General features: G+C 43.7%; 100 protein-coding genes, 5 pseudogenes and 3 riboswitches (2 of these 108 cut by a window edge). Of the genes and pseudogenes, 33 read left to right on the plus strand and 72 right to left on the minus strand.

Features of this window, described 5'->3' with window-relative positions; genetic code table 11:
• On the minus strand, nt 1–919 hold the 5' end (the start) of the coding sequence (locus RBH91_RS21570) for a type 2 lanthipeptide synthetase LanM family protein (protein WP_404802457.1). The gene continues 2,282 nt to the left of window position 1, outside the view; the window shows 919 of its 3,201 coding nt (coding positions 1–919); its start codon is at nt 917–919; its stop codon lies beyond the left edge, outside the window.
• 181 nt (nt 920–1,100) lie between these two features.
• On the opposite strand from RBH91_RS21570, the gene RBH91_RS21575 reads away from it, so the two are divergent.
• Nucleotides 1,101–1,688 (plus strand): flavoprotein, encoded by a 588-nt coding sequence (locus tag RBH91_RS21575; RefSeq protein ID WP_307892897.1) that lies wholly within the window; start codon nt 1,101–1,103, stop codon nt 1,686–1,688.
• An 83-nt stretch (nt 1,689–1,771) separates the two neighbouring features.
• On the opposite strand, the gene RBH91_RS21580 is transcribed toward RBH91_RS21575, so the two are convergent.
• The 5 genes from RBH91_RS21580 to RBH91_RS21600 form a co-directional block, all read right to left on the minus strand.
• Nucleotides 1,772–2,425, minus strand: a complete 654-nt coding sequence (locus tag RBH91_RS21580; protein WP_307892898.1) for a winged helix-turn-helix domain-containing protein — start codon at nt 2,423–2,425, stop codon at nt 1,772–1,774.
• 596 nt (nt 2,426–3,021) lie between these two features.
• Nucleotides 3,022–3,759, minus strand: coding sequence for an ABC transporter permease (locus tag RBH91_RS21585; RefSeq protein WP_307892899.1), 738 nt, complete (start codon nt 3,757–3,759; stop codon nt 3,022–3,024).
• A gap of 11 nt (nt 3,760–3,770) precedes the next feature.
• Entirely contained in the window at nt 3,771–4,529 is a 759-nt protein-coding gene (locus tag RBH91_RS21590; protein WP_076759797.1) for an ABC transporter permease, read from the minus strand.
• Nucleotides 4,526–5,440 carry an ABC transporter ATP-binding protein gene (locus tag RBH91_RS21595; RefSeq protein ID WP_076759799.1) on the minus strand — a complete coding sequence of 305 codons (915 nt, stop codon included), beginning with the start codon at nt 5,438–5,440 and terminating at the stop codon, nt 4,526–4,528. The genes RBH91_RS21590 and RBH91_RS21595 overlap by 4 nt, the downstream gene beginning before the upstream one ends.
• 142 nt (nt 5,441–5,582) lie before the next feature.
• On the minus strand, nt 5,583–5,789 hold the full coding sequence (locus tag RBH91_RS21600) for a plantaricin C family lantibiotic (RefSeq protein ID WP_148959126.1): 207 nt from the start codon (nt 5,787–5,789) through the stop codon (nt 5,583–5,585).
• 295 nt (nt 5,790–6,084) lie between these two features.
• Between RBH91_RS21600 and RBH91_RS21605 the strand changes: the two genes are divergently transcribed.
• Entirely contained in the window at nt 6,085–6,807 is a 723-nt protein-coding gene (locus RBH91_RS21605; protein ID WP_307892900.1) for a response regulator transcription factor, read from the plus strand.
• Entirely contained in the window at nt 6,804–8,216 is a 1,413-nt protein-coding gene (locus RBH91_RS21610) for a sensor histidine kinase (RefSeq protein WP_307892901.1), read from the plus strand. Before RBH91_RS21605 ends, RBH91_RS21610 begins: the two co-directional genes overlap by 4 nt.
• Before the next feature lie 31 nt (nt 8,217–8,247).
• Here RBH91_RS21610 and RBH91_RS21615 read toward each other — a convergent pair whose 3' ends face one another.
• The gene (locus RBH91_RS21615) at nt 8,248–8,667 is read right to left on the minus strand and encodes a hypothetical protein (RefSeq protein ID WP_307892902.1); all 420 of its coding nucleotides are present in this window, start codon (nt 8,665–8,667) and stop codon (nt 8,248–8,250) included.
• A gap of 192 nt (nt 8,668–8,859) precedes the next feature.
• On the opposite strand from RBH91_RS21615, the gene pepT reads away from it, so the two are divergent.
• The gene (gene pepT / locus RBH91_RS21620; protein ID WP_307894824.1) at nt 8,860–10,092 is read left to right on the plus strand and encodes a peptidase T; all 1,233 of its coding nucleotides are present in this window, start codon (nt 8,860–8,862) and stop codon (nt 10,090–10,092) included.
• Between the two features lie 360 nt (nt 10,093–10,452).
• Here pepT and RBH91_RS21625 read toward each other — a convergent pair whose 3' ends face one another.
• From RBH91_RS21625 to RBH91_RS21650, 6 genes are read right to left on the minus strand one after another with little or no spacing between them, the layout of a single operon-like run.
• On the minus strand, nt 10,453–10,911 hold the full coding sequence (locus RBH91_RS21625; RefSeq protein WP_307892903.1) for a carbohydrate kinase family protein: 459 nt from the start codon (nt 10,909–10,911) through the stop codon (nt 10,453–10,455).
• A gap of 27 nt (nt 10,912–10,938) precedes the next feature.
• Complete coding sequence (locus tag RBH91_RS21630) at nt 10,939–12,420, minus strand: glycoside hydrolase family 32 protein (protein WP_307892904.1); 1,482 nt, start codon at nt 12,418–12,420, stop codon at nt 10,939–10,941.
• Nucleotides 12,413–13,669 carry an MFS transporter gene (locus RBH91_RS21635; protein ID WP_307892905.1) on the minus strand — a complete coding sequence of 419 codons (1,257 nt, stop codon included), beginning with the start codon at nt 13,667–13,669 and terminating at the stop codon, nt 12,413–12,415. Before RBH91_RS21635 ends, RBH91_RS21630 begins: the two co-directional genes overlap by 8 nt.
• Nucleotides 13,670–13,703: 34 nt before the next feature.
• Nucleotides 13,704–14,552 (minus strand): carbohydrate ABC transporter permease, encoded by an 849-nt coding sequence (locus tag RBH91_RS21640; RefSeq protein ID WP_307892906.1) that lies wholly within the window; start codon nt 14,550–14,552, stop codon nt 13,704–13,706.
• The gene (locus RBH91_RS21645; RefSeq protein WP_076759827.1) at nt 14,549–15,487 is read right to left on the minus strand and encodes a carbohydrate ABC transporter permease; all 939 of its coding nucleotides are present in this window, start codon (nt 15,485–15,487) and stop codon (nt 14,549–14,551) included. Before RBH91_RS21645 ends, RBH91_RS21640 begins: the two co-directional genes overlap by 4 nt.
• Nucleotides 15,488–15,498: 11 nt before the next feature.
• On the minus strand, nt 15,499–16,797 hold the full coding sequence (locus RBH91_RS21650; RefSeq protein ID WP_307892907.1) for an ABC transporter substrate-binding protein: 1,299 nt from the start codon (nt 16,795–16,797) through the stop codon (nt 15,499–15,501).
• 232 nt (nt 16,798–17,029) lie between these two features.
• Between RBH91_RS21650 and RBH91_RS21655 the strand changes: the two genes are divergently transcribed.
• Together RBH91_RS21655 and RBH91_RS21660 are read left to right on the plus strand one after the other, a co-directional pair.
• Nucleotides 17,030–18,004, plus strand: a complete 975-nt coding sequence (locus RBH91_RS21655; RefSeq protein WP_076759832.1) for a LacI family DNA-binding transcriptional regulator — start codon at nt 17,030–17,032, stop codon at nt 18,002–18,004.
• Nucleotides 18,005–18,201: 197 nt separating this feature from the next.
• Nucleotides 18,202–18,732: a chorismate--pyruvate lyase family protein gene (locus RBH91_RS21660; RefSeq protein ID WP_307892908.1), complete on the plus strand. Its 531-nt coding sequence runs from the start codon at nt 18,202–18,204 to the stop codon at nt 18,730–18,732.
• 106 nt (nt 18,733–18,838) lie between these two features.
• On the opposite strand, the gene RBH91_RS21665 is transcribed toward RBH91_RS21660, so the two are convergent.
• Nucleotides 18,839–19,510, minus strand: a complete 672-nt coding sequence (locus RBH91_RS21665) for a DUF3298 and DUF4163 domain-containing protein (protein ID WP_307892909.1) — start codon at nt 19,508–19,510, stop codon at nt 18,839–18,841.
• Nucleotides 19,511–19,861: 351 nt separating this feature from the next.
• On the opposite strand from RBH91_RS21665, the gene RBH91_RS21670 reads away from it, so the two are divergent.
• From RBH91_RS21670 to galE, 5 genes are all read left to right on the plus strand, one after another.
• Entirely contained in the window at nt 19,862–20,413 is a 552-nt protein-coding gene (locus RBH91_RS21670) for a hypothetical protein (RefSeq protein WP_307892910.1), read from the plus strand.
• Nucleotides 20,414–20,511: 98 nt separating this feature from the next.
• Nucleotides 20,512–20,621: riboswitch (SAM riboswitch) on the plus strand.
• 81 nt (nt 20,622–20,702) lie between these two features.
• Complete coding sequence (locus tag RBH91_RS21675; RefSeq protein ID WP_307892911.1) at nt 20,703–21,833, plus strand: 5-methyltetrahydropteroyltriglutamate--homocysteine S-methyltransferase; 1,131 nt, start codon at nt 20,703–20,705, stop codon at nt 21,831–21,833.
• A gap of 142 nt (nt 21,834–21,975) precedes the next feature.
• Complete coding sequence (locus RBH91_RS21680; RefSeq protein WP_307892912.1) at nt 21,976–24,219, plus strand: glycosyltransferase family 39 protein; 2,244 nt, start codon at nt 21,976–21,978, stop codon at nt 24,217–24,219.
• On the plus strand, nt 24,219–25,217 hold the full coding sequence (locus tag RBH91_RS21685; protein ID WP_404802458.1) for a glycosyltransferase family 2 protein: 999 nt from the start codon (nt 24,219–24,221) through the stop codon (nt 25,215–25,217). Before RBH91_RS21680 ends, RBH91_RS21685 begins: the two co-directional genes overlap by 1 nt.
• Before the next feature lie 28 nt (nt 25,218–25,245).
• A complete protein-coding gene (gene galE / locus RBH91_RS21690) occupies nt 25,246–26,244 on the plus strand; it encodes a UDP-glucose 4-epimerase GalE (RefSeq protein ID WP_307892913.1) in 999 nt (332 codons plus the stop codon).
• A gap of 139 nt (nt 26,245–26,383) precedes the next feature.
• Here galE and RBH91_RS21695 read toward each other — a convergent pair whose 3' ends face one another.
• From RBH91_RS21695 to RBH91_RS21710, 4 genes are read right to left on the minus strand one after another with little or no spacing between them, the layout of a single operon-like run.
• Entirely contained in the window at nt 26,384–27,532 is a 1,149-nt protein-coding gene (locus RBH91_RS21695) for a hypothetical protein (RefSeq protein WP_307892914.1), read from the minus strand.
• 10 nt (nt 27,533–27,542) lie between these two features.
• Nucleotides 27,543–28,982: an alpha/beta fold hydrolase gene (locus RBH91_RS21700; protein ID WP_307892915.1), complete on the minus strand. Its 1,440-nt coding sequence runs from the start codon at nt 28,980–28,982 to the stop codon at nt 27,543–27,545.
• Between the two features lie 18 nt (nt 28,983–29,000).
• A complete protein-coding gene (locus RBH91_RS21705) occupies nt 29,001–29,639 on the minus strand; it encodes a hypothetical protein (protein WP_307892916.1) in 639 nt (212 codons plus the stop codon).
• A gap of 2 nt (nt 29,640–29,641) precedes the next feature.
• A complete protein-coding gene (locus RBH91_RS21710; RefSeq protein ID WP_307892917.1) occupies nt 29,642–29,932 on the minus strand; it encodes a DUF4176 domain-containing protein in 291 nt (96 codons plus the stop codon).
• 412 nt (nt 29,933–30,344) lie between these two features.
• Nucleotides 30,345–30,446, plus strand: a riboswitch (purine riboswitch).
• Between the two features lie 137 nt (nt 30,447–30,583).
• On the opposite strand from RBH91_RS21710, the gene RBH91_RS21715 reads away from it, so the two are divergent.
• The 3 genes from RBH91_RS21715 to RBH91_RS21725 all read left to right on the plus strand — a co-directional run bounded on the left by RBH91_RS21715 (nt 30,584) and on the right by RBH91_RS21725 (nt 32,536).
• Nucleotides 30,584–31,777, plus strand: a complete 1,194-nt coding sequence (locus RBH91_RS21715) for a nucleoside transporter C-terminal domain-containing protein (RefSeq protein WP_307892918.1) — start codon at nt 30,584–30,586, stop codon at nt 31,775–31,777.
• Between the two features lie 159 nt (nt 31,778–31,936).
• On the plus strand, nt 31,937–32,146 hold the full coding sequence (locus tag RBH91_RS21720; RefSeq protein ID WP_307892919.1) for a helix-turn-helix transcriptional regulator: 210 nt from the start codon (nt 31,937–31,939) through the stop codon (nt 32,144–32,146).
• Between the two features lie 15 nt (nt 32,147–32,161).
• Nucleotides 32,162–32,536 (plus strand): hypothetical protein, encoded by a 375-nt coding sequence (locus tag RBH91_RS21725; protein ID WP_076759859.1) that lies wholly within the window; start codon nt 32,162–32,164, stop codon nt 32,534–32,536.
• Between the two features lie 35 nt (nt 32,537–32,571).
• Here RBH91_RS21725 and RBH91_RS21730 read toward each other — a convergent pair whose 3' ends face one another.
• From RBH91_RS21730 to tenA, 8 genes are all read right to left on the minus strand, one after another.
• Nucleotides 32,572–34,653 (minus strand): catalase, encoded by a 2,082-nt coding sequence (locus tag RBH91_RS21730; protein ID WP_307892920.1) that lies wholly within the window; start codon nt 34,651–34,653, stop codon nt 32,572–32,574.
• Between the two features lie 132 nt (nt 34,654–34,785).
• A complete protein-coding gene (locus tag RBH91_RS21735; protein ID WP_307892921.1) occupies nt 34,786–36,204 on the minus strand; it encodes a glycoside hydrolase family 1 protein in 1,419 nt (472 codons plus the stop codon).
• 22 nt (nt 36,205–36,226) lie between these two features.
• Nucleotides 36,227–38,053: a beta-glucoside-specific PTS transporter subunit IIABC gene (locus RBH91_RS21740; protein WP_307892922.1), complete on the minus strand. Its 1,827-nt coding sequence runs from the start codon at nt 38,051–38,053 to the stop codon at nt 36,227–36,229.
• Between the two features lie 316 nt (nt 38,054–38,369).
• Nucleotides 38,370–39,203 carry a BglG family transcription antiterminator LicT gene (gene licT / locus RBH91_RS21745; protein WP_307892923.1) on the minus strand — a complete coding sequence of 278 codons (834 nt, stop codon included), beginning with the start codon at nt 39,201–39,203 and terminating at the stop codon, nt 38,370–38,372.
• 221 nt (nt 39,204–39,424) lie between these two features.
• Entirely contained in the window at nt 39,425–40,159 is a 735-nt protein-coding gene (locus tag RBH91_RS21750) for an energy-coupling factor transporter transmembrane component T family protein (protein WP_307892924.1), read from the minus strand.
• A complete protein-coding gene (locus RBH91_RS21755; protein ID WP_307892925.1) occupies nt 40,156–41,745 on the minus strand; it encodes an ABC transporter ATP-binding protein in 1,590 nt (529 codons plus the stop codon). Before RBH91_RS21755 ends, RBH91_RS21750 begins: the two co-directional genes overlap by 4 nt.
• The gene (locus RBH91_RS21760; RefSeq protein WP_307892926.1) at nt 41,720–42,319 is read right to left on the minus strand and encodes an ECF transporter S component; all 600 of its coding nucleotides are present in this window, start codon (nt 42,317–42,319) and stop codon (nt 41,720–41,722) included. Before RBH91_RS21760 ends, RBH91_RS21755 begins: the two co-directional genes overlap by 26 nt.
• Nucleotides 42,316–43,002, minus strand: coding sequence for a thiaminase II (gene tenA / locus RBH91_RS21765; RefSeq protein WP_307892927.1), 687 nt, complete (start codon nt 43,000–43,002; stop codon nt 42,316–42,318). Before tenA ends, RBH91_RS21760 begins: the two co-directional genes overlap by 4 nt.
• A 111-nt stretch (nt 43,003–43,113) precedes the next feature.
• A riboswitch (TPP riboswitch) is annotated at nt 43,114–43,218 on the minus strand.
• 231 nt (nt 43,219–43,449) lie between these two features.
• On the opposite strand from tenA, the gene RBH91_RS21770 reads away from it, so the two are divergent.
• A complete protein-coding gene (locus RBH91_RS21770) occupies nt 43,450–43,611 on the plus strand; it encodes a hypothetical protein (RefSeq protein WP_307892928.1) in 162 nt (53 codons plus the stop codon).
• A 75-nt stretch (nt 43,612–43,686) separates the two neighbouring features.
• On the opposite strand, the gene aceA is transcribed toward RBH91_RS21770, so the two are convergent.
• Genes aceA through yhfH form a run of 3 tightly spaced genes read right to left on the minus strand, consistent with a single transcriptional unit; the run spans nt 43,687 to nt 46,751 of the window.
• Complete coding sequence (gene aceA, locus RBH91_RS21775; protein ID WP_307892929.1) at nt 43,687–44,964, minus strand: isocitrate lyase; 1,278 nt, start codon at nt 44,962–44,964, stop codon at nt 43,687–43,689.
• A gap of 16 nt (nt 44,965–44,980) precedes the next feature.
• Nucleotides 44,981–46,570, minus strand: a complete 1,590-nt coding sequence (gene aceB / locus RBH91_RS21780) for a malate synthase A (RefSeq protein ID WP_307892930.1) — start codon at nt 46,568–46,570, stop codon at nt 44,981–44,983.
• Nucleotides 46,571–46,613: 43 nt separating this feature from the next.
• Nucleotides 46,614–46,751 (minus strand): protein YhfH, encoded by a 138-nt coding sequence (yhfH, locus tag RBH91_RS21785; protein ID WP_076759884.1) that lies wholly within the window; start codon nt 46,749–46,751, stop codon nt 46,614–46,616.
• A gap of 204 nt (nt 46,752–46,955) precedes the next feature.
• On the opposite strand from yhfH, the gene RBH91_RS21790 reads away from it, so the two are divergent.
• Nucleotides 46,956–49,085 (plus strand): glycosyltransferase family 39 protein, encoded by a 2,130-nt coding sequence (locus tag RBH91_RS21790; RefSeq protein WP_307894827.1) that lies wholly within the window; start codon nt 46,956–46,958, stop codon nt 49,083–49,085.
• Nucleotides 49,086–49,144: 59 nt separating this feature from the next.
• Here the strand turns inward: RBH91_RS21790 and RBH91_RS21795 are convergent, their stop codons facing one another.
• From RBH91_RS21795 to RBH91_RS21870, 16 genes are all read right to left on the minus strand, one after another.
• Nucleotides 49,145–51,085, minus strand: coding sequence for an ABC transporter permease (locus tag RBH91_RS21795; protein WP_307892931.1), 1,941 nt, complete (start codon nt 51,083–51,085; stop codon nt 49,145–49,147).
• Nucleotides 51,075–51,836: an ABC transporter ATP-binding protein gene (locus tag RBH91_RS21800; protein WP_307892932.1), complete on the minus strand. Its 762-nt coding sequence runs from the start codon at nt 51,834–51,836 to the stop codon at nt 51,075–51,077. The genes RBH91_RS21795 and RBH91_RS21800 overlap by 11 nt, the downstream gene beginning before the upstream one ends.
• 99 nt (nt 51,837–51,935) lie before the next feature.
• Nucleotides 51,936–52,940, minus strand: a complete 1,005-nt coding sequence (locus RBH91_RS21805; RefSeq protein ID WP_307892933.1) for a sensor histidine kinase — start codon at nt 52,938–52,940, stop codon at nt 51,936–51,938.
• Nucleotides 52,940–53,629 (minus strand): response regulator transcription factor, encoded by a 690-nt coding sequence (locus tag RBH91_RS21810; protein WP_076759893.1) that lies wholly within the window; start codon nt 53,627–53,629, stop codon nt 52,940–52,942. The genes RBH91_RS21805 and RBH91_RS21810 overlap by 1 nt, the downstream gene beginning before the upstream one ends.
• Before the next feature lie 245 nt (nt 53,630–53,874).
• Nucleotides 53,875–55,284 (minus strand): aryl-phospho-beta-d-glucosidase, encoded by a 1,410-nt coding sequence (locus tag RBH91_RS21815; RefSeq protein WP_076759895.1) that lies wholly within the window; start codon nt 55,282–55,284, stop codon nt 53,875–53,877.
• A 60-nt stretch (nt 55,285–55,344) separates the two neighbouring features.
• The gene (locus RBH91_RS21820; protein WP_307892934.1) at nt 55,345–57,189 is read right to left on the minus strand and encodes a beta-glucoside-specific PTS transporter subunit IIABC; all 1,845 of its coding nucleotides are present in this window, start codon (nt 57,187–57,189) and stop codon (nt 55,345–55,347) included.
• Between the two features lie 342 nt (nt 57,190–57,531).
• A complete protein-coding gene (locus RBH91_RS21825; protein ID WP_307892935.1) occupies nt 57,532–58,074 on the minus strand; it encodes a hypothetical protein in 543 nt (180 codons plus the stop codon).
• Nucleotides 58,075–58,095: 21 nt separating this feature from the next.
• A complete protein-coding gene (locus RBH91_RS21830; RefSeq protein ID WP_307892936.1) occupies nt 58,096–59,082 on the minus strand; it encodes a penicillin V amidase in 987 nt (328 codons plus the stop codon).
• A gap of 132 nt (nt 59,083–59,214) precedes the next feature.
• Nucleotides 59,215–60,624: an arabinan endo-1,5-alpha-L-arabinosidase AbnB gene (locus tag RBH91_RS21835; protein WP_076760266.1), complete on the minus strand. Its 1,410-nt coding sequence runs from the start codon at nt 60,622–60,624 to the stop codon at nt 59,215–59,217.
• Nucleotides 60,625–60,737: 113 nt separating this feature from the next.
• The gene (locus RBH91_RS21840; RefSeq protein ID WP_307892937.1) at nt 60,738–62,186 is read right to left on the minus strand and encodes a DEAD/DEAH box helicase; all 1,449 of its coding nucleotides are present in this window, start codon (nt 62,184–62,186) and stop codon (nt 60,738–60,740) included.
• Nucleotides 62,187–62,370: 184 nt separating this feature from the next.
• Nucleotides 62,371–62,670, minus strand: a complete 300-nt coding sequence (locus RBH91_RS21845; RefSeq protein WP_307892938.1) for a hypothetical protein — start codon at nt 62,668–62,670, stop codon at nt 62,371–62,373.
• Nucleotides 62,671–62,856: 186 nt separating this feature from the next.
• The gene (locus tag RBH91_RS21850; RefSeq protein WP_307892939.1) at nt 62,857–64,158 is read right to left on the minus strand and encodes a pyrimidine-nucleoside phosphorylase; all 1,302 of its coding nucleotides are present in this window, start codon (nt 64,156–64,158) and stop codon (nt 62,857–62,859) included.
• A 27-nt stretch (nt 64,159–64,185) separates the two neighbouring features.
• On the minus strand, nt 64,186–65,367 hold the full coding sequence (locus RBH91_RS21855) for a NupC/NupG family nucleoside CNT transporter (protein ID WP_307892940.1): 1,182 nt from the start codon (nt 65,365–65,367) through the stop codon (nt 64,186–64,188).
• 81 nt (nt 65,368–65,448) lie between these two features.
• A complete protein-coding gene (gene deoC, locus RBH91_RS21860; protein ID WP_076759912.1) occupies nt 65,449–66,120 on the minus strand; it encodes a deoxyribose-phosphate aldolase in 672 nt (223 codons plus the stop codon).
• A 125-nt stretch (nt 66,121–66,245) separates the two neighbouring features.
• Nucleotides 66,246–67,184: a DNA-binding transcriptional repressor DeoR gene (locus tag RBH91_RS21865; RefSeq protein WP_307892941.1), complete on the minus strand. Its 939-nt coding sequence runs from the start codon at nt 67,182–67,184 to the stop codon at nt 66,246–66,248.
• Nucleotides 67,185–67,333: 149 nt separating this feature from the next.
• Entirely contained in the window at nt 67,334–70,093 is a 2,760-nt protein-coding gene (locus tag RBH91_RS21870) for an AAA domain-containing protein (protein WP_307892942.1), read from the minus strand.
• 202 nt (nt 70,094–70,295) lie between these two features.
• Between RBH91_RS21870 and RBH91_RS21875 the strand changes: the two genes are divergently transcribed.
• The 7 genes from RBH91_RS21875 (at nt 70,296) to RBH91_RS21905 (ending at nt 79,374) form a co-directional block, all read left to right on the plus strand.
• The gene (locus RBH91_RS21875; protein ID WP_307892943.1) at nt 70,296–71,405 is read left to right on the plus strand and encodes a Rap family tetratricopeptide repeat protein; all 1,110 of its coding nucleotides are present in this window, start codon (nt 70,296–70,298) and stop codon (nt 71,403–71,405) included.
• Entirely contained in the window at nt 71,402–71,533 is a 132-nt protein-coding gene (locus RBH91_RS21880; RefSeq protein ID WP_094777290.1) for a Phr family secreted Rap phosphatase inhibitor, read from the plus strand. The genes RBH91_RS21875 and RBH91_RS21880 overlap by 4 nt, the downstream gene beginning before the upstream one ends.
• An 825-nt stretch (nt 71,534–72,358) precedes the next feature.
• Nucleotides 72,359–73,441, plus strand: a complete 1,083-nt coding sequence (locus tag RBH91_RS21885) for a lipoprotein YdaJ (RefSeq protein WP_307892944.1) — start codon at nt 72,359–72,361, stop codon at nt 73,439–73,441.
• Complete coding sequence (locus RBH91_RS21890) at nt 73,422–74,273, plus strand: diguanylate cyclase domain-containing protein (protein ID WP_076759925.1); 852 nt, start codon at nt 73,422–73,424, stop codon at nt 74,271–74,273. Before RBH91_RS21885 ends, RBH91_RS21890 begins: the two co-directional genes overlap by 20 nt.
• Nucleotides 74,263–75,993, plus strand: a complete 1,731-nt coding sequence (locus tag RBH91_RS21895) for a DUF2334 domain-containing protein (protein WP_307892945.1) — start codon at nt 74,263–74,265, stop codon at nt 75,991–75,993. Before RBH91_RS21890 ends, RBH91_RS21895 begins: the two co-directional genes overlap by 11 nt.
• Nucleotides 75,986–77,248 carry a glycosyltransferase family 2 protein gene (locus RBH91_RS21900; protein ID WP_076759929.1) on the plus strand — a complete coding sequence of 421 codons (1,263 nt, stop codon included), beginning with the start codon at nt 75,986–75,988 and terminating at the stop codon, nt 77,246–77,248. The genes RBH91_RS21895 and RBH91_RS21900 overlap by 8 nt, the downstream gene beginning before the upstream one ends.
• A 5-nt stretch (nt 77,249–77,253) precedes the next feature.
• The gene (locus tag RBH91_RS21905; protein WP_307892946.1) at nt 77,254–79,374 is read left to right on the plus strand and encodes a cellulose biosynthesis cyclic di-GMP-binding regulatory protein BcsB; all 2,121 of its coding nucleotides are present in this window, start codon (nt 77,254–77,256) and stop codon (nt 79,372–79,374) included.
• A gap of 45 nt (nt 79,375–79,419) precedes the next feature.
• On the opposite strand, the gene RBH91_RS21910 is transcribed toward RBH91_RS21905, so the two are convergent.
• The 15 genes from RBH91_RS21910 to iolA form a co-directional block, all read right to left on the minus strand.
• On the minus strand, nt 79,420–80,703 hold the full coding sequence (locus RBH91_RS21910) for a valine--pyruvate transaminase (RefSeq protein WP_307892947.1): 1,284 nt from the start codon (nt 80,701–80,703) through the stop codon (nt 79,420–79,422).
• Entirely contained in the window at nt 80,700–81,941 is a 1,242-nt protein-coding gene (locus RBH91_RS21915; protein ID WP_307892948.1) for a DUF6421 family protein, read from the minus strand. Before RBH91_RS21915 ends, RBH91_RS21910 begins: the two co-directional genes overlap by 4 nt.
• A gap of 11 nt (nt 81,942–81,952) precedes the next feature.
• The gene (locus tag RBH91_RS21920; RefSeq protein WP_307892949.1) at nt 81,953–82,504 is read right to left on the minus strand and encodes a prephenate dehydratase domain-containing protein; all 552 of its coding nucleotides are present in this window, start codon (nt 82,502–82,504) and stop codon (nt 81,953–81,955) included.
• Nucleotide 82,505: 1 nt separating this feature from the next.
• A complete protein-coding gene (locus RBH91_RS21925) occupies nt 82,506–83,783 on the minus strand; it encodes an ATP-grasp domain-containing protein (RefSeq protein WP_307892950.1) in 1,278 nt (425 codons plus the stop codon).
• Nucleotides 83,740–84,678 carry a DMT family transporter gene (locus RBH91_RS21930; RefSeq protein WP_076759946.1) on the minus strand — a complete coding sequence of 313 codons (939 nt, stop codon included), beginning with the start codon at nt 84,676–84,678 and terminating at the stop codon, nt 83,740–83,742. Before RBH91_RS21930 ends, RBH91_RS21925 begins: the two co-directional genes overlap by 44 nt.
• 201 nt (nt 84,679–84,879) lie before the next feature.
• Entirely contained in the window at nt 84,880–85,758 is an 879-nt protein-coding gene (fba, locus tag RBH91_RS21935) for a class II fructose-1,6-bisphosphate aldolase (RefSeq protein ID WP_307892951.1), read from the minus strand.
• 21 nt (nt 85,759–85,779) lie between these two features.
• Nucleotides 85,780–86,616 carry a 2-keto-myo-inositol isomerase gene (iolI, locus tag RBH91_RS21940; protein ID WP_307892952.1) on the minus strand — a complete coding sequence of 279 codons (837 nt, stop codon included), beginning with the start codon at nt 86,614–86,616 and terminating at the stop codon, nt 85,780–85,782.
• Between the two features lie 65 nt (nt 86,617–86,681).
• Entirely contained in the window at nt 86,682–87,548 is an 867-nt protein-coding gene (locus RBH91_RS21945) for a sugar phosphate isomerase/epimerase family protein (protein ID WP_307892953.1), read from the minus strand.
• Nucleotides 87,549–87,571: 23 nt separating this feature from the next.
• Nucleotides 87,572–88,606 carry a bifunctional inositol 2-dehydrogenase/D-chiro-inositol 1-dehydrogenase gene (locus RBH91_RS21950; protein WP_307892954.1) on the minus strand — a complete coding sequence of 345 codons (1,035 nt, stop codon included), beginning with the start codon at nt 88,604–88,606 and terminating at the stop codon, nt 87,572–87,574.
• 24 nt (nt 88,607–88,630) lie between these two features.
• Entirely contained in the window at nt 88,631–89,935 is a 1,305-nt protein-coding gene (locus tag RBH91_RS21955; protein WP_307892955.1) for an MFS transporter, read from the minus strand.
• A gap of 12 nt (nt 89,936–89,947) precedes the next feature.
• Nucleotides 89,948–90,850, minus strand: a complete 903-nt coding sequence (gene iolE / locus RBH91_RS21960) for a myo-inosose-2 dehydratase (RefSeq protein WP_307892956.1) — start codon at nt 90,848–90,850, stop codon at nt 89,948–89,950.
• A gap of 13 nt (nt 90,851–90,863) precedes the next feature.
• Entirely contained in the window at nt 90,864–92,777 is a 1,914-nt protein-coding gene (gene iolD / locus RBH91_RS21965) for a 3D-(3,5/4)-trihydroxycyclohexane-1,2-dione acylhydrolase (decyclizing) (RefSeq protein WP_307892957.1), read from the minus strand.
• A gap of 31 nt (nt 92,778–92,808) precedes the next feature.
• Nucleotides 92,809–93,786, minus strand: coding sequence for a 5-dehydro-2-deoxygluconokinase (gene iolC, locus RBH91_RS21970; RefSeq protein WP_307892958.1), 978 nt, complete (start codon nt 93,784–93,786; stop codon nt 92,809–92,811).
• Nucleotides 93,787–93,813: 27 nt separating this feature from the next.
• Nucleotides 93,814–94,629, minus strand: coding sequence for a 5-deoxy-glucuronate isomerase (iolB, locus tag RBH91_RS21975; protein ID WP_307892959.1), 816 nt, complete (start codon nt 94,627–94,629; stop codon nt 93,814–93,816).
• A gap of 81 nt (nt 94,630–94,710) precedes the next feature.
• On the minus strand, nt 94,711–96,174 hold the full coding sequence (iolA, locus tag RBH91_RS21980) for a methylmalonate-semialdehyde dehydrogenase (protein WP_307892960.1): 1,464 nt from the start codon (nt 96,172–96,174) through the stop codon (nt 94,711–94,713).
• A 468-nt stretch (nt 96,175–96,642) separates the two neighbouring features.
• On the opposite strand from iolA, the gene RBH91_RS21985 reads away from it, so the two are divergent.
• The 4 genes from RBH91_RS21985 (at nt 96,643) to glpT (ending at nt 100,948) form a co-directional block, all read left to right on the plus strand.
• Nucleotides 96,643–97,398 (plus strand): DeoR/GlpR family DNA-binding transcription regulator, encoded by a 756-nt coding sequence (locus RBH91_RS21985; protein WP_307892961.1) that lies wholly within the window; start codon nt 96,643–96,645, stop codon nt 97,396–97,398.
• 93 nt (nt 97,399–97,491) lie between these two features.
• Nucleotides 97,492–98,427: an aldo/keto reductase gene (locus RBH91_RS21990; protein ID WP_076759972.1), complete on the plus strand. Its 936-nt coding sequence runs from the start codon at nt 97,492–97,494 to the stop codon at nt 98,425–98,427.
• Nucleotides 98,428–98,675: 248 nt separating this feature from the next.
• Entirely contained in the window at nt 98,676–99,566 is an 891-nt protein-coding gene (locus RBH91_RS21995; RefSeq protein WP_076759974.1) for a glycerophosphodiester phosphodiesterase, read from the plus strand.
• A 20-nt stretch (nt 99,567–99,586) separates the two neighbouring features.
• Nucleotides 99,587–100,948 (plus strand): glycerol-3-phosphate transporter, encoded by a 1,362-nt coding sequence (gene glpT, locus RBH91_RS22000; RefSeq protein ID WP_307892962.1) that lies wholly within the window; start codon nt 99,587–99,589, stop codon nt 100,946–100,948.
• Nucleotides 100,949–101,452: 504 nt separating this feature from the next.
• Here glpT and RBH91_RS22005 read toward each other — a convergent pair.
• Nucleotides 101,453–101,983 carry a hypothetical protein gene (locus tag RBH91_RS22005; protein ID WP_307892963.1) on the minus strand — a complete coding sequence of 177 codons (531 nt, stop codon included), beginning with the start codon at nt 101,981–101,983 and terminating at the stop codon, nt 101,453–101,455.
• Between the two features lie 93 nt (nt 101,984–102,076).
• Nucleotides 102,077–103,957: a molecular chaperone HtpG gene (htpG, locus tag RBH91_RS22010; protein WP_307892964.1), complete on the minus strand. Its 1,881-nt coding sequence runs from the start codon at nt 103,955–103,957 to the stop codon at nt 102,077–102,079.
• Between the two features lie 463 nt (nt 103,958–104,420).
• On the opposite strand from htpG, the pseudogene RBH91_RS22015 reads away from it, so the two are divergent.
• A pseudogene (locus RBH91_RS22015) lies at nt 104,421–104,537 on the plus strand (hypothetical protein); the annotation flags it as partial.
• Between the two features lie 22 nt (nt 104,538–104,559).
• Here the strand turns inward: RBH91_RS22015 and RBH91_RS22020 are convergent.
• Both RBH91_RS22020 and RBH91_RS22025 read right to left on the minus strand, forming a co-directional pair.
• Nucleotides 104,560–105,180, minus strand: coding sequence for a hypothetical protein (locus tag RBH91_RS22020; protein ID WP_307892965.1), 621 nt, complete (start codon nt 105,178–105,180; stop codon nt 104,560–104,562).
• Between the two features lie 504 nt (nt 105,181–105,684).
• A complete protein-coding gene (locus tag RBH91_RS22025) occupies nt 105,685–105,837 on the minus strand; it encodes a hypothetical protein (RefSeq protein ID WP_307892966.1) in 153 nt (50 codons plus the stop codon).
• Between the two features lie 91 nt (nt 105,838–105,928).
• Between RBH91_RS22025 and RBH91_RS22030 the strand changes: the two are divergent.
• A pseudogene (locus tag RBH91_RS22030) lies at nt 105,929–106,246 on the plus strand (ATP-binding cassette domain-containing protein); the annotation flags it as partial.
• 177 nt (nt 106,247–106,423) lie between these two features.
• Here RBH91_RS22030 and yidA read toward each other — a convergent pair.
• From yidA to RBH91_RS22750, 4 genes and pseudogenes are all read right to left on the minus strand, one after another.
• The gene (gene yidA / locus RBH91_RS22035; RefSeq protein WP_307892967.1) at nt 106,424–107,236 is read right to left on the minus strand and encodes a sugar-phosphatase; all 813 of its coding nucleotides are present in this window, start codon (nt 107,234–107,236) and stop codon (nt 106,424–106,426) included.
• A 163-nt stretch (nt 107,237–107,399) separates the two neighbouring features.
• Entirely contained in the window at nt 107,400–108,449 is a 1,050-nt protein-coding gene (locus RBH91_RS22040) for an iron-containing alcohol dehydrogenase family protein (RefSeq protein WP_307892968.1), read from the minus strand.
• Nucleotides 108,449–109,099, minus strand: coding sequence for an MtnX-like HAD-IB family phosphatase (locus tag RBH91_RS22045; protein ID WP_307892969.1), 651 nt, complete (start codon nt 109,097–109,099; stop codon nt 108,449–108,451). The genes RBH91_RS22040 and RBH91_RS22045 overlap by 1 nt, the downstream gene beginning before the upstream one ends.
• A gap of 145 nt (nt 109,100–109,244) precedes the next feature.
• Nucleotides 109,245–109,642: pseudogene (locus RBH91_RS22750) on the minus strand (DUF3052 domain-containing protein).
• 219 nt (nt 109,643–109,861) lie between these two features.
• Here RBH91_RS22750 and RBH91_RS22050 point away from each other — a divergent pair.
• The 3 genes and pseudogenes from RBH91_RS22050 to RBH91_RS22055 form a co-directional block, all read left to right on the plus strand.
• Complete coding sequence (locus RBH91_RS22050; protein WP_307892970.1) at nt 109,862–110,833, plus strand: iron-hydroxamate ABC transporter substrate-binding protein; 972 nt, start codon at nt 109,862–109,864, stop codon at nt 110,831–110,833.
• Between the two features lie 610 nt (nt 110,834–111,443).
• A pseudogene (locus tag RBH91_RS22755) lies at nt 111,444–111,758 on the plus strand (AraC family transcriptional regulator); the annotation flags it as partial.
• Nucleotides 111,756–111,930 (plus strand): annotated as a pseudogene (locus RBH91_RS22055) (IS1595 family transposase); the annotation flags it as partial. The pseudogenes RBH91_RS22755 and RBH91_RS22055, both read left to right, overlap by 3 nt.
• On the opposite strand, the gene RBH91_RS22060 reads toward RBH91_RS22055, so the two are convergent.
• Entirely contained in the window at nt 111,927–112,499 is a 573-nt protein-coding gene (locus tag RBH91_RS22060) for a DUF6434 domain-containing protein (RefSeq protein WP_307892971.1), read from the minus strand. The pseudogene RBH91_RS22055 and the gene RBH91_RS22060 sit on opposite strands and share 4 nt — an antisense overlap.
• Before the next feature lie 185 nt (nt 112,500–112,684).
• On the opposite strand from RBH91_RS22060, the gene RBH91_RS22065 reads away from it, so the two are divergent.
• Nucleotides 112,685–113,059 (plus strand): VOC family protein, encoded by a 375-nt coding sequence (locus RBH91_RS22065; RefSeq protein WP_307892972.1) that lies wholly within the window; start codon nt 112,685–112,687, stop codon nt 113,057–113,059.
• A 15-nt stretch (nt 113,060–113,074) separates the two neighbouring features.
• On the opposite strand, the gene RBH91_RS22070 is transcribed toward RBH91_RS22065, so the two are convergent.
• The 3 genes in view from RBH91_RS22070 to RBH91_RS22080 are tightly spaced (at most 16 nt apart) and all read right to left on the minus strand, a layout consistent with a single transcriptional unit that may run on beyond the window.
• Nucleotides 113,075–113,233 carry a FeoB-associated Cys-rich membrane protein gene (locus RBH91_RS22070; RefSeq protein WP_076760267.1) on the minus strand — a complete coding sequence of 53 codons (159 nt, stop codon included), beginning with the start codon at nt 113,231–113,233 and terminating at the stop codon, nt 113,075–113,077.
• Between the two features lie 16 nt (nt 113,234–113,249).
• Nucleotides 113,250–115,262 carry a ferrous iron transport protein B gene (feoB, locus tag RBH91_RS22075; protein WP_307892973.1) on the minus strand — a complete coding sequence of 671 codons (2,013 nt, stop codon included), beginning with the start codon at nt 115,260–115,262 and terminating at the stop codon, nt 113,250–113,252.
• Nucleotides 115,259–115,343 carry the 3' portion of a FeoA family protein gene (locus RBH91_RS22080; RefSeq protein WP_076760009.1) on the minus strand. Its footprint extends 143 nt past the window's final position, so the window shows 85 of its 228 coding nt (coding positions 144–228); the start codon falls outside the window, past its right edge; it ends in the stop codon at nt 115,259–115,261. The genes feoB and RBH91_RS22080 overlap by 4 nt, the downstream gene beginning before the upstream one ends.

Below are 115,343 nucleotides of genomic sequence, written 5' to 3' on the forward strand. Positions count from 1 at the left end.
TAAAGCGATTAAACTGTTCATCTATTTCAAGAGACCGGGGCTTATACACCATTTTAAAGCCTGAATCAAAGCTTAAGATGGCAACCGTTTTTCCCCGGTTATGCGAGTCTGACACATTGCTTCCAGTGTCGATCCCGGTTATGATTCCAAGTGCCTGCCCATTATTAAAATGATCTGAAAGAAGCCGCTGGTCTTCATGATATCTTAATAATATGTCATATACATTATCAGTCCAAAACCTTGCCTTTGCTGCCAGCATTCGCGTAAGGACAACGTATTCTTCCCTTATCGCCTGCAAATATGATGGATCATTCAGCATCACTTCATTATAGTATTTTGCCCTGTCTTCTGAAGTATCACCTTGAAGCTGTCCGGTAACCCTTGCGACATTCAATTCCAAAATGAGCGTTCTGCTGCTTATAGATGCAAGGGCATCTGCAAGGTTCGTTATGAGTTGAATCTCGACATCCGGATTGAAGTTTTTCATGATTTCTTCATACCGCCCGGCTTGTTCTAGTTTCTCTTTCAATTTTCCTTTTGCTGCCTTAAGAAATGGTTTTACAAAATGAAAAAAAAGAATATCTTTGTTCACTTCAATCTCTGTTTGCTCATAGGCGCCGCTGTTCACCGATTGAATAATGCCTAACCATTCCTGATGATCGGCAGGATGGGCAAACTCTGTTTGATCTTGATCCAACGTATTTTTTAAGACATCGATATTCATATGATACGCCGATAAAATATCCTCCAGACGAATAGCTTCATCGCTTTCTACGAGCATCCTCCATCTTTCGAAACGCTTTTCCGATGCTTCGCTCCAATTCCCCTTATTTTCGCGGCTGATTTTTCTTTCTATTAAGGATGAAGCACTGCTCCATTTTGTTGACTGTTCAGTAAGTCCTGCTTTCAAAATGAACACCCCACTCTTTTCTATATAGAAATCTCCCATAAACATATCACAATATTTGAAAATTAAAACAAATTATAGAAAATATAAGTTGGATTTTAAGATATCTTCTTAAAAAAAACTAATATTAAATATATAAATTACATTATTTCAATACATACCATATAATGAAATACAAAAACTGGAGGTTAAAATGGATTTTTCATACTTAAAAAACAAAAAACTTTTGCTAGGTGTTTCAGGATCGATCTCATCAGTCGGAATATCTTCATATCTTTTATATTTCAGAAACTATTTTAAAGAAGTACGGGTTATTCTTACAAAATCGGCCGAAGATCTGATTCCTGCCAGCACCGTCTCCTACTTTTGTGACAAGGTTTATACCGATCAGAAAGATGAAAATGGGAAGCGTTACAGCCATGTTGAAATCGGGGGCTGGGCAGATATATATTGTGTTCTCCCAGCAACAGCAAACATATTGGGACAGGCATCCCAAGGGGCAGCCATTAACTTGCTAACGACAACTATACTGGCGCATCCCCATCAAACTCTTTTCTTCCCTGCGATGAACGATGTCATGTGGCAAAAAAAAGCGGTGGCTCGCAATATACAGCAGCTCCGGGAAGATGATCATATCGTCATTGATCCCGTAGAAATTATGGCTTTCGAGGTTTCAAGCGGGAAAAGAAAGCTTAACCGGGCCATCATTCCTCCGGATAAAGCCCTAATTGAAATGGCCGAAGTCATAGAAACAAGGATTGAACATCAAGTAACATCATGATCATGGCATGAGTCTCTTAAGCAATGTGCTAAGAGGCTTTTTTCATCTGAAATAAGAACATATGATATATTCCTAAGATGTTTCTACAAATGTTCACTTCCTGTCATCTTTACAACTTTTTCTGTATAGCTGGATGACTGCTTCTTCTTAATAAGATAGCCTTTTCCAAATTTTGTTTGAATAATCTCGGGGTTTCCCAGGTTGTCTTCAATCTTCTCCCGCAGAGAGTTAATATAAACATATAAACTGGATCGGCTGGTTAAATCTGCGTAACTGATCAATTCTTCAGATGTGACAATGTTGTTTAAATTTAAATAAAGCAGGTATAAGATTTTGAATTCTTGAGCCGGCAGCGGAATATACTCTTCTTTTTTCCAGATGCAATGTTTGCCGATATCAAAAAAAGTTGAAGGTGAAAGCTCAATAATATTTCCTTTTTTCTTTTTCATATTATCTAAAAGGTCAATAAAGGGGGTAAATGTAAAATCCAAAGTATCCTGAGATTCCAACGAGTCTAAAATGATGAGAGGGCTGCTGATGTTTTTGAATAGTGACAGGTTCAAATCATTAGAAAGGCACTTATCCAATATCACAGCGGAAAAATTTTCGCTTCCCGTCCTCCTTTTTAATTCACTAGAAGATTTGATACAAATGATTTCAACTCCATTAGGCTTAAAAACATGCCTTGTATAAGCTAAGAAATAGCTGTTTTTTGAAAAGACAAGTATTTTTTTCATCCAATTCTCCTATTCAACATAATGTGAAACTGCCGCCACCGGAGGTATCTTTAAGTCCGCTTCAATTGCCGCGAATTCAAGTTGAAAAATCTCATTCTTTTCATTCTGTATTCTCCCTGCAGCCATCCAAGAGAAAAAGGGCAGGCATACATAACAGAAATGATAAAATCTCGGCTGATTATTACAAATTTTCCGAAAATTATCAGGGAAGCAAGCCCTGCTTTCAATAGGCTCAGCCTTTTTTCCGAGGTTAATATGTCATGAATATTATGATTTTTATATTTTGAAACCAAAAAGCTGTTTTCCTAAAAAAGCAGATCGGAAAACAGCTTCTATTCAAACTGTTTACAGCAGATATTTCAACCCTATAAGTCCTATGGATGCCAAATTCAATTGCAAAGAACAGCCGTATATTGGTCCTGCATTGAATTGGCTTCTGATAAATGTCGTTTTTTTGGATTTAATCACCTCCTGTGCACAATTTACCATTTTTGTGTCAAAATAGGAAGTTTTCTAAATGAAAATAAGTGATTTTTAAAGTCCATTTCTTAGATATCCTTAAGTTTTCGGGGGAAAATCATCCTTTTCCATTGCCTTTAAATCATATCCCGCCGAGAGAAATTTCTCACCCCAAATGCTGTTACTAGTACAAACAAAACAATTAATACACTATAAAATAACGGATATGAATCGATTGGTGATTCATCAGGTGGAGACATCCCCAGCATAGGAAGAGTCCAAGGGTAAATTTGTCCCAACGGCGTATTAGCGGCAAGTATGGACGGCAATGTAAATCCAATGCTGACCGCCAGCGGTATACCGAATGTTTTATACCTGATGGAGATGATCAGCTGCAGCACAATAAGCGGAAGGCAGGCGATTGATCCCTGAACCACATATCCTAAAATCGTGAAAAAAGGCAGACCGCCTTTCAGCCCATTAAGGAAGCCGAATAAAATAAAGAGTATACATAAGATGCTCATCGTCACGCCAACCATCATGGCAACCATGACGCTTTTTGCAAAGAATACCCGAGACCTTAAAACCGGCTGGGCCAGCAGTTGCTTCCATCCTCCGCCCACATGTTCCCCTCTGCACACAAATGCGGCGTATATACCGACAAGAATTGGCAGAACAAAAGATCCCATAAAAACGGCAATTTGGGTCCAGGCTTCAACCCACTCGTTGTCGCCTGGCTGTACAAATAGTTTATAGTTATTCCGAAAGTTAGTGTAAGCCAATATGACGCTGATAAAAGGGGCCAATACATACAACACCCACATTTTCGAACGCTTTAATTTTAACCTTTCAGCAGCTAATATATTTTTTAACATGATAGTTCCTCCTACAGCACGTCTCGCTTTTTAAAATGAAGGGCGCCAACGATCAGCAGCATCAGTCCGACAAAAACATTAATCACAACAAAAGCGGATAGATCCGGATTGATCCCCAAACCCTCATATTGCAAGATGATGGTCGATGACTGGCTGGGGTAAGCAAGCGGAAACCACCGCGTTGTTATTCCGGCGGCTAAAAACAAACCAACAATTGAGCTGACTGTGCCGATGAGAATTGAAAATGCTTGGTTTTTAAATGTAATAGACAGCCATAATTGAAAAGACATAATCGGCAGAGCCGTAAGCAGCATGACATAACTGTCGCCGAATAAAAGCCCCCATGGTATCGGTTCTTCAAATCCCAAAGCCTTTCCCAGTACCACCATGCCTATTGCAAATAAGGTTGTCGTTAAGAGCAGGCTGTTAAAAAGCCAAATATACTTGCTCAAGTAAATCCTTACTTTTGATATAGGCAGAGACAGCGTTTGTTTCCAGGAATTTGTCTGGTGCTCTATATTTGCAATGATTGAGGCAATAATTGTTACAGCTAAAGGAAACCCCAGCCCAAACAGCATACTGTTATCAAACAGCATATATTGCCACATCGAGGACGCCTTAAACATCTCGGCTTGCTTTTGGACATACTCGCCCCGATAAGTTAAATTCAAGAGTTCATATGCAAGAACAACAAGAGGGACTAAGATGACGACGATAAACAGAGATGAACGCCTCAGTTTCAGAGACTCACCGCGCAACACTTGTCTCATAAACTTCCCTCCGTACCTGTGAGTTCCAGAAAGATGTCTTCTAAAGAACGTTTGACTTCTTCCAATCGGTAAACAGAGACACCCGACTTAACCAGCATTCCGTTAATTTCCGAAACAAATTCAGGCGATGTTTCAGCAATCCATAAGTTCCCTTCCTGAAGCTTCGCATGCAACCCCCGGTTTTGAATAATCGATTGGGCTTCATGAATATTGTTGGCTCCAATTTTCAGGAGTGGTTTTTGTTTTTTCCTTAAAGCTTCGATATCATCTTGAAAAATGAGCTTTCCATTCATAATAATGCCCACTTGTGTCGCCATTTGGTCAATCTCACTCAATAAATGGCTGGATACAAGAACGGTCATCCCATATCTATCCGGCAATTCCTTGATCAGCTCCCGGATTTCATGAATGCCGGCAGGGTCCAGTCCATTTGTCGGTTCATCCAGCACCAAGAGGTCGGGCTTGCTCATTAAAGCAGCGGCAATCCCCAATCTTTGCTTCATACCAAGCGAATATTCTTTCGCTAATCGATCAGCTACCTTTGTCAGACGAACGATCTCCAAAACTTCCGTAATCCGCGCTTCAGGCAAATCACGCACCCGGCGAATCACCTCAAGATTTTCCCTTCCGGTTAAATTTCCGTAATAAGATGGCGATTCAACGAGTGAGCCGATTCTCTGCAAGATTTGCAGACGATTTTTGCGGATATCCTGACCAAAGAGCTGAATATCGCCTTCTGTAGGCTTGATCAATCCTAGTAACATCCTGATCGTTGTCGTTTTTCCAGCGCCGTTCGGCCCTAGGAATCCATATATTTGTCCTTTTTCAATGCTCATCTCTAAACCGCTAACAGATGTTTGTTTTCCGAATTTTTTTGTTAAATTTTTTGTTAATACAATATTTTGTACCATTGTTCCTCACCTCACCTTCATCATAGACTCATTTGTATTAATGCGCCTTAAACTCTTCCTGAACATTACCTAAACAAACATATAAAAAGGCTGTTTTTCTTATTTAAGAAAAACAGCCTTTGGCAATATGAAAATGATGAAATTAGCAAATGCACTCAGAAGTGACTGTACATACACCGCCTCCGCCAGGCAATGTCCATGTACATGCAGCCTCCATATCACCTGCGCCGGCTAATTTATCCATTTGAGCTTCTTCAAGCTCTGTAAATGGATTTCCTGCCGGATTTTGCAGATTATTTTCGCGGGATAGAGGATCTTTCCAAGAAAGAACAATATTTTCTTTACTCATGTTTTTCACCTCCTATTTAGTGTAATACAAATATATCATTATCTTCTAAAATTGGAATATTTTTAGGTGAATATGAGTTATAATTAAAATATTCTTCTTAATCATTGTTAACATTCTCAATCAGAGAGCTGAAAGAATGAGGAAAATGGGATGATGTTCTACTCATATGAAGGGCTACTATTTAGAAGTCTTAATTTTAAGAAATTTAAACATCGCTTAAATTTAACCCTGCATAACTTCCTTTACATGCTCATTCATGTAAAAATGAAGGCGTATCATTAATGGAGGTCATAATATGGATCATTCTTTTGGAGAATTTAAAGTGTTAATCGTTGATGATGACCAGCACATTTTAGATTTATTAAACGTGGTGTTTGAAAATGAGGGGTTCTCAGATGTCTTAAATGCCAAAAATGGAGAGGAAGCGCTCCATCTGTTAAAACAACAGCAGCCGGATATCGTACTGCTTGACGTCATGCTGCCGGATTCAGATGGATTCACCCTTTGCAATCAATTCCGCCAATTTACCAATATCCCCGTTCTTTTTCTTACAGCTAAAACGTCTGATTTAGATAAACTGCAAGGGTTCAGCTATGGGGGAGACGATTACATTACAAAACCTTTCAACCCTCTGGAAGTCGTTGCCCGTGTAAAAGCCCAGCTGAAACGATATAAAGATTTTACACCCCCAACGTCCGGATCGTCTTATGACTTTGGAGATTTTCAAGTTGATAAAACATCAGGAAAACTCATTGTTGATGGAGTAAGGATCGAGTGTCCGGCTCAGGAATTTAAGCTTTTATTGTATTTTAGCAACCACCCCAATCAAATCTTAAGCAAGCAAAAGATTTACCGGGATGTTTGGGGAGAATTTTACAATGGCGACAGTACGGTCATGGTTCATGTACGCCGGCTCCGGGAAAAAATTGAAAAAGACCCGAGCCGGCCAAAATGGATTAAAACGGTAAGGGGACTTGGCTATATTTTTGAAGATCACCCAACAGGTGGAGAGCAATGAAGTTACGAGAACGTATTGCTTTTCACTTCATATCCCGGATTATTCTCCTGATCGTCATTTGTATCGCTTTATTCATCATCAGCACATTATTTTTCACTTTTTTTCTGAATGATAAAGAGACGCATCGCTCTCCGCTTTCTTTATCAAGTGTTGTTCGTCAAACATCTTTGAACGACGGGAAAATATCCATTGAAGATGATACCATCAGCCATTTAAAGCAATACAATATGTGGCTGCAAATCCTTGATGAAGAGGGGAACGAGCTTTATTCATATCAGAAACCGGACAATATCCCAAAGCATTATATTCCAGGTGAACTTGTCTCAGATTATGTCTACCCCGCTAAAAAAGGCTTTCATCTATCAACATGGTTTGATACGAAAGAAAATCAGACATTAACGTGGATTTTAGGTGAACCATTTAAAGCTGACAACCCGTTTCTTTATTGGACAAACCAGTTATGGATTCTTTCTATGATCGTTATGGGGATCATTGTTGCCCTGTACTTCGGAAAACAGCTTGGTGCGCCATTGCTTTATATTGTTTCATGGATTGAAAACCTGTCCAAGGGAACATATGCTGAACCGGTATTGTCTTCTTTCATTCCAAAGAAAAAGAAGAAACCCGGATATAAACTATACCAGGAACTAATGAACGCAATGAGCAACCTTACCTCAATCCTTCAGAAAAACAAGGCTGAAAGCGAAAAGCTGGAACAAACACGCGAAGAATGGATGACAGGCGTATCACATGACTTAAAAACGCCGCTGTCCGTCATTAAAGGTTATACCATTCTTTTATCATCTGAAAAACATGAATGGAATCAGGAAAAAGTACGGGACTTCGCAAACATTATGCAAGAGCGGGTAGAGTATATGGAAGAATTAATAGAAGAATTCAATCTCACGTTTCGCTTGAAAAATGATGCCCTTCCGATTCAAAAGGAAGAAAAAGACATAGTAGGCTTATTAAGAGAAACATTATCCGGACTGAAAAGCTTACCCGAATCCCAAGATAAACATTTCGATTTTCAGTCGAACAAAAGCGTAATTGCGTTTTATATGGATGAAAAATACATGCAGCGCGCATTGGAAAACCTGATCGCCAACAGCATCAAGCATAATCCGCCCGATACAAGAATAAAGGTCAGTATTTTACATGAACCGCATCATGTAACGATCCTCATAGAAGATGACGGCATCGGCATGGAAAAGGAAACATTGGAGCATCTATTTGATCGCTATTACAGAGGAACAAACGCCTCTTCAAATACCTCGGGAACCGGGTTGGGCATGACCATTGCCAGGCAGATCATCTACGCTCACGAAGGTGATATTGACATTTTCAGCGAGCCTGGGCGCGGGACCCGGCTGCAGATCGTGTTTCCTTTAAAAGGGGATGTCCGCTAGCAGCGGACATCTCTGAACAACAACGTCCTGTTCATTTTTTTGTAAGCGTCACTCGAGAAGATCGATTTTGCCCGGACGGCTTCGGGAAATTCTCATTTTCTAGCTCTTGGCGAAGCTCGTTCATTTCCGACCGTTTAATCTGATATACAGCTTCCAGGCGAACCAAAAATTCCGGCCTTATCTTAAATGCATGAATAATCGAGATGACCCAAACGATGAGCAGCATTTTCATGGCCAAATCGAAAAAGAGCGTTCTGGCCGTAAAGGCGGTGCAGAGGACAACCGCCGCATAGGCGACTCCGGCAAGAAGCCACTTTTTCTGCTTTGTCCGCGCTCCTATATAAATAAATGCAAACCAGCTTAGAAACGCAAATGGAACCCATGTGAACAATATCCAAAAGGAATGTGCGATCTCCCATTTTGCGCCTTCATTAGTAAAACCTTTCGCCATTTCTTTACTCTCCTTACAGCTGTTGTTTATAGTTTCTCAAAAGATAGTTCATATTACCCCGTCCGATAGAACCATTTATATCTATTATACTAGATTTTTCTATAAAAGGAAGAGCAAAAGATTTCGGCATCCCATTGCTCGATCAGGAGTGATAAGATAATGATAAAACCAACAAATGGAGATGAAGGAAACATGAAGAACAAATTGATTGAACGACTCACTTCATATGCAAAGGTCGACACACAGTCAAATGAAAATAGTGAAACTACTCCTTCCACACCGGGCCAGCTGACACTCGCCAATATGCTAGTTGAAGAATTAAAGAAAATCGGCATGGAAGAGGTCACGATCGACGAGAATGGCTATGTGATGGCGACGCTTCCCGCCAATACGGACAAACAAGTACCGACAATCGGTTTTTTGGCCCATGTCGATACAGCGACTGACTTTACCGGAAAGAATGTCAATCCGCAGATCATCGAACAGTATGACGGAAAAGACATTGTCCTCAATGAAGGGCTCGGCGTCGTCTTATCTCCCGAAGAATTTCCCGAGCTTACGGGTTATAAGGGGCACACATTGATCACAACAGACGGAACGACGCTTCTCGGAGCCGACAATAAAGCCGGCATCGCAGAAATCATGACGGCGATGGAATATTTAATCAATCACCCCGAAATCAAACACGGAAACATCCGGGTCGCGTTTACGCCTGATGAAGAAATCGGCCGCGGCCCGCACAAATTTGATGTGAAGGCCTTCAATGCGAAATTTGCGTATACAGTTGACGGCGGCCCCCTCGGCGAACTGCAATATGAAAGCTTTAACGCTGCCGCAGCGAAAATTACGTGCAAAGGGACAAACGTCCACCCCGGCACGGCGAAGGGAAAGATGGTTAACTCCGCCAAAATCGCAATGACATTCAATGCCGGACTGCCGGAAAATGAAGCTCCCGAATTTACAGAGGGCTATGAAGGCTTTTATCATCTGCTTTCCATCGACGGAGATGTGTCAGAAACAAAGCTGCATTATATTATCAGAGATTTTGACAGAGACCGTTTTAACGAGAGAAAAGCGACGGTCGAAAAAATCGCTGATGAACTGAGAGCTGAATATGGAGCAGACAGCATCACTGTCGATATGAATGACCAATACTACAACATGAGGGAAAAAATTGAACCGGTCAAAGAGATCGTCGATATTGCCTATCAGGCGATGAAAAACTTGGACATCGAGCCTGTCGTCCAACCAATCCGCGGCGGAACGGACGGCTCCCAGCTGTCATATATGGGGCTCCCTTGCCCGAATATCTTTACCGGAGGGGAAAACTTCCACGGCAAATACGAATATATTTCCGCCGACAATATGGTGAAGGCTGTGAATGTTGTCTTGGAAATTGCGAAGTTGTTTGAAGAAAGGGCATAATCCCAAAATGAAAAGCCATTTTCCAACTGGATAAGAGAATTTCTATGATAGTCAATTTCTTACGAAGCCGATAAAGTATTTAACAAAAGAATCCCCTGGTAAAAAATAACATGTGATAACTTTAAAAAAGCAATACATGGAAACATTTTAAATAATCTTATCCTGATATTTTTAATGTTTCCTTTATAATCTGATTTTGAGAGGGCTTTTATGTATTTTATACCTGGGATTTGTTTCATTTTTATTTGATTTGTTAATGATATTCTTTATAAAATTATTTTCTCTATCTTTCTCTAAGAATGTGGTAGATGGTAATGGCAATGAAAGTGTATCGAATTATTTTCAGTTTAACGTAATGATTTACCCATTATTTTTATTTCTGTTCACTTCTTTCAAAAAAATAAAGCTTAGAATATAAACAAAAAAAGCAGGGTGAAAAGGCCTGCTTTTTTTAATTATTATATCAAGCTGATTTAAAATGAAGGATATCCCCTTTGTGATACATTCCGAGTATACCTCATGCAAATCGGCCGCATTTTTCCGGTAAAAATGAAAGCTTCTTGGACTTGCTGCAGTTACAAAGCTCAGTCCGGTTTCACCGTCATCGCTTCGAACGATATAGGCAGTATCTCCCCCTTTTTCTTCAATAACGCCGATGACGTAACCGCCAAAATGATCGTTAGAAACTTCCTTCGTCAGCATGACTGCTGCGCACCGAATTTTCAGCAGCAATCGCACATTCAAAGGCTCTCTGCCGGCAATGCATTCAAATCCGGCTCCAATGTCCAGAGCAGTTGCTTTGGGCTGGGATAAAATCAATGAGCGTCTCACCGATTCCAAAATATTCTATTCAAGCGATCCATCGCCTTTCCAAATATCTTTTAACGTCCAATAGATAAATTTTTCAATTCTAACATCGCCATTCTCAGAAAACAGCTCGATTCCCAGCCTGCCTTCTTTCGGATAGATGCGGCTTGTCATCGTTGCTTCACCATTATTTGCAAATACTTCAATAGAAGATCTGTCAATAAATAACCGCAGAGCAAGTTTCTCTCCCGCTTCAATCCTGACGCTTCTTACACCGTCATTTGCTTTTCCGGACTTCGAGCAGTCTAACGTCAGCCTTTGATCGGCTAAACTATACTGAATGACTGTCTCCTCCTTTTCCAGCCCCCGAATCGTTAACCCTACCGTTTGCGTACTGCAATCCGTTATATCATACACGACCTGCACTTCAAGCAGCTCTTCAGCTGTCTTAGCCAGATAACTCCCTGTCAGCGATTGATTGGCACATACCCGATGTTCCGTTTTCCGCAACAGCTCGGTTTCCTCCACCGGATTCATCAAGATTTTGTGGTCATCGCGCAATGTCAATTCCCGCGGCAGCGTCAAAGCCCCGCACCAGCCATCCGCTTTCGTCGGCATCTCTGACTCCCACATATCCATCCAGCCAATCGCTATTCTGCGTCCTTTATCATCCAGCAATGTTTGCACTGCATAAAAGTCATGGCCATGGTCCAGCTCTGTAAATGAGCCATGGATAAACTCCTGCGTCTCATCATCATAGTCCCCTACCAAATAGCCGGTTTGAAACAAATTTTGATACCGGTCACCGTCAGCATCGATGCCTTGGGGAGAAATCAACAAGACATGTTTACCGTCCAATTCAAAAAAATCAGGACATTCCCACATATAGCCGAGATTTCCGTCGCTTTGAGCGAGGACGCCTGCGTATTCCCAATCCCGCAAATTAGGCGAGCGGTATAAAATGACCCTTCCGACGTTTTCTTTTGAGGAATTTCCGACCACCATATACCAGCTTCCATTATGCTTCCATACCTTCGGATCGCGGAAATGGCGGGCGCTGTCTTCCGGCATTTCCGCAATAACAGGATTTTGCTGAAGCTTTTCAAACACAATCCCATCCTGACTGACAGCGATATTTTGATTTTGATAGAAAAGGTCTTTCTCTTGATCTATCACATTATGGCCTGTATAGATTAAAACAAGTGTGCCATGATCATCGACAGCGCTCCCCGAAAAGCAGCCGCTTTGATCGAATGCGTCGCCCGGAGTTAAAGCGACCGGCAGATGCTCCCAATGAATGAGATCTTTACTCTTTACATGGCCCCAATGCATCGGCCCCCAATTCTCATCATACGGATGATGCTGATAAAAGACATGGTATTCTCCTTTATACTGAATCAGCCCGTTCGGATCATTGATCCAGTTCGCCCGGGGCATAATGTGGTATCCCAATCGATATCTTTCGTTTATTTTTTCTTCGGCTTTCTTCAATGCCTTTTCTGCTCTCTGGATTCTATCCATTTGTGACATCCCCTCTATATCTGTTTTGTTGTATGTGCTGAGTGTATACAGCGCCTTTCTTCGAATCCAATAAGGTAAAGATGGAAATAATGGTGAAACAAAGAACTAAAGTTCCCATCATGAGATAGGTGTGACGAAACCCTATACTGTCGTATAAACCACCCGCAAGCGGCGAAAAAATCGATGTACCCACCTGCGATGCAAATTGAAAACCGACGAGATACAAAACGGATGAAAGGCGCGTATCAAAATGAGAAGCTAAATATTTAAAAATCGCGATCAGCATGATCGGCAATTCCAAAGCATGAATAAGTTTCATCGATGAAATTCCGACAGGTCCGCTGACAAGGCCTGAGCCGACAATACGGAAAGACATGAAAAGCCCCGCTAAAATCAAACTTTTTTTAGGGCCGAGCTTATTGACGATAAAGGGTGCCAGAAACATCATGCCCGCTTCGATAAATACCTGGAATGAGTTGAGATATCCAAATACCTGGTTCCCCACGGCCGCAGTCGGAAATAAAGACGCGTAGTAAATCGGAAACTGCTGATCATACACACCGTACACGCATGTCACACCGATCACGTACAACATGAAAAACCAGAAATCTTTTAATAGAAAAAGCCCTCCGACGTCTTTTAACCGGATCGAATCGGCTTTTTCCCTTTCATCATCCGACATCTCGATTTTTACGGATATAATAATGGCCACCAATATAACGGCCGACAGGGTCGCAACCCAAAAGTTGATATTCGGATTGATATTGAATAACTGCCCCGCAAAAAACGTTGCCGCCGCCCAGCCGAGCGAGCCCCACATTCTTGTTCTCCCGTATTCGAACTGATATTTCCGGCTGACCTTTTCAATGTAGGTCTCAATGGCGCCAATCCCGGCCAGAAAAGCTGTCCCTAAATAAATACCGCCGACGATGGCGCCAAGGATGACATGATATTGTAAAAGCGGTCCGTAGACAAAGATATAAAACGGCCCGGTAAAAACGAGCAGCAAACTAATCATAAATAATATATTTTTCCTTAGCCCGAGCTTATCCGAGATAAAACCGTATAAGGGCTGCATACACAAAGTAAAGATAGCGTTTACAGAAAAGATAATACCCGTCTCCGCCCCATTTAAATTGATTTCCTGCCCCAACCAAATCGCAAATAAAGAGTAGCTGGAAGACCAGGTAAAAAAGAAAAAGAAAAAATAAGCGCTTAGTTTCCAATACAGACTGTTTGAGCTTTTCATTTTCATTTGCTCCTTTAACCCGACTTGGATGTATCTATTTGATACCTGTCCCTGAACCGCCCAGACCTTCTAAAATGTAGCGTTGGGCTACAATGTAGATCAGAATCAGCGGAATCGTGGAAATCGTCAAAACCGCCATTACCTGATTCGTATAAACCGGCTCGGTGTTGTTGATGGCTGTAATTGCTACCTGGATCGGAAATTTCGACTTATCCGTCAAAACCATCAGCGGCCAAATATAGTCATTCCAGCTGCCGATAAAGGCCAATGTCCCCACTGTAGCAACAGCCGGTTTAGACATTGGCAGCATAACCCGCCAGAAAATTTGCCACGCATTTGCCCCGTCCAGCTTAGCCGATTCAATCATCTCTCCCGGAATCGCCATGAAAAAGTTTCGGAACAAATAAATATTGAAAGCCCCGGCCAGCGTCGGCAAAATCACGGCAAGGCGTGTATCAACAAGTCCAAGCTTATGAACGATTGTAAACTGCGAGATTAAAATCGTTTCAAACGGAACGATTAAAAGCGCCAGCAATATAGCAAACAGCACCTTTTTACCTGTGAATTGCAGCTTGGCGAATGCGAAGCCTGCCATTCCGTTGATGACGACAGATCCCGCTGCCACACACAAACCGTAAAACAAACTGTTACCGATATACATCAGTAAATCAAACCGTGACAGTACTTCCCTGTAGGATGCAAACCATTCCGACGGATGAAAAGACGGGAGAAACGCTTTGATGCTGCTCATATTGTTGTAAATATCAGCTTCCGGTTTCATCGATGAAGCGACCATCCAAATCAGCGGAAAAATAAACAGAACCGCCAGCAAAACAAGACATATATATTCCAGTATCGTCAAAGGTCCGAATTTCCGTCTCATTCGGCTTCATCCTCCTTCACCAACTTGCGCTGCGCAAGCGTCACCAATCCAATAATCGTGCCAAACAAGAGCGCAATTGAACTTGCATAGCCAACCATCCGATCGGTAAATCCCGTTTGATAAATATAATAGACAACCGTCATCGTTGAATTGACCGGTCCGCCCTGGGTCATAACCATTGGCTGAACGAGGAGCTTAAAGGCACTGATCAGCGTCGTGATAAAGATAAAAACCGACGTCGGTTTCAGCAAAGGTAATGTAATATAAATAAAACGCTGCCATTTATTCATGCCATCCAATTGCGCCGCCTCATAGACATCCCCGGGAATATTTTGCAAACCCGCTAAAAAAATCAGCATCTGAAATCCGGCTCCCTGCCAGGCGGAAACGACAACAATCGTAAAGATCGCCTGCTTAGGGCTTGTCAAAAACGGCTGTGGCGATAGGCCGAAATGCGTCAGCACGTTATTCATCATCCCTTCATTCGGATTCAGCAAGTACAGCCACAAAACGGAGATGACAACAAGCGACATGACGACGGGGCTAAAGTATGCGACTTTAAAAAACGTATTGGCCTTGCGTTTTTTATTCAACAGAAGGGCCAGCCCGAGAGCGGCCCCGATCTGTAACGGAATCACAATGACGACGAATTTCAATGTGTTGCTCAAACTTTTCAAGAAAATAGGGTCTTTGAACAGTTTGATAAAGTTGTCAAAACCGACAAACTTGCGCAGATCAGGTGTTAACAAATAATAATCTGTAAATGCGTAGTAAACGGCCATAATCGAAGGAATCACGAGAAACACTGACAAAATCAGCAGGGCCGGACCTAAAAATATATACGCCACCGCATTGTCCCGCCACCGTATTTTATTGGCTGGGTCTCTTTTTAGCGGAAAGACCGGTCTGGCTTCTTTCAACGGAATTTTATTCATGGCTCCACCTTCTAGTTTGCCTTATCAATGGCTGATTGCATTTCTTTTGCACGCGTATCCAGCACTTGTTGAATATCCTGATGCTGATCATAGAAGCTGATGTCATCGATCGCTTGCTGAAATGCACGTGTCACCTGCGGATATGCCGGTGTAACCGGACGTGCATGCCCTGATTCTTTCAGCTGCTGCATGAAGACATTCATTTCATCCGAGAATTCTTTTGTCAGCACTTTCTCTGATGAATAACGCACAGGCAGCACGGCGATCGAACGGCTCAATTCAAGGTTGGAATCTTTGTTTGTCATCCAATCGACCAGTTTTGCCGCCCATTCCTTGTTTTCAGATGTCTGTGTCATGGCGAACTGCCAGCTTCCTGAAGGGGACATAAGCTTTTTTGTTTTTGGGGAAACGGGATAAGGCATCACGCCATAATCAACATTAGGAAAATTCGTTTTCATGTCGGTTACCGTCCAGACACCGCTCATTTTCATCGGATATTTTTCCGTTTCAAAAGCCTGCTTGACCGGGGTCCGGGTCGTATAGCCTTCTTTGAGCATTGTTTGAATAAACGTCATCGCTTCAACGGTCGGTTTGTCGTTGAAAACCCCGTCCGCGTTCTTACCATCTTTTGAAAGGATATTGCCGCCGGCCGACCAAACAAATGGCAACAGCGCATACGTCAGCATTTCGTCTTTTGACTGTAATTGCATATCGATGGCCGGTTTGTCGTATTTATTTTTCAGCTTTTTGCAAAGCTCAAGAAATTCGTCCCATGTCCAAGGATCATCAACCGTTGGCAGCTTTTCTAAATCAACGCCGGCTCCCTTTAGCATCTTTTTGTTATAGTAAATGCCGACCGACGATTCGCTGACGCCGATCGCATACAGCTTTCCCTGGTAGGTTCCCTGCTGTTTAATGCTTGGCAACAAATCATCCTGGTCTTTGATATACTCATCCAATGGCGCAATAACGCCCGATTTCGCATATGCCGCCGTATTCGGTCCGTCCAAAGTGATAACATCCGGCAGCGTGTTCGTAGTCAGCGCTGCGTTCACTTTGTCTTCATATCCGCCACCGTTTCCGCTTCTGGGGATGAAATCAATTTTGGCCTCGACATTTTCAGAAGCGTACTTTTTATTAAAAGCGTCCACACGCTTTTGATAAACCTTTCCTTCTTCACTATCGTCAGACACGTGCACCCACACGGTAAGCGTTTTCCCGCCACGGCTATTTGCGCTTTTGCTATTGCTGCAGCCCCACATCGCAAACATCAGCAACAACGATAAAATTCCCAAAAGCCAACTCTTCATCTTTGTCACTTCCCCCCACTTTTCATCAATCAATAAAATAAAAGCGCTTTCAAATGAATTCTATGTCAACCGGTTTCATATGTCAACCGGTTGACATATGTTTTTCAATTCATTCACATTGGTCCGTTTCCCAGAATCATGGCATTTCCTTGCACATATCAGCCCGATTCTCTAAAATAAGTGCGTGACGAGACTTGTAAGCCATTTCAGTAAAAAGCAGGGGGACAAGGGAATGAAGCCTAGCATTCACGACGTTGCAAAAATAGCGGGAGTTTCACCAACAACCGTTTCGCGGGTATTAAATAACCGCGGCTATATTAGCGAAAAAACAAAGGAAAAAGTGTACAGGGCGATGGAAGAAATCAATTACTTTCCAAACGATTTGGCCCGCTCTTTATTTCGTAAACGAACCAATTTAATAGGGCTCATCATCCCAAACTCCAGCAACCCGTTTTTCGGCGAACTGGCCTTTCATATTGAGAGCATCTGCGCTTCCATGGGCTACAAACTGCTGCTTTGCAACAGCTTACACCGCAAAGACAAAGAAGAAAAATACTTGGAAATGCTGATACGAAATCAGGTGGACGGCGTCATCGCCGTGACTTACAACAGGGGGATTTTAAATTATCATCGGCAAAACCTGCCGATTGTCGCCATTGATCATTACTTATCGGAAACGATTCCCGTCATCGGCTCCGATAATTATGACGGAGGGAAAAAAGCGACGGAACTGTTAATTGCAAAAGGCTGCCGGCACATCATCCATATCAACGGGCCGATTGAGCTGAAAACACCGGCAAATCTTCGCAGAAAAGCATATGAAGATGTGATGCGGCAACACGGGAGACAGCCTATTACATATGAAGTTCCATTTCATCAGAATTACCAGGAAGTCATCTCAAAGCTGTTTGATGAACAGCCTGCAGCTGACGGCATTTTTGCCAGCGATGATCTTATGGCTGCTACAGTCATCACAGAAGCGAAAAAACGCAGAAAAGACATCCCGGGGCAATTAAAAGTGATCGGCTACGACGGGACGGAAGCGGTTCAGTCCATCCTTCCGGAATTGACAACCATCCAGCAGCCGATCGAACTTATTTCCAAGACGGCGATCGAGATTTTGTCAAAAGCCATTGAAGGTGAATTCGATGATTTGCCGCTGGAAACTTATTTACCTGTACAACTTTTGGAAGGCGGGACGACTTAAAATAAAGGCAGAATGAAAAGGAGACACTGACGTCTCCTTTTTCCTACACGCATTCTCATCTATCCAATTGTAAAAAAGATAAAATTTACATTACTCACCTAAAATTTAACTTATATTTCTAGACAAACTCTCCTCCACATGATAACTTTAAATACAAGTTTTCAAAAAATTCTAATTTTGTATGGAGGTGCCTTTAGTTGAAAGCAAGCCATTTTCTCCCTGAATCTCTTGCTTCTCTTGTAAAAGACATGTTAACCAAAACCGATGGTTCAACAACCAAAGCCATTGAAACACTGATCGGCGGCAAAGCCGAAATTGAGGTTTTTCAGCAAAGCTATATCGATTATGACAAGCTGGCGGCTGAAGAAGCGAGACTGTTTCAACGCAATGATGAGATCTTATTCAGGACCTCCTCCCTGAAAACGGGCGATGATTATTTGTCCTATAATTATGTCTATGTCAAAACAAATTCATTGCCGCCCGCCATCAAAAAAGATTTGCAAGAAGAAAGACTCCCCATTGGAAAAATCATTGCAGAACTGGAATCGCGTCGTGACATTTTCAGCACGGGCGAATCCTTGGGAAAGCACTTCTCACACCTTGTACCTGTTTCGTCAGACCGGCAGTATGTTTTTAAAAAGTATCAAATCATCAGCGGACAGCAATGCATCTTCTATGTCTGCGAGCTGTTTGATTTAGAAAAAATCTGCGAACTGACACCGGGCTGATTTTTCGCCCGTCAGTTATGGCGCAGCGCTTCTTGAATACCTCTGTCATATCTCCTCTTCCATACCTCTTTTCAAAACAAAAACCCCTGCGGACAGGGGCTCATGTCTATTGGAAAACCGATTTCGGTACATGCACTACAGGGTTTCCAGCGGCATATGGAGCTACGTCATACTGTTGGAACACGATGGCGATTCCGTCTTTTGTAAAATAAAAGGCCGTATTTTTACCAAGAACGATATCTTTTTTCTTCACATCAGGGAAGAAAATATCTTGATGCTTTCGAATATAGTCATAAATGTAGTTTCTTGTTTTTTCAACCTTTGATTTCTTGTTTAATACATCGGTCAAGTATACGCGCTTTTTCGCTTTCAGATCATAGTTGAACGAACGAACAGCTGTATTGCCGTGTGCTCCCCCGGAATATACATAATTCGCCGTCTGGATGCTCAGTTTTTTGTCGTTCAGATATTTTACCTCGAAAGACGTTTGGTACGCCGTTTGATAACCGTGCTGTTCACCGCCTTTTTTATTTTTTAAATAATCTTGATAAGACTGTTCAATATATCTTTTGAAGTCATTGTTGATCTTGTTTTGCAGAGATTTGCTGCTCAAGTTTTTGACCTGCGGATATTTCAGCTCCTTCACATTTTTATATGTATGGCTCGTCACCATCGGTTTATTGCCATTTGCCGCTTGAGCAGTCCCGCCAAACATCGTAAAAACCAAGAGCCCTGTCATCAAAATACCGGCAGCTTTCAAAAATGTCCTTTTCTTCATCATTCAGCCTCCTTAAAAGTGTCATTTTTATATTACCCATTTTCAAAATAGGTACACATTTTAGACCGATGACGAAGGGAAAAAGTTTCTATTTTAAGTTAAACATTTAAAAAATATCCAAGTATTCACTTCAAATACCAGCGCTTTCACGTGTATAAGCACTGTATTCAATTCTTTCCAGCATGTCGTATACCTTATCCAGCTTATTCATGGGGACTCCATTCATTGGGACACCTCATTTAAAATGACATGTATCCCACTCTGTCGAAAAAGAACCGAAAAAGCAATTTGTCAAAACCCAATAAATCAGTTAATCTTTTCTCAACAATTTTCAAAATGGGAGATGCTTAAATGGACCATTTCATTCAGACGTATTTTGCAAACCTGGAGTCCAAAGATAAAAATATCCAGTATGAAGCCTATCAAAACATTCTAGCCGCCGCTGAAAAAGAAGTGGACTGGGCATATGAGGTTTGGGATCAATTAATAGAAGACCTTCATCATCAAGACCATCATAAAAGATCAAGAGCAGCACAATTCCTTTCTTATTTAGCGATCAGTGATCCGGATAAAAGGATCTTGAAGGATTTTCCTGAATTATGGAAAGTGACAAAAGATGAGAAGTTTGTCACCGCAAGGCACAGTCTGCAATCGATTTGGAGGGTTGGCTTGGCCGGGACAGAACAGCGAGAGATGGTCCTGTATCATCTTGTTGAACGTTTTAACAACTGCTTGCCGGAAAAAAATCATACGTTGATTCGATTTGATATCATTCAAGGCCTCAGACATTTATACGATGCGATAAATGCTGAAGAAATCAAGCAGATCGCAATAGATTTGGTTTCTAAGGAAGAAAATGAAAAATATCAAAAAAAGTATAAAGCTGTATGGAAAGATGCTTAAACCTCTTACAGCATGGGAAAGATTTTAGCAAACCCATTGACATTTTCACAAAAAGTATTAATATTAAAATTATTATAAAAATCGCATAAAAAAGGTTTTCCTTATCAAGAGTGGTGGAGGGACTGGCCCTGTGAAACCCGGCAACCGCTGTCTATGACAGAATGGTGCTAAATCCTTAAGAGCATATTCGTGTTCTTGAAGATAAGGAGGAGATTGTATATCAAGCTCTTCCTGATAGGGAAGAGCTTTTTTATGTCCATAAAGACAAAAAAAGAAAGAGGGATCGATCATGACACAATCAACTGAGTGGTCACAGGAAACGCGAACACAAAAAAAGGGGCCGTACCGAGCTGATCAAGTAGGAAGCCTCTTAAGGTCAGAACCTGTTAAAAAGGCGCGCCTCCAAAGAGCGGCCGGTGAGATGACCGCTGAACAATTGCGTGAGATTGAGAATGAAGAGATTCAGCGCATCGTAGAAAAGCAAAAAGAGATCGGGCTGAAAGCCGTGACGGACGGGGAGTTCCGCCGGGCTTGGTGGCACTTTGATTTTCTGGAAGGCTTAGACGGTGTTGAAGGCTATGTACCTGAAAGCGGCATTCAATTCCACAATACGAAAACAAAAGCACGCGGCATAAAAGTAAATGGCAAACTTGATTTTACGAATCACCCGATGCTTGAAGATTATCAATTTCTTCATAGTATTGCAGGCACCCATACGCCGAAAATGACGATTCCAAGTCCGAATATGCTGTTTTTCAGAGGGAAGCTGGAAGAAAGTGCATACAAGGATCTCGATGAGTTCAATCATGATGTAGCGCAGGCTTACAAAAAAGCAATCCGCGCATTCTATGATGCCGGCTGCCGTTATCTGCAGCTGGATGACACGGCTTGGGCAGTATTTTTCTCAGAAAAGGGGCAAGAGCAGATCAAGGCCTTCGGCCGCAAACCTGATGAGCTGCGCCAATCCTTTGCCAACACCATCAATGAAGCACTTGACGGACGCCCCGATGATTTAACTGTAACAATGCACATTTGCCGCGGAAACTTCCGTTCGACATGGGCGGCATCAGGCGGATACGACGCCGCGGCGGAAACCATTTTCGACGGATTAAACCTTGACGGACTCTTCCTTGAATTCGATGATGAACGCTCCGGAGGCTTTGACCCGCTTCGTTTCGTGAAACGGAAAGACTTGCAAATCGTCCTCGGCCTCATCACATCTAAATTCGGGGAGCTTGAAAGTCCGGATGCAATTAAGCGGCGCATTGAAGAGGCTTCACGCTATGTTGATCTGAACCAGCTTTGTTTGAGCCCGCAGTGCGGCTTCGCCTCTACAGAAGAAGGCAACCTGCTGACTGAAGAGCAGCAGTGGGAGAAGCTGCGCCATGTGATTGAGATTGCAGAAGATGTGTGGAAATAAATTCAGATCACTTTGAGATATACCTTTCCTTAGGTATGTCTCTTTTTTTTGTCCACTTTTACAATTTAAAAATCCTTCTTGATTTGTTCATAGTTTGATCATATTTGGCTTCTATAATGCTTTTAAGTGAGGTGACCGAATAATGAAAAAGAAAAGGAAAATTGATATATTCCTAATTTTGATTCTCGTATTATCTGCAGGTTTAAATCTTTACGGCATCTGGAATAGCGACACAGACAACGCCTACTATACGGCGGCCGTGGAAAGTATGACCCAAAGCTTTCATAACTTCTTTTACGCATCTTTTGACCCGGCAGGCTTTGTAACTGTTGATAAACCGCCTGTCGCATTATGGATTCAAACACTATTCGCTCTCGTATTCGGCGTGCACGGCTGGAGCGTCGTTCTGCCCGAAGCGATCGCTGAAGTGATCTCTGTATCACTCTTGTACTTTATTGTAAAACCGACCTTTGGAAAAACGGCGGCAAGAATTGCTGCTCTCGTGATGGCATGTACACCGATTGCCGTTGCAGTCAGCCACACAAACAACGTTGACAGCATTCTCGTCCTTTGTTTGATGTTTGCAACCTGGATGTTGTTTAAAGCAGTCCGCACAGGAAAAATGTTGTGGCTCATCGCATCCTTCTTTATGGTCGGCGTCGGCTTTAACGTGAAAATGCTGCAGGCTTATATGGTGTTACCGGCATTCCTGCTATTTTATCTGATTGCAGCTAAGACGACCATTCGCAAAAAAATTGTATCTCTTATAACATCAGTCATTGTCCTGGCAGGTGTTTCCGTTTCCTGGGCAGTCATCGTCGACAGCCAGCCGGAGAGTTCGCGGCCTTATATCGGAAGCAGCCAAACCAACTCTGTACTTGAGCTCGCTTTTGGCTACAACGGAATCCAGCGTCTCACAGGACAAAATGGCGGAGGCGGGGGAGCCGCTTCTTCTGATCAAGATCAAAAGAACCAGCAGCAGGAAATGCCGCAGCAGCAAAACGGCAGTTCCGATAACAGTTCAGACTCATCAAATGAACAAATGACTCCGCCAAGCGGAGGCGAGATGCCTGCTGGCGGACCGGACGGCCAACAAGGGGATGTTCAAAGCGGCGGAGGCGGCCCCGGAGGCGGCGGAAATGGAGCAGGCTCTTTCGGCACAGGTACACCGGGACCGCTGAGATTGTTCCAATCTGAGCTTTCAGGTCAGGCAAGCTGGCTGATCCCGTTTGTATTATTCGGTATTATCGGTTTACTGATTACAGGCCTTCGCGGTCAAAGAAAATTTAATGACACAACGAATGAAACGATTTACTGGACGATGTGGCTTGTGCCGGTCGCTGCATTCTTCAGCGTCGCGGGATTCTTCCACCATTACTATCTGATCATGCTGGCAGCACCGATTGCCGCTTTGGCTGGTGCAGGCTGGACGGCACTGGTCCGCCTCTACCAAGAGGAAAGCGGCTGGAAAAAACGGCTGCTTCCAATCGGCATTTTGCTGACAACTGCATTTGAATTATATATTTTGAATCCTTACATCAGCGACATCAGCATCATTTGGAGTATTCTCATCGGCGCTTTCGGAATCGTCACAAGCTGTCTTCTCTTCTTTGTTAAAAAAGGAAAGTCATTCAGCTATTATCTATCACTTGCAGCACTTCTCGGGATGCTGATCGGTCCTTTTTACTGGACAACGGCAACTCTCGCTGACGGGGTAAACGGTATGATACCGCAAGCAGATCCTCAATCGGCGCAGTCAATTGGCGGCGGTAAGATGAACAACGGCGGCGGACCTCCTGGATTTGGCAGCCAAGACGGCCAAACAGACAACAATGAAAACAGCAGTCAAAACGGAGCAACAGATTCTGACTCTGAGCAAAACAGCCAAAACACCAATGAAGCTCCAACTGGCATGGATCCTGAACAAAGCGGCCAAAACGAGAACGGAGACAGCTCCAGCAAGTCTGAGCAAGGCAGAGCGGGCGGCGGCAGCCCTGGAAGCGGCGAATCAGTCGATGAAGAACTGTTGTCTTACCTGAAAAAGAACAACACAGGAGAAAAGTATTTGTTCGCGGTCTCAAATTCTAATTCCGCTTCCTCCTACATCATCAAAACAGGCAAAGCTGTGATGGCGATGGGCGGATTCTCAGGCAGCGACCCGATCCTGACTGTTGATGAACTTGAGAAGCTCGTCAAAAACGGAGAAGTCAAATACTTCATGATTGGCGGCGGCCGAGGCCAAGATAATTCGGAACTCACCAGCTGGATTAAAGAAAACGGCACGAAGATTTCAAAAAGCGAATACAGCAGCTCTTCTTCAGACGACAGTTCACAGTCTGGCGGACCTGGTGGAAATCAGACGCTCTATAAAGTGGAGCTGGATTGATGAAAGGAAAGGTGATCAATATGAACGAACCCGTCACATTTTCAATTGTTGTTCCCGTCTTTAACGAGGCGGAAGTCCTCGACGGCACCTATGAGAGACTGAAAAGCGTCATGGATTCAACCGGAGAAACATACGAGCTGATTTTTGTAAATGACGGCTCCAGCGACGACAGCATGCATATGCTGAAGTCGCTGGCTCAGTCCGATCCGGCTGTCAAATGCATCAATTTCTCAAGAAACTTCGGCCACCAGATTGCGATCACCGCCGGTACGGACTATGCTGCCGGCAAGGCGATCGTCGTCATCGATGCCGATCTTCAGGATCCTCCTGAACTGATTTTGGAAATGGCTGAAAAATGGCGCCAAGGCTTTGATGTTGTCTACGCCGTTCGAACGAAGCGCGAAGGTGAAACGTTTTTCAAAAAGCAGACAGCCTCCATGTTTTACCGAATTCTAAGACGGCTCACAGATGTCGATATCCCGGTCGATACTGGAGATTTCCGGCTCATGGACCGCAAAGTCGTCAATGAAATGAACAAGCTGAAAGAGAAAAACCCATTTGTCCGCGGGCTTGTCAGCTGGCTCGGCTTCAAGCAGACGGCCGTCTATTACGAGCGGCATGAGCGGCTTGCAGGAGAAACGAAGTACCCGCTCAAAAAAATGCTGAAGCTTTCGCTCGACGGCATCACTTCATTTTCATTTCAGCCTCTGAAACTGGCAAGCTACTCAGGCATCGTGCTGTCAGCGATCGGCTTTATATACGCTTTTATCGTCGTCTGCCTGAAGCTGTTTACGACAAGCACCATTACCGGGTGGTCATCGATGATTATTCTGCAGTGCCTGTTCAGCGGATTCATCCTGATCATCCTCGGAGCGGTCGGCGAGTACATCGGCCGCATTTATGACGAAGTGAAAGACCGGCCGCTCTATATTGTAGATGAAAAATACGGATTTGAAGAACAAAGACGGGCTGTCGCCCCGCAGCGTCATATCATATAGCAAATAATAACCAAAAGGAGAGATTTCGATGAGTATACTTGTTGTCGGGGGAGCCGGTTATATCGGTTCCCATGCCGTTTACACATTAATTGAGAAAAATGAAAAAGCCGTCGTTGTCGACTCCCTGTTAACCGGACATGCAGAAGCCGTCCACCCTGAAGCCGTTTTTTACAAAGGCGACATCCGGGACCGGCATTTTCTCAGGCAGGTATTCGAAAACGAGGACATCGAAACGGTGATGCATTTCGCAGCTTCTCCTATTTCAACCCAGTCAAATCGCGTGTTTTCCTCTTTCAACGAAAACATCGCAGGGATGGAAACACTGCTAGACGTCATGAAAGAATTCGCGGTCAAGCAGATCGTCTTTGCTTCAAGCGCGACCGTCTACGGCAGCACAAAAGATGTGCCGATTACAGAGGAATCAAAACCACAGCCTGTTCATCCCCACGGAAAAGTCAAATGGCTGATGGAGAATATGCTGATGGAAGCGGAAAAAGCGTACGGCCTCAACTATGTGATTCTCCGTTCCTTCAATGTGGGAGGGGCTCATCCATCCGCAGCGATCGGCGAAGACCGCACGGATGATTCGCATCTGATTTCAAATGTTCTGTGTGCAGCGATCGGCCAAAACTCATTCGGAACAAAACATGACAGGACAGCAGGCACGCCGGGGATTCGCGATTATGTCCACGTCCAGGATCTCGCCGAAGCCCATGTTCTCGCCATCAACCATTTACGGCAAGGAAAAGGGAGCCGGACATTCAATCTCGGCTATGGCGAAGGCTATTCAGCCGAACAAGTCATCCAGGCCGCCCAGTATGTCACAGGCATCGGCCTCATTCCCATCACACCATCCGCTGACAGCACAGACGCCCCAGATGCCTTGATCGCTTCCTCTTCCCGCGCCAGAAAGGAATTAGGCTGGACCCCGAAACACAACAGCCTGATCGCCATCATCCGCGACGCCTGGAACTGGCATTCTGCCAATCCATATGGATATTCGGAGCATAAGGTGAGACAGGGATAAATAAAAAACTGCACCCCAATGGTTAGCAATGGGAGGTGCAGTTTTTTTGGTCTATTCATATAGATTGAAAAAGCTTTACCGCAATATTCGCGGCCAACCTTTGAAATAAAAAGGTCTGAAAAATACCTCTTCAGTCCAACTATTCAACTCCTAAATCAACCAAGTAAGCGGTTGGCTGCTTTTTGCTCTTTTGTAAATCAATTAGTACATTAACAGATCCTGCTGTCCCAACCATTTTGCCATTGTATAAAACATTTAGCACAACATAATCTTCATTAAAATATTGAATCTTAGCGTGACTTACACCGCTTGTTTTAAAGTTCATTTTTTTGGCAATGCTATCAAAATCAAGTTTAAATTGAGCTTCATACTCTTTATTTCCCTTTAGATAATTCTGCACTGTTTGAATTTGTTGAACACCGTTGGAAATCGTATCTTTAGTTCCGCTTATATAAACGTATTTTCCATTCTTGCTTAAATAATCATCTTTTTTAATACCTATTAATTGATTTGTTTTTTGATCTAATATCATGTCGTCAAAAAACATAAGTGAATATCTTTCCGATTTGTCTATTTTAGTGAATAAATCATAGTAATCTTTTAATTTTCCTGTTGATAGTGTCTCTCGCAGTTTTTCTTTCGTGATAACTGTCGTCTCAATATTTGTTAAGTTTTGCGTTATGAAAAGTCCTATGGTGCTATTAATACGATCCTTCATACTAAAATCTTGGATAACTAGAGCAAAACATTTAGAATTTACCGCATATAAATTGATCTCCAATTCATCGGATTTCTTTACTCCATATTTTTTCAAAAGCGATGGCAAATCAAATGTTTTTTTATGTTTCGTTGTTTTCACTTCTAGTTGATTATTTGATAAGATTTTTATAGATGGAAGATCATATTTTTCTTTGTCTTGAATAGAATGGTGCAATAACTTTTCTAAACGTTCTATTTGATATAATTCATTTAAAGTCTTTTTAGGATTTTTGGCTGTAAACATGGGCTTATAATATTCTTTTAACTGATCCTGTGTATACTTAAAGTACCGGATTGCTTGTCCTTGATGATTTACTGTTGAAAATAAAGTAACATCATTCATTTCTAAGATTTTTTGATCTGTACTACCAGTAAGATAAGATTTCATAAACTCAGTTAATCCACGGCTATCTTCCTTTGGGAAACCTTTTTTATACGTTACTTCCTGATATTGATCTTTTCCGCAGCCGGTTATAACCAACAAGAACACTATCAATACGCTTAAACTTCTCAACCGTTTTTTTACCATTGACCTGCTCCTATTCCGCTTCTTTTTTGTTAACCTCTCGAATCAAGTCGACAAAATCAGAGTCCTTAGTTTCATGAATGTGTCCAGAATCAGTGATGCCAGAACCTTCCACTTCAAACTCTGGCTTTTCGTCAATGAGATCGCCTAACATGTCCCCATGCTGACTTTCGACTGAAACGATATCATCGCTGTTTATTTTATGTTTTCCGCTTGCGGTATAGTAAGGAGAAAAACTCACAGTTTCCTCTGTTCTGTACCCCGCCGCAGCGGTAATGTCCATTTTCTGAAGCTTTTGATAGACCTCAGGATTGGCAGATTTTAAATGATGAATGTCTTCAGACATGGCCTCACTGTCCATATCTGTATAAGCATTACTGTAGTCCTTTCCATCATCATTGTTTCTGTTCTCTTCATTAAAATCTAAATAATCACTCGTGTTCGTAGTATCCCTTCCAGCCGCTTTGTCTGCAAGCCAGCGATGTTTGTTAGCCTGTGAGCCTAGAATATTTGTATCATATGGGGTTCCAATCGTTGTGATGCTTCGAACATGGTCAGGGTAATCCATCGCAAATTGCATCGATCTTCTCCCGCCATAGCTGTGGCCGAACATATCAATCTTTGTCGTCTCATTCATCAGCCCCATTTCATTCAGCTTTTCAGCTAAATCGTCACTTGTCTCTTGGCGGTGTTCATTTACCTTCCCTGTTTCGTAAATGATATGCAATCTTCCCATTTTTTCTTTGTATTGCTCTGTATCTATTAATTTGTTCAACCCTTCTACTTTCTTAATTGCTTTTTCACCATTTATTAATGTAACAATATAGTACTCTCTCGATTCCTCCTCATCATCACGATTTATACGTAATATAATATCACCGTCTTTTGCAGCTTTTCTAACACTTTCATTAAATCCGTCTCCACTATCCTCAATCCCATGCACATAAACAGAAACATTCTTATAATCAGAAAAATCGCCTTTTACATGATTAACTGAATTATACAAGATTGAGATATCTGTCAAGGCTTCGCGCATTGGGGCGCGGTGGGTGCGGACGGAATTGTTGAAATCTTGTTCTACCTGATCAATGCTATTTTTTAGATTTTCGTATTGGCTAGTTAAAACAACGAAGTCACTCGTAATATTGTTGCGTTTGCTTAAGTCATCGGGCGACGGATCTTCCATCGACTCAAACTTGCGTTGGGCATTTTCTTGACATTCTTTCAAATCTTTTATCCATTCATCGATTTCAGATTTTATGTCATCGGCGTTAAAGGTCATCACATTGCTTGATATAGGTACTGGCAGTTCTTTATTTTCAATCGATACCCATATTGTATTAAAAGCTTCAAGCAAACGGATTGATTGGGCTTTCTGCAGCAGCCGGTTCGCATTTCTTTCGTGGGTTTTGAGAATGTTTGTGATTTCTTTCTCTCTATTATAATATGCCATAACTCTATTTCCCTTCCATCATTTCACTCTTTGCAATTGTTGTGAAATCAAGTTATCGACGCGCTGTAACTCTTCTATGATTTTTTTTGCGTCTTTTGATAGTTCTTTTACTCTTTTTTTAATTTCCGTTATGATCGAATGAATGTGCGACTTCGCTTCAGACCATATAGCATCGACATCATCCCAAGGAAACTCTGTTTCAAACATCATTTCTCTGAGCATTGTATCGAAATGGTGCAAAGCTTCCTCAAGTGTAGACAGATTGGTTTCAAACTTTGCCGTTGCCTGATGCAGCGAATCCGCAGTTATTTTAATTTCACTTTTGACTCTTTCAGTGGAAAATGTATGGCTTCTTTCTGCTCTTGACTCCGGCTGCACATTGGCCGGTTTATCGGATTCGTCTGTCATTTCGACCGCTTTTGCAAAACAGCGCACACTATCGGCAAAATATAATAAACTGCGGCTTGCTTTACTGAAAAAGTTGATGTTGTCGCTCATTTTTTTCTGAAGCGCTGCTGCGGCTTTGCCGCTGTGCCGGTCTAATTCTTCACGAAAAAACACCATGTTCTCAAATACATGGCTAAAGGCGCTTTCCAGCTGACTGATGGTCCCCGCTGCCTTGTTTGAAAGTTCTTTGTTGAAGCGAAAATGTCCCATCATTATTGCTCCTTATCTTCGTTTTTTTCTGCTTCTATTAATAACTCGTCAAGCTGCATTTCTTTTTGATCGACATACCCGTAATGATAAACGACCTCTATATCTTGTTTATTAAACAGAACGAGCTGCTCTTTCGGATCGGTGAAGCCGTTTGGATATTCGACCGCGGCATAGTCTCTGATCACATGATTTGTCTCAGAAAACATTTGCCGTCCGATAACAAGCAGACGTCTTGAATCATTATGTAAGCCGACAACACTGCCGACAGGAAGATAGTTCTTTTTAAAAAGCATAAAATACCCCTCTTTTTCTCTAAAATTGGACATACAGCCAAGTTGTAAAAACATAGGAAAATCATAGCAAAAAAGTCACATCTTATTCAACGAACTAAAGTACCGTGAAATAAGACCTAACCAAAACCAGAGACTTTTGATTTAAAACCCGTTCTTCAAGGGGGGGATTTCGCAATGTATGAGTAAGCCGCTGACATGAAGATGGAATGATAAGATTCATCGCCTTTGCGGAGGGGATTTCGGAAAGAAACACAGTTTCTGCTGCAAGGCGGCATCTGCGTGCAACTGAAACTGTACCCTGCCCTATAATTACGAAAATCCCTCACTTAAAGTTCCATTTTGAAAAAATTTATTATTGTGAAAATATATATTTTGGTTGATTTTCATAGATTCTCAGGATAAAATACAGACAAAAATAATAGAAACTGCTTCTTGTATATAATCAGTAATAGGGTCTGATTGTCTCTACCTAGTAACCGTAAATCGCTAGACTACAAGAAAGTTTGAATAGATTTGAACATTTAAAAAGTGTATTGCCCAAACAATGTATCTATTTTTCATTTGCTCTTATTTTTCATGCTTTCTGATTTTTCGGAACCCATGAAAAATAAGAGCTTTTTTATTTTCAAAAAACTTCTGGGAGTTGAAATCATGTTTTTTCTTATTAATATTTTAGGCATTTTCATTGTCATGGCCGTGATTTTTTTATGTTCCCCGCAAAAGAGAACAGTCAAATGGAGACCGATTCTTTCACTTTTTGCAGTAGAGCTTTTGGTAACGTGGTTCATGCTTGGCACCAAAATAGGCGGAGCGGTGATCAACCTCATCGCCTCATTCTTCTCCTGGCTGATTGGCTGTGCAAGCGAAGGAATCGCTTTTGCTTTTCCGTCCGTCATGAGCAATGAGACAGTAGACTTTTTCTTCAGCGCCTTGCTGCCGATCATCTTTGTCGTCACATTCTTTGACATTCTCGCTTATTTTGGGATTTTAACGTGGCTGATCGATAAGATCGGATGGGTGATTTCAAAAGTGTCGCGGCTGCCTAAATTAGAAAGCTTCTTCTCCATTCAAATGATGTTTTTGGGCAATACAGAAGCGCTGGCCGTTATTCGCCAGCAGTTGGCCGTTTTAAAAGACAACCGCCTGCTGACATTTGGAATCATGAGTATGAGCAGCATCAGCGGCTCCATCATCGGGTCTTATTTAACAATGGTTCCCGCAACATACGTCTTTACAGCCATTCCATTAAACTGTTTGAATGCGCTGATTTTAGCCAGCATCTTAAATCCGGTTGAAGTCAAAAAAGAAGAAGACATCATTTATGTACCGCCAAAAGAAGAAAAGAAAGACTTTTTCTCAACGATTTCCAACAGCATGCTGGTCGGGATGAATATGGTCATTGTCATTCTCGCCATGGTGATCGGCTATGTTGCCTTAACATCATGTGTGAACGGAATGCTGGGACTGATCATGGATGGCCTCACAATCCAAAAAATCTTTTCTTATATCTTCAGTCCGTTTGCATTTTTACTCGGGCTGCCTGTACATGACGCGATGTATGTCGCACAGCTGATGGGCATGAAGCTTGCCACAAATGAATTTGTCGCGATGATGGATTTAAAAACACAATTAGCTTCGATTTCACCCCATACAGCCGCTGTTGCTACGACATTTTTAACATCGTTTGCCAACTTCAGCACCATCGGCATGATCTACGGAACGTATAACTCCTTATTTAATGGAGAAAAATCAGCGATCATCGGAAAAAACGTTTGGAAGCTTCTTGTCAGCGGAATGGCCGTTTCGCTGCTGAGCGCTGGAATCGTCGGGCTGTTTGTGTGGTAGCCAACAGCCCGGTTTACATCGATGAATTATCAGCTTGCCATTAATTTGGCAAGTTTTTTTGATCGATATGTAAAGTGAGCTTTATGTGTGATTTGCTTTACTTTACAATTAGGTTTGATGGGAAAATAACACATTTGACCGTGAAGGGGGATTGTGAGATTGAAAAATAAATTAGCTGAATTTCGAAAACAGAATAAGTATTCACAGAATCGATTGGCTGAATTGCTCGGCGTCAGCCGGCAAACGATTATATCGATCGAAAAAGGCAAGTATAATCCGTCTCTCCCTCTTGCGCTGCAAATTGCGCGTACATTTCATACACAGGTGGAGAGCATTTTTTTTCTAGATGATGAATCGTTAAAACCTTAATGAGGAGGAGATTTTATGACGTATCGAAAAAGCTGCTACATCATTGGGGGATTATTTGTTTTTATATTTGTTGTGCAAATGGTTGTTGGAATAACCACTGCTTCTTTATCTTTGATAGAACTTTTAATGTTGGGGGCAATGGCATTTTTAAGCTTTGCCGCAGGCTATCTCTATCCGCAATTCAAACAAAAGGATGAACGATCACAGCTCATTAGACAAAAAGGAATGGAATTTTCCATGATCGCTTTATCCGTATATTTTCTTGTACTGATTTTAGGAATGCAGCTGGGCTTTATCACATTAGCGGCAGTCGATGTGGTTCGGGTTTTGGTTTCATTGCAGATTATTACAATATTTTCATCATGGATTATTTTATCAAAGAAATTTTAACCTAATGATAAAAGCAGGCACTCAGCCTGCTTTCTTCAAACTTTCCTATTCCAATGGCGATGTCTGGCGATGGCTTCAATCAGGTCTTTGCTGAAAGAATCTGTATCTTTGTGATTGCGGGACGTGATGACGCCGGGTTGTGAGCCAGCATGAGATCCGGCGGCGGACAGCAGCAGGGCAATGCCTTCACCTGAAGCTCCGATCGCTTTATAGTGTCCGAAGGCTTCATGAATAAAGTCCAAAGCGGCTGTCTGCTTCTTCAAACGTTCAACGCTTTCATGGCCGCCCGGAATATAGACGGCGTCATACAGGACTGAATCAACCGTCTGCAATGTATTGACTGCTTCCATTTCTTTACCGTTATCACCTTTGATTATCCCTAAAGCTGTGCTGATGATTTCCGGAATGATGCCGGCTTTATGGAAAGCTTTCATCACTCGGCCGACTTCTGCATCATCAAAGCCGTGCTCAGCTAAAATGGCGACCGTTCTTGTCACAGGGGTTTGAACCGTATTTTCCTGACTCAAGGCCGGAGACTTGAGCGTCACCTTGGAACCCTCGTCTTTTTCAGGCGGTTTTACGCCGACGCCCGCGGCGATTTGCTTCGCCAAATCTCCGTCAACACGGTTGAACATCGTAACGACCTGCCGGCGGACGTCTTTGCTTTTCACCTTTCCGACTTCAAAGCGAAACGCGGAAATGATATGTTCTTTTTCGACAGGGGACATGCTGTTCCAAAAAAGCTTCGCCTGTGAATAGTGATCCTTAAAGCTCTCGCTGCGCTGGCGTATTTTTCGGCCTTCGACTTTTTCTTGGTAATGTACATATCCGCCTTCTTCCTCTGAAGCAGGCGCCGGATCGTTGTTTTGAAGCGAGTTCTTATGATATGCGACAGGCCCTTGGTTGATCGTCATCCGGTGGTAGCCGTCATACTGATTGTTGTGAAACGGGCAGACCGGCCTGTTGATCGGAATTTCATGAAAGTTCGGTCCGCCTAATCGGATCAGCTGTGTATCCGTATATGAAAAGAGCCGGCCTTGCAGAAGCGGATCGTTCGTAAAGTCGATGCCCGGCACGACATTTCCCGGATGGAAAGCCGCCTGTTCCGTTTCCGCAAACACGTTGTCCTGGTTTCGGTTCAGCGTCATCTTACCGATGATTTTGACAGGCACCATTTCTTCCGGCCAAAGCTTTGTCGGGTCGAGAATATCGAAGTCAAACTTGAACTCATCTTCTTCATCTATCATTTGCACACCGAGTTCATATTCCACTTCATCGCCTCTTTCGATCGCTTCCCAAAGATCGCGACGGTGATAATCAGGGTCTTTCCCGGCGATTGTCTGTGCTTCGTTCCAGACGAGTGAATGTATGCCCAGTACAGGTTTCCAGTGGAATTTAACGAAGCGCGCCTTGCCTTGTTCATTCACAAACCTGAACGTATGAACGCCGAAGCCCTCCATCATCCGATAGCTGCGCGGAATCGCCCTGTCCGACATCGCCCACATGATCATGTGAGCCGTTTCCTCATTGTTGGCGACAAAATCCCAAAATGTATCATGCGCCGTTGAAGCCTGCGGCATTTCATGATGAGGCTCAGGCTTAAATGCGTGCACCAAATCCGGGAACTTGATGGCATCCTGAATGAAGAAAACAGGGATGTTATTTCCGACGAGGTCATAGTTCCCTTCCTCTGTGTAAAATTTCGTTGCAAACCCTCTGACATCGCGGACCGTATCGCCTGATCCCCTTGAACCCGCAACCGTTGAAAACCGTACAAACACCGGTGTTTTCACCGATGGATCTTGCAGAAATTTCGCTTTCGTATATTCTGTCATCGGCTCATAAACCTGAAAATAACCATGCGCTCCGAATCCCCTCGCATGGACGACGCGCTCCGGAATCCGTTCATGGTCAAAATGGGTCATTTTTTCGCGGAAATGAAAATCCTCCATCAGCGTCGGGCCCCGCACTCCGGCTTTTAAGGAGTGCTCATCTTCAGATACGCGCAAGCCTTGATTCGTCGTCATCTTTTTGCCCCGGTTGTCAGAACGGTAATGTTCAAGCTGCTGATCCTTGCTATGCTCATTGACCTTCCGGCGTCCTTCATGTTTATTCACTTGTCTTCCCTCCCTATTTTGATCTATGTCGTTTTCTTGATTGCTATTTTAAGATTTACCCTCGTTTTGTTTCTTTCAAACTAAAAAAAGAGGATTTCCAGATTGTCTCTGAAAATCCTCCCGGCGCCAAGCCTAGTCGAGCTTTTCTCCGTTTGAAGCGATCAGCTCTTTATACCAGTAGAAGCTCTTCTTGCGGATACGGCGCAAATCTTTTAAATCAAATTCATCGCGGTTCACATAAATAAATCCGTAGCGTTTGGAGCAGCCTTGATGAGTTGAAATCAAATCGATCGCTGACCAAGGCGAATAGCCGAAAACATCAACACCATCGGTTACCGCCAGCTGAATTTGTTCAATATGCTGCTTTAAATAATCGATGCGGTAGTCATCATTGATGACATCTCCTTCTTCCAGCTGATCAAATGCTCCGAGGCCGTTTTCTGTAATGATCAGCGGCAGCTGGTAGCGATCATAAATCTCACGCAGTGTCGAGCGGAATCCCACAGGATCGATTTCCCAGCCGAAGTCATTTTTCTTCAAATGAGGATTGCTGCTGCCTCTGTATACGCCTGCTTCCCCGGTCTGCAAATGCTGATCACCGCCGCGGGCCGCCGTATCGCTCCCATCATCTCTACTTGCTTCGGCCGTTTGCGATGTGTAATAGTTAAATGCGATAAAGTCCGGCTTGGCGGATTTTAGAATCTCCATGTCCCCCTCGGCAATCTGCGGCGTGCAGCCTTTTTCTTTCATATAGGCCCATGCCGTTGTGTTATACCGCCCGTATACGGCCATATCGAGATAAAGCCAGTTTCGGATTGCATTATAGTTAAAAGCGGCTAACACATCCTCCGGTTGGGAAGAGGCGGGATAGATCAGTGCGATGTTTGGAGCTGGCCCGATTTTTGCTTCCGACAGCAGCTCATGGCACAGATGAATCGCTTTTGCCTGTGCGACAAGCATGTGGTGGTTTTGCTGATACAGCTCTTTTTTTGGATCTTCCAAATTCGGATCAAGCGTCCCCAATGCAGAACCGTGAAGGATCATCATATTTTGTTCATTGATGGTCAGCCAGTATTTTACCCGGTCTCCGTAGTATTCAAAAAGAATTTTTGCATACTTTTCAAACGCATCAATCGTCGCCCTGTTCGACCAGCCGCCTTTTTCCTGCAAAGCGTTCGGCAGGTCGAAGTGATACATCGTCACAATCGGCTCGATATCATATTTCAGCAGTTCATCGATCAGATTGCTGTAAAATTCGATGCCCTTCGGGTTGATGTCGCCATCGCCATCCGGAATAATACGCGTCCAGGCGATTGAAAAACGATATGCTTTGAATCCCATTTCCGCAAACAGTGCGATATCTTCTTTATAGCGATGGTAGTGATCGCTGGCCACTTTAAAATCGGTCGTACCTTCGGGATAGCTTTCGCGTGCATCGATGACAGACGGGCCTTTTCCATCCTCTTTCCAAGCGCCTTCCACCTGGTAGGCCGATGTAGAAGCACCCCATAAAAACCCTTCAGGAAATGGAGCTAATGTGTTGTATTTCATCACTTTTCCCTCCTATGTGTGATTAAATTAATATCATGATCAAATCTTCGGTTTTAACCCGTTTTTGATCGGTTTGAACAACATCACTGTACTGATTTGAATTTGTAACGACTACAGGCGTTTTCACGTCAAAACCTTCACGAATCAAAGCCTCCAAATCGAATTCTGCGAGAATATCACCCCGTTTCACTTTTTGTCCTTGCACCACTTTTGAATCAAAATGCTTCCCTTCCAGCTTTATTGTGTCCACACCGATATGAATGAGGATTTCGGCTTGACTTTCAGTTGTGATGCCATATGCATGCCCTGTCGGAAAGGCAGTTGTCACCACGCCGTCCGCCGGCGCTGCTACGATTCCTTTTGCCGGCAGCACTGCGATCCCTTCTCCGAGCGCTCCGGATGAGAAAACTTTATCAGATACTTCTGTCAACGGCAGCACGTCTCCTTGCAAAGGGCTGTAAATCTTTTCTCCGGAGCCTTTCCCGGTATGCTGCTGCTGTTTCTCGTCAATAGGATCGTCAAAGCCGACAATATAAGTGAGCACGATCGATAAAACAAAAGAGACTGAGATTCCGATGATAAACCCGAGAAAGCCCGGTCCGTAAAATATCGGAATCGTCAACAAGCCCGGTGCCCCCGAGGCGATCGCGACGCTGTGGGAATAGCCAATAATGGCGCCGCCTGCGGCCGCACTGATGACACCGCATACAAAAGGCTTTTTCAGCCTCAAGGTCACACCGTAGACCGCCGGCTCGGTGATTCCGAAAATCCCCGTTATGGCGGCTGATCCCGCCAATGTCTTCAGCTTCTTATTTTTCGTCTTGAGCATGACGCCGAAAGCGGCACCTGTTTGGGCAAACACGGCGGCTGCCGTCGCCGGCTTGATGTAATCTTTCCCATGGACGGCAATGTTATTGAGAATCACCGGAACGATGCCCCAGTGAATCCCGAAGATGACAAGGATTTGCCACAACGCCGCAATGATCGCACCCGCCAGAATCGGGCTGACATCAAACACGGACAGAATCGCAGCGGCGATGCCGTTCCCCGTATATACGCCAAGCGGACCAAATACGATCAAGGTTAGCGGCACCATCACGACAAGGCAGATTACGGGGGTGATAAAGTTTTTCACGCTATCATGGATGATACGCATGCAGTACTTCTCAAGCCAGCTCATCACAAATACGGCAAGGATAATCGGAATCACGGTGGAAGTATAATTCATCAAGACAACGGGAATCCCGAAAAACTCCGTATCTGCACCGCTGTTTTTCAATTCAAGAATGGATGGATAAATCAACGCCCCTGCCATTGTAAGGGCCACAAATAGATTCGCCCCGAATTTCTTTGCGGCCGTAACGGCCAGCAGCAAAGGCAGAAAGTAAAATAAACTGTCGGCTGCCGCGTACAGAATGGTATATGTCGTCTCTTCGGCCGTCAGCCAGCCCGCGTTCGTACAAATCAAAAGCAGCCCTTTTAAAATCCCGGCTCCCGCCATCACGCCGAGCAGAGGCGTAAAAATACTGGACACGACATCTACCAATCTTCCTGCTATATTTCCTTTTTCTTTTTGGCTTTGATCAGCCGCGGAATCTTCCAGTATATTGGATATCCTGCCAATCTCTTTGTATACTTCAGGAACGTGGTTGCCGATGACGACTTGGAATTGTCCTCCGCTCTCGACCACCGTCAGAACCCCGTCGGTCTCTTCAAGCGCTTTCTTATCTGCCTTGGAGCGATCCTTCAGCTTAAAACGCAGCCGTGTTGCACAGTGGACTAGAGAAACAACATTTTTTTCTCCTCCGATATGCCTCAAAATTTCCTTGGCTAATGATTGAACATCCATCCATGACCATCTCCCGTCTCCTAAAAGAACCTATGTATGTAGTAAAAAATAAAAAACCTAAACTAAAGCCCGTTTCAAACGGCTTAGTTTAGGTTTTGCCTGCCGAACAGTAACAATCCTTGCTGTAATCATTATGAAAATGAAAAAAACCTAAATCACTATGAAAAACAGGCGCACAGCTGCCCCGCATCACAGTCATTTAGGTTTTGCCTGCATGATCAGTAACAATCCTAAAGAATACATTTATGAGTCGATTTACATCAAAATTAGCACACATTCAACCGATTGTCAACGCTTTCATTTTTGTATCATCCCCTTATGCTTGGTGAACGACCCTCTCGATATGAATCGTTAAATACAGCAATTCTTCACTTGTCAGATCATGCTGGTATTCCTTTTGAATGTACTGTCTGATTTTATTTGTGCATACATAAGCATCCCGGTATTTATTTTTCACAGTTTCAAATAAAAAATCATCTTTGCTTTCCATATAGGTTCCGCTGAACAGCCGCTGCGCAAAAAACTTTAAATGGGTAATAAACCGGTAATAATGGAGCGATTCTTCATCAAAATTAATATGAAAATGGTATTTGACGATACTCAAAATTTCTTGCATGACTTTCGTGATATTCACGATATTCGGCATTTCTTCATTCAATTCAGCGTTTACGATATGGAGCGCGATAAAAGCGGCTTCATCTTCGGGCAAAGTGATCCCTGTCTTATTTGCGATGATCTGCAATGCTTCCTTGCCGATGGCAAACTCGTCTTTATAAAGGCGTTTCGTCTCCCAAAGCAAAGCATTTTTAATATCCAAGCCCTTTTTGTGCCTTTCGACAGCAAAATGGATATGATCAGTCAGCGATACATAAATGCTGTCATTCAGCTTTTTGCCGAGCTTCATTTTCGCATAGCTGATAATCTCCTCAGACATTTCCATAAACTCGATCGGGATTTCATCTAAAAGCGTTTTAAACCTTTCTGATACATCTTTATTATCAAGCCTGAAAATCTTCTCAATTCTCTTTTCATCCACCTGCTCGCCAGGCTTTTTTTGAAAAGCGATTCCTCTGCCCATGACCACTAATTCCTGACCTTGTTCATTTAAAACACTGATCACATTATTGTTGATCACTTTGGCAATTTTCACATCGCGCCACTCCCATCTTGTTTTAAATAAGGGGATTTTCTATATTTCTTTTTTCATATGTTACACATTGATTGTACAACCTATTTTGCCTAGGTCAATGTTTTTCAGTCAATCTCCCTTGAATGTTTTATATTACCAGAACCCCTGTCCTTGCAGCATTTATAAAAAAAAGAGCCGCGTCCGGGCTCTGAAACCATAAAAATGTTAATCATTTCCTTTAATTAAGCTGCAAGCAATATGACCGCCACAGCAAAAAGCAAACCTGCTAAATATGCTCCATCTTTTACGGATAGCCGGGTCGTTTGATAGTACGTCCTGTCTCTCGTCCCCGTAAATCCGCGCGCTTCCATGGCAACCGCGATTCTTTCCGATTTGCGGATGCCTTGCGAAAACAGCGGCAGTGAATAGCGGATAAAGGCTTTCCAGCTGTTTTTTTGCTTATAGCCTCTGATTTTATGGGCAGCTTTCATCTGCGCCAGCTCTGATTGAAAGAGCGGAACAAAGCGAAAACCCGCCAATAGACCGTACGCCCATTTAGGTGACAGCCGGCATTGATGAATCAAGCTCATGATGAACTGTGTTAAATCTGTTGTTGACGTAAACAGCAGTCCATAAGTGACAAATCCGAGCATCCGCAGCGCAATCGTCAAGCCATTGCTCACGCTTTCCTTTGTGACATGGAACCAGGCCCATTGCCACAGCGTTTCTTCTCCTTTACCAAAAGCGGCCATCATCCAAAATACGAGAATGAAAAACACGAGATAAGGCAAAAGACGCTTAGCCAAATAGGCCAATGTCCAGCCGCCGAGAAAGACGCCGATGGAAACAGCGAGCAGCCAAATTAATAAGGTTGCTTTCGGATCTGATACAGCCATTAGAATACACATCGCCAACAGATGGGAAAAAAGCTTGGCGCTCGGATTCAGTTTTGAAAGAAGCGAATGATTGCTTTTCATATCAGCACTTTCTCCTTTGCGGCGTGCATCAGCTGGTAATGAAGGGGCGGGATCAATGAGAACTCTCGAATCAGGCTTTGATCGGAAAATAATTGATATGGTGTTCCCTGATAAGCCGCCTTCCCCCGGTGGAAAACGATGACTTGATCCGAATGCTGGTCAACGATATCCATATCATGGGTAACCATGACGATCGTCGTTCCGCGTTCTTGGCGATCTTTTAACCGCCTAATCAGTTCTCCTGCCGTTTTTTCGTCCTGGCCGAATGTCGGTTCATCAAGCAGGAGCAAATCTTGGTCAAACAAAAGCATCGTCGCTACGCTTAAACGCCGTTTCTGCCCCAAACTTAATGTAAAAGGATGTGCCTGTGCATGAGAAGTCAGCCCGAATTCCTTCAGCAATTCAGCCGTTTTCCCCTCGATCTGCTGCTCTGGCCAGCCTCTCTGTCTTGCGCCAAATGCGATTTCCTCAAACACTGTATCTTGAATAAATTGAAGCTCCGGATTTTGAAAAACAAAACCGGCCTTTTCATACAATAGGCGGTCAGACCATTTTTTCAGGTCGCAATCCTCTAAATAAAGCCGGCCTTTTTTCACTGCTTCCAGCCGGATCAAGCTTTTTAAAAAGGTGCTTTTTCCGCTGCCGTTCTCCCCGATAACCGACACCCATCCGCCTTTTGGAATTTGCACATTGATGTCCTCTGCCACCGTCTTTTTCCGATAGCCGATTGCCGCATCTTCGGAGCGGATCAATGCGGCGCCGCTTTTCAGATCGCTTTTTTCCGCCAGTGCTCTGATTTTCAGCCGGGCGGAGAGCTTGACGGCAAGCGGATGACGTTCATCATCGACGACTTCACGCCATGAAGCCGGATATAGCTTCGGCTGCCATATCCCTGCCTCTTTCATTTCCTGCTGATAGTCATGCAGAATGTCTTCCGGCTTCCCGTCGGCAATGATCCGTCCGTTTTTGCCTAAAAGGATGACGCGATCCATCCATTCGATGCAGCCGTCCAGCACATGTTCAATAAATACCATCGTCTGCCCGTTGTTTGCGGATAGATCTTTCAGTAAAGCAAATATCTCCTTTCTGCTTGCCGGATCGAGCTGTGCGGTCGGCTCATCAAAAAACAGCACTTCCGGCTCCAGAGCCAATAGACAGGCTAATGCGAGCCGCTGTTTCATCCCGCCTGACAAGGTTTCGATTGGCGTCCTCCTGTCGATGTCCAATCCGACCTGCTCCATTACATCCCCGATCATTTGATCCATATGTTGACGGGGAACAGACCTGTTTTCAAGACTAAAAGCGATTTCTTCGTCAACATGAAGCATGCAAAACTGTGAATCCGGGTCCTGAAACATAACGCCCGCACTCCTTCTGCGGTTTATTTCACCGCTGACATCCGCTTCAATGTGTTCGGGAATAATCCCGGACAGAGCCGAAATAAGCGTCGATTTTCCGCTTCCGCTCGGCCCGAGTATCAACACTTTCTCTCCTTTTTGAATCGATAAGGTGACGCGGTCCAACATCGTTTCAGACCGATGGTAAAAGCGAATGGAGAGATTATTGCATCCTAGATATGAATTCATTTGATTCATCCTTTTTACGGTGCTCCTTCATGATTTCATACTGATCAAGGACACCCGTTTTCGCGAGTGCTCCGACAACGGCTTTGGCAAGCCAGCCGCCCAGAATAATGCCGCTGATGATTTGAATGGCTAAGGTCAGAATCAGCGTTTCCGTCGTATAGTAGGCAAAACCGTTTGCCATCAAGCTGTATGCCATGCTGCCGACCGCTGCCAGCGCACCGGAAAGCATAAGAGTAAACAGGTTATAGCGCTTATAGCGAAACATCGCAAACGCGATTTCCGCCCCGGCACCTTGGAAAACGCCGATCAGCAATGCGGACAAGCCAAAATGGCTGCCTGTCAACAGCTCAACCGCTGCTGCGGCCGTCTCGGCAATCAGAGCTGCCCCCGGTTTGCGGATGATATAAGCAACGATCGGACTGGCAATCACCCAAATGCCAAACATTAAGTTTGCGCCGACAGGGCCGACAATGGCCGATACAGGAATCCACAACGTAGACCAGCCTAAGTAAATGACACCGCAGGCTACCGCTAATATCACTGTCATTACGACTTCTTTCATGTTCCAATTCATCGTCTCGCCTCCTCCATTTCAACCGGCCAATTTTCAACTGTGTAAGCCATCTCCCAAAATCCGTATTCCAGCTGGCAGCTCTGCAAAAAAAGCTCTTTCATTTTTTGTTTTTCGGCCTCGCCCGCTGCTTCTGCCCATTCGTCCAAACGGGTGCAGAACATCGTCGTGATTGAATCGGTTCTGTCCCCGTAAAAATGAATCCAGTCATAGAATGGATGCGACGGATCAGGCTGCACTTCCTTCAGCAGCTTTTTGCCAATCTCCCAATAAGTCCACGGACAAGGCAATAAAACGGCTACAATCTCTCCAAGCGTGCCTTCATGCGCCGCCGTCAGCAAATGGCGGATATAATGATGGGCAGACGGGGCCAGCGGATAGCCTTGCAGAGATTCATAGGCTACGCCTGCAGCCCGGCACAAATTGTTATGCGGATGCACTTCACTGTTTAAAACAAAGGAAATCTGCTGGTGAAACATTTCCATGTCTTTGCGATTCTGACACTTTGAAATTGCAATTCCATAGATTTGGATAAAGGAATTCAAATACTCATAATCTTGTTTCACATAATGGATCAGCTGTTCCTTTTCCAGGCGGCCTGAGGCCAATCCTTGTACAAATGGATGCTGAAAAATCGCTTCAAAAATGGGGTCTGCCTCACGGCGTAGTTCTGCTGAAAAACTCATGACAGAGAGCCTCCTTCATCATTTTAAGGAAGGCACAGGGGGAAATAAGCGGCTTCTTTTATACAAAAAAGCCGCCCCAAAATGGAGCGGCTTTGACATGATAACATCATAAAGACACCGACTCCACTTCCCTACGCTAGTATGAACTAGATCAGGTTCAAAGGGTCCAAGATTACTTCTTGTCTCAGCCAGCTTATGGCTCCCCTAGTGGACTTCCTATTACATTAACTTTTACTCTACACATCAAAGTTCATGATGTCAACCTGTGACGGGTTTGAAGAAACTTCCGACCATTGTGTCCAAGCCGCTTTCTTCTGCCTGGCGGGTTTTTGTCAATATGATTTACACAATTTTAAAATATTTATAGAAAAATATAAATTTTCTGAAACTTTTTCCTAGCTCATCCGTCTAATATATAGAAAACAAAAAATTTTTGGAGGGGATATTATGATGATGTTTATCTTGATTTTGACAATGGCTGGGTATTTGTTTTACTCTTTCAGCAAAGACAATCGGCCGGCCAAAAGAAGTGACAAGGCTCAGCATCGTAAATTGACTGTACTTCGGGAACATCCTTTGACAGCCCCTTCCAATGACGCAAACTGCTAAATTCACATTCCATACACCATCAATAAGCTAGCCGCCTATTTAAGATAGGCGGCTTTTTCATGTCCTTAAGGCTGTTTACGGCTGAAACTGCTCTGCCTCCGTCGAGCCTTTCAGCGCCGTTGTAGAAGAGGTTCCGCCTGTGACGACCTGCGCCACTTCATCAAAATAGCTTGTTCCGACTTCGCGTTGGTGCCTTGTCGCCGTATATCCGTGTTTTTCACTGGCAAACTCAGCCTGCTGCAGCTCAGAGTACGCCGCCATCCCTCGATTGTTATATTGGCGAGCCAACTCAAACATCCCGTGATTTAATGCATGGAATCCTGCAAGTGTGACGAATTGAAATTTATAGCCCATTTCACTGAGCTGTTTTTGGAAATTCAGAATGCTGTTATCATCCAGTTTGGCTTTCCAGTTGAAAGAAGGAGAGCAATTATAAGCGAGAAGTTTGCCAGGGAATTTCTCATGGATCGCCTGAGCAAATCGGCGCGCTTCTTCAATGTTCGGTTCAGATGTTTCACACCAGATCAAGTCGGCATATGGCGCATATGCCAAGCCTCTGGCAATCGCCTGATCAAGACCCGATTTTGTTTTGTAAAAACCCTCAGATGTGCGCTCTCCCGTCAAAAACGGCGCATCATATTGATCAATATCGCTAGTGATGAGATCGGCCGCATTCGCATCGGTACGGGCGATGAGAATGGTCGGCACTCCCATGACGTCTGCGGCAAGGCGCGCGGCAATTAAATTGCGAACCGCCGTCTGCGTCGGAAGCAATACTTTTCCGCCCAAATGGCCGCATTTTTTCTCAGATGAAAGCTGATCTTCGAAATGGACCCCCGCGGCGCCAGCCTCAATCATGCTTTTCATCAATTCGAACACATTGAGCTGTCCGCCGAAGCCTGCTTCGGCATCGGCTACGATCGGCGCAAACCAATCTATATCATCTTTTCCTTCCATATGGTGAATTTGGTCTGCACGCTGAAGGGCGCGGTTGATTCTTTTGACGACATCTGGAACGCTGTTTGCCGGATACAGGCTTTGGTCTGGATACATGCTTCCAGAAAGGTTTGCATCCGCAGCCACCTGCCAGCCGCTTAAATAAATCGCTTTCAATCCCGCCTTGACTTGCTGCATCGCCTGATTCCCGGTTAAAGCGCCAAGCGCAGCAATGAAATCCTCTGTGTGGAGAAGCTTCCACAGCTTTTCGGCGCCGTGCCTTGCGATCGTGTATTCAATCTCCAGCGAACCCCTCAGGCGAATGACTTCAGATGCCTTATAAGGTCTTGTGATTCCGCCCCAGCGTTTGTCATGCTCCCAGCTTTCTTCAATCTGCCTTGCCTTTTCTGCCATCATCATGAAATTCCTCCCATTACATTTTTTCATAAGCGGGAATCGTAAGAAACTCCGCAAATTCATCATCTAAAATCAGTTGTTCAAAAATCTGTCCTGCCTCTTCGAACCGGCCGCTCTGAAATTGTTCCCTACCGACTCCACCGATGATTTTCTCCATTTCTTCCTCTTTCATCGTCTTGAACATCTCAACCGTCACTTCCCTGCCGTCGTCAAGAATCCCTTTTGGATGGCGAATCCACTGCCATAGCTGGGCTCTCGAGATTTCAGCCGTTGCCGCATCCTCCATTAAGTGGTCAATCGGTGCTGCACCTCTGCCAGACAACCAGGAAGCGAGATAGCGGATGCCGGCGCTGATATTGGTGCGGACGCCTTCTTCCGTAATTCGGCCTTTCGGCACTTCAAGCAAGTCTTTCCCCTCAATCTCGACATCTTCTCGTTTTCTATGAATCTGGTTTTCCGTCGGCATATGTTCATTAAATACGTCAAGGGCTGTTTGAATCATCCCAGGATGTGCGATCCATGTCCCGTCATGGCCGTCTTTTGCTTCCCGCTCCTTATCTTCACGGATCTTTGCGAAAGCGGCTTCGTTAATTTCCGGTTTGTCTTTAGCGGGAATCTGCGCCGCCATCCCTCCGATGGCATGGGCATGCCGTTTATGACACGTTTTGATGGCCAAAAGGGAGTAGGCTCTCATGTTGGGGACTGTCATCGTCACGGCTGAGCGATCAGGAAGGATGACTTCATCCCGCTTCTTGAATTTCTTAATGAAGCTGAAAATATAATCCCATCTGCCGCAGTTGAGGCCGGCTGAGTGTTCCTTCAATTCATACAAAATTTCATCCATTTCAAAAGCCGCCAAAATCGTTTCGATCAAGACCGTTGCTTTAATCGTGCCCTGTGGAATGCGCAAGTCATTTTGAGCATAGACAAACACGTCATTCCAGAGTCTTGCTTCAAGATGGTTTTCGATTTTCGGAAGGTAGAAATAAGGGCCGCTTCCTTTTTCGATCAGCGCTTTTGCGTTATGAAAGAAATATAGGCCAAAATCGAATAAGCTCGCTGACACAGGCTTGCCGTCAGCCAAAACATGCTTTTCCTCCAAATGCCAGCCCCTCGGCCTGACCTTGATGACAGCCGGGTTTTCCTTCAGTTGATAGCGCTTTCCAGCCTCATTCGTAAAGGAAACCGTCCCGCGGACCGCATCTCGCAAATTGATCTGGCCTTCTATACAATTTTTCCATGTCGGCGAATTCGCATCTTCAAAATCAGCCATAAAAACCTTTGCTCCTGAATTCAGGGCATTGATCACCATTTTTCTGTCAACCGGGCCGGTTATTTCAACCCGGCGATCTTCCAAATCCGGCGGAATCGGTGCGACCGTCCAGTTTTCTTCCCTGATATGCTTCGTCTCTTTCAAAAAATCGGGATTTTTCCCTTGGTCAATTTCTGCCTGAACGATTTTTCTGAGGTTTAATAAATCCCGCCTTCTGCCGCCAAAATGGTACTCAAGACGTCCGATAAACTGAAGCGCTTCCTTTGTTAAAATCTCTTCATACTGGGGATTCATCGATCCGGTAATATAAATCCTTTTCACTTCTGTTTTCATTTTTCTCCCCGCCCTTTTCATCATTGTTATCAAACAGTTTCCCTTACTCGCCTTTCTTAGCAAGACAGCGCTCACATTCCATGAAATAGGATTCAGCCTGCTCCTCCACCTGCTCCCCGCATTCAGGACACGTTTTTTTGGGAAGCGTTCTGAAAAACTCCATCGGGCTTTTCATGCTCATTGTTTTCACTCCTTTTATAACACAGATTGTGTTTTTTGTTTCTGTTGTAGTACAGTATACTGCGCAAAAATGAAAATGTACACACTTTTTCCAAAAAATATTTATTTTTTTCCATTCAAACAAAAAATAGAATGTTCTCTTTTTATTCATAACTTGTTCATATTTTTCTTTTAGAATAGGGATTATAAAGAGGTGAACTTGATGATGAAAATAAAAAAACCCGATTTCATTCTTGCTGCAATTTTGTTGGCAGCCCTTATTCTGAATACATATAACATTTGGCAGGATGATGCTGCCAACCAGTATTATTTAGCAGCGGTCAAAAGCATGACGCAAAGCTTTCACAATTTCTTCTATGCTTCATTTGACCCTTCCGGATTTGTATCAGTTGATAAGCCGCCGCTTGTTTTATGGATTCAAACGATTTTTGCGAAGATCTTCGGCGTCCATACGTGGAGTGTGATTTTGCCGCAGGCGCTGGCAGGGGTCGGTTCTGTCTATCTGCTCTACATCATGATAAAGCCCAGATTCGGAAAAGGCGCAGCACGCATCTCAGCTCTTGTGATGGCGCTGACCCCGATCGCCGCGGCCGTCAGCCGGACGAATAATATCGACAGCATGCTCGTGTTTACACTGCTATTCAGCACATGGTGTCTAATGAGAGCGCTCAAACAGGGCAAGCTCATCTGGCTATTGGCGGCATTCGGCCTCGTCGGACTCGGATTCAATATGAAAATGCTTCAGGCCTTCATGGTGCTCCCGGCCTTTCTGCTGTTTTACCTGATCGCGGCAAAGGCGAAATGGAAGAAAAAAATCATCTCAGCTGTACTGTCGCTTATTGTCCTCACCGGCATATCACTTTCATGGGCGTTTGTCGTCGACTATACATCAGCGGACAGCCGTCCTTATGTCGGAAGCAGCCAAACCAACTCCGTGCTTGAGCTGGCTTTCGGCTACAATGGCACAGAGCGCCTTCTCGGGCAAACGACAGGCAACGCACGCGGCGACATGAACGGCTTTGGAGGGGATATGCAAGCGCCGGGCGGAAAGAACTCGTCTGACGGCAATTCTCAAGCACAGGATGGAAACAAGTCATCTGACGGCTCCAATGGTCAAAACGGAAACATGCCTAACGGCAGCATGCAGCCGCCGGGCGGAAACGATTCATCAGATGGCCATTCTCAAACGCAAGACGGCAACACTCCTAACGGGGGTATGCAGCCGCCGAACGGCGGACAAGGCGGACCTGGCGGAGGAAACGGAGGTCCAGGAGGAGGCAATGGCGGCGGACAAAGCATGAACATGTTCGGCACCGGCGACGCAGGCCCGCTGAGACTCTTCCAATCGGCGCTTTCCGGCCAAATCAGCTGGATGCTTCCGTTCGCATTGTTCGGACTGCTTGGTATGATCATCAGCTGGTTCCGCGACCGCCGCGAAAAAGCGGATGAAATGAAAGAAACCCTTTTCTGGGCCGCATGGCTCGTCCCTGTCGCCGGATTTTTCAGTATCGCAGGGTTCTTCCATCATTATTACTTGATCATGCTGGCACCGCCGATCGCCGCGCTGTCCGGAATCGGATGGTACGCCATGTACGGCTTATACAAAAATCAAAAAGACTGGGCAAGCTACCTGCTTCCGGCAGCCGTATTGATCACGGCCGCATTCCAAGTCTATATTTTAAGTAGTTATACGGAACAAATCGGCAGCGCCTGGATGTCCGTCTTGGCAATCCTGGGACTCGGCGTCACCATCGCCCTTCTCATGCTCAAGCGAAGCCATCCGTTCGGCAAGCAGCTGACCATCATCAGTTTATTCATTCTTCTTCTCACACCTGTCTATTGGTCGGCGACACCGCTTTTATACGGCGGAAACAGCGTCCTTCCTGAATCAGGACCGCAGCTGAAAAGCTCAATGGGAGGAAGCGGCGGCGGAATGTTCAGTTCGGAAATGGATGAAGGGCTGCTCTCATACCTTCGGGAACAAAATACGGGCGAAGAGTACTTATTCGCTACCTTGACGACAGTGACCGCAGCACCGTATATCATCAATGCCGACGAATCCGTCATGGCGCTCGGCGGCTTTAACGGCACTGACCCAATCCTGACGGTCAGTGAGCTGAAGAATCTCGTCAAAGAAGGAAAAGTGAAATATTTCCTGATCAGCGATAACTCAGGCAACAGTGAGCTCGTCTCTTGGATCAAAGAAAACGGAACCGAAATTGCGTCTGACGAATACAGCAGCCCCTCAAGCAACACAGACAGCACCACACAGCAGGGCATGAGGGGCGGCCCTGGCGGCAGACAGCAGGAAACGCTTTATAAAGTTGAGTTGTAAGGAATGAAAGAAGCCCATCGGTAGAAATCCGATGGGCGTTTATTATTTTTAGTCTCTGCTTACAGCGCTGACTTAATCACCTTTTTATAGTAAAGGACCGACAGCAAACCAAAAATAGAATACAGGACGGTATATACAGCCATCACCATGATCATCGGCGTCCACACCTCTGTTCCGAATAGGAACCAGCCGGATTGAACGGCAAAGTAGCTGTGAAAAAGGCCAATGACCAATGGAATGCCGAAGTTATAAATTTGCTTGATGCGTATCCCCTTCAGCAAGTCTCCCCGTGTAAAACCGAGTTTTCTTAAAATGGTATAATTCGGTCTTTCATCTTCACTTTCACCCATTTGTTTAAAATAAAGGATGCATCCCGATGTGATCAGGAACGTTAATCCTAAAAAGCCTACGATAAACATGGCAATGCCATAAATAGATTTTTGAGCGACACTGTAATCAAGGCGTGATAAATGCCGATCGCTTTTATTTACGTTTGCAAAAAGCTCATTTGCTTGCTGAAGCTGACCATCATCTTTCACATTGATCCCAATAAAAACACTCGGTTGCTGCTGCAATTTCGGATCTTTATCATTGTTCAGCTGTTTAAATCGTTCATCATCCACAATGACAACAGGCAATCCCCCGCTGGTAAAGTTATAGGATAAAAGAAACTCCTTTCTCAAACCTAAATAGTTTAATGAATTCGTCTTATGCCGACCGCTGATTGTAATCCTGCCGGAATCTTTTAAAGCCATAAACTTTTGCAGAAGATCGGTATATCCGGAGAAAACCGCGTCTCCCTTCGGCACGTCAATCCCGTCAATCTCTTTATCGCTAACCACTGCGAGCTGTAGTTTCCGAGGATCTCCAGCCATATCTTCAGGTTCTCCTTCTACAATGTTTTCTAAGTTGAAGATCGCTTGTGCTACATGGATTTCTTCTTTGCTATACGAAATGCCATTTTCGTTTAATAACTGCTCATATTGTTTTGCACCCTTTTGATTGGTCATGGCAAAATCAGCCGCTACGGATTGATCAGCTGTTTTCTCCGCGGAATAATACGAAATATAGCATAGGGACAGTAACCCTATTGCCAGCGCGGAAACAGTCGTAATAATCGTCAACAATAAAGCGTTTGATTTCATTCGGAACATAATCGACGAAAGGGATAACACTTCGTAAACATTCAAGTATCCTCCCTTGCTTTTGCGAATGATATTCGAGATAAAGGTGACTGAACCTTTATAAAAGAGGTATGTGCCGATGATGACAGACCCGAGAATCAAGCTCATCACATAGAACAATTCGTTTATCGTTTTGAATTTTCCGCCGAACAGCTCGGTGGAAATATAATATCCAGACAAAATAAACAAGATCCCCAGCAAACCGATCAGCATTTGGAAAACGGATATTCTTTTGACTTGATCTTCCGTAGATGAAGTCGCCTTAAACAAAGATAAAATGCTTTGCTTTTTGATAAATGTATAATTCATGACCATAATCAAAAGGTAGATGACACAGAAGACAATGATGGTTTGGACCAATGCTTCCCAGGAAAAATGCAGTTCCGCTTTCGCTTTAACATCTACAATTTTGAACAAAATCATAAGAGCAAGCTTTGACATCGAAAACCCGGCAAATACCCCAACCAGTAAAGAACCGAAATAAAGCATGATATTTTCCGCGCTCAAGATGCGGAAGATTTTATGCTTCGTCATGCCGATTAATTGAAATAAACCGATTTCTTGACTCCGCCTTTTAATAAAAATCGTATTGGCGTATAAAATAAAGACCGATACCACTGCCACGAGCAAAATAGATGCGGTTTTAATTGCCGCCGCCCCTTTAATCGAAGCTTTCACTTCATTAATCGCAGGGTCATATTGCAGTGTGACAAACGCGAAATAAAGCGCCACGCTGAAAATTAACGCGAACACATAGAGGTAATAATTCCGTATATTTTTTTTCAGGTTGCGAATGATCAGCTGATTAATGTTCATGCTGAACCCCGCCTAACACGCCCTGTGTTTTCATAATATCCTGAAAGAACATCTGCCTGTCCTGGCCGCCTTTATTCAGCTGTGTATAAATTTGACCGTCTTGTATAAAAACCACTCTGCTGCAGAAGCTGGCGGCAACCGGATCATGGGTAACCATAATAATCGTGGCATGACGCTTTTGATTTAAGTGACTCAGCTTATTTAACAAATCCGAGGCCGATTTTGAATCAAGCGCACCGGTCGGTTCATCAGCGAAAATAATGCTTGGTTCATGTATGAACGCCCTTGCGGCTGATGTACGCTGTTTTTGCCCGCCGGAAATTTCATTCGGGTATTTATTCCGCAAATCGTAAATTCCCAATTCCTTCGCTACTTCCTCAAACTTTCGATTGGCTTCTTTTTTAGACATTTTCGTAATCGACAACGGCAGCAGAATATTTTCTTTCACTGTCAGCGTGTCGAGCAAATTGTATTCTTGAAAAATAAAACCTAAATGCTGTTTGCGAAATTCAGCGAGCTGCCTTTCCTTCATATTGGTCATCTCATTCTGGTTAATGGTAATGGTTCCGTCACTCACCTTATCAATAGAGGATAGAACATTGAGCAAAGTCGTTTTGCCAGAACCTGACGCACCCATTATACTGACAAATTCACCCTTTTGAATCTGAATGTCGATTCCCTTTAATACTTCTTGTTTATTGAATTTATTTCCGTAGCTTTTTCGAATTTTATTAGCTTCTAAAATGATCATTTTTATTCTCCTTTAAGTTGGATAATTTTATTATAGAAAGGAGTACAATGGTTTTCCTTCGATTAAGCTAACAAAAAAGAAAAGCATGTGACATTTTTGTCACACGCTTATCACCTGCGCCAATTCATTTCGTTTTGAAAAAATTAGCGTAAAGGTTGTACCAGCCCCCGGAGTTGAGTATACCTCAATCTGTATCAGCAGCGGCTTTGCCGCTTTTTTCGCCAAGTACAGCCCCATTCCTGTAGAAGTTTGGTCATGATGCTCCGTTGTTGATGTAAATCCCTTGTCAAACACGCGTGATATATCTTTGGGATCAATGCCCCGCCCAAAATCTTTCACTTCGAGATACACCTGTTCACCTTGTTCATAGCTTCTAATCAAAATATCAGATGCTTCACTATACTTCACTGAGTTGGTCAACAGCTGTCTGATGATAAAAGAGAGCCACTTCGCATCGCTGAGCACTTCTTCTGCTGCAAGCTGAATATCAAAACCAATCCCTTTTTGAATACACCACGATTGTAAATCTTTAATCTCTTTGAATATTAATGATTTGAGCTCAAGAACCTCTATGGACAGGTCATTTTCGATAAATGACATCCGCTTTTGATGCAGCTGCTGATCGAGAAGCAGGTGGATGCGCAGCCATTCGTATGCCAACTGGGATTTTAACAATTGATCTTCTGTTCTCTCAATGATTAAATGCATAGCGGTTAACGGTGTTTTTACTTCATGTATCCAAGCCATTAGTTCATCTTTTTCATTCTCTAATGCTAAACGGTGCCGTGTTGCCGATTGCTTTAATTGTTCTGTCTGTCCTGTGATGCTTCTCTCAATAATCGATTCAAAAGGCGTTTCCGCTTCACTGATATTTGTGACATCAAGGTTGTTTTCCCATGCTTTAAGACTTTTATAAAACGCTGTTTCCTTCCGGCAGCGAATCAAGACAAAAACAATAAAGATCAGAATAGACACGTAGACCATATAAAGGATCGGCGTTAATGGGATGGACGAATCGACATAGGCAATGAACAGCATAAGGACCTGCTGAAATAAAAACATGGCAATCCAGCTTCGCCTTTCAGTAAAAAACGCTTTGATCATCATACTGATCCTTCTTCTCTCGCTTTATAGCCCTGGCCGATCTTCGTCTCGATATATTGCCCCAGATTCAAGGCATCCAGTTTTTTTCTCAGACGGTTTATATTGACCGTCAGCGTATTATCGCTTACAAAACGCTCATCGTTCCACAAGCTTCTGATCAGCTCTTCCCGGCTCACAATTTTATTTTTTTGTTCAATCAGCTGCTTTAAAATAAACATTTCATTCTTTGTCAGTTCAATGGCGCCTGCCTCATTGCTGACGAGATTTTGTTCGATATCCACGGTCGCTCCGCACCAGGATTTGAGAATATTGGGCTCTGTATTATAGTCATAAACACGACGGAAAATGGCCTGGATTTTGGCAATCAGCACATCAAAATGAAATGGCTTTTGAATAAAATCATCCGCTCCGAGTTTCATTGACATCACCATATCAGCCGGATGATCACGCGAGGATAAAAAGAGAATCGGAACATTTGAACGGGAGCGGATCAACCGGCACCAATGAAACCCGTCAAATTTAGGGAGCTGAATATCAATGATCACGCAATCAGGCTTAATCTCCGCAAATTCTTGCATCACTTGGTTGAAATCCTGAATGCCGTACACATCATATGACCATCCAGTTAAACGTTCTTTCATTTCTTGAAACAGTGATTCATCATCTTCAATCAGCAACAGTTTAAACATCGGACTCACCGCACTTTTTTCTTTTATATGTCAAGTGTATAGCAAAACATTTTCATGTGCTACAGAGAAGGGCCGGCCCTAAAAATCTCATCAAAGAGAAATAAGTTTCACTGTGAACATTCAATCGATTAAACCCTCATCAAAATCCTATATCACCTTTATATTTAAGTTCTGCCCCTCCCCCGTAAAGCTCAATGTATAGTGAAAAAAGCTGCTCCCCTAGGGAACAGCTCTTTATCATTGCCTTACAAACTTTCGCCATTCGTTTCAATCACGTTCTTATACCAGTAAAAGCTTTTCTTCCTCGTTCTCTTCAGCGTTCCTCTTCCTTCATTGTCGCGGTCAACGTAAATATAGCCGTAGCGTTTTTTCATTTCCGCGGTGGAGGCGCTGACCAGGTCGATCGGTCCCCATGATGTGTAGCCGATTAAGTCGACACCGTCTGCGATCGCTTCTCTCACTTCTTTTAAATGGTCGCGTAAATAGTCGATTCTGTAGTCATCCTGGATGGAGCCGTCCTCTTCGACGACATCAACGGCGCCGAGCCCGTTTTCAACAATGAAAAGCGGCTTTTGATAACGATCGTACAATGTATTCAACGTTATACGGATCCCCTTAGGATCGATCTGCCAGCCCCATTCGGAAGATTCGAGATACGGGTTTTTAATTCCGCCGAGCAAGTTGCCTTCCGTTTTTGCCAAGTCTTCCGGATTCGTGCTCGCGACCATTGACATGTAATAGCTGAAACCGATATAGTCGACGGTGTTTTCCTTTAGGATGCCTTCATCATCTTCAGCCATTTCAATCGTAATGTTGTTTTCTTTTAAGAAACGTTTCATATAGCCTGGGTAAGCGCCGTGTGCCTGAACGTCTGAGAAAAACAGCGTTTTTCTCTCATTCTCCATTGCGGCGAGCACGTCTTCCGGCTTTGGCGTCATCGGGTATGTCGTCGTTGCGGCGATCATACAGCCGATTTTAGCGTCCGGAATAATGTCTCGGCCCGCTTTTACGGCAAGGGCGCTGGCGACAAATAGATGATGCGCCGCTTGGTACATCCCATTTAATTTGTTTTCGCCTTCTTCAAACACAAGGCCTCCGCCTGTAAACGGCGCATGCAGAACCATGTTGATTTCGTTGAATGTCATCCAGTATTTCACTTTGTCTTTGTACCGGGTAAAAACCGCTTTCGCAAAACGTTCATAGCATTCGATCACTTTCCGGTTTTTCCAGCCGCCGTATTTTTTAATCAGGCCGAGCGGCATTTCATAATGGGAAATGGTGACCACAGGCTCGATGTTGTATTTTAGGAGCTCATCAAACAGATTGTCGTAAAATTGAAGGCCTTCTTCATTCGGTTCGCTCTCATCGCCGTTTGGAAAGATCCGCGTCCAGGCAATCGATGTACGAAACGCTTTAAAGCCCATTTCGGCAAAGAGGGCGATATCTTCTTTGTAGCGATGGTAAAAATCAATACCTTCATGATACAAGTTCAATGAATCCATTGATTCATCAAAAGGATACATCACCCCGTTCGGTGATACATCGGCTGTAGAAAGTCCCTTTCCGCCGGCATTAAACGCGCCTTCCACCTGATTTGCGGCAACCGCGCCGCCCCATAAAAAACCTTCAGGAAATTTTTTCGCATTTTTACTCATATCATTTCACCTCATCTATAGTTTGTCGGCCAACACCCTTAAAAAGCGGCCTCGCTATTTCTACGTTAACACGATCAGCGCTTCTTCAGGTTTGACGTTTTCAGCAGTTTTCACAGGTTTAACCGATTGATACCGCTCTGTATTTGTGATGATGACCGGTGTAATCAGCTGGTAGCCGGCTTTCTTGATGGCCTCCATATCAAATGAGACAAGCTGGTCACCAGGTGCTACAATGTCTCCTTCCTGTACATGCACCGTAAAATGTTCGCCGTTTAATTTCACTGTATCGATCCCGATGTGAATAATGATTTCCGCACCCTTGTCGCTTGTGATGCCAAGCGCGTGCTTCGTTTGAAAAACCGTTGTAATTGTCCCTGATACCGGTGATACCACTTCACCTTCCTCAGGCTCAATGGCAACACCTTTCCCCATCACTTCTCCGGAAAATGTCGCATCATCCACTTCGCTTAACGCTTTGACTTCGCCTTTCAGCGGGCTTTTGATGATTTCTCCTTCAGCTACATCAGATTGAGATGCTGCAGGAACATCGACTTCATCTGACGGAATGTCTTCAAATCCCAATAAATAAGCGATTGCCGTCGCTGCAAAAAACGCGATGACGATACCGATCGTCGCCTGTATAAAAGTTGGGCCTATAAACGTCGTAATTCCCGGCAAACCAACGTTTCCGCCAATAATATATGCGGCTACACCGGTGACGCCGTAGAAGGCACCCCCGACGGCGGCGCCGAGAAGCGCGGAGACAAACGGTTTTTTCAGCCTCATGTTGACACCGTACATCGCCGGCTCTGTAATCCCCATCAAAGCCGTGATGCTTGTCGTGAGCGACAATGATTTGAACTTCTTATTTCTGGATCGTAAAAAGACGGCAAATGACGCGCCCGCCTGACCCATATTCGCCAAAAACATCGCAGGTATCAGATAATCGTAGCCGTTTTGGGTAATATTGTTGAACATAACCGGAATGAAAGCATAGTGCATTCCTGTCATGACGATCAGCGAGAACGTTCCAGCTAAAAGAATCATGGTTATTATACCGGCGTTTTCAAATAAACCGTTCACACCGATTGACAGATAGTTTCCGGCAATCGCTCCGAGCGGACCGACCGTAATTAATGTGACTGGCACGACAACCAGAAGCGTCAGCGTCGGCACAAAAATCATCTTCAATGATGTCGGGGTGAATCTGTCAATCCATTTCTCCACATACGATGCAATCCAAATCGCAAGCAAGATTGGAATGACTGTTGACGAATAAGTGGCAGCGGTTACAGGCAAACCGATCAAGGAGATGCTTTCTCCGGAACCAAGGAGCGCCGTAAGATCGGGATGCAGAATCGCCGCTCCGATCGCCGCGGCAACATAAGGATTGCTGCCAAACTTTCTTGCCGCACTGACCGCCAGCAAAATCGGCAGGAAGTAAAACGCTCCGTCGCCGATGGCGGATAAAATGGTGTGCACTTGGCTTTCGCTCGACATCCAGCCGAACGTGACGGCGATAGCAATGATCCCCTTGATCATACCAGCCCCGGCAATCGCCGGCAGAATCGGTGTAAATACGCCGGAAATCACATCAAAGATGACGGATAACACATTTTTCTTTTTGCCGCCTTGCTGCAAGCCCGCTTTTTCATCACTGAGTCCGCTATTGGCAATGATCGCTTTATACACTTTTGGCACATCATTTCCAATAATGATCTGAAATTGCTGGCCGCTGATATTCGTGCCCATTACAGCAGGCATATTTTCCAGTTTCACGCGGTCTACCTTCGTGTTGTCATAAAGGTTAAAACGCAGTCTTGTCATGCAATGAATGACGCTTTGTACGTTCTCTTCACCGCCTACGAGTTGTAAAATGTCTTTTGATACTTTATTATAATCCATATGAGTATACCTCCTCTTTGGGGGAATCTGCCGGACTGAAGGTGGCCGCCTTCACCCGGCTTTTTTTATTGTGTTTCTTTGATTAAGATTTTAGTAATTTCGCCTCACCTCCTCATTTCAGGCATAAAAAAAACCTAAATTACGCCAACGCTGACGGGACAATCTCCCGGAACGATGCGTAACTTAGGTTTTGCCTGCTTAGCAGTAACAATCCTTAGGAACTTGGTGCTATTAGTTTGTAACTTTACTTTAGCACCTGCTTTTGTTTATGTCAACGCTTTCATTACGAATGTCATATAAAAATAGAATAGTGAGAATCAATTTACTCCCGGTATAAGGAAACTAAGGCTTTATACCCTTATTTCTCAACTTCTTAGCTTTCGCTGCTTTCCGTCCAAGCAATGAAGGCGCTCTTCTTGTTTTCCTTTGTTTTGTCTGCTTTGTGCCGGCTTCTTCCGGTTCCTGCTGCTTATGAAGAATAAAGCCGGCGACCAGAAAAGGAATACCTGACAAATTTGTGAAAATATTTTTGATGCCCATTGCCAAAATAAAAGAGCCCCACGCCGAATATGGATTTTTTCTAATTTTTATATAGGACGTAATTTCCAGGGCAATAAAAATAAGCGACTGCACTAGAATGCCGATCAGCATGATCAAAATGAAAAGGAGGGCCAAGTTAAACAAAGTGCCCGAGTAAACCATCAATTTAAGCATGTCTACGAAAGTCGCTGCCTGCGTGTAACCGCTCACGACATTTGGATTCCAAACGGTATAAAAGTCAAACTGATGTTTGAAATGAAAAAACGCCAATAAAATCATTAACCAATAAATGATATGTAAGCTGATGCCTAATAAGGTGAGTCTGTTTGCTGCTTTGTTTTGCATGTCGTTCCTTCTTTCATGTCATCATTGAAGCGAGTGGATCGCCTGTTCTTGATTGGCCTGGAACGATTTTAACTCCTTCCTATCCAGGTCTTCTTTCAGTAAGCATACTTTTTGAACCTGTCTATTTTGATAGTGGTGATAATAGTAGCTGCACGTTTCGCTGCACATGACCGCCGTATATTGGGTATAATCATCTTCACCTTGTTCTGTGATGACAACCCCTTTTGGTATATTCATACTGGAGAGAATATGAAAGGCTGCCGATACACCTTCTGTCTCGCCGGAAACAGGCTTTATATGCTCTTTCAAATATGCGGCTCTGATAAAGCGTGATGGCGGCGTGAAATCTCCCGGCAGCCCTGCTAATCCCGAGCCTTGGCCAAAGGCGGACAATGTCAGCTTCCCGACTTTTTTAGCGGTAAACTGCCCCGGCCGCAGCCCAATGTAATTTCTCAAATTGGTCAAATGCCATGGAAATTCCGGACTGTTCGTCAACACACCGACCGGATTATCATGGATTTGGATGCCGTCTGCCGTCGGTTCAACAACGATGCTTCGGCCAGTGCGATCAGATATGAACCAATGGAGCGGCGTTACCGTCTTCAGCAGCTCGACCTCTTTCTCCACAATGGCAAGCGAAGCGACAGCTTTCTCCACATCTTCCACATCACCGCAGCCGGACAGCACCCATGTCACAAATTCATGAGGGGCAATATTATGGCGATGATCTTTCACCTCTTTTTCATATACAGCATAGCCCGGGAAATAAAGTGCGGCACAGGTGAGCCCTTTTTCATTCACACCATCGGCAAATAAAGCATTCTTAAGCCTTCTGCCCATCCCGATAAACGCGTAGGAACCCTCATTTACCTTGCCGTCCGCTTCACTCTCCCATTTGTAATGCCGCGGATGCAGCAGCACTTCTCCATCAAGCTGAAAAGCAAAATCCATTGTTCTTGCCAATAAATGCTCCTGATCAGCGGTTTTCAATGTCATACTTGTACACATTGCACTTCATCCTTTTCGTTTGATATTACACTTAGTTAACAATTTATGTTTAATGTTATCGAATTGGAAAAGATTCGTCAAAAAGAAAGAGTTAAAATGGCCTCCCTGTAGCACGAGGCCATTTTAATCAAATTACTTACTCCCCCAAACCGCATCACCATCACGAGACAACGCACTAAACGTCATGACCTTCCGCTCGGCGTTCGTATCCCACTGTCGCAAAAGCATGCCGTGGTATTTTTTTCCGTCGATGGTCAGTTCAATACGGTTTTTCCCTGTTTTCTTCCATTTCCCTGTTACCTCGCCTGATACTTTACCACTCTGATTTAAACGGATGTCGACCGATTCTTTGATGTCTGCGGAGATGTCTTTCCCATGCCGCACCAATTGGTAGTCTCCAGTCACATCAGATTTTTTCACCTTCCCGAGCTTCTCTCCTGCGTAGCGATGAGGTGTGACGACAGGCCAGCCCTCTTTGTTCATCAACATTTGATGGACGCGGACTTCGTGTTCCTCGCCTCGTTCAGGGAAGCGGGTGTGGAAGATTAAATACGATTTGCCGGTATCCTCATCGTAAAAGGCTGAGTTATGGCCTGGTGAAACATAGCCGCTTTTATTTTCAAACGAGAAATTGCCCATGAGCTTGACCCCGTACGGTTCGATTGAACGGTCGTCAAAAAGCGTGCCTTCTTTGCCGCGCACGTCAATCATCGCATGGCCTTCCGCATCATAATACGGGCCATCAGGATGTTTGGAGCGGGCGACACGGATGTTGTATCCGCCATCAGCAGCGAGGCCCCCGAAGGACATGTACATGTAATAATATTGTGTTTCTGGATTGTAGAGAATGTATGCGCCTTCAATTCGGCTGTGGTTGCCGCCGATCAGCTTTTTGCCATATCCCTGATTCGGCAGAGGCAGCCCGGTTTTCCGGTCCATTTCTAAAATAAAAATCCCGCCGGAGTAGGAGCCATATACCATCCACAGCTTTCCGTCTTTATCAAAGAATGTGTGCGGGTCGACGACATTCGGATGCTTTGTGGCGTCATAAGGAGTTCCGTCATTGCTGATGCCGTCCATTCCCGATTTTAAAAAGATGCCTTGATTTTTGTACGGACCTTCAATGTCGTCTGCGACGGCAAGACCAAGGGCCGATCTCGGCGAATCACCGCGGCAAGCGTTGTAATACATATAAAATTTGCCGTCTTCAAGCTGTGTGACATCCGGCGCCCACAATGTATCGCTCTCCGCCCATTCAAAGGTTTCTTTTAATTCTTCATACACATTGGGAATCAGGGGGTTGTTGTTGTTTACACTTGAAGAAATTTGCGTCCATTGCATGAGATCGGTTGATTTGGCGGAAGCCAAATGAGAGCCGAATACATAGAAAGTATCATTGGCTTTAATGATTGATGGATCATGAACCGTAACTTCCGAAAAAACAGGTTTTTGAGCTTGTGCAAAAGCTGAGCTTGGCATGAAGCAGGCAGTGATGATGAAAAGCAACGCAAGGACTTGAAAGGAACGCTTACTCATATTCATTTGTTCTCCTCTCTTTTGAAACGCTTTCATATTTTGACAATCCATCATATGCTGCTTATCCTTTGTTTATTACGGACAATAAAAAGCTCTCGACAAAGTCGACAGCCTTTAGTTTATCTCTTCCTCGCTATATGCACTTTCAACAATTTCCCTTTCACAGTCGTCTTTTTCATCGCATTTAATACAATGGGGCCTTTGCCGTTTAAAATTTCAACAAATGAACCTTGCTCTTCTACCGTGATAATGCCGATATCATCTGCCGAGACACCGTCGATTTTAGCGATTGTTCCGACGAAATCCACCGCTCTGAGCTTTTTTTTCTTACCTCCGTTAAAATATAATTTCATGATCCCTTTATTTAACTGCTCACTCTTATCTGTTTTTTCTTCAGGCTTCTTATGGATTTTCTTTTGAAACGCCTCTTTTTGCCTTGCAATTTCTCCTTTTGATGGAGCTTCAATAACAGGGATGGCGAAGCCGATATAATCTTCAATTTCGGCTACCCTATTCTTTTCATGTGGTCCGGCAAAGGTAATCGCTTTTCCCCGGCTTCCGGCTCGACCCGTTCTTCCGGTGCGGTGCACATAGCTTTCTTTGTCTAATGGAAGGTCATAGTTGATCACATGTGTCATGTTTTCAATGTCAATGCCTCTCGCCGCTACATCTGTGGCCACTAAATAGCGAAACGCTCCGCGTCTAAAGCGGTTCATAACGTCAAAACGCTCTTCTTGGACCATCCCGCCGTGGATTTTAGCACATGGATAATCCAAACGGGCCAGCCGCTGGTGCAAATCATTCACATGCTCCTGTGTGCGGCAAAACATAATGCAGCTGTCCGGGTTCTCAGCAATTAAAATATCCCGCAACAGTGAAAGTTTATTATTTTCGTTTACGATGATCAACACATGCTCGATGTCTGCGGTTGTCATACCGCTTGCTTTGATCTCGATATTCAAAGGGTTATTCATATATTGATCGGAAAGGTGCTCCACATCCTCCGGAAAGGTCGCTGAAAACAGCATGGTCAGCCGTTCTTTCGGCAGATGGCGAATGATCGTTTCGACTTGATCGATAAATCCCATATTCAGCATTTCATCCGCCTCATCGATGACAAGGTATTTCAGTTTTTCTAAAGGGAGCGTTCCTTTTTCAATGTGATCCAATATACGACCCGGAGTCCCAACGACCACATGGCATTTTTGTTTGAGTTCCGTTTTTTGCCGCTCAAAGGACGATTTTCCGTAAACAGCTGCTGCTTTTATCCTTTTATAGCGGCCTATATTAGTCAAATCTTCTTTGACCTGTGCAGCAAGCTCGCGCGTCGGCGTCAAAATCAGCGCCTGAGGCTTGTTTTCTTCCCATTCGGACAGCTCGCAAAGCGGAATTCCGAACGCAGCCGTCTTCCCGCTTCCCGTCTGGGATTTCACCACAACATCCCGCTGCCTGAGCACTGCGGGAATCGCTTCCCTCTGCACCTCAGTCGGATGTTTATATCCTAAATGATCGAGTGCTTTAATAATATCGGCGCTTAATACATAGTCTCTAAAACTGGCTTTGCTCATGAATGGACTCCTTTTGGTTATATGTTTTCCTGTGATCGATGTTGTATGTGTTTGAATGCGATTATACGATAAAGATTTTTGATTTTAAAAGGTTTTATTTTTTGAAAATAAAAAAAGAGGCTGAAGAAATTCAGCCATCTCATAGAAAAACACACACTAGAATCCAAAATAGTACCCGACCAAATCAGCCTGATTCAGTTTGTGTTTTTTCTTTTTTATGCATCGTTTTCTTTTTGTAGTTTTTAAAGTATTTTAAAAAATAAACGGTGCCAACGATTCCTCCCGTAATAATCGCCAAGATAAAAGAGAGAAACAGCAGACCCAAATATCCCCATCCGAGCGCCTCATCTTGTGAAGGTTCTCCCGTCACGAATAATTGCATGATAAAATACGAAGCAACAGCGTACAGAATAAACGAAATGATAAAAGTAAGAATTAAAATTAAAATACTAACGATAACAGATGCAAATATTCGCTTAGTCACCTTCTAATATCCTCCTGTAGCCTTTGACTATTCGATTATGTAAAAAGATTACAATACAGACCTTTTTCATACTACAGGATGGAATAGAATAGGTAAATGAGAAAAAAGTCTTGCTTTTAGAAAAGAATATTCATTCAATAAAAAAACAGCACATCCCTTTCAGGCGTGTGCTGTTCCCATTCCCTATTATTCAGTAATCACCGTATGCACCAGCTTTGGCGCTTCCGCTTTCTCGGCGATTTGGATGTTTTCGTATACCTTTGTGATGACATCATCGACATTTTCGCGGTTGGCGTAGAGCGTGACCAATGGTTCGCCTTTTTCGACGGCATCTCCGACTTTTTTGCGGAGCATGATGCCGACGGCGAGGTCGATTTTGTCTTCTTTTGTCGCGCGTCCGGCACCTAACAGCATGGCTGCAACTCCGATTTGGTCGGCGACGATTTCTGAAACAACACCCGCTTCTTTGGAAGGGACGTCAATTTTATAAGCGGCCTGCGGCAGTTTTGCCGGGTCATCTGCAACTGAGCTGTCACCGCCTTGATTCTCCAGGAAGTCTTTGAATTTTTGCAGCGCTTTGCCGTTTTTCATCACTTCAATCAATTTCTCTCTTGCTTCATCAAGTGTTTCGGCTTTTTGAGCGAGAACGACCATTTGGCTGCCTAATGTTAAGACAAGTTCATGTAAGTCTTCTGGTCCTTCACCTTTTAATGTGTCGATCGCTTCTTTCACTTCAAGCGCGTTTCCGATGGCAAATCCCAGCGGCTGAGACATATCGGAGATGACGGCCATCGTTTGGCGGCCGACATTATTTCCGATACGAACCATCGCTTTTGCAAGATTGGCGGCGTCTTCGTCCGTCTTCATAAAGGCGCCGGCCCCTGTTTTGACATCAAGGACGATGGCGTCTGCCCCTGCAGCGATTTTCTTGCTCATGATCGAGCTTGCGATCAGCGGGATCGAATTGACCGTCCCTGTCACATCACGAAGCGCATATAGTTTTTTATCAGCAGGCGTCAAGTTTCCGCTTTGTCCGATGACGGCGACCTTGTCACGGTTGACGAGGTCAATGAATTCGTTTTTAGAAAGTTCCACGTGAAACCCTTCAACTGCTTCCAGCTTGTCAATCGTTCCCCCGGTATGTCCAAGGCCGCGTCCTGACATTTTGGCAACCGGCACGTCAAGCGCGGCAACAAGCGGTGCGAGTACAAGCGTTGTCGTGTCGCCGACGCCTCCGGTGGAGTGTTTATCGACCTTGATGCCTTCGATAGCAGAGAGATCGATCGTTTCCCCGGAATTGACCATAGCCATTGTTAAATCGGCGCGTTCTCTGTCTGTCATATCTTGAAAATAGATAGCCATGGCAAGCGCACTGGCTTGATAATCAGGAATGCTGCCATCTGTATAGCCGCCTACGAAGAATTGAATTTCTTCTGTCGTCAATTCTTTTCCGTTTTGTTTTTTTGTGATGATATCGACCATTCTCATTGTGATCACCGATCCTTTTGTCAATGTTTAATAAATCAAGCCGACAACTGTAGCCGTTAAGAAGCTGACAAGTGTGGCACCGTACAATAATTTCAATCCGAAACGGGCGACGACATTTCCTTGCTTTTCATTCAGCCCTTTCACGGCACCGGCGATGATGCCGATGGATGAGAAGTTGGCGAATGAGACGAGGAATACGGAAACAATCGCTTCTGTGCGGCCGCTGAAATGGAATCCGCCTTGCGCGAGCGACTGCATGGCGACAAACTCGTTTGACACCATTTTCGTTGCCATGATACTTCCAGCATTCACAGCTTCGTTCCACGGAATACCTATTAAGAAAGCGAACGGTGCAAACACATATCCGAGCAGTTCTTGGAAGGATATTCCCAATACAGCGCTGAAAATACCGTTGATCATCGCGATAATCGCCACAAATCCGATCAGCATGGCCGCCACGACGACCGCGACTTTAAAGCCATCCATAATGTATTCGCCAAGCATTTCGAAGAAGGATTGTTTTTCCTCTTCCTGCACCTCTACCATATCATGTTCTGGATCCACTTCATAAGGATTGATAATCGAAGCGATGATAAACCCGCCAAATAAGTTCAATACAAGGGCGGTAACCACATACTCCGGTTGAAGCATCGTCATGTAGGAACCGACGATTGACATCGATACAGTGGACATTGCTGAAGCACACAATGTATAGAGTCTGTGCTTCGGCAGCAAGCCCAGTTGTTTTTTCAGTGAAATGAATACTTCAGATTGGCCCAAAATGGCTGACGCCACAGCATTGTAGGATTCAAGCTTCCCCATTCCGTTTACTTTGCTGAGCGCAATGCCTATATATTTTATTATAAACGGAAGGATTCTCCAATATTGAAGAATTCCGATTAAAGCTGAAATAAATACGATTGGAAGAAGTACGGTTAAGAAGAATGTGGATTCATTCACATTCACAAGTCCGCCGAAAACAAAATTCACACCTTCTGCCGCATATTCGAGCAAATAGCCGAAGCCTTTCGCAAAACCGCCGACAAGATAATTGCCGACACCTGTGTTCAGCAAAATATATCCTAATACAAATTGAAGCACAATCATGACGATAACCGGACGGCGTTTCACTCGTTTTTTCCCGCTGCTTACAAGCCAAGCAAGGCCTAAAACGACAATTAAACCAACAATCCCGATGAGATACTTCATTGTTTTGATCCTCCCGAGGATGAATTCGCTTACATTTTTGTTTCATTACACGGGAAGCATAGGCTTCCCGCTAACCTGATCTTAATAGTTGTCTTCGTTTTTCCCTTCCGCTCCGCTGACGATGGAGACCCCGGCACTTGCGCCGATTCGGCTTGCTCCTGCCGATATCATTTTTTCAACATCCTCTTTTGTTCTGATGCCTCCGGATGCTTTTACACCGATGTCAGGTCCGACGGTTTTCCGCATTAAAGCGATATCTTCCGCTGTCGCACCGCCTGTGGAAAATCCGGTTGAGGTTTTCACGAAATCTGCTCCAGCTGCAACAGCCAAGCGGCATGCGCGCTCTTTTTCCTCATCTGTCAACAGACACGTTTCAATGATGACTTTGACAAGGGCTTTTCCCTTGGCCGCTTCCACAACAGCGCGGATGTCGGCTTCAACCAAATCATTGTCACCGTCTTTTAATGCCGCAATGTTGATGACCATGTCAACCTCTGTCGCGCCTTTTGCAATCGCGTCTTTCGTCTCAAACGCTTTTGTCTCAGACGTATTGGCGCCGAGCGGGAAGCCGATAACAGTGCAAACGTCGATTTCCGTGCCCGCCAGCTCTTTGGCCGCGAATTCGACCCATGTCGGGTTGACACAGACTGAAGCAAACTGATAGGTTTTCGCTTCCTCTATTAATTTCTTAATCTCTGCTTTTCGTGTATGCGGTTTCAATGCTGTATGATCAATTTGATTTGCAATCGCCATATACTAGCACTTCCTTTATTTAAGATAGTTTCAGCATAACCGATTTTTGAACAAATGTAAATTATCATATGAAATTTTGTTCAATAGAAAATAAAGTAAAATCCGGGCCGTTTTTCCCGGACGTTTTAATCTTTTAACAGCTCTTTTGCCGTATGCTGATCGATAATCAGGACATTGGCATACTTCCCTTTCAGAGCGCCATGGATACTGGCTGTTTTCCTGATGCCGCCGGCTACGAGAATCGACCGCTCTTTCTGCCTGAGATCAGCCAGTTCAACGCCGATGGTCCGTGCATCGATCGCATCGCTGCAAATGTTTCCGTCCGCATCAAAAAAGCGTGAACAAATATCGCCGACTCCCTGTTTTTTCAGGAGCGCTTTTTCTTTTTCATTAAAATAACCGAGTCTGAACAGAAGGGCTTCATCGCGAACTGTGCCGACCGTAAACAGCGAGATGTTCGCTTGCTTGCCCATTTCAATGATCCGCTTGATATGCCTGTCCTGCTCTACCATCTGTTTGACCTCGGCGTTATCAAACACAACCGGCAGCGGGAGATATCTCGGCATCGTTTGAAAAGCCTCGGCAAACAGCTGAATCGTTTCGGACGAATACGTATTGACATTGGAATGGCTGATTCCGCCTTTTAACTGGACGACCTCTACGCCTTTCACCTGCTTGGCATGCATGTTTTGCGCAATTTGGTACATGGTCGTTCCCCAGCTAACGCCGACGATGTCGCCGTCCTTGACAACGCCGTGCATATACTCAGCGCCATAGCGGCTCAGATCATGCGTAATGGTCGTATAATCGGACGTCGGAGAAAACACGACGTGCGCCTCAAGCAGCCCGTATTTCTCTTCAAGCATCGCGCCGAGCGCATCCATATCCTCAAACGGATCCATAACGCGGATCTGGACATATCCCTTATCTTTTGCATACTGCAGCAGCCTTGATACGGTCGGCCTTGAAATCTCAAGCTGTTCGGCAATTTGCTGCTGGCTGTAATCCGACTGATAATAAAGCCTTGCAGCTTCTATGCTTAATTGCTGTTTTTCCTTGTCCATCACGTGCCTCCCCTTTTGCAACCGTTTTAAACCATATTATATAGGTTGTTGGTCTTTTTCATCCAGATGAACTTTTAAATAAAGATCGCCTTTTGCCCCATGTGTAGCTTGAAATTCTAAAACCTTGCCGCACATTAACATTTGTTGTTTTAACCATTAGTTAAAATTGAATTTAAAAACTCTTTAACTTTATTATATTCGCCACTTTCAATTGTCTTTAATCTGAGCAGAGGTATACCTGATTTTCTAAGAATTGAATCTTTCAACGAATCTCGTCTAGATTGCTCCCTATTAGATTTATTATGATATGCTGCACCATCTACTTCTATTACTCCTGCGGGTTCATTCCCCATTTTATAATGAATGAGAAAATCACAGTGTGCAGAAGTTTGTATAAATTTTTGCTCTTCCGGGCTTAAATGAGATGTCTTTCTCAGTAGATCCTTTAAAAGATAGTCTCTTTGAAAATTGAATTTTTTATACTTATCCTCATCAAATATGTCCCTTAACAGACTGGCAATAATCCGTTCGGATTTAAATTTAGAATCACTGTCCTTTAGCTTTCTTTCCCTTTTAAGAAGCACTTCAGAGAACTCTTTGTATAATAGATCAAAAACTGAAATGACGTTACTCTCATGATAGAGACTTGATTCAGTGTAATATTCCATATAGCGTATTAACTCGGAAATTTCTTTATTGCTTTTTTTGAAAATATCAACATTAGAAACTAAAACAAACCTCTTTTTTGCTCTTGAGACGGCTACATTGATTAATGCACTATCGTCCACAAATTCAATATCTATTTTACGGGCTTTTTTATCAAGAACGGTTGAAAAGATGATTCCGTCACATTCCCGTCCCTGGAACTTATGTACAGTGTTTTTTATAATTTCTTTCTCCATATATTCATTTGCAGCATTGATCTGCCCATTATATGGCGCAATAAAACCAATGTCTTGATAATCGTTTGAAAAAGTCAAATCTCTTATTGTCTCTTCTTGTAATGACTCTATTTCACGTATATTATAACGACTTCCGTTCCCAAAAATCCGCATATGATTTCCCTTTGCAGTTTTAATGAGAACAATTGATGGTTCACTGTTATCATCAGTTTTAGTTAATGGTATCAGCTCACCATTATAATAGCGCTCGTTACAAAACTTTATAATCATTGGATGACACCGATAATGCTCTTTCAACAATGTAACAGGAATGTTTTCTTTAAATACTTCCAAAATTGAGTGAAGCATACTATGTTTTGCATAGTCGAAGCAAGGTTCAATTCCCATCATTCCGGAAGAGATTTTTTGATCTGGAATATGAGGGAGCTGTTTTGTATCCCCTACAATTATTACTTTTTTAGCACAACTGAGTGCAAGTATACCTGGAACCAGCTCTAATTGGGATGCTTCGTCTATGATTAAATAATCAAATAAATAACCGCTAGGAATTGAATCCATCAAAGAAAAAGCAGTACTTAGTACAATTGGAAATCTCCTTTTGAAAATATTAAAATTTGATGATCGTTTATAATTTTTTTGATCAAAATGAACAAAGAAATCTCTCTTTTGAGTTTGATGGATTTTACTCTTAAAATATAAAACAGAATGTTCTTGAATTCGCTTGTTAATTTCTTCAAAGTTCTTTGTTCTCAATGTTTTATTAACTTGCTCTAGTTCATTTTCTAGTTCCATTATTTTTTGATTATAGAATTTATACTGTAGTTCAGTGAGTATTTTTTGTTTTTGTAAACTATCTCCCATAAGTTTAAAATTATATAAACCATAGTAAAGTAAATATTTCATCTTTTTGAAAAATGTCATTCTCTTCTCATTATTCATCACTTCATCAGCCATAAAATTTAAGATCTTTGTATTATCAAATCTATAGAACGGGAGCAGTTTAGGTTCTAAACGTTCTTGAGTTCTCATGTGTTCTTTGAAGTACACTCTTTCCGTTTTAAGATCTTTTATCTGTTGTTTTAAAATGGCTTGTCGGTTTTGAAGCTGAAAAAGATCTTTAATAAGTGCTGTATCCTCAATAATATTATGTAACAGCTCGGATTCTTTTTCTGGTTCAATTGACCAATCATTAATATCGCCTGGGACTTGAGGCAGCTGATTGAAGAATTGTTTCTGATTTTCTTTATTTCCCAGAGAAGCCATAAGAAAGCTGAAACCTGCTTTCTCCAGCTTTTCCTTCACATTAGAAACAGCTGCATTATTATTGGAAATAACAGCTGCTGTTTGACCTTTTATTATGATGTTGGCAATAAGATTTAAGATCGTTTGTGTTTTACCTGTTCCGGGTGGTCCTTCTATGACACTAATCTGTGAAGAAAAAGCAGACTCTACTGCTTGAATTTGACTCAAATTCAGACCAAACGGAAAAATGATATTACGAGCGTCGCCAAGGCTCTTGCTCTTTTTTTCAAAATATGCATAAAGAGCGCTATCTACTCTGATATTTAACGTTTTAAATTGACGTTTTAGAGGAGGAATATCATTTGGCGTTTTATCTTTTTCTTCAGCTACATATCTAAAATAATCTGTATAGTTCTTAAACCGTTTGTTACCCAATATAACCTTTTTAACATCTTTTAAATGATAAATATAAGACCTTTTACTATTTTTAAAAATCACTATCGCATACTTTTCTCCGTAAACGACTATACTTTCAATTCCCTCCTTGATCTCTTGCTTTAAAAAAACCTGTTCGTCTTCTCCGATTTTTATTTTACGGACAGGTCTGATTCTGCATCTTTCTAAACTCCAGTACTGATATCCTCCTGTTTTTAAAGTTACTTTAATGTAATGTTCATTATTCTCTTGGCGTTTGATCAATTTCCAATCTGATATTCGATCTGTCCAATCTTCATGGTCTTTAATTATTGTTGCGGAATTCTCCATAAAACCCTCCAGCTATCCCTTTCATTGGTATTCTCTATTATATTATAAATTTAAGAAGTATGATCAAAATATTCCAACTTAATTATTTCCATGACATGTTGACTATAGTAAACTTGTTCTCTTTACAACTATTAATATGCCATTATTATGATAAAATGGGTAATGTAGGGTGGTTATTATCTTGGTGAATGGAGGGTAAAGAGTGGCAGCAAAAATTGCGTTCGAAGCAGTGGGTAACAGCTTGAATCAATGGTATGGGCTGATCAGACAGAGCAATATCGCCGAAGCGGCCGCCATGAGAGAAGAGATCAAAAGGACGCTTGAGACGATGGAAGAAAATCAGGACGTTCTTTTGTACTTCAACCTCATTGATTCGCGATTTAAGCTGTTGACAGAACGATATGAAGAATCCGGGACACTCTTAAAAAACATCACGAGAACGCCGGAAGAAATCGGTACAGACAACATGATTCAATATTATTTCTACTTTTTCGGCGGTATGTATGAGTTTTATAAAAAAAATTTCACCGCTGCCATTAACTTTTACAAAATCGCTGAGCATTCGCTGCACAAAATTCCCGACGAAATCGAATTAGCCGAATTTCACTATCATCTGTCCATTGCTTATTATGAAATCAGACAAAATTTCTTTTCAATTAATCATGCTGGAAAAGCGCTCGAAAGCTTTTTGGCAATTGATCATTATGAGCAGCGGGCCGCCTCCGCCCAAATGATTATTGCGGCTAACAAGCTGGATCTTTTCCAATACGAAGCAGCTGAAAGGCTGTTTAAAAAAGCGATCAAAATGGCAGCCGATACCGGGCAAAGTTTTGCTGAAGCCCTCGGATACCACAATCTCGGCATTTGCTATGAGAGGCAGGAAAAGCTTGATTCAGCCCAAGAATCATTTGAATCAGCCTTCAGCACCTTAGAACAGCTTCACTCAAAACTCTCCACACTCAGAACTTCCTACATGTTGGCACGAGTTTTATTCAAAAAAGGTCTGATCGAAGAAGCATCCGGATGGTACGAAAAAGCTGTCAAACTCGCAACAGAGTTGAATGAAAAAACATATCAAGCCAAACTATTGGTTATCCACTCCATTTATAAAGAGCAAAATGAAGCACTACTTGACAAGGGCTTGGACGTGCTGCGAGGCAAAAGGCTTTGGTCAGACGCGGCAGACTTAGCCATCAATGCAGCCAGATACTTCAAAAGAAAGAATTGCCTTGAACAAGCGGCGAAATATTTTGATGAAGGAATCATCGCTCGGGACAACATTCAAACAAGAAAGGAGGAACTGAACCGATGAAAAAAATGCTTTTAGGGCTGGCGATTGCAGGCGTTGTTGTCACTGGTGTTCTCAATTTTGCACCACAAGGTGATGCCGAATTTGCCGCAGGCGAATTTAAAACAACGGAAAACTGCTGGTTTGGGTAATCGTTTGATGAATGTTGAAAACGGGAGAAAGTTGGCGGCCACCCAACTTTCTCTTCACACTAGACTATCTTTTTAGATATTCGAGTAAATCACAATCTACATAAAAAGAGTCTCTCCAAATTTGAACTCTTTTGTTTACCGAATCGTACACGTGTGGATATGCATCCCTGACCCATACGTACTCAGCAGTGCTGAGAAAAGGATTGCCGCCACAGCTCACACCGTCTTCCTGAACTTCAATTTCCCCCATGATAGTTATAGCAATATCATGAATAAAATGAAAAGCTGTAGCATTTTATTAACTTTTCATAAAAAGATATGTGCAAAAATACATTGTATATAAAATAATGCTGCCGGTCCTCCTTGCACGTCTAAACTCCTTCAAGTACAGACGCCAGAACGCATCAGCCCCTTTTTTGTCTTCAGCCGCTCACTTGCTCTATCAAAAACGGATGATATGCAATGCAGCAGTGACAGCTATACACCTATTTTTTCTTTCAAAAGTCTTCAAAAAGACACACCTCCCCTTACTCACCATTCAAAATGAGTGTTGATCTGATTGCCTCCTATGATCAAAAACCCCGGCACTACAATTGGTTATTTTTACATTCCCACACGAAAGAGAAATGATGAGATCATATTCTTACTAAAAAAATCTGTTCATGATGGGTGAAAAGATTTATTATAAGTCTTTAATCCCTGTTTATTAATAGTTCAAAAAGATTAAAAAAACCTAGCAATCTCCATTTTTTCATATATAATAAATGAAATATGTCACGATTTATTCTCAAAACTTTAACATTCAGCCTAAAGGGAGGTGCGCCCGTGAGGTATGTATTAATTGGTGTGATCTTATGCTTTTTGACCATTAGTCTTTCCGTCGGCTGTGTCAAAGCCGGAAACAAACTTAACAATGACCAAAACAATGAACCGCTCCAGTCAGCCGAGCACTTTATTTATCATCATTTAATGAGTGATCAGGGGCTTATTAAAACCAACCTCTCTGATCCGCCTGTTTACTTATCGGAATCACTCGGCTTGTGGATGGAATTTTTAGTCCGCAAAAAAGACAGTTCCCATTTTCAAGAGCAATATCAGCACCTGACCAAATCCTTTCTCATGGACAACGGCCTGGTGACATGGAAAATTGAAAACGGACAAGCGAGCGCGGCGAACGCCTTGATAGATGATCTCAGAATCATGCTGAGCCTGGATCAAGCAGCCGATTTGTGGGGAAACCGGAAATATAAAAAATCAGCCCGGGAAATCGGCGCCGCTTTAAAAACGCACAACATGAACAACGGGATTTTTACCGATTTTTACGACGCTTCCTCACAAGCGGCGTCGAAGGATATCACCCTTTCGTATATTATGCCTGATGCGTTATCCGTTTTGAAAAAGAATGGGATCATCGATGAAGAGACCGAAGCCCGAAACGCCAATATTCTTTATACCGCTCCTTTAAAAAACGGTTTTTTGCCGAAAACATACAGCACAGAGACGAAGGAATACAGCTATGACAATGAAGTCAGTCTCATTGATCAATTGTATGCGGCTTGGCATTTACAGCCGGGCGATGAAAAAGCCGCGGTTTTGGCGGGTTGGATCAAACAGGAGTTTCAAGCGAACGGAAAACTGTATGGACGGTATTGGGCGGATACCAAAAAACCGGCTGTTCAATACGAGTCTCCATCCGTTTACGCTTTGGCCATTTTGTTTTTAATGAATCAAGCTGAAGACAAAACCGTCATCAAAACGCTTTATGAAAAAATGACTGATTTTGAAATTCTTGATTCGTCCGAAACGTATTATGGCGGATATATGAGCGGCAATGATACACACTCTTTTGACAACCTGCTGCCGTTACTGGCTGAAAGGAAGCTTTTTGATGAAAATATCGTTCACTGATTCACAGAAAATGTTTGCATACATGATCGGGCTCGCGGCGGCTCTTTCTGTATTTATTTATTATGTCTCAGCCGAGCAGTCCGAAGCAGTTTTGATCATTTGTATTACATTTGCCGTCATCGGAGCCGGAATATGGCTTGGACCGATTTACGCGCTGGCGGGGACCATCGTCGTTTTATTTGTTCTCGGAACCTTAATGATGTTTTTGCAAACGAGCCAGGCCGCGGTTTTTCCGCCTGAAGAAGGCCTGCGAATGCTCGTCGTCTGGGGAATGGCCCTTTTGCTGTTTTCCTTTATATCAGGAAGAATTCACGATGTTGCGACTGAGCTTCAGCATTCGGTCAAGCGTCTGCAGTCTGAAATCAAAAGCTTCGTAGCGATTGACAGAGTGACAGGCTTTGATAATCAGCAGAGAATGAAGCTGGAGCTGTCAGAAGAAATGAAGCGCGCGGAGCGGTACGGCAATTCGTTTGTTTTTTTGCTGCTTCAAATGCATTATTTCAAGGAATTTAAATCGCTGTACGGAGAAAAAGAAACCGATCGTCTCTTTCAATTTGTCAGCAGCCAAATCAGATCTTGTGTACGGGAAACGGACAAGAAATTCCGCCCCTCTGAAGAACGATTCGGCATCGTGCTGACACACACGCCGGCTGAACATATGCCTGCTGTCCTGGCAAAGTTGAAAAAACAGCTGGACACGTACCAGCTGCAAAATGGCAAGTATGTCACCTTAACCTTCCATGTGTGCTACTTGACATATCGAAAAGATTTGAAGACGGCTGAGCAATTTTTAGAAGAACTGGAGAATGAGATGATGATGAATGAACTATAAGCGAATATCCCTTGTATACGCAGCAGTGCTCATACTCTCAGCCGTTTTTTACAGACCGGATTCCGCCGCAGCGAAGCAGGAGAATGGCGGAATTCTCATCATCTATTCGACCTTGGATGGAAAAGAATCGTCCGATGTGAAAATGCTCGATCTGATCGCAGGCCATTTCTCGTCCCGTGTCACTGTCAAAAAAGATGCTGATGTTAAGCAAACGGATCTCACAGAGAAAAAGCATATCATCTATTACGGCCAAACAAAAAGAAAGCTGAACAAGCAGCTTGTGTCACAGATCAGCGCCTGCAAAACACCCGTGATTGCGATCGGCTATAACGCCGGGCAATTCAGCCAATTTTTCGGTCTTTCGCTGACAAGCAAAGACAGTGTATACCAAGTCCGCAGCACGAGCGAAAAAAGCGAAGCCTCATTGGAAAGCGGGCTCAAAGTTCTCGACGTATCAGGACTGAAGGGGAAGGCATTGTACACATACACATCTGCTGATGGGAAAGCTCACCCTTTTGTATGGAAAACCGACAAAGCAAACGTGTATATCGGCTTAACAAACCTGTTAAACAACAACCTGCTTGTGGCGAAACAGCTCAGAGAAGCATTTGGGGAGACGACAGGGAACACACTCTTATATTTGCGGCTGGAGGACATCAGTCCGATGTCAGATGAAAAATTGCTGCTGCAAGCGGGGTCCTATCTGCATGAAAGAAACATTCCTTTTATCCTGTCTGTTATTCCGGTTTACCTGAATCCTAAAACAGGCGATAAAGTCTATCTGTCTGATAAACCGAAGTTGGTCAAAACGTTGCGAAAACTGCAAGACATGGGAGGCAGCGTGGTTGTTCACGGATATACGCATGCCTACCGCTACAGTGAAACCGGGGAGGGCTTCGAATTTTGGGATGCCGAGGCTGACCAGCCGATCACATCGCAAAACGCGGAGGATGCCCCATCCCTTTTAAAAAAAGAACAGGACTTTCCGAATGAAGCGGCTTATAACAATTATTTGAAGCCGTTCAGAAAAAACGAAGAAACGTATACGCGGCAAAAGCTGACTCGCGCTATTGAGGATTTAACCGCTGAAGGGCTGTATCCGTTAGCATTTGAAGCGCCGCACTATACGATGTCAGAGCACGGTTATCAAATCACCTCACAGTACTTTTCAAGCATTATCGGCCAAGTCCAGCTTAGTGATGAAACGTGGAAAACTTCCGGTACGGGGCCGTTTGTGACGAAGCCCGCCATGCTGCATGGGATGACGCTGTATCCTGAAACACTCGGCTATGTCGATGCATCAGATCCGAATCCGCTCGGCGATGTCGAGGACAATATCTCACAAATGATCGATTTTGAAGGCGGAGTAGCCGGAGCATTTTACCATCCTTATCTTGGGATGGAATATCTGCCTGAGCTTATTGATCAAATGGAACGCATTCCGAACAGCGAATGGCTTGATTTAAAGAAAACAAAGCAAACGGTTAAAACAGACAAAGTGGTCATTCACACGAATGGAGATGGAACCATTCAAGTAAAAAGCAAGGTGAATGCCGTTGAGGAGTTTTTCGACCATCATCAGCAAAGCCCCCTGGAAAAGGCGCTTTGGATTCTCTCAAGCGTTGTGCTCTTGTTTGTCGCCATGTTTTTGAGCTACACCCTTTACTTGAGAGCCACATTAAAAAAACGAATTTTTAAGGAGAGAAAAAGCCGTGGGTAATGTTCTGTTCTTTATCTCGTTAAGCTTAATATGGGCCATGCTGGTGTACCACATGTTTCTGATGCAGGGCGGGTTCCGCCACTACATGACCTACGAACTGAACATTCCAAAGTGGAAAGAGAACCTGAAAGACCTTCCGAAGGTCAGCGTTCTGATTCCGGCGCACAATGAAGAAGTTGTGATTCGGCAGACGCTGAAAGCGATGGTCAACCTCTATTACCCGAAGGACCGACTGGAGATCATCGTCATCAATGACAATTCCTCCGACCGGACAGGCGACATCGTCAATGAGTTTTCCAGACGATACGGTTTCATTAAAATGGTGGTCACCAAACCGCCCTATGCGGGAAAAGGAAAATCCTCGGCCCTCAATTCCGGTTTTGCCGAATCGAACGGGGATGTTATTTGTGTATATGACGCCGACAACACACCGGAAAAAATGGCTGTTTATTACCTTGTTCTCGGTTTGATGAATGACCGTAAGGCCGGCGCCGTGGTGGGGAAATTCCGCGTCATTAATGCGGCGAAAACATTGCTGACAAAGTTTATTAACATTGAAACGATCTGTTTTCAATGGATGGCGCAGGGCGGAAGATGGAAATGGTTCAAAATCGCCACGATCCCCGGCACCAACTTTGCCATCCGCCGGAGCATTATCGAACGGCTCGGCGGATGGGACGACAAAGCGTTGGCCGAAGATACCGAGCTGACGATCCGCGTATATAACCTCGGCTACCATATCCGTTTCTTTCCGGCTGCCGTTACATGGGAGCAGGAACCGGAAACGTGGAAGGTGTGGTGGCGCCAGCGGACACGATGGGCGCGCGGCAATCAGTATGTCGTCCTGAAGTTTTTAGCGCAGTTTTTCAAGCTGAAACGCAAGCGGATTGTTTTTGATTTGTTTTATTTCTTCTTTACGTATTTTTTATTTTTCTTTGGCGTGATCATGTCAAACACGATTTTTGTGATTAATTTATTTTATGATTTGCACTTGTCGGTCGGTTTTTTGTCAATGCTCTTGTGGATTTTGGCTTTCTTCCTCTTCATGACAGAGGTCATGATTACGCTGAGCATTGAAAAAACAGAAATGAACAGGCAAAACTTTTTCATCGTCTTTCTGATGTACTTTACATACTCACAGGCGTGGATTGTGCTCGTGATTTATTCATTATTCGTAGAAATCAAGCATCGTCTGTTCAAGCAAGAAGTGAAGTGGTACAAAACAGAACGATATAATCAAAAGAAAAGCGGGTGACTTTTTTGAAACATGCAATCATATGTCTCGCAGGCGTCCTGCTGGCGGCGATGACAGGACAAGCAGCCTTAGCCAAGGACATCGAAGTGGACGGCTCTATTTTGAAGGAAAACAGCGGCGAACAAGCCAAGGAGCAAATGCTCACGAACGATCTCATCACAATGTACGGTGCAAAGGATTCGACAGAGCTGACATATCAAATCCCGGCGGGTGCATCCTCCTCCCATCAGCAGCTTTGGCTTGAATACGAAGCATCAGACCTTTTAATTGCCCCCTCCTCTCTGACGGCAGAGGTCGATGGCGAACCGGTCCAATCGGTCAAGCTTGACGGAAATGCCGAACGGAAAAAATTGAAGCTTTCGCTGAGCAAAAGCCAGTCATCCCAAGGCTTTCACAGCTTATCACTGAAGTTTTACGGAGTGGTGAAAGAAGGCGTCTGCGTCAGACAGGACTCATCTGGCAACTGGATCAAAATTTATCCGGACAGCCGTCTGACATTGGGAGGCAAAAGCCTAGCAAAAGGTGCAACACTTGAACATTATCCGTATCCCTTTGCCCAATCGGGAAACACCGCGGAAGAAACCGCAATCGTCATTCCGGATGATCCAAGTTCTGCCGAAATAGAAGCAGCGGTCAAAACGGAAAGCTATCTTAAAACGGTTGACAACAGTGTCAGCATTTCATACCTGAACGAATCGGACGTGACGCGCATCGACAGGCCGACGATTTTGATCGGTGTTCAACACCATTGGCGCGGCAAGGTGAAAAAGCTTTTGAAACAAGACCGGTTGGAAGCGCAAGGTGAAAAGCTTTTGCTCGCGGAGCGGGTGCTCAAAGCAAAGGACAGACAGCAGCCTGTACTGTTTGTCACCGCCAAATCGGATGATGTCCTGTCTGAAAAAATCAACGTGATTACCGATAAAACGTACACCGGCCAGCTGAGCGGAGAAACTCTGGCCATCAGCAAACTTCAACAGCATAAAAATCGGGATCGCAATAAGCTGACGCTTGAGGATTTCGGGGCGGGGGATTTAACGATCGGCTCTGACCAAACCTCTTCGGAGCATTATTATTATCCCACTCCGGCGATTTTAGACAAGAATCAATCTGCCAAGCTGTCTCTTGCATTGAAAACATCAAAAACGATTCAAAAATCGGCGGACAATAGCGATTTGTCTGCTAAAAAGGCAGAGCTGAAGGTCATGATCAATGGCCAGCCTCATTCCATCGGACTTGATGATTTAGGAAAAGAAGACAAAAACGGCTTTTATCATGTTACATTAAAAGTCGATCCGAAGCTTTTGCAAAAAAACCGTTACATCGATATTCAATTTGCCGCTTCAGGCTTGAAAGAAAACAATCCTTGCTACACGACAGACGAAGACAAATGGGTTTTTATTGATAAAAGCAGCACCATGTCTTACCCTGCCAGCAGCTCGGCAGCGGCTGCCGATTTTCAAGATTGGCCGCTTCCCTACGCGGGAGATCAGGACAAACCAACTCTGATTGTCCTCCCTGACGACGTAAATCAAGCGAAGCTTCATGAACTTTCACTTGTGACGGATTCCTTCGGAAGTGAAGCCCTGCAGTCATTCACAGTAAGAAAATCCTCTGAAGTCAAAGCGAAGGACGCGAAAGGCAAAAACTTAATATTCATCGGCGGCGTGGATCAGTTTTCTCTTCTGAAGGAGAAAGCATCTGAACTGGCTGTGGAGACGAAAAACGGGTCGCTCGATGTGTCATCATTTCAAATGCTAAATGAAACAACAAAACGAGTCGCGTTTACCCAAACATCGCTGTGGGATTCAAATTACTCGATGGCTGTATTTGCACCGTTTAATGGGAAAAGCACCGCGGTCACAAAAGAATTGATCAGCTTTCTGGACAGCAATGATCACACTGCGACCGTCATCAATGAAACGGACAGCCAGCAGCTGTTCACAAATCACCAGCAGCTCACAGCAAAAACAAGCGGAACACAGACGGAGGATACGAAGAAAAGCAGTCAGCAAAATCTGCTGTACATCGGGATTCTAGTGTTGATCTTGGTGATAGCTGTCATTCTGATTTTGATAACGGTAAGGCGCAGAAAGAGAAAGACGGCTACCGGAAGCGTTGAAGAATAAGACAGGGTCTACTACCCCTGTCTCTTCTTTTTTTTAGCGGATCAATCACATCACTTTTTGTTCATACATCTCCTTCACAACCCTAGCCAAAACATCAATTCCCCTTTTTATATCTTCATCCGCTGCCGTTAAGCTGATTCGAATGCATTGGTTCGCATGAGGCATGTGCCCTATTTCATGATGAAAGAAAGATGAGCCCGGGACGATGATGACACCGTTCGCTTTCAATTGCTCATACAGTTCTGCATCGGCTGCGGGGAAGTCTTCAAGCCACAGCCATCCGAAAAGCGAGCCTTCTCCTTTATGCAGATACCATTTGATATCTTTTGGCATTGTACAATGCAGCGTTTCCTTGAGCAGCGTAAATTTGTTCTGATAATAAGCCCTCACTTCATTTTGCGAAACGGCGGCGAGGCGCCCGTCATCCAATACAGAAGCCGCCATATATTGTCCCAGCCTTGAAGAATGAATCGCCGTATTTGACTGAAAAGCCTCCATTGCCTGAATATATCGGGCAGGCCCGATGGCGATTCCGATTCTTTCTCCAGGCAGGCCGGCTTTTGAGAGGCTCATGCAATGAATGATTTGATCATTGAAAACCGGTTCCATGTCTATAAAATTAATCGCCGGAAAAGGCGGGGCATATGCAGAATCAATGAGCAGCGGAACATTGGCTTCACGGCAGGCGTCTGCAATGAAGACAACATGTTCTGCAGATAATATATTTCCGCAAGGATTGTTCGGGCGTGAGAGTATAACAGCCCCGATGTGCGGGTCGGTCCGCATTCTTTCTAAAAACCCCTCTCGATTCAGCTCATAGCGGAACGTGTGATCATCTAATATCGAAATGATTGGGGGAATTCCTTCAATGATGTCCCGCTCCAGCGCCACACCGCTGTATCCCGAATAGTCGGGAAGCATCGGAATTAAGGCCTTTTTCATCATGGAGTCGCTTCCCACCCCGCAAAACGAATTGACGGCCAGGAAAAACAGCTGCTGGCTTCCCGCCGTGATCAGCACATTTTCCTTTTGTATATCAAACTGATACCGCTCCGAAAAGAAACGGACAACACTTTGAATCAGTTCGTCCGTTCCATAGCTTGACCCGTATTGGCTGATGATCGAAGGAAAATGCTCGTCCTCGAGCAAGCCGGCTAAAGCAGACTTCCACATCGAGGAGACTCCCGGCAGAATCATCGGATTGCCCGCGCTTAAATTGATATATTGCCGCTCTCCGCCGGCCAGAACTTCCTGAATATCGCCCATCACCGCTCTGACCCCTGTCTTTTCATTCATTTTCCGGCCAATGTTGCTTAGCCTCAGATTCAATGTTTCAACCCCTCATCTTGTTTAAATCGCAAATAAGGTGTTTCGATTGCATTGTTTGTTTCATGAATAAAATATTGAACAGGAACACTAAAACGTTCTCCTTCACCGCCCGGCGGCAAATACCGCCTCACATAGCTTTCAGCCGCTTTCTTATAAGCCAAATCATCTTCTGTCTCTTCCAGCTCTTCTATTTCGGCAACAAGCTTCTTCAAATCGTTCATACACAAACGAAGATCAAGTGACACAGGCTTCTCTTTTCCTCTTTGAATGGAACGGCCGTTTTCAATGATCCAGCTGAACAGAAAAAAACCCGTCCCTGAATCAAAGTTTTGTGTGGCATTATGCTGGCTCGGATACCGCAGGAGCCGCTCGAACAAGACAAATTCGATAATTTCTTCCCAATAGTCATATTGCCGTTCTGAGAGAGCCAAAATAGACTGGCAATCCACTTTAATTTCCTCTAATATTCCCGCAAAAAAATTCATTTTCGCTTGAATGTGTTGATGAAACGGCTTTTTCCCGCAGTGGTGATAATAGTCATGCAGATAACCCCAAAGGACCCTCGCCTCATATGTTCGGTCTGGGTGCAGATTCGCAGATTTGAAAGGAACATTTTCAAAAATGGCCTGTGCTCTCTTCAGCGTGTCCCCATGATAAATTTGATAAAACTTATTAAAGTAAAAGATGGCAAACGTCTGCGTTGTGATTTTCTCTTTCGTCTTGACATTTTCCGGGAAGAAGACGATGCATTTTTCTTCTGTAAAGCCTTTTGTTCCGGCGAGAAGTTTTAAAGATTGACAGCCGTTTTCCGGATGCGGCATCTCTTCTTCAATCGGCCTCATCATGGCCGGCTCTTCTCGAATAGCTAAAAAGGCTTCAAAAAAACAGCCTTTTGCATGCGGACCGTTAGGCGTAACGATGGGAGCCGCAAAGAAGGTGGTGTCTTTGTCATTCGGCGGACGGTAAGCCGTTAATAATCTGTCAAAAAACGGCGTTTTTTCCAGACCGCGGCTGATCCAATCCAACACATCCTGTTCAAATGCTTGGGCGGCCGCTTTTAAATGAACCGCCTCATATATGATTCCCGCGTCTTTGATCAATTGCAAAAGCAGTTGTTCCGCTCTCCTTTGATGCTCCACAATCTGTCCTTCTTCATTTTGGTATGTTTGCAGTTCATGAATCTGCGGCACAATTTGTTCATTCACCATGTTTACAATGTCGCGCGTCAATGTCGGCATCGGCTTCCTCCTCATATTTTTTTAAGCCCGTGAATGGTGAAACACATCGGCACTTCTCCGAAATCTTTTATGATTTGCAAGTTATTTTCATCAGCTGCTTTAATCGTTGTAATACAGCCGTCAGCCGCATTGGAAGCGCAGACCAGCGCCGCTTGGGCATTGCTGGTGACCAATTGGACATGGTCGCTGAATAGCTTCGCAAGGTGAGCCGGTGCAGGATGTGAAGCGACTGTTTTAATCTCCGTTTCACTCGTGTTTGGTTTTGCGGCAAAAACCATGCTGTATGTCGGCATGACAAAACTGTCAATGATTTTTAAATCCAATAAATTCTCAAATACAATATTATGCAAAAACGGATAAACAGCACAGCCTAAAAGGACCGAATTTTCAGTTATTTTAACATGAAGCAATGCTTCTTCAAGGGTTTCATAAAGCCTGACTTCTCCACGCAATCCTTGGTTTTTCAGCCAAAGCCGGCCGGCTTTTTCACAATTCGTACCCTTTGGGCCTAATGTATGGACAATCATTACTGCTTGCTCTTCCTGCACTTTAGTCGGGATCATTTTAACCTCCTATTGTACCCGTCAAATTATTTTGATATATGATGGTAAGCTCATCATTCAGCCTCTGATAAAAAGCCTCGCATTCTTCATATGAATCATGGCTTGTTAAAATAAACCCCGGATACCCGGAAAAATGCGGATACGGCAGAATCTCGGCGCCGGTGTTAAAAAATTGAAACACCCGTTTGACATCCGGTCTTTTTTTCACCGTTTCAAGCCCGTCTATTTTTTCAAATGTACCCGCCCCTTGAACGGGAATGATGTAATTGCCTGCCGTCTTCTTAGGGTGGATCTGCCCTGTGAATTGATGCTCCTCCAGCGGTTTAAAGGCATTTTGTATGACTAATTGCATGAAGTTGATTCCTGTACTTTCTTTAACAATGTAATGGGAGACACCAGAGCCGCCGATTCTTGCGCCTACTTCAATGACATAAGGCTTTCCGTCCTTGTCCAGCCTTAATTCTGTATGGGCCGGCCCTTGGTGAATGCCCAATGCTGAAACGGCTCCTTCCACCTCCCTGATGATCGACAGACGGCACTCTTCATCCAACCTGGCCGGAGCAATATAGACGCCTTCTTCAAAGAACGGTCCCTTGCTGTCCCCTTTATAGCCGATCGACAAAACATGCACCTTTCCTTGAATCGATAATGTTTCAATCGCAAACTCAGGCCCGTCAATAAATTGCTCTGCCACAATGCCGCTTTTCCCCTGCACAAACTGACTGAGCTCCCCTCGGTTAACAGCCTCCACCTTTTGAATGGCTGCCTTCAGCTGTTCCCGGTCATCGACCCGAACGACGCCCTGGCTTGAAAAACCGTTGATCGGTTTTACGATTAAAGGATATGTCAATCTTTCGTCTTTCAAGTCATCGATCGTATGTACTTCGTAGAAGAGAGGTGTATTCAGCCCGTTTTGCTGAAGGATGCTGCGGGTTTGATTTTTATTCCGGCAATTTTCAATCGCTTGTAAAGGGAGCCCTGGGAGAAGAAGGACTGCCGCCGCTTTTGCCGTAAAAGGCAAGGCAGGCTCAAACAACGTCATGATGCCGTCAAACGGAGATTCGACAAATGTTTGCTGAACAATCTCCATTGCCGATTGCTCGTCTTCAAACAGCGGAATCGCCACACTCCGGTCAACGGCCGGGAGATTTCCCGGACAATCTTCTGCTGCATTGTAAAAGAACGTAATCTTCACGCCTAAACTTTCCGCTTCTTCAAAAATAAATGGCAAATGCTTATTTTGACAAATGATGGCCAAGTGTTTGTTTAGCTTCGTCAATTTTCGCTATCCTCTCTTCTTTTTTTAAGTTAATGAACATCACACCGAATATGACAAGCAATGTTCCTAAATAAATATTGGCATTCAATTTTTCATCTAAAAATAAAAATCCGATATAGAGAGCGATGACTGGGGAAATAAACAGGTGGGAAGTCGCTTTTGAAATATGCCACTTTTTCAGCAAATAAATATTGATCCAAAATCCCAATATCGATCCGACAACCGCTAAATACAACAAGGCAAACAGGCTGACACCGGAAAACGTCCTTGTGCCGCTTTCCAGCATTAAACTGCTGAGGAGCAAAATGATTCCGCCGCTTAACATCGACAGAGAGTTAAAGCTCAAGATCGGCAGCGACTGGATTTTCTGCTGTACTTTAATTTGTATAAAAGCGGAGCCAAACATCGCGCACAAAATGACGATCATCGCAATGATTTCAATGAAATCGACCTTAATCAGCAGCTGATTGCCAAAAACAACCGTGATGCCAAGTAAAGCGAGGCATATCCCCCACTTTTGCAATTTGGTTGCAGGCGTTCCTTTGACTAAACGATTGATGATCAGGGCAAAAACAGAGATGCTGGCCGCCAAAATGGAAACCAATCCGCTCGGCAAATAAACAGAAGCCCAGTAAACCGAACCGAAAGGGATGGAAAAATACATGATGCCGTTGAAAAAAGAGAGTACGAGCAATTCTTTTGAAAACACAAATTGTCTGCGCATGAAAAGAAATGCGGCAATGATGACGCTTGCGATCATAAATCTCATGCCGGCGGACCAAAACGGAAGGCTGTCGCTCAGGCCGACCTTTTGAAAAGCCCAGGTCGTTCCGCCGATTAAACATAAAACACTAAATAAAATATGAACCCGAAACTTCAAAACGTTTGCTAGCATAGTCACTTCACCTTATTTTGTTATCGTCTTGCTGTACGTATTTTTCAGAAAATACATTCTTTTCTGATCAGAATGGAGTACGAGGGAAATTATAACTATTATATCAATTATAGTCAATATAAATGTGGAACTTTTAGTATTCCTTTACAATAAAAAAACACTCACTATGGCAAGTGAGTGCCGGGAAGTTTCATATTAAAATCAGACTTTGATTTCTTGGGTGTATGCGGCTTTTCCGGAAGAGCCAAACTCTCTCATTTTCAGCTTTACCGTTTCCTTGACGGCGCTGATCCCCGGCGTCATATAGGCGCGCGGTTCATATAGGTCCAGATTGTCTTTGAACATGCTGCGGGTTTTATCGGTCCAGGCCACCATACATTCAGTATTAATGTTAATTTTTGCATGGCCGAGCCGGATGGCCTTTGCAATTTGGTCAGTCGGGATTCCCGAAGCCCCATGAAGAACAAGCGGGATGTCTGTCACCCGTGAAATTTCTTCCATTTCTTTAAATCCTAAATTAGGCTCTCCTTGATATTTACCATGGACAGAGCCGAGAGCGGCAGCCAACGCGTCAATATCGGCTTCTTTGACCAGGCGTTCACATTCATGGATGTCGGCGTACTTTACTCCCCCGATGAGCCCGTCTTCCATTCCGCCTACAGTACCCACCTCTGCTTCAACTGAAACGTTGTATGGCCGGGCATAGGCTGCGACCTCTTTTGTCATCGCGATATTTTCATCGATCGGAGAATGTGAACCGTCAATCATCACTGAACTAAAGCCTGCGTCGATTGCTTTTTTGCAGCGCTCCGGACTGTTTCCGTGATCAAGGTGCAATACGACAGGAACGGTAATCGACATTTCTTCAACCAATGCTGCAACCATACCGGCAACTGTCTTAAACCCGCCCAAATAATCGATGAGCCGGTCTGAGGCAGCCGCAATAACAGGTGACCGCTCTTCTTCCGCCGCTTGTAAAATCGCCTTTGTCCATTGAAGGCCGTTTATATTGAACTGGCCGATTGCATAATGCTGTTTCTTTGCTTCTCGAAGAAGATTCTTCATGGATACGAAAGCCACGTTCACCCCTCCTATCTCGTGTTACATCTCGAAGTATTTCGACACAACGTCAACCGTTGTTTCCTTGGCCTTTTGAATCGTTTCTTCCGCACTCAGCTTATAATATTCAGGCCTGAACAATTCAACCGATACAACGTCTGAAAAACCGATTTCCTTTAAAACGGATAGATGTCCATCCAAGTCAATCGCCCCCTGTCCAGGCCATACACGGTCTTCATCCCTTAAAAAGCCGATCGGAAAATCTTCTGTATCATCGATGTGATAAATAAAAATTTTCTTTCCGTCCGCCTGCTTCAAGTCTTCAAGATTTGAGCCCATGGCATGGAAGTGGAAGCTGTCAAACACAAGCCCGACATTATCGCGGTTGACCGTGTTTACGATATCGTAAGCCTGTGAGAAAGTATTGACAGTACATTCCGGATGCCCGACAAACTCAAGGGCAATCTTCACGCCGTACGGCTCGGCGATATCGGACAGCTCAGTCAAGACGCTGACAGCGCTTTTTTTGATGTCTTCTTTGAGGATTTTCTGTTCTGTGACAAGCGGAACGGCGACCACATATTTCACACCGAGCGCCTTGCAGGTTTTCATCATATCTTTGAATTCGGCGATGATCTCCCGGTGTCCCTGCTCATCGCGGTTATTGAAGAAAACTAAAGCATTTAATGCAAGCGGTTTAATATGATGCATTTGAAAATACTCCGCCAATTCTGATAGAGAATGGTCTTTTAAATACTCAGGCAGCTTATCCATCGTCCGGATTTCGATATAATCGTATCCATGCTTCTCACAGTATTCGAGGTCCTTTGCAAGGTTTGAATTTTCCAACGTCGTTGCTTCATTAAAGCATAACTTCATATTAGATTCTCCTTATCTCATATCCTTGTGAAGAGAGAGTTCAGCATGGCGCCGAACTCAGCGGCTTATCCTAATAGTTCCTGTTTCAATTTTTCAAGCATGAATCTGCTTGATTCATCAGCTCTTTTGTCGACCCAAGCAAAAACGGCATTAGTCGCAATTCCGTCGAACTTCATCTCTCTCAGCTTTCTGAAAATCGTATTAAAATCGACCTCGCCTTGACCAATGTCCAAATGCTGGTGAACTGTTACTTTTGCGTCAGGCGGATTGACGATGTAGCGAAGGCCATGAGCCGCTTTATGATTATAAGTATCTGCAAATAAAACATGTGTGAGGCGGTCGCCGGCTTCGACAAACATTGTCTCGATGTCGCCTTTGCCGTCATCATAGAAGAATGTATGCGCAGTCGAGTAGACAAGATTAATCCAATCCTTGTCAAGCGCGCGGATCATATCCATCGCACCTTTGTGTGTTTCGATAAAATCGTATGGATGGGCTTGAAGATTGAGTTTAATGCCTTCTTTTTCAAAGACTGGCAGAAGCTCATCCATGGATTTGATAAATTTTTCTTCGCTTGTTAAAGGATCGTATTTTGAACCGCTGAATTCGCTGTTCATCAAATCGACTTCAAGCTCAACCGCAATTTCGATTGCCCTTTTCCAATTGCGCACCGCTGCCTGACGGCGATCTTCATCAGGACCTGCCCAGTGGTAAAGCGGAAGGAGCGATGAAAGCTTAACACCGGTATCTCTTAAAAGCCGCTTTAATTGTTTGATTTTAGCTGAATCGACTTTCGGATATTTATAGAATGGACAAAAATCTTCGCGCGGCGATAGTTCGATATATTCGTAGCCAAGCTCCGCCGTTTTATAGACCGTTTCCTCCAAAGTTAAATCATCACGATACATCGATGGATCCAATGCTAATTTCATACTTTTCACTCCTCGGGAAATTTTTATTTTTTAACAGTTGTAAACGTTTGATAGAATTCCGGTTTCTCTTGAAGCGTCACAGGTTCTTTCTGTCCGGATTCCTGAGCTTTTACACAGGCGTCCGTCGTCACGGCGGCGATATAGCCGTCCCATGCAGTCGGCCCGCTGACCTCGCCTTTCTGTTGGATCGAGTCAATGAAATCTTGGATTTCCACATCGTAAGCGTCTACAAAACGGCGCTGCCAATCCATAAGGATATCTGTCGAGAATTTGCCGTCTTTTCTGAGAAAGATGCTTGATGGTTCAGGAAGTTTCACGATTCCGTCTTCGCCGACGACTTCACACTGGATATCGTAGCCGTATTTGCAGTTGACATAGATTTCCGCATTGATCACGACTCCGCCTTTTGTTTCGATGATAACGATTTGCGGATCACGCAAATGAGGAAGCGCGTTTTTCGATTTTTTCGGATAGATGACTTGAACGGACTCGTAGTCATCATTGATCAGCCAGTGAAGGGCGTCTATTTCATGGACAAGCGTATCGACAACAGCCATATCTGTTGTGTAGTTGTCGCCTACAACCGGGTTGCGGTGCGCACAGTGGATCATGAGGGGCTCGCCGATGACACGGTTGTCGATCGCTTCTTTCAGCTGTACGTAACCGCTGTCATAACGGCGCATAAAGCCGACTTGAACGAGACGTTTGCCCGCTTTGATTTCTTCATTGACGATCCGCATGCATCCATCCGCAGTCGTCGCCAGAGGCTTTTCACAAAATACAAATTTGTTTGCTTTAATCGCTTTCAAAACGCTTGATTCATGTGCCGGTCCCCAGCTTGTTACTAAGACTGCGTCTACATTTTCGGCTGCGATTAAACTGTCGTCATCCGGATAGACCTTGGCGTTCAGGCTGTAGTCCGTTACAACTTGCTGAGCTGCCTCCTGGTTTACATCGGTGACCGCGACAATTTCTCCGCCGGCTAATTTATTCGTGATGCGGTTGATGTGTTCTTTTCCGATTGCTCCTGTACCTATAACCCCAATGCGTAGTTTCATTGATAGCCACTCCTTCAAAAGTAGTTACATAATTTTTCTTGTCTGTACTCGCTTAGCTTGAGCTGGAGGAGTTCCATACAGCTCTTCCTGAATTTGTTCAAGCGACTTGCCGGATGTATTCGGTGCAAAAACAAGCCCGATGATCATGCTGGCTGTTACACAGCCAAGGAGAATGGCCGCCATAAACGCAATTCCAAAATTCGAGATAATCATTGGAACGAAAAGGCTCCAAGCCCCGATTGAGATACGAACGAGGAAGAACATCAACCCTTGTGCAGATGCGCGATATTTCGTCGGGAAAATTTCACTCGCCCATAATTGATAATTGGCCTGTTGCCCGGCCCCATTGTTTATGCCGATCATCACGATAAAGAGGATGAGAATCGGCATGCCCTCTGCCGGAAGCAGAAACAATGACCAGCCGATCACCGCCGCAAATGCGGAGATCCCAAACACTGTCTTCCTGTATTTGTCTGCAAATGGCATGAAGATAAAAGCGACGCCAAGCCCGGTGAAAATAAACAGCCCCATCTGCAAAATGTTTGCCATGGTCGCTGACACATCGCCGACCTGCTGATAAATGTAAGGCATAAAAAACCCCATGACACCTGCAGCCAGATTCCAAACCAAGTACACGCCCATTAAGAATAAAATGCTTTTCAAATACTTAGGCTGAAGCAAATCGAGATAAGACGTCTTCGGCTTCCTGACGGCTTGAGCCGATTCGGATTGATCCTGCCAGGCATCGGATTCCGGCAGCCTTTTGCGCAGAACATAGGTGATCAATGCGATAACGAGCAAATGCCCAAACACGATTTTATTGCCCAATAAGCCTAAATCACCAAGCAGGACCGACAGCAGCAGGACCACAACCGCTCCCGCAGCCCATGCGACTTGCGCAACGCCGCAATGACGAGCCCGGTTTTTCTTAGGTGCGTTCTCTGCGATAATCGTCCAGGAAGCCGTAATATCAGCTCCTACCGATAAACCGATGATAATGTAACCGCTTAACAAAATGGGGAAACTGGCGCCGAACAATACTAAACAAATCCCCAGTGCATAAACCAGCATACTGTTCGTATAGACAGCTTTCCGGCCAATTTTGTCAGCCAAAAAGCCTCCGAGCAGCGCTCCGATTGCTGCTGAGATGGCGTTGGCGCTAAATGCGCCGAGCAGACCGATCTGTGTATCTGAAAGCTTCAGGTAGCTGACCCATAATGATAAACCTGCCGATCCCGCTACAATGGAGCCTGCGTCAATGTAATTTGCCAGAGCTGCCGCGACGGTTCGTTTATTGAATGGTGAGACTGCTGCATTTCCATTGCTCAATTTAGAGCCCCCTTAATTGGTTGCTGCGGCATTCAACAAGTGACGATCAATGTATTTTCTAGCGATCAATGCGTATTCAAGCGGATTGGCAACATCGGGATCCTGCTCGGCTTCCACAACAATCCAGCCGGAATAGCCGTGCTTTAAAAGCTTTTGATACACTTTTCTAAAATCGATGCAGCCATCGCCTGGAACTGTGAACATCCCTTGCAAAAACGCCTGTTGAAACGATTTTCCTTCCTGCTTGCATTTCTTCATGATATTGAGGCGCGCATCTTTAAAATGAACGTGTTGAATACGGTCGATATGCTTTTCAAGAATGTTCATATAATTTCCGTCGGAAATGTAGGCATGCCCTGTGTCATAAAGAAGGTGCACGAGCGCCGGGTCAGTTCCCGCCATGAGCCGGTCCACTTCCTCCTCCGTCTGCACACCTGTGCCGAGGTGATGATGATAGACAAGCTTCAGTTCATGCTCGCCTGCGATTTTTCCAAGATGGTTCAATCCATCGCATAGCATCTGCCATTCCTGATCAGTGAAATAAGGCTTTTCTTTAAATACATTCTTATCCAGAGATTGTACACTGTAGGTTTGTTCGGATACGACCGCAACATCTGCATGGAGTTCTTTCAAGCACTCGCAATGGGCCGTAAATTCCTTGGCCGCCTCTTCTATGCCGTCCCGAATAATATAGCTGCTGAACCACTTGCCTGCAATTTTGAGATTTCTCAGCTCAAGCTCTTTATTGAGAATGGCCGGTTCCGGAAAAAAGCCGCCCACTTCCGTGCCTTGAAAGCCTGCAACGACAATGTCGCTCAGCAAATGCTGAAGCGTATTGCCCGCGCCGATTTCCGGAATATCATCGTTCCGCCATCCTATGGGGGCGATGCCCCATAGAATTTCTGTCTTGCCCATCCTGGTGCCTCCTTTAATACTGCTTTGCAGATTCCAGCATTTTTTCTTTGGTTTCATACGCTTTTTGAACGCTTTCCTGTTCGGAAACCTCTGCAACACCTACATGCCACCAGCTGTCATAGCCGTCAGTCATTGTCTTTGGCAGCACCTTCATTTCAATCAATGTTGAGACCTCTTGTTTCTTCGCATCTTCAAGCGCGGCTTTTAATTCTTCAACCGTGTTGGCTTTATAGGTTTTGGCTCCATATCCTTCCGCCACCTTTGCGTAGTCGACATTCAGGATATGATTGTCCTCTGTTCTGAATTCGCAATAGTAGCTGCCGCTTCCGTGGTCCATTTGCAGGTTGTTGATGCAGCCGAAGCCAGAGTTGTCAAAGAGCAGGACATTGATCTTTTTGTTATACTGAATGGCTGTTATCAGCTCGGAGTGGAGCATCAGGAAGCTTCCGTCTCCCACCAGCGAATAAACTTCTTTATCGGGATGAGCCAATTTCAGGCCGAGCGTTCCCGATACTTCATATCCCATGCAGGAATAACCGTATTCCAGATGGTACGTATTCGGCATGTTTGAATGCCACAGCCGCTGCAGATCCCCCGGCAAAGAGCCTGCTGAACAAATGACAACACTGTCCGGATCAACTGTTTCATTAATGGCGAGCAATGCCGTTGTTTGCGGCAGTTCGGTTTGCAGGGCATCTGCATATTCGTTCAGCACTTCTTGAGAAAAGTGATGTTTAATTTCAGGCGTGAAGTTTTCGCGCTTAAATGTTACCTTGCTCAGGCGGTCCCGCTCAGCAAGCCATTCGTCTTTCAACTCCTTGATAGTCGAACCGAACTCGCTCTTATACCCTTCCAATAAGCCGTGCAGCTTGCCGAGCGTTACTTTCGCATCGGCGACAACCTGGAAAGCATCCAGTTTATACGCCTGCATTCTGCTGACATTGATGTTCAAAAATTTTGCATTGTCAAAATCAAAAGCCGTTTTGGAGGATGTTGCAAAATCGGTGTATCTCGTGCCGATTCCGATGATCAGGTCGGCCCCGCGGGCAGCTTTGTTCGCTGCAAGCGTTCCTGTGATACCCATTCCGCCCAAGTTATTGGCAAAATCGGCTTCCACCGTTGATTTCCCGGCCTGTGTTTCAACCAACGGAATGTTGTAAGCTTCAGACATCGCGATTAATTCATCGCGCGCTCCTGAATACTTCGCACCGCCGCCGACTAAAATGAGCGGTTTTTTGCTCGATTTGATCCGTTCTGCCGCACCTTCGATTTCACGTTCGCTCGGCTCTTTGCGGTCGATGTAGTGAACGCGCTTCACAAAAAAGCTTTCATCGAAATCAAAGGCTTCGCCTTCGACATCTTGAGAAATACAAATCGTTGCCGGACCTGCTTTTGCAGGATCGGTCATCACTTCAAACGCGCGAATCAGGCTGCTCATTAATTGTTCAGGACGTGTAATGCGGTCCCAATATCTTGATACCGGCTTTAAGGCATCGTTCGTCGTAATCGCCGCACTGTATTCTTGTTCCACCTGCTGAAGAACCGGGTCAGGCTGTCTTGTCGCAAACGTGTCCGCCGGAATCAAGAGGACGGGGATGTTGTTCGCAAGCGCCGTCCCTGCGGCAGCCACCAAATTCGCAGATCCCGGCCCGACGGATGTCGACACTGCATAAATCTTTCTTCTCAGCATCTGTTTGCTGTAAGCCATTGCCGCGTGCGCCATTCCTTGCTCATTTTTCCCTTGGAATACTTTCAAATGCCCGGCATCCTGTTCAAGCGCCTGGCCGATCCCAACCACGTTTCCGTGTCCGAAAATCGTGAAGATCCCTTCGACAAACGGTGTTTCTTCCCCATCAACATTGATGTACTGCTGATTTAAGAATTTAATTAACGCTTGCGCTGTTGTTAAGCGTATTTTCTTGCCCACAAACGATCCCACCTTTATTCGTTCTTTTCATTTATGACTGCGCCGCGATAAGCTCCTCAATTTCAGCGACAGTCGGCATGGCTTCAGATGAGCTATGCTTAGAGACAACAATGGATGCGGAGGCGCTTCCATATTTCAATGCCATTTCAATATCTTTGCCTGTGACAAGCCCATAGAGAAAGGCAGAAGCATATGAGTCACCTGCTCCAAATGTTTTCAAGACTTTTGTTTTGTATGCCTGCGCACGAAAGACTTCCCCGGATTTGCTGTAAGCGTATGAACCTTCAACACCGTGCTTGATGACGACGAGATCTGCGGAATGTGCAAACAAATGCTGAACCGATTCCTTGTTGATGCCGCCGCTTTGATTCTCCATCACATCAAACTCGTCGCGCGTTCCGATCACAATGTCCGATTGTTCGGCAACCAGTGAATAGTAAACAGCCGTTTCATCAGCTGATGCCCATGTATACGGACGATAGTCCAGTTCAAATACGACTTTGACCTGATGCTTTTTCGCCAGCTGTACGGCTTTTAGGACAGCTTCGCGGGATGGGCTTTTTGAAAGCGCCGTACCTGAGACTAAAAGCATTTTGGATTTTGCAATGTACTCTTCGTCAACTTCAGAAGGGGCCAGGTAAAGGTCTGCCACATCATCTCTGTACATTAAAATGCTGCATTCTTCAGGGCTTAAAATTTCCGTGAAGGCAAGGCCTGCTTTATGTCCGTCTTGATCAAGTGCCATCTGCGACGTGTCGACACCCGTATTGCTCATATAGGTTTCTATGAATCTGCCATGCTGGTCATCCGGAATTTTGCCGATGAAGCCGGCTTTCAAGCCTAATTTGGAGCTGCCGATCGCGATATTGGCCGGCGAGCCGCCGACATATTTTGAAAATGTCATCGTCTGTTCCATCGGGCGGTTGTATTCGACTGCGTTTAAATCAATGCATGCGCGGCCGATCGCCACAAGGTCAAATTCTTTCTCTTCATTAAACGTATACTTCATCTTAAAAAGCCACTCCTCGCCTAATTGTTAGCGTTCCAAGATCCACTCATGATCGGGGTCATTATGAAACTTCCATTTCCGCGTCGGACCCGCCATGACATTTAAATAATAGGATGTATATCCGTCAGGAACACCTACCGGATGGTAGCCGGCCGGCACAATGACAACGTTTCCATTTTCTACAGTCATCGTCTCGTCGATTGAACGGTCGTCTGTGTATACACGCTGAAACACGAAGCCTTGGACAGGGTTTAATTCATGGTAGTAGGTTTCTTCTAAAAAGGACTCTTCAGGCAAGTTGTCTTGATCATGTTTATGCGGCGGGTAGCTGGACCAGTTTCCGCTTTCGGTGTAGACTTCAACGACTAAAAGACTGTTCGCTGAAGAATCTGAATCTGGAAGAATGTTATGAACGGTTCGTTTATTGCTAAATTGCCCGCGGTTTTCTATGCCGTTGTCTTCAGATTTGATCAGCTTCGTCGGCAGCTGTTTTTCGGAAGGTGAATAGCAAAGGGCTACTCTTGCCTGGGTAACTGCGGTGATGTCAAAAGCACGGTCATTTGACACATAAACGCTATCGGTCGGCTTTTTTTCAAACACGCTTTCCCGTGTGCCGATATTCTCAAATGTCTGTTCATGATCAGAGACGGTAATCTTTCCTGTCACCGCAACGATGCAGCATTCTTGTTTGTTTAGCGCCTCTTTATAACGGGAACCTGGTGCAAGATCAATGACTTTAAATTCTACATAGTTCAGCTCGGAATTCGATTTCTTCACTTCATGTACAAGCTTCACGCCTTGTGAAAGCTCATTCGCCTGCGGCTTGCGCAACAAATGACTCATTGAAAAAGCCTCCTTTTTAAATCTTCTTTGAAACATAGTTCCGAACAGCGTGAGATTCACGCCGTTCGGCCGTTTTTGTTTTTAGTTGAAGTCAGGCGCCGGATATCTTGCGGTGACGACTTTTTTGCGTGTGTAGAAATCGACGCTGTCTTTTCCGTTGGCGTGCAATGTACCGAAGAATGAGGACTTCCAGCCTGAGAATGGAAAGAAGGCCATTGGAGCCGGTACACCCAGATTGATGCCGAGCATTCCCGCATCAATGTTCTCGCGGAAATAACGAATGGCATTAGAGTTGGACGTAAATAGGCATGCACCATTTGCAAATTCAGATTCGTTGGCAATCTCAACCGCTTCTTTTACATTTTTCACACGGATAACTGACAGAACCGGGGCAAAAATTTCGTCTTTCCAAATCGTCATATCGGTTGTAACGTTGTCGAATATTGTCGGACCGACGAAATAGCCTTCATCTGAAACGTTTTCGCGTCCGTCGCAAACAAGTCTCGCACCCTCTTCAATTCCCTTTTGTATGTAGCCGAGCGTACGCTTCTTGTTGTCTTCGCGAATGACAGGGCCTAAGAATACACCGTCATCAAGGCCGTTTCCGATTTTGACTTCCGCCGCTTTTTCCACTAATTTCTCCATGAATTGATCAGCAATTCCTTCTTCTACGGTCACAACCGCACAGGCCATGCAGCGTTCACCGGCAGATCCAAAAGCAGCGCCGATAATATTTGTTACGGTGTCTTCAAGATTGGCGTCATTCAGGACGATGGTGTGGTTTTTAGCACCTGTCAGCGATTGAACGCGTTTCAGATTTTCGCTGCCTTTTTTATAGACATACTCTCCGACCGGTTTAGATCCGACAAATGAAATCGCTTTAATTTCAGGGTGTTCGAGAATGCCGTTTACCACATCATGGGCGCCGTACACAACATTGAAGACCCCTTTTGGAAGTCCGGCTTTTTCAAACAGTTCAACCAGCTTTTCTGTCAAGAGCGGCGTCCGCTCAGAAGGCTTCAAAATAAATGTATTTCCTAACGCAATAGCCATTGGGAACATCCAGCACGGAACCATCATCGGGAAGTTGAACGGTGCAATTCCACCGACGACTCCGATTGGATAACGGTAATTCGCCGCTTCAACATCTGTCGCAATTGTGGCGAGTGAGTCTCCCATCATCAATGACGGCGCACCCGCTGCATACTCGACATTCTCGATGCCGCGTCCCACTTCGCCTAACGCTTCTTTTGTATTTTTTCCGTTTTCGATCGTAATGAGGTGGGCAAGCTCCTCTTTATGCTGAGTCAAAAGCTGCTGAAAGTGAAATAGAATTCTTGCCCGGCGCGGAACGGCTACTTTTGACCATGTTTTAAATGCTTCAGCCGCCGTTTGCGCTGCATATTCTATATCCTCGCGCGTCGAGATCGGCACTTGACACAGCACTTCTTTTGTCGCAGGATTGATAACATCTTCATATTGATCGGTTTTGCTTTCAACCCATTCTCCATTGATATAGTTTCTTAACTTTCTGATTTCTGCCATCCTTATAACCTCCTTAAATATTAAACATCCACTAGTACAGATGGGACAGGATTCAATCATTATGAATGAACTTCGGGAATAGCCCTTCATTGCATAACCGATTTTCACAAAAAGACGGAAATTAAACGCTTACAAAAACTTAATCAATACAGCTTCATCAAAAGAACCGCAACGTCATGAGAATTTTTCAGCCTCAAAGTTTCATCAACATTATCACGTTTTGGTCATTTCTTGGTTATATTCTAATCTGATCATACCCATAAGTCAATCATTAATGAATAAATTTTTTCTTTTGTAATATTTCTAGGAAACCTTAAAACTATCGATATAAACATTGTATAATAAAAAAGAACAGGGCAAATCTTGCAAAGAACAACCACCAATGTTATCATTTTTTAAGCAATTATTGGTCAACTTTTGGTTTTTATCATATATTTAAATTAAAGATTCTAGAAGGAGATATTTAGTATGAAATTAATGCGGATAAAGGAGATGGAAGAATATATTCTGACAAACGGCACCGTTTCCTTGGATAAACTTTGCCAAGTCTTCAATGTCTCTAAAAATACGGTCAGACGCGACATCAACAAATTGACCGAGAAAGGTGTCATTAAAAAAGTATACGGCGGTGTAACGGCGATTGAAAAAACGGCTTTGATCCCTTTTGAAAACCGGACGATCCAAAATAAAGATGCAAAAACAAAGATTGCGCATTACGCTTCACGCTTTATCGAGGATCATGACCTGATTTTCATCGATTCCGGCACAACGACCCAGTCCATATTGGAAACGCTTGAACCAAATAAAAATGTGACGATTTTAACAAACAGTCTGGATATCATCAATGCTGCTGCAACGATGAAAAATATCAACTTGATTATCATCGGAAACAACTATAAGCGGAAAACGCAGTCCTTTGTGGGAATGGATGATCCAAGCACTTTGGATAAATACAATATCAATAAAGCTTTTATGTCGGCAACCGGGGCAACATTGACACACGGGCTGACCAATTCGGATTTGCTTGAATACGAAATCAAAAAGAAGATTTCCGAAAAAGCAAAAGAAGTGTATTTATTGGCCGATCACTCCAAATTCGGCAGATCTACTTTGCTGACATATGCCCGTTTTGACAGGCTGCATTGCATTGTAACGTCACAGCCGCTCGATGAGGAGTACAATGCATTCTGCAAAGACCATAAAATTGAAATTCATCTGGCATAGGGTTTATAGTTGAAGTGAATAACTTGACCGGCAATTTTAGCAATCTGCTGGTCAAGTCTTTCTCATATTTCATCATTTCAGGAGGGGAAACCAATGAAAAAAGTAAGAATTGGCAAGTCAGACCTACATGTATTTCCGATTGGTTTAGGAACAAATGCAGTCGGAGGCCATAACCTCTATCCGAATCTCAATGAAGAAACGGGTAAAGACTTGGTGCGGGAAGCGCTTAAGAATGGCGTGACTTTCTTGGACACCGCCTACATATACGGAATTGGCCGTTCTGAAGAACTAATCGGTGAAGTCCTCCGCGAATTTAACCGCAAAGATGTGGTGATCGCCACAAAGGCCGCCCATCGAAAAGAAGGGGACGACTTTGTCTTCGATAACTCTCCGGCATTTTTGAAGAAATCCGTAGACGACAGTCTGAAACGGCTGCAAACGGATTACATTGATCTTTTCTATATTCATTTCGCTGATGAAAACACACCGAAAGATGAAGCGGTTCAAGCTCTTCATGAGTTGAAGCAAGAGGGCAAAATCCGGGCGATCGGCGTATCCAACTTCTCGCTCGAACAGCTAAAAGAAGCGAACAAACACGGCTTGGTCGATGTTCTGCAAGGCGAATACAATCTATTAAACAGAGAAGCCGAAACCACATTCTTCCCATATACACAGGAGCACAACATTTCATTCGTTCCGTACTTCCCGCTTGTATCCGGATTGCTGGCTGGAAAATACACTGAAGATACAGCATTCCCTGAAGGCGACCTTCGAAGAGAGATGGAGAACTTCCAAGGAGACCGTTTTAAAGAAAACATCAGAAAAGTGAATCAGCTGGCGCCGATTGCTGATAAGCACAATGTTGATATTGCCCACATCGTGCTGGCGTGGTATTTGGCAAGACCGGAAATCGACATTTTAATCCCGGGAGCAAAACGCGCTGATCAGCTGGTCGATAACTTAAAAACTGCCGAAGTCAGCCTTTCTCAAGATGAAATTGCTTTCATCGACCAATTGTTTGCACGCTGAATGCATGTAAAAACCTATCTCTTATGATAGGTTTTTATTTTTCAAAAAAACAATTGACAGCGCTTCCATTTCTGTTATGATAGGAAAGAAGTTAATAAGAGTGACGGAGAAAAGGAGATCCACAGAAAGAACCTCAGTTTCAGAGGTTTCTTTGTGGATCTTTTTTCTTTTTCAGATGAGGAGGAGGGAATATGTGAAAGACATCGAAATGAACAGTAAAAAAACAACTTGAAAGGAGACATGATGTTATGAAAGGACTTTTCCGAAGCGTTTTAATGGCGGGCGCACTGATTGGCGCCGGTTTTGGCATGAGCATTCAGGCGGAGGCGGCTGCGCCGGCACATCCGTCACTTAACCCGAATAAAATATTAAATGTCGCACATCGCGGTGCATCAGGACACGCTCCTGAACATACACTTTTAGCTTACAAGCTCGGACAAAAAATGAAAGGCGATTACATAGAAATCGATCTTCAAATGACAAAAGACGGCGAATTGATCGCGATGCATGATGAAACATTAGACCGCACAACCAATGGAACAGGACTTGTCAAAGACTATACACTGGCGGAAATCAAAAAGCTTGATGCCGGTTCTTGGTTTAATGAAAAGCATCCGGAGCTGGCCAGGCCTGAATATGCCGGACTCAAAGTTCCTACTCTCGAGGAAGTGATCCAAACCTTCGGCAGAAGTGCACGCTATTATATTGAAACCAAATCGCCCGAAGTCTATGACCATATGGAAGAAAAATTATTAAACATCCTTAATAAATATAAATTAACAGGGCCAAACCGGCATTCAAGCAAAGTTATCATTCAATCTTTTAGTCCAGAAAGCTTAAAAATCATTCATGATCAAAACCCCGCCATTCCGCTTGTACAGCTGTTATGGTATGATAAGCCGGCATTCATTACGGACGCAGAATTAGAAAACTATAAATCATACAGCATCGGACTCGGCATGAATTTTGACCGTATTGATGAAGCGTATATTCAAAAAGTAAGGAGCCATGGATTACTCATCCACCCTTATACCGTGAACCAAAAAGAAGATATGAAGAGACTGCTTGATTGGGGCGTGACGGGAATGTTCACCAATTTCCCAGACCGTCTTCAAGAGGTTTTACGTGAAGACAAGTAATTCATAAGAAGGAGAAAGACATGCTTAAACTGTTTAAACCTGCTCCGCCGATTGACAGATTGCCGGAAGAAAAAATTGATTCTGAATATAAGAAGTTCAGACTGCAAGTTTTTCTCGGCATCTTCATCGGCTATGCGGCATACTATTTAATTCGCAAAAACTTTTCGCTTGCCATGCCTTATTTAATTGAAGAAGGGTTTTCAAAATCAGCGCTCGGCCTTGCTTTATCGGCCCTTTCAATTTCCTACGGCCTCAGCAAGTTTGTCATGGCCACCATTTCAGACCGAAGCAACCCGAGAATGTTCCTGCCGGCCGGTCTGATTCTTTCTGCTATCATCAGCCTGCTTATGGGGTTTGTTCCATTCTTCACCTCATCTATAGCCATTATGTTTATTATGCTATTCTTAAACGGCTGGTTTCAGGGAATGGGATGGCCTCCATCAGGCCGCGTCCTTGTTCACTGGTTCAGTGTAAGTGAAAGAGGAAATAAAACGGCGATATGGAATGTCGCCCACAATGTCGGGGGAGGGCTAATGGCGCCAATCGCCATCGCAGGTGTGGCCATCTTCTCAGGAATTGCGGGAAACTCCGACACCGGCTATGAAGGGGTATTCATTTTGCCGGCCTTAGTCGCCATTGTCGTTGCCTTTATTGCATACCTGCTGATTCGCGATACTCCGCAATCTGTTGGATTACCGCCGATTGAAGAATATCGAAATGATTATTCAAGCAAAACGAAAAAAACCTATGAAAAAGAATTATCGACAAAAGAAATCCTTTTCAAATATGTTTTAAACAATAAATGGGTTTGGGCGATAGCGCTCGCAAATATTTTCGTTTATTTCGTCCGCTACGGCGTCTTAGACTGGGCGCCGACCTATTTAAACGAAGAAAAAGGATTTGATATGAGCAAATCCAGCGTCGCCTATTTTCTTTATGAATGGGCGGGCATCCCTGGGACCCTGCTGTGCGGCTGGATCTCAGATAAATGGTTTAAAGGGCGCCGCGGCCCTGCAGGCTTTGTCTTTATGCTGGGGGTATTGATCGCCGTGCTTGTCTACTGGTTCAATCCAGCGGGCAACCCTATGATCGATATGATTTCATTAATTGCAATCGGTTTCCTCATCTACGGCCCGGTCATGCTGATTGGACTGCAGGCGCTTGACTTTGTTCCCAAGAAAGCTGCCGGTACGGCGGCTGGATTAACCGGCCTGTTCGGTTATTTGGGCGGCACCTTGACAGCAAATGCTTTAATGGGTGTCATCGTCGATGCATCCGGCTGGGATGCGGGATTCATACTATTAACGGCTTCCTGCGTAATTGCAGCCATCATATTTGCGCTTACTTGGAATGTAAGGGGTCAAGAAGTGGTAAAACATTAATAAAAAAGATCCGTCTCGACTATATAAAGGCGAAAGAAAAACACAAAAGCGCAAGATTTCAGTGTTTTCGCTGTTTTATGCAAGGGGCTTTCGAAGAGTTTTTAGAATTAAATCGATTTTTTGGTATCAAAGTTGGTATCACCGACATTCCTTTGTTCCATAGAAAACCCCCTCACTTATATAAACCAAGCAGCGTGAGCTTTTCCATGTAATGGATTCAAAAGGAGACACCAATTTCATTAAATTTGAGGATGTTTTAGTGATAAATAAATTCTCAAGAAATTGGTAAGAGGATTTTTTATGTTATAATGAGTAAAAAATTGATTAAAATTTAAGTAAGAAGAGGTAGTCCCAATGGGTACATTATATTTATTGCTGTATTTTATTGGTGGATTAACTTTATCCGGTTTTATTACGGTTTATGGTATGAAAAAGCTTCTAAAAGCCTTGAAGGATTAATACTAATTAAAAAATAAGAGTGCAGAAATACTGCTCTCTTATTTTTTACCAGTACCCTGTTATCTTACAAGCTTTTTTGATGCTTGGGTGTTTCTTTCCAAGTGAGTGACATGCTTTATGAGCACCTAGAGTGTACATATCGCTAATAAATTCTTGAGCTAAAGCTACTCCACAGAGTGTAACAAATACAGCGTAAAGAGCCGCTTTCAGTCGATCAGTTACATCAGCAACATGGAAAGATGTAGTTTGTCCTTTTTCTGCTTGTTTTTTAGCTTCAGGTACTTCATTTAGCGTCTGTTCAATTTGTTGATTTGAACTATCTTCTAAAAATTCTTTTAAATTATTAATTTCAGTATCAGTTAGACCGTAATCCTTTGCTACTTTGGTATCGACAATATAATTAGAACCTTTTTTAACAATTGAATTTTCCAAAGCCTCTAAAACAGATATGTACTTTTCAACAGAGACTGCTCCATTCTTTGAAGAAAAAGCATTACTAACTGTTGGCATTGTAAAAGCTAAAAATAAAGTTAAACTTAAAACAATTGCAGCAAAACTTGTGATTCTCTTATTCAAAAAAGCCCCTCCCTTTCTATTATTTCACAGTAAATAGCATATACGCAAAATAAAGATACATCCCATTTTTCAGAGATGTACCTTTGTTTATATTTATGCCATGACTTTGCATATATCATTGGTAAATTCGACAGGGTCGTCGATTGGCAAGCCTTCTATTAGCAGCGCTTGGTTGTACAGAAGGTTTGTATATAAACTGAACTTTTCCTTATCTTTTTCAAACGCCGCCTGCAATGTGCCAAATACATCGTGGTTTGTATTGATCTCCAGCACTTTATCCGCTTTGACATGCTGATTATCAGGCATTGCATTTAGAATTTTTTCCATCTCGATGGTGACTTCGCCATCAGCCGCCAGACATACGGAATGCGTTTTTAAGCGTTTTGACGGTCTCACGCTTTTCACTTTTCCTGATAAAATGCTGTTCATTTTCTCAAACAGCTCTTTATATTGATTTTCATCTGCATCTGATTTGTTTTGATCCTCATCTGACTCGATCCCAAGGTCTCCGCTTGATACGGATTTAAATTCTTTATCTTGATAATTCGCCAACATTTTTATCGCGAATTCATCAATGTCTTCGGTGAAATATAAAATTTCATATCCTTTTTCCGAAACAAGCTCTGTCTGAGGCAGCTTTTCAATCCGGTCATAGGATTCGCCTGACGCATAATAAATGTATTTCTGATCTTCAGGCATTCTTGATACATACTCATCAAGCGTGACGAGCTTTTTCTCTTTTGAAGAGTAGAACAATAATAAATCTTTCAGCAAGTCTTTGTTGGCGCCGAAATCATTGTAGACCCCGAACTTAAGCTGTCTGCCGAATGATTGATAAAATGACTCATACTTGTCGCGATTGTTCTTCAATAAGCTTTGCAGTTCGTTTTTGATTTTCTTGCCGATATTTTTGGCGATCAGCTTCAGCTGCCTGTCATGCTGGAGCATCTCTCTTGAGATGTTGAGGGATAAATCCTCAGAGTCGACCATACCCTTCACAAAGCTGAAGTGGTCAGGAAGCAGATCCGGGCATTTATTCATGATCAATACACCGTTTGAATAGAGCTCCAAGCCCTTCTCAAATTCTTTCGAATAGTAATTGAACGGAATGTTTTCCGGAATGAACAGAATCGCATGATACCTTACCGCACCGTCGACGCTTGTATGAATATGAGCGAGAGGCTTGTCAAAACCGTAGTGCTTTTCCGCATAGAACGCCTCATAATCTTCATCTGTCAGCTCATTTTTATTTTTTCTCCAAATCGGCACCATGCTGTTGACTGTCTGTTCTTCCTGAACTTCTTCAAATTCATTTTCCGCATCTTCTTTCGGCTTGTTGACGGTCACATCCATTTTGATTGGATAGCGGATGAAATCAGAATATGTTTTAATAATATTTTTTAAACGGTCTACTTCCAAGTATTCATCATAATTTTCATCGTCTGTGTTCTCTTTCAGTTTCAGGATCACATCTGTTCCGACCGATTCTTTCGCACATGGCTCCATCGTATAACCGTCAGCGCCGGCAGACTCCCATTTATACGCCTCATCACGGCCAAGCGCCTTTGTCATGACAGTCACAACATCAGCCACCATAAAAGCGGCGTAAAAGCCGACACCGAACTGGCCGATAATATCATGGCCGTCTTTCAATTCATTTTCATTTTTAAACGTAAGCGAGCCGCTTTTGGCGATCGTTCCAAGATGTTCTTCAAGCTCTTCCTTCGTCATGCCGATCCCGGTGTCTGAAATGGTGAGCGTTCTGTTTTCCTTGTCAGCGGACACCTTTATGTAATAATCATCCTTGTTAAACGTCAGAGAATCATCTGTCAGGGCTTTGTAATAGATCTTATCAATGGCATCGCTCGCATTTGAAATCAGCTCCCTCAAGAAGACTTCCTTTTGGGAATAAATAGAGTTGATCATGATGTCTAGCAATCTTTTAGATTCTGCTTTGAATTCTTTTTTAGCCACCTTTGCTCTCTCCTTTTTGGTTCAAACTTAGTGAAGAATATGTAGATATGTGGTTCAGTTCTTTCACATCTTAAATAACATACCGTTTGATGGATGTCAATATATTACGAGTTGCCGAGGCGTGACTCTTGTGAGGGCGTTTGCCGATTTGACAATCGAGCACCTTTTTCATATCATTTGTTGTGAAGGAAATTTTGACTAAAACGAGGTGGAAAGGAATGGAAATTTTATCAACTGTTCTTAAAAGAGATTTGGCTTAAGACGGGAGAAGTCTGCCCTTTTTTAGAAAGCCATCTCAAGAACAGTTTGATACGATTTCGAATCCTTTCTTACGATATGTGATATGTAGTGGGTAAGGTGTATTCGCCTTACCCTCTTTTTTATACAACAGGATATTTATGCTTCACACTGTTCTCTTTAGATGGCTCATTTTTAAAAATAAGCCTTAAGGAGAGAATTCATTATGAGTATTGTTCAAGTTACACATCTCACCCATATGTATGGGGATCGGGCCACCCTTCAAAATGTCAGCTTTCGCTTGCTGAAAGGCGAGCACGCTGGACTCGTCGGTGTAAATGGGGCCTATTGATTTTACTTTCTTCTTAATCTCCCCCGCAGTTGGCTATTATTGCAGTAATTCCAGCAAGATCTAAAAGAGCATTTTGCAAGTCTTTTCCCAGTGTTGAACTTGCCTTTTTTATAGCTTTTTTTAATGCTGCTGCTTTTCCATAGCCTTTTCTTTTATACTTGGTAGCAAGGTCAAGGACTTTATCTACAAACTTACTAACCCCACCTACTGCTTTTAGGGCTTTTTTTAATTTTAAGATTTTAGAGATTGGTATTCCTACACCAGCTACAGCAGCTAAGATAGCAGCTGTACATCCCCAAAAACCCGCTAATTGGATGTTTGAATCCGAATAAGTATATTTTGATCCTTCTAAATTAAGTTTAATAATGTCGCCATCAACGATTAAATCTAGTCCTGAATCTTTCTCCAACCAATCAAGTATTGAATCGGTACCTTGGTTTATCACCGTTTCAGGTATATTCTCTACAGATTCTAATAGTTTATAAGTATCCTCATGAAAGAAATTTTCATCCGATAGATGATTAGAACTAGTGGTTGTCTTATCAGATGCACTAGCTGTGTTGTATCCAATGCTACTGAATACAAGTGTAACTGTTAATAAAGACAAAATGCATTTTGTTAAAAATGTACCCATTCAAATGATCCCAATGTTATAATATATTTACAGTTCAGATAGAATAGTACCATAAAAAGGATTTATAGTAAACGTTTTAAAGGTGAGGTATTGTGAGATTTCTCAATAATAATTACGTTTTTGCATTAATGCTTATTGGTTTATTAACTCTCATATTTTTCAAGCTGCCACAAGTTGTGTACATTTTAATAAGTTTTTTAGCATTAATAATAATTATTTTTAGAGTGATTGTCTTTCAAAAAAACAGAAAAAAGCAGGAGTAACCCTGCTATGAAAGCATCTATGAGTTTTATATTTGGAGCTTTAGGCGTAATAAAAATGGTGACTGTTAAAGAAAATTTTTTCTCCTTTTGTGACAACAATGGTTTTGATTGTTCTTGCTATTGTTGTTTTCACATTTGATGAAATGTGGAAAAGGCTTTTTTGTGAGAACCCCTAACGGTAGTCAGAACACTGAAAAGTCTGCTTTTTGATATTTGATCAAGGAATGTTAAAAGTTCTGGGTCATTCAATACGGAGGGCAATATCTACGTTTTCAAAATCAATATCAAAGCTTACGGCTTCCTCAAATGAATGATCATTTCTTATTTTTGAATCCCTAGTATTTGACATAGCATTTAGGAAACTCTTGAATTTTTGAGGGTCAAAATTAGTCATTGTCTACTTAACCTCCAAATAGTTTGGCATATTATAACTGTAATGAAAAGACTTTGAAAGAGAGGAAAGGATGAAAAAGTTTTTAAGTGGTTTGCCTGATTTAACTGAGAAAGACATCCGACAAAAGCTGGCCGCGGCCGGTTTGACAGGGGACCATATCAGGCAGCCTCTTTCCACACTCAGCGGAGGTGAGCGGGCAAAAGTCCGACTCGCAGAGCTGATGCTTACAAAAAGCAACTTGCTCATCCTTGACGAACCGACGAATCACCTTGACATATCAGCTAAAGAAGCTTTAAAACAAGGGCTGCAAAACTATAAAGGAACGGTTTTGCTTGTATCCCATGATCCATCCTTTTACCAAAACTGGGTTTCACACATTTGGCAGATTCAAGATTGGACCCGAACATAAGAAAAAGCCGGCCCCCCGAGGCCGGCTTCCGTGTGCCGCATTCGTGGACAAGCCTGCATTTCGGTACCCACGTTTAAGACAAGAACGCCGCCGTCATCACGTTCTATGAAAGCCCGCTGTTCTTCCTAAGCTTCAAGGATTTTTAGGCCACGTTTTAAAAGACGACAAAATCCGGGCTTATTTTGACAATACAAGCTCTTGAATGGCGTGAGCGACGCCGTTTTCATTATTTGACTTCGTTTCATAATTTGCAGACGCCTTGACCTCAGGTATGGCATTTCCCATCGCAACTCCGCAGCCTGCCCAGTCGATCATTGTCAGGTCATTGCCGTTGTCGCCTATCGCCATAACCTCTTCTTTTGCGATACCTAACAGGTCTGCGAGCTGACGGACGGCATTTCCTTTACTGGCCGCCGGATGAAGGATTTCGTAAAAGAACGGAGAACTTTTCACCATTGTATAACGTTCCTTTACTTCCTCCGGTATTGCGGCGATCGTCCGGTCCAGCTTCTCCGGCTCATCAATATACATTGCCTTTGGCGCCAGTATATCTTCCGGTATCTCCTCCATCGTCCGAAAACGGAGCGGCACTTTGGTGACGTATGATTCATATACTGTATACGGACTGATTTCACGGTTTGGCGTATACAAATGAGATGAGTCAAAAAAGTGCATCGGCGTGTCAAGCGTTTGGCTGAGCTCATATAAAGATGTCACATCTTCATAGCCAAGCGTGAGCTCTGACACGACCTCCTGTGTATGCGTATTTTGAACAAGCGCACCGTTATAGGCGATGACATAATCGCCATCTTCATTTAAATTCAGCTCTTCTAAATAGCGGCTCACTCCGCCGAGAGGGCGTCCGGTGCAAAGGACGATCTTCACACCTTTCGTTTTCGCCGCATGAAGCGCGTTCCTCACTTCCTCCGTTACTTCATGAAGGTCATTCAATAATGTTCCATCCATATCTATCGCGATTAGTTTGTACATGTTCCACTCTCCCTGATTAAAATCGTGCTTGAAATCATACCTCTGACCTATTTCTTCTTTATTTTATCACAGCGCTTAACTTTTATTTTTCTTCATGATTTGGAACGACCAAATGTCCTTGCAGAACAAAAAACAACCTCTCGCGAGAGGCTGTTTGCATGGCTTAAAATATCTCTTGAAGAATGGGGTCTTCATCAAGCAAGCGGAGCGCTTTTTCGCGATATGCCTTTTCATGCAAGTACGTAAAGCGGTTTGGCTTAACGGTATGAGAAAGACGGATCGCTTCGCGAAACTCATTTTTATCAAGATGAAGCGACTGTACATAGTCGAAAAAGCCTGTCCTAGTAAACACCTTTTCAATCCGCTCAGCCCGATGATTCTGTACATGGGCCATTATATAGGTGGCCACCCCCACTTGAATGCCGTGCATTTGCGGTTTTTTTGAGATTTTGTCAAGCGCATGGGATACGAGGTGCTCTGAACCGCTGATAGGCGCGCTGTTCCCGCTGATTTCCGTCGCGATCCCGCCCATGGTTAATGAACTGACCAATTCTTTTAAAAAGATCGGCTGCTTAATATCCTGCATCGGCGTTCTGACAAAGCTGTTGACCGCCTTCTTGCTGAGCATAGATGCAAAAGCATTCACATCGCTGACTCCTTGCTGCTCTTCGAATTCCCAATCATAAAGGGCTGTAATATTGGACATCAAGTCACCGATGCCAGCTAAAATAAAACATTCCGGTGCCTTTTGAATGATATTCAAGTCAGCAATAATCCCGTATGGAACCCGCGCCGGAACCGTTGTTTTTTTACCCTCGACTTGAAGCGAACAATTGCTGCTCGCAAACCCGTCGTTGGATGCCGATGTCGGAATGCTGATGAACGGAGTTCGTTTGGAAAAGGCGATGTATTTTCCGCAATCAACGACATATCCCCCGCCCATGGCAATCATGACATCATAATTTCCGATTGAAAATGCTTTCTGAATCAGCTCCTGAATATCAAGGCTTGGAGCCAGTTTAACGGCTTCGACTTTGACCTTTTGAAAAGCAGCTTTTAATGAGTTTTCATACTGCTGATATGAAAACTCATCAAAAAACATCACGGCCTTGGCAAACTGGTGCTTTTCCAATATCGCCTCCAATCGGCCAAGCACGCCTTCACTAATATCCAAAACCGCGGGAATGGCTATACTTGTAACCTGTCGCGGCATTAGACGATCAGCCCTTTTTGTTTGAAATACCGTTCGATATCCTCGAATGTCTCAACTGCTACAAACGGCACATCCTGCTCACGCAATAAATCCTGGAGCGCGTCTTTTGCAAACGTAACATCCGCAAATTTCGCCGGATGGGAATCAGGCTCGCTGTCACCCGCAAAATAAATCATTTCATACTCTTCTTTCAGCTTCTGTATCACCTTTGATTTATCAATGCCATAGCGTTCAGAATAGTGCCAATGATTTTCATCAATTGTCATATGGACGTTGTCTTCTTTAAAAAAGCCTTTATTTGAATACACCTCAACATCTTTGATGCCATATTTCTTTAAAATATAATGAATATAATAATCTGTTCCTGCGCTTAAGATGAAAAAGTCGCCGCCATTTTCCTGGACATGCTGAATGAAGTCTGGTACATACTCATCAATCGGGATGGAATGGATGTCATCGATGATGGTTTGCTCGCTTTGATTGATTGAAGCAAAAACGGTGCCTAGAAACTCAATATCTTTTAATTCCTCTGCTTTCCATTTCTTAAACAATTCACGGCCTTCGGGAAAATATTTATTAATCACCATCCAGTAAAAATCCTGTTTGGAAATCGTTCCATCAAAGTCTGATACAAATGCCCATTTCTTCATGCTGCATACCTCTTTTCTATGGTATTTAAAAGATTAGATTCATTATACAGAAAGTTTGTGAAATATTGAACAAGATAATATTTCTTTTTTGTGTACTTTATTTCACAAGATGAACATTCTTGCCTGACTAAGAATCATAACATGTTTATGATTCTTTCTCCGTACTCTGTTTTCCTTTTTCCGTCACCGCAAATTTTCGTTTCATAGTCTTGATGTTTTCCGCCTTTCGACACCTTAAAGCAGACCAGTTGTCATCTATTGCGATTTGCCGGACAGGTTTATAGCCTTGATCTGCCAGCAGTCCGGCCGCCGTGTCACGGCTGCAGTCTGATTCCTTGTATACTTTAGACGATTTTTTCGGGCAGCAAAGCCAAAACAGTCCATCCTCGACCAGATGATGTTCCGCTTCTCTGGCTGATGCCTGCAGCTTTTCATTTGTTGCACCAAAAACTTGTACAAAATCATATGTGCCATCTCGGGACGATGATGTACGCCGCCTTGAAATGAAGCCATGATTTCACCATAGGACTCCGGCGCATGCATAATGAGCACGGGCTGTCCAAAGTCCTTAAACCGGATGTGCTTCTGCCATCTCTTATCCACCCTTTTGTGTTTATAGTAACAAATTATCCAATACAACAATAATCATACAAAGAAAAAAAGTGATAGACGAATGAGGACTTTTTCTGCTATATTTACATTGATAATGCGAATCATTATCAATTGAAAAGTTAGTATGCTTTCTATAATCAGGAGGGTCAAGTGAAAAAGAACTTATTTATTATAGGATGGGTTATGCTGTTATGTTTAGTGGTCAGTGCATGCGGCAGTGCGACGCAATCAAGTGATAATGGAAGCAATGAAAAAGCCGGCGAAGATGCGACAAGAACCTATAAATCGACGCGCGGAGATGTCGAAATTCCCGCACATCCAAAGCGTATCGTCACTGACTTCTATGCGGGTGAATTGTTTTCGGTCGGTGCAAACGTAGTCGGCTCAGGCTCATGGTCTTTCACCAATCCGTTTTTGAAGGATCAGATGAAAGATATAACCGATTTAGGCGACCCGATCAACGTCGAAAAGGTCATGAAACTGAAGCCTGATTTAATCGTCGTCATGAAAGATGACAATTACGACAAGCTGTCTAAAATCGCGCCAACCGTTGTTGTTCCTTATAACACGGCGAAAAACATTCAGGAAACGGTGAAGATGTTCGGCGATATTGCAGGCGCCAAAGAAGAAGCCGATCAATTCCTTGCTGACTTTGAAGAAAAATCAAAAGCCGCCCAGAAAAAAATCGCCAAAGCGGTCGACAAAAATGCCACATTCGGCATTTATGAAAACACAGATAAAGGAAAGCTTTGGGTGTTCAATGACAACGGCGGCCGCGGCGGACAAGCCGTTTATAACGCACTCGGCTTAAAAGCGCCTGAAAAGATTGAAAAAGACATCATCAGAACAGGCGAAATGAAAGAAATTTCTCTGGAAGTCTTGCCCGAGTATACTGCCGATTATATGTTCGTCACAGATTATAACCCGAACGGTGACAGCAAAACACTCGACAAGCTGAAAGAGTCTTCCATTTGGAAAAACCTTGACGCCGTCAAAAACAACCGTGTCTTCATCAATGATTTTGACACGTTCTATCCGTACGACCCGATCTCTGTCAGCAAGCAAGTTGATTTGATTACGGAGATGCTGGTGAAACGTGAGAAGGAGATTCAGAAAAAATAGAGGCTGGAATCTTGATTTCCGGCCTTTTTTAATGTTTTCTTGCCTGCATGTTTGATCGTTTCACAGCAAAATTGAAGGTGAAGAAGAAAGGAATGAAGAATAGGATAAACATCAATATTTGAAACAATAACTCCTTTAAATGAAAAGGATATGAAATGTCTTGAAACAGAAAAGATAATGCCCTCCAAACGATAAAGGCTGGCAGCACCGTCTTTAAGCGAAGCACCATATTCCTTAATATCCTTTACTCGCCATTCTAAAAGAATAATAGCCGCTTCCGATCATCAATAGAAATCATCAGAATGGTACTCGGTATTTCATATGCATAGGAGTGAAAGAAGAACCACAAATCCCATTTTTTGCTCCAGCTGAGCCGTTCTCTCTTCTTTCATCATTTCCCCTCTTTTCTTACAGTATTTTGAGCCTGTTCATTTCCACTGTTTTCCATTTATTCCGAATAGAAATATATGAACAATAAATACAGGTGAAAACAAATGATATCATTATAACCAGCATGAGATATCAGCTTGACTCCGCTTCAATAAAAATTCCCTCTGCCTCCGTTCCACGTGAAACAAGATTACTTTTTCAGGAGAAATGAAAATGGAAGGCACAAAGCAAACAATATTGGTGGGAAGGCGACGGACAGCTTTCGATTAAAACATTTTCAAACGGAAAGGCGTTTTATCGGACACATAACGGTTTTTTTGCAGTTGAAGAAGATCGATTTCTGCTTCTTAATAAAGGGCATTATACGATTTCGATCGAAGAACAAACCAAAGTCGAGTCTTTCTGTATCTTTTTTAAAGACGGTTTTGCAGGTGAGGTGAAGCATTCTTTGATTGAATCCGCCGATCAGCTTCTTTCAGACCCATACAACAGTCAACCTTCTTTCCACTTCTATGAAAAAACATATCCAAGTAACCGTATAGCCGCTAAAGGATGGATGGAACGCTTTCCAACTAAATACTTGGACAACTTTTCGTTGGCTTGAATTAGGCAAACAAATAGCATTTGATGAACGAGTCAAACAAATGCTTGTTTCTGCCTGTCGAAAGTCAAATCACACCACAGTAGAAATGTTGAGAAGTGCTTAACTAATATTAGACGTATATTTATTGCTTCCAGGAAGTTTCTTGATTTCATTCCAGGCTTCAATCGCTTCTTCACGACTTTTTCCTTGATTTTTCGGGTCAGCAAAAAAGTCACGTATGAATTGATTATATTCAAATTGAGGTGCAATGTTTTTCTTGTACGAAGGGTCTTTCTTTCGTTCTTCTTCCTCATACCAAGCATCCACTACATCACGATATGTTTTTCCGACATTGTTTTTAAAATAGTTTTGGATATAGGTGGAAAAATGAAATTTTGGGATAACTGACTTAAAAAATGCTCTTACATTTTGGCTACAACGATGGTTTTTTGTAATAACTGTATCAAGACTTAAATCTACTTGAGGTTGCATCTTCTTATTCGCTTTAGATTTTCTGGTAGGTTTTTTTATCTCCCCTGTCCGAAGAAATGTTTCAACCCTATTGGAAATCTCTATTTTAGAACCAGAAGCACTTATTCCATTTTCTCTACAAAAGGATTGTAATTCTTCCTTTAACCAGTAGTAATCTTTAAAACTTTCTACACTTATATCTTTAGTTAGACTAGGTCTCATAAATTAAACCTCCATATTTAACTATCCCTATTATAGAACAATTGTTCTTATAAAGCGAAATATAACTATAATCAAAAACAACAAAGTTTACGAAAACAGCCTTCGGAAAAAAGTGATATTGGATAAGAAATGCTAAAGAAAAATGGATATGATGAAGTTAAAGACAAGCAAGGGAGAGATGGTCGATGAGAATCCAAAAGGTTGGACAAATCGGGGTGCCTGTTCAAGATTTGGACCGGGCGGCGAGATTTTATCAAGATGTATTGAGCCTGTCCCTTTTATTTCGGACAGACGGCATGGCTTTCTTTGAATGCATTGGACTTCGCCTTCTGCTAAGCCTTCCGGAAAAAGACGAATTTGCCCACTCCAGTTCTATCATCTATTTTCAAGTTGAAGATTTGGCAGGATCATATGAAAAATTGACGGGTAAAGGCGTCTCCTTCCTCGGTAAGCCGCATATTGTGGCCAAAATGGAGCAAACGGAAACGTGGATGGCATTTTTTAAAGATACCGAAGAAAATACCCACGCTTTGATGAGTGAAGTGTTAATATCAAAATGAAAACAGCTGATCACTTCAGCTGTTTTTCATTTTCCCATCATCACAAGCGGATGGACAGGAACGATTCAATTCACAGGCGGCGCATTTACCTTTCCGGCTTCTTTTAACAAGCTTAAAAAGCGTCCATGCCGCATATCCGAAGATAAGCGCCCCGATCGTAATATTAAAAAGCATGCTGCCACATCCTTCCTTATGAAAATCCAAGCAGTCTGCCGCCCTGATAAATCAGGAACGCGATGGCATAAGCAATCACCAAGCCGTAAGCAATGGACAAGAACATCCATTTTTTCGAGTTCGTTTCTTTTTTAATCACGGCTACTGTCGCCAAGCAAGGAACATATAAAAGAACAAAAGCCATGAATCCATAAGCGGCCAGCGGTGTAAATTGTTGTGCCATCATGCCTTGCAGCTGGGCTTCAGGCACAAAATAGATAATGCTCATTGAGGCGACGACGACTTCTTTTGCAAGAAAGCCCGTTAACAGCGACGCGGCTGCCTGCCATGTACCAAACCCCAGCGGCATCAGCAATGGAGCAAGCACACCGCCAATCATCGCCAAAAAGCTGTCATCCATCTCAACACCCGTTCCGCCCGGTCCCGTATAGGATAAGAGCCAAATGAGGACAGACCCGCCAAAAATATAGGTCCCGGCTTTGCGGACGAATCCTTTTCCTTTTTCCCATGTCGAGCGCCATAATGTGCGGGCTTGAGGCAAACGGTACGGCGGCAGCTCGATGACAAAGAATGATGTTTCTTCTTTCAGCTTTGACGATGATAAAAATTTGGCCAGCGCCAATGCCGCCGCGATTCCAAGAACATATAAGGAAAGAACGACTAAAGCCTGATGCGCCGCAAAAAAGGCCCCTGCAAACAAAGCGTAGACCGGCAGTCTTGCCGAGCAAGACATAAAAGGTGTCAGCATAATCGTCAGCAGCCTTTCCTTTGGCTGTTCAACGGTTCTGGCTGCCATGACGCCGGGGACATTGCATCCAAAACCGATGATTAACGGAATAAATGCTTTACCATTTAAACCGATCGCCTCCATCAGACGATCCATCACCATCGCGACCCGCGCCATATAGCCGGAATCTTCAAGCAGTGATATAAAGAAAAATAAAATAAAAATCTGCGGCACAAATACTAAAACACCGCCCACACCGGCAATGATGCCATCGAGAATCAACGCTTCGATAAACGGGCTGGCTCCCATCGCGGTCAATCCTGAAGCCGTCCACTCCGTCAAGGGGCCGCCGATAAATCCGTCAAGCGCATCAGACAACGGAACGCCGAGCCAGTCAAATGTCAGCATAAACATGAGATACATAAATGCCAGAAATATCGGAATTCCCAGTACTTTATGCGTCACAACGGCATCAACACGCTCAGTTAACGTCTGCTTGCGATCTTGTGGAAATTGAACAGAAGACGATGCCACATCATCGATGTACTGTTCCCTGACATTGTAAATATGCTGATGCAGAGATTTCGCTATGTTTTCTCGGATGAGGCGTTCTTCAGCCGTCTGGCAAATCTCTTGTAATCTTGCTTGCTCAACCGTTGATTCCAGCTGTTCCTTCATTTTTGAGTTGCCTTCTAAATATTGAAGGGCCATCCAGCGCTTTTGTACGCCGGGACGATCCGGTATGATGGAGGCCAGCTCGCTTATCGCCTGCTCCAATATGCTGCCATAGTCCATCCTCAACGGCTTTTGCCGTTTCTCTTTCTGTGATAACAGATGACGGCTGAGTTCATCACACCCTTTGCCGCTGCGGGCTACAATGGGGATGACGGAAACGCCCAGTGCTTCCGACATGGCCTCGTGGTCAATGAAAATGCCGCGCTGCTTGGCCACATCTGTCATATTTAATCCGATCGTCAGCGGATGTCCGAATTCAAGCAGCTGCACCGTTAAATGAAGATTCCGCTTTAACTGTGAAGCATCTACGATATTTAACACTTCTGTAAACGATTCTTTTAATAAAAAATCGGTGACAACCCCTTCATCACGCGATAGAGGACTCAATGTATAAACCCCCGGCAGGTCGATCATCATTCCTTGTTTATGGCGGAGCATGCCCACTTTTTTCTCTACGGTTACACCGCTCCAGTTTCCCACATATTCATAGGAGCCTGTTAACGCATTAAATAATGAGGTTTTTCCCGTATTCGGATTTCCGAAAAGTGCAATTTCCTGGCGGGTCATAGCTTTTCAATCCTTATTTGTTTCGCATCATGCAGCCGTATACTGACGCACTGCCCGCCTGTTTCAAACATGCACGGACCG

It is taken from the genome of Bacillus swezeyi (assembly GCF_030908325.1).
GTDB classification, from domain to species: Bacteria; Bacillota; Bacilli; order Bacillales; family Bacillaceae; genus Bacillus; species Bacillus swezeyi.

Excerpts from the sequence above, each read along its gene's own strand:
- RBH91_RS21575 (WP_307892897.1), top strand. The coding sequence starts at position 1,101 with ATGGATTTTTCATACTTAAAAAACAAAAAACTTTTGCTAGGTGTTTCA.
- RBH91_RS21580 (WP_307892898.1), bottom strand. The coding sequence starts at position 2,425 with ATGAAAAAAATACTTGTCTTTTCAAAAAACAGCTATTTCTTAGCTTAT.
- RBH91_RS21585 (WP_307892899.1), bottom strand. The coding sequence starts at position 3,759 with ATGTTAAAAAATATATTAGCTGCTGAAAGGTTAAAATTAAAGCGTTCG.
- RBH91_RS21590 (WP_076759797.1), bottom strand. The coding sequence starts at position 4,529 with ATGAGACAAGTGTTGCGCGGTGAGTCTCTGAAACTGAGGCGTTCATCT.
- RBH91_RS21595 (WP_076759799.1), bottom strand. The coding sequence starts at position 5,440 with ATGGTACAAAATATTGTATTAACAAAAAATTTAACAAAAAAATTCGGA.
- RBH91_RS21600 (WP_148959126.1), bottom strand. The coding sequence starts at position 5,789 with ATGAGTAAAGAAAATATTGTTCTTTCTTGGAAAGATCCTCTATCCCGC.
- RBH91_RS21605 (WP_307892900.1), top strand. The coding sequence starts at position 6,085 with ATGGATCATTCTTTTGGAGAATTTAAAGTGTTAATCGTTGATGATGAC.
- RBH91_RS21610 (WP_307892901.1), top strand. The coding sequence starts at position 6,804 with ATGAAGTTACGAGAACGTATTGCTTTTCACTTCATATCCCGGATTATT.
- RBH91_RS21615 (WP_307892902.1), bottom strand. The coding sequence starts at position 8,667 with ATGGCGAAAGGTTTTACTAATGAAGGCGCAAAATGGGAGATCGCACAT.
- pepT (WP_307894824.1), top strand. The coding sequence starts at position 8,860 with ATGAAGAACAAATTGATTGAACGACTCACTTCATATGCAAAGGTCGAC.
- RBH91_RS21630 (WP_307892904.1), bottom strand. The coding sequence starts at position 12,420 with ATGGATAGAATCCAGAGAGCAGAAAAGGCATTGAAGAAAGCCGAAGAA.
- RBH91_RS21635 (WP_307892905.1), bottom strand. The coding sequence starts at position 13,669 with ATGAAAAGCTCAAACAGTCTGTATTGGAAACTAAGCGCTTATTTTTTC.
- RBH91_RS21640 (WP_307892906.1), bottom strand. The coding sequence starts at position 14,552 with ATGAGACGGAAATTCGGACCTTTGACGATACTGGAATATATATGTCTT.
- RBH91_RS21645 (WP_076759827.1), bottom strand. The coding sequence starts at position 15,487 with ATGAATAAAATTCCGTTGAAAGAAGCCAGACCGGTCTTTCCGCTAAAA.
- RBH91_RS21650 (WP_307892907.1), bottom strand. The coding sequence starts at position 16,797 with ATGAAGAGTTGGCTTTTGGGAATTTTATCGTTGTTGCTGATGTTTGCG.
- RBH91_RS21655 (WP_076759832.1), top strand. The coding sequence starts at position 17,030 with ATGAAGCCTAGCATTCACGACGTTGCAAAAATAGCGGGAGTTTCACCA.
- RBH91_RS21665 (WP_307892909.1), bottom strand. The coding sequence starts at position 19,510 with ATGAAGAAAAGGACATTTTTGAAAGCTGCCGGTATTTTGATGACAGGG.
- RBH91_RS21670 (WP_307892910.1), top strand. The coding sequence starts at position 19,862 with ATGGACCATTTCATTCAGACGTATTTTGCAAACCTGGAGTCCAAAGAT.
- RBH91_RS21675 (WP_307892911.1), top strand. The coding sequence starts at position 20,703 with ATGACACAATCAACTGAGTGGTCACAGGAAACGCGAACACAAAAAAAG.
- RBH91_RS21680 (WP_307892912.1), top strand. The coding sequence starts at position 21,976 with ATGAAAAAGAAAAGGAAAATTGATATATTCCTAATTTTGATTCTCGTA.
- RBH91_RS21685 (WP_404802458.1), top strand. The coding sequence starts at position 24,219 with ATGAAAGGAAAGGTGATCAATATGAACGAACCCGTCACATTTTCAATT.
- galE (WP_307892913.1), top strand. The coding sequence starts at position 25,246 with ATGAGTATACTTGTTGTCGGGGGAGCCGGTTATATCGGTTCCCATGCC.
- RBH91_RS21695 (WP_307892914.1), bottom strand. The coding sequence starts at position 27,532 with ATGGTAAAAAAACGGTTGAGAAGTTTAAGCGTATTGATAGTGTTCTTG.
- RBH91_RS21700 (WP_307892915.1), bottom strand. The coding sequence starts at position 28,982 with ATGGCATATTATAATAGAGAGAAAGAAATCACAAACATTCTCAAAACC.
- RBH91_RS21705 (WP_307892916.1), bottom strand. The coding sequence starts at position 29,639 with ATGGGACATTTTCGCTTCAACAAAGAACTTTCAAACAAGGCAGCGGGG.
- RBH91_RS21710 (WP_307892917.1), bottom strand. The coding sequence starts at position 29,932 with ATGCTTTTTAAAAAGAACTATCTTCCTGTCGGCAGTGTTGTCGGCTTA.
- RBH91_RS21715 (WP_307892918.1), top strand. The coding sequence starts at position 30,584 with ATGTTTTTTCTTATTAATATTTTAGGCATTTTCATTGTCATGGCCGTG.
- RBH91_RS21725 (WP_076759859.1), top strand. The coding sequence starts at position 32,162 with ATGACGTATCGAAAAAGCTGCTACATCATTGGGGGATTATTTGTTTTT.
- RBH91_RS21735 (WP_307892921.1), bottom strand. The coding sequence starts at position 36,204 with ATGAAATACAACACATTAGCTCCATTTCCTGAAGGGTTTTTATGGGGT.
- RBH91_RS21740 (WP_307892922.1), bottom strand. The coding sequence starts at position 38,053 with ATGGATGTTCAATCATTAGCCAAGGAAATTTTGAGGCATATCGGAGGA.
- RBH91_RS21750 (WP_307892924.1), bottom strand. The coding sequence starts at position 40,159 with ATGAAAAGCAATCATTCGCTTCTTTCAAAACTGAATCCGAGCGCCAAG.
- RBH91_RS21755 (WP_307892925.1), bottom strand. The coding sequence starts at position 41,745 with ATGAATTCATATCTAGGATGCAATAATCTCTCCATTCGCTTTTACCAT.
- RBH91_RS21760 (WP_307892926.1), bottom strand. The coding sequence starts at position 42,319 with ATGAATTGGAACATGAAAGAAGTCGTAATGACAGTGATATTAGCGGTA.
- tenA (WP_307892927.1), bottom strand. The coding sequence starts at position 43,002 with ATGAGTTTTTCAGCAGAACTACGCCGTGAGGCAGACCCCATTTTTGAA.
- RBH91_RS21770 (WP_307892928.1), top strand. The coding sequence starts at position 43,450 with ATGATGATGTTTATCTTGATTTTGACAATGGCTGGGTATTTGTTTTAC.
- aceA (WP_307892929.1), bottom strand. The coding sequence starts at position 44,964 with ATGATGGCAGAAAAGGCAAGGCAGATTGAAGAAAGCTGGGAGCATGAC.
- aceB (WP_307892930.1), bottom strand. The coding sequence starts at position 46,570 with ATGAAAACAGAAGTGAAAAGGATTTATATTACCGGATCGATGAATCCC.
- yhfH (WP_076759884.1), bottom strand. The coding sequence starts at position 46,751 with ATGAGCATGAAAAGCCCGATGGAGTTTTTCAGAACGCTTCCCAAAAAA.
- RBH91_RS21790 (WP_307894827.1), top strand. The coding sequence starts at position 46,956 with ATGAAAATAAAAAAACCCGATTTCATTCTTGCTGCAATTTTGTTGGCA.
- RBH91_RS21795 (WP_307892931.1), bottom strand. The coding sequence starts at position 51,085 with ATGAACATTAATCAGCTGATCATTCGCAACCTGAAAAAAAATATACGG.
- RBH91_RS21800 (WP_307892932.1), bottom strand. The coding sequence starts at position 51,836 with ATGATCATTTTAGAAGCTAATAAAATTCGAAAAAGCTACGGAAATAAA.
- RBH91_RS21805 (WP_307892933.1), bottom strand. The coding sequence starts at position 52,940 with ATGATCAAAGCGTTTTTTACTGAAAGGCGAAGCTGGATTGCCATGTTT.
- RBH91_RS21810 (WP_076759893.1), bottom strand. The coding sequence starts at position 53,629 with ATGTTTAAACTGTTGCTGATTGAAGATGATGAATCACTGTTTCAAGAA.
- RBH91_RS21815 (WP_076759895.1), bottom strand. The coding sequence starts at position 55,284 with ATGAGTAAAAATGCGAAAAAATTTCCTGAAGGTTTTTTATGGGGCGGC.
- RBH91_RS21820 (WP_307892934.1), bottom strand. The coding sequence starts at position 57,189 with ATGGATTATAATAAAGTATCAAAAGACATTTTACAACTCGTAGGCGGT.
- RBH91_RS21825 (WP_307892935.1), bottom strand. The coding sequence starts at position 58,074 with ATGCAAAACAAAGCAGCAAACAGACTCACCTTATTAGGCATCAGCTTA.
- RBH91_RS21830 (WP_307892936.1), bottom strand. The coding sequence starts at position 59,082 with ATGTGTACAAGTATGACATTGAAAACCGCTGATCAGGAGCATTTATTG.
- RBH91_RS21835 (WP_076760266.1), bottom strand. The coding sequence starts at position 60,624 with ATGAATATGAGTAAGCGTTCCTTTCAAGTCCTTGCGTTGCTTTTCATC.
- RBH91_RS21840 (WP_307892937.1), bottom strand. The coding sequence starts at position 62,186 with ATGAGCAAAGCCAGTTTTAGAGACTATGTATTAAGCGCCGATATTATT.
- RBH91_RS21850 (WP_307892939.1), bottom strand. The coding sequence starts at position 64,158 with ATGAGAATGGTCGATATCATCACAAAAAAACAAAACGGAAAAGAATTG.
- RBH91_RS21855 (WP_307892940.1), bottom strand. The coding sequence starts at position 65,367 with ATGAAGTATCTCATCGGGATTGTTGGTTTAATTGTCGTTTTAGGCCTT.
- deoC (WP_076759912.1), bottom strand. The coding sequence starts at position 66,120 with ATGGCGATTGCAAATCAAATTGATCATACAGCATTGAAACCGCATACA.
- RBH91_RS21865 (WP_307892941.1), bottom strand. The coding sequence starts at position 67,184 with ATGGACAAGGAAAAACAGCAATTAAGCATAGAAGCTGCAAGGCTTTAT.
- RBH91_RS21870 (WP_307892942.1), bottom strand. The coding sequence starts at position 70,093 with ATGGAGAATTCCGCAACAATAATTAAAGACCATGAAGATTGGACAGAT.
- RBH91_RS21880 (WP_094777290.1), top strand. The coding sequence starts at position 71,402 with ATGAAAAAAATGCTTTTAGGGCTGGCGATTGCAGGCGTTGTTGTCACT.
- RBH91_RS21890 (WP_076759925.1), top strand. The coding sequence starts at position 73,422 with ATGAAAATATCGTTCACTGATTCACAGAAAATGTTTGCATACATGATC.
- RBH91_RS21895 (WP_307892945.1), top strand. The coding sequence starts at position 74,263 with ATGAACTATAAGCGAATATCCCTTGTATACGCAGCAGTGCTCATACTC.
- RBH91_RS21915 (WP_307892948.1), bottom strand. The coding sequence starts at position 81,941 with ATGCCGACATTGACGCGCGACATTGTAAACATGGTGAATGAACAAATT.
- RBH91_RS21920 (WP_307892949.1), bottom strand. The coding sequence starts at position 82,504 with ATGATCCCGACTAAAGTGCAGGAAGAGCAAGCAGTAATGATTGTCCAT.
- RBH91_RS21930 (WP_076759946.1), bottom strand. The coding sequence starts at position 84,678 with ATGCTAGCAAACGTTTTGAAGTTTCGGGTTCATATTTTATTTAGTGTT.
- iolI (WP_307892952.1), bottom strand. The coding sequence starts at position 86,616 with ATGAAGTTATGCTTTAATGAAGCAACGACGTTGGAAAATTCAAACCTT.
- RBH91_RS21945 (WP_307892953.1), bottom strand. The coding sequence starts at position 87,548 with ATGAAATTAGCATTGGATCCATCGATGTATCGTGATGATTTAACTTTG.
- RBH91_RS21950 (WP_307892954.1), bottom strand. The coding sequence starts at position 88,606 with ATGAAACTACGCATTGGGGTTATAGGTACAGGAGCAATCGGAAAAGAA.
- iolE (WP_307892956.1), bottom strand. The coding sequence starts at position 90,850 with ATGGGCAAGACAGAAATTCTATGGGGCATCGCCCCCATAGGATGGCGG.
- iolC (WP_307892958.1), bottom strand. The coding sequence starts at position 93,786 with ATGAAGTATACGTTTAATGAAGAGAAAGAATTTGACCTTGTGGCGATC.
- iolB (WP_307892959.1), bottom strand. The coding sequence starts at position 94,629 with ATGAGTCATTTGTTGCGCAAGCCGCAGGCGAATGAGCTTTCACAAGGC.
- iolA (WP_307892960.1), bottom strand. The coding sequence starts at position 96,174 with ATGGCAGAAATCAGAAAGTTAAGAAACTATATCAATGGAGAATGGGTT.
- RBH91_RS21985 (WP_307892961.1), top strand. The coding sequence starts at position 96,643 with ATGAAATTAATGCGGATAAAGGAGATGGAAGAATATATTCTGACAAAC.
- RBH91_RS21990 (WP_076759972.1), top strand. The coding sequence starts at position 97,492 with ATGAAAAAAGTAAGAATTGGCAAGTCAGACCTACATGTATTTCCGATT.
- RBH91_RS21995 (WP_076759974.1), top strand. The coding sequence starts at position 98,676 with ATGAAAGGACTTTTCCGAAGCGTTTTAATGGCGGGCGCACTGATTGGC.
- glpT (WP_307892962.1), top strand. The coding sequence starts at position 99,587 with ATGCTTAAACTGTTTAAACCTGCTCCGCCGATTGACAGATTGCCGGAA.
- RBH91_RS22020 (WP_307892965.1), bottom strand. The coding sequence starts at position 105,180 with ATGGGTACATTTTTAACAAAATGCATTTTGTCTTTATTAACAGTTACA.
- RBH91_RS22025 (WP_307892966.1), bottom strand. The coding sequence starts at position 105,837 with ATGACTAATTTTGACCCTCAAAAATTCAAGAGTTTCCTAAATGCTATG.
- yidA (WP_307892967.1), bottom strand. The coding sequence starts at position 107,236 with ATGTACAAACTAATCGCGATAGATATGGATGGAACATTATTGAATGAC.
- RBH91_RS22040 (WP_307892968.1), bottom strand. The coding sequence starts at position 108,449 with ATGCCGCGACAGGTTACAAGTATAGCCATTCCCGCGGTTTTGGATATT.
- RBH91_RS22045 (WP_307892969.1), bottom strand. The coding sequence starts at position 109,099 with ATGAAGAAATGGGCATTTGTATCAGACTTTGATGGAACGATTTCCAAA.
- RBH91_RS22060 (WP_307892971.1), bottom strand. The coding sequence starts at position 112,499 with ATGAGACCTAGTCTAACTAAAGATATAAGTGTAGAAAGTTTTAAAGAT.
- RBH91_RS22065 (WP_307892972.1), top strand. The coding sequence starts at position 112,685 with ATGAGAATCCAAAAGGTTGGACAAATCGGGGTGCCTGTTCAAGATTTG.
- RBH91_RS22070 (WP_076760267.1), bottom strand. The coding sequence starts at position 113,233 with ATGCTTTTTAATATTACGATCGGGGCGCTTATCTTCGGATATGCGGCA.
- feoB (WP_307892973.1), bottom strand. The coding sequence starts at position 115,262 with ATGACCCGCCAGGAAATTGCACTTTTCGGAAATCCGAATACGGGAAAA.